This window comes from Castellaniella sp., from assembly GCF_049671645.1.
GTDB lineage: Bacteria > Pseudomonadota > Gammaproteobacteria > Burkholderiales > Burkholderiaceae_B > Castellaniella.
This window is the reverse complement of record NZ_JBATVG010000013.1, coordinates 1-113,556: the sequence shown is the minus strand read 5'-3', so window position 1 is coordinate 113,556 and position 113,556 is coordinate 1. Positions and strand designations below refer to the sequence as shown.

Annotated in this window: 103 protein-coding genes, 1 tRNA gene and 3 pseudogenes (1 of these 107 only partly in view); 67 read left to right on the top strand and 40 right to left on the bottom strand. The window is 65.2% G+C overall.

The annotated features are described in order from the left end of the window. From WBG56_RS04220 to phaR, 5 genes are all read left to right on the top strand, one after another. Nucleotides 1-354: the 3' end of an RluA family pseudouridine synthase gene (locus WBG56_RS04220; RefSeq protein ID WP_424265541.1), read on the top strand. It extends 627 nt beyond the left edge of the window; 354 of the gene's 981 nt are visible here — the last part of the coding sequence; its start codon lies beyond the left edge, outside the window; the stop codon is at nt 352-354. After that, nucleotides 338-1,111, top strand: coding sequence for a peptidoglycan editing factor PgeF (pgeF, locus tag WBG56_RS04215; protein ID WP_424265539.1), 774 nt, complete (start codon nt 338-340; stop codon nt 1,109-1,111). The genes WBG56_RS04220 and pgeF overlap by 17 nt, the downstream gene beginning before the upstream one ends. Nucleotides 1,112-1,269: 158 nt before the next feature. Beyond that, a complete protein-coding gene (locus WBG56_RS04210; protein WP_424265712.1) occupies nt 1,270-2,889 on the top strand; it encodes a PHA/PHB synthase family protein in 1,620 nt (539 codons plus the stop codon). Nucleotides 2,890-2,900: 11 nt separating this feature from the next. Beyond that, nucleotides 2,901-3,638, top strand: coding sequence for an acetoacetyl-CoA reductase (phbB, locus tag WBG56_RS04205; RefSeq protein WP_424265537.1), 738 nt, complete (start codon nt 2,901-2,903; stop codon nt 3,636-3,638). 5 nt (nt 3,639-3,643) lie between these two features. Then, entirely contained in the window at nt 3,644-4,210 is a 567-nt protein-coding gene (phaR, locus tag WBG56_RS04200) for a polyhydroxyalkanoate synthesis repressor PhaR (RefSeq protein WP_424265535.1), read from the top strand. A gap of 6 nt (nt 4,211-4,216) precedes the next feature. Here phaR and WBG56_RS04195 read toward each other — a convergent pair. The 7 genes and pseudogenes from WBG56_RS04195 to WBG56_RS04165 all read right to left on the bottom strand — a co-directional run. Further along, nucleotides 4,217-4,390: pseudogene (locus WBG56_RS04195) on the bottom strand (DUF2274 domain-containing protein); the annotation flags it as partial. Beyond that, entirely contained in the window at nt 4,324-5,577 is a 1,254-nt protein-coding gene (locus WBG56_RS04190) for an MFS transporter (protein ID WP_424265533.1), read from the bottom strand. The pseudogene WBG56_RS04195 and the gene WBG56_RS04190, both read right to left, overlap by 67 nt. Next, the gene (locus tag WBG56_RS04185) at nt 5,574-6,620 is read right to left on the bottom strand and encodes an alcohol dehydrogenase catalytic domain-containing protein (RefSeq protein WP_424265710.1); all 1,047 of its coding nucleotides are present in this window, start codon (nt 6,618-6,620) and stop codon (nt 5,574-5,576) included. The genes WBG56_RS04190 and WBG56_RS04185 overlap by 4 nt, the downstream gene beginning before the upstream one ends. Nucleotides 6,621-6,622: 2 nt before the next feature. Next, nucleotides 6,623-7,729, bottom strand: coding sequence for a flavin monoamine oxidase family protein (locus WBG56_RS04180; protein WP_424265531.1), 1,107 nt, complete (start codon nt 7,727-7,729; stop codon nt 6,623-6,625). Nucleotides 7,730-7,731: 2 nt separating this feature from the next. Next, the gene (locus WBG56_RS04175) at nt 7,732-8,400 is read right to left on the bottom strand and encodes a cupin domain-containing protein (RefSeq protein WP_424265529.1); all 669 of its coding nucleotides are present in this window, start codon (nt 8,398-8,400) and stop codon (nt 7,732-7,734) included. Nucleotides 8,401-8,540: 140 nt separating this feature from the next. Continuing rightward, nucleotides 8,541-8,822 carry a hypothetical protein gene (locus tag WBG56_RS04170; protein ID WP_424265527.1) on the bottom strand — a complete coding sequence of 94 codons (282 nt, stop codon included), beginning with the start codon at nt 8,820-8,822 and terminating at the stop codon, nt 8,541-8,543. Nucleotides 8,823-8,893: 71 nt separating this feature from the next. Next, a complete protein-coding gene (locus tag WBG56_RS04165; RefSeq protein ID WP_424265525.1) occupies nt 8,894-9,667 on the bottom strand; it encodes an SDR family NAD(P)-dependent oxidoreductase in 774 nt (257 codons plus the stop codon). Nucleotides 9,668-9,706: 39 nt separating this feature from the next. Between WBG56_RS04165 and WBG56_RS04160 the strand changes: the two genes are divergently transcribed. From WBG56_RS04160 to WBG56_RS04120, 9 genes are all read left to right on the top strand, one after another. Continuing rightward, nucleotides 9,707-9,835, top strand: a complete 129-nt coding sequence (locus WBG56_RS04160) for a hypothetical protein (RefSeq protein WP_424265523.1) — start codon at nt 9,707-9,709, stop codon at nt 9,833-9,835. 136 nt (nt 9,836-9,971) lie between these two features. Continuing rightward, entirely contained in the window at nt 9,972-10,904 is a 933-nt protein-coding gene (gene gcvA / locus WBG56_RS04155; RefSeq protein WP_424265521.1) for a transcriptional regulator GcvA, read from the top strand. A gap of 264 nt (nt 10,905-11,168) precedes the next feature. Next, a complete protein-coding gene (locus WBG56_RS04150; protein ID WP_424265519.1) occupies nt 11,169-11,705 on the top strand; it encodes an iron transporter in 537 nt (178 codons plus the stop codon). A 1-nt stretch (nt 11,706) separates the two neighbouring features. After that, nucleotides 11,707-12,051, top strand: a complete 345-nt coding sequence (locus tag WBG56_RS04145; protein WP_424265517.1) for a cupredoxin domain-containing protein — start codon at nt 11,707-11,709, stop codon at nt 12,049-12,051. Nucleotides 12,052-12,066: 15 nt separating this feature from the next. After that, complete coding sequence (locus tag WBG56_RS04140) at nt 12,067-12,915, top strand: FTR1 family iron permease (protein WP_424265515.1); 849 nt, start codon at nt 12,067-12,069, stop codon at nt 12,913-12,915. 81 nt (nt 12,916-12,996) lie between these two features. Next, entirely contained in the window at nt 12,997-14,427 is a 1,431-nt protein-coding gene (locus WBG56_RS04135) for a 4Fe-4S binding protein (protein WP_424265708.1), read from the top strand. Nucleotides 14,428-14,549: 122 nt separating this feature from the next. Then, the gene (locus tag WBG56_RS04130; RefSeq protein ID WP_424265513.1) at nt 14,550-17,726 is read left to right on the top strand and encodes a bifunctional diguanylate cyclase/phosphodiesterase; all 3,177 of its coding nucleotides are present in this window, start codon (nt 14,550-14,552) and stop codon (nt 17,724-17,726) included. Between the two features lie 197 nt (nt 17,727-17,923). Continuing rightward, complete coding sequence (locus WBG56_RS04125; protein WP_424265511.1) at nt 17,924-20,422, top strand: ribonucleoside-diphosphate reductase subunit alpha; 2,499 nt, start codon at nt 17,924-17,926, stop codon at nt 20,420-20,422. A 75-nt stretch (nt 20,423-20,497) separates the two neighbouring features. Further along, nucleotides 20,498-21,595 (top strand): ribonucleotide-diphosphate reductase subunit beta, encoded by a 1,098-nt coding sequence (locus tag WBG56_RS04120; RefSeq protein ID WP_424265509.1) that lies wholly within the window; start codon nt 20,498-20,500, stop codon nt 21,593-21,595. Nucleotides 21,596-21,625: 30 nt separating this feature from the next. Here the strand turns inward: WBG56_RS04120 and WBG56_RS04115 are convergent, their stop codons facing one another. From WBG56_RS04115 to WBG56_RS04095, 5 genes are all read right to left on the bottom strand, one after another. After that, entirely contained in the window at nt 21,626-22,477 is an 852-nt protein-coding gene (locus WBG56_RS04115) for an ABC transporter permease (protein ID WP_424265507.1), read from the bottom strand. A 20-nt stretch (nt 22,478-22,497) separates the two neighbouring features. Beyond that, nucleotides 22,498-23,262, bottom strand: a complete 765-nt coding sequence (locus WBG56_RS04110; RefSeq protein ID WP_424265505.1) for an ABC transporter ATP-binding protein — start codon at nt 23,260-23,262, stop codon at nt 22,498-22,500. Further along, nucleotides 23,262-24,347, bottom strand: coding sequence for an ABC transporter substrate-binding protein (locus tag WBG56_RS04105; protein WP_424265503.1), 1,086 nt, complete (start codon nt 24,345-24,347; stop codon nt 23,262-23,264). The genes WBG56_RS04110 and WBG56_RS04105 overlap by 1 nt, the downstream gene beginning before the upstream one ends. Before the next feature lie 115 nt (nt 24,348-24,462). Then, a complete protein-coding gene (locus WBG56_RS04100; protein ID WP_424265501.1) occupies nt 24,463-25,269 on the bottom strand; it encodes an AraC family transcriptional regulator in 807 nt (268 codons plus the stop codon). 312 nt (nt 25,270-25,581) lie between these two features. Next, nucleotides 25,582-25,658: transfer RNA gene (locus tag WBG56_RS04095), tRNA-Met, on the bottom strand. Nucleotides 25,659-25,726: 68 nt separating this feature from the next. Here WBG56_RS04095 and scpB point away from each other — a divergent pair. From scpB to WBG56_RS04045, 10 genes and pseudogenes are all read left to right on the top strand, one after another. After that, nucleotides 25,727-26,362 (top strand): annotated as a pseudogene (gene scpB / locus WBG56_RS04090) (SMC-Scp complex subunit ScpB); the annotation flags it as partial. A 43-nt stretch (nt 26,363-26,405) separates the two neighbouring features. Continuing rightward, the gene (gene rluB / locus WBG56_RS04085; RefSeq protein ID WP_424265499.1) at nt 26,406-27,971 is read left to right on the top strand and encodes a 23S rRNA pseudouridine(2605) synthase RluB; all 1,566 of its coding nucleotides are present in this window, start codon (nt 26,406-26,408) and stop codon (nt 27,969-27,971) included. A 228-nt stretch (nt 27,972-28,199) separates the two neighbouring features. Continuing rightward, on the top strand, nt 28,200-28,670 hold the full coding sequence (gene rimP / locus WBG56_RS04080) for a ribosome maturation factor RimP (protein ID WP_424265497.1): 471 nt from the start codon (nt 28,200-28,202) through the stop codon (nt 28,668-28,670). Further along, on the top strand, nt 28,667-30,151 hold the full coding sequence (gene nusA, locus WBG56_RS04075; protein WP_424265495.1) for a transcription termination factor NusA: 1,485 nt from the start codon (nt 28,667-28,669) through the stop codon (nt 30,149-30,151). Before rimP ends, nusA begins: the two co-directional genes overlap by 4 nt. Before the next feature lie 55 nt (nt 30,152-30,206). Then, nucleotides 30,207-33,152 (top strand): translation initiation factor IF-2, encoded by a 2,946-nt coding sequence (gene infB / locus WBG56_RS04070; protein ID WP_424265493.1) that lies wholly within the window; start codon nt 30,207-30,209, stop codon nt 33,150-33,152. Between the two features lie 19 nt (nt 33,153-33,171). Continuing rightward, nucleotides 33,172-33,582, top strand: a complete 411-nt coding sequence (gene rbfA / locus WBG56_RS04065; protein WP_298015096.1) for a 30S ribosome-binding factor RbfA — start codon at nt 33,172-33,174, stop codon at nt 33,580-33,582. A gap of 35 nt (nt 33,583-33,617) precedes the next feature. Beyond that, a complete protein-coding gene (gene truB, locus WBG56_RS04060) occupies nt 33,618-34,373 on the top strand; it encodes a tRNA pseudouridine(55) synthase TruB (RefSeq protein WP_424265491.1) in 756 nt (251 codons plus the stop codon). Then, complete coding sequence (gene typA, locus WBG56_RS04055) at nt 34,370-36,190, top strand: translational GTPase TypA (protein WP_424265489.1); 1,821 nt, start codon at nt 34,370-34,372, stop codon at nt 36,188-36,190. The genes truB and typA overlap by 4 nt, the downstream gene beginning before the upstream one ends. A gap of 154 nt (nt 36,191-36,344) precedes the next feature. Further along, nucleotides 36,345-36,959: pseudogene (locus WBG56_RS04050) on the top strand (YqiA/YcfP family alpha/beta fold hydrolase); the annotation flags it as partial. A gap of 33 nt (nt 36,960-36,992) precedes the next feature. After that, complete coding sequence (locus WBG56_RS04045) at nt 36,993-37,400, top strand: GNAT family N-acetyltransferase (RefSeq protein ID WP_424265706.1); 408 nt, start codon at nt 36,993-36,995, stop codon at nt 37,398-37,400. Between the two features lie 51 nt (nt 37,401-37,451). Here WBG56_RS04045 and WBG56_RS04040 read toward each other — a convergent pair whose 3' ends face one another. The 5 genes from WBG56_RS04040 to WBG56_RS04020 form a co-directional block, all read right to left on the bottom strand. Beyond that, on the bottom strand, nt 37,452-38,219 hold the full coding sequence (locus WBG56_RS04040; RefSeq protein WP_424265487.1) for an ABC transporter ATP-binding protein: 768 nt from the start codon (nt 38,217-38,219) through the stop codon (nt 37,452-37,454). A gap of 5 nt (nt 38,220-38,224) precedes the next feature. Beyond that, nucleotides 38,225-38,935 carry a histidine ABC transporter permease HisM gene (hisM, locus tag WBG56_RS04035; protein ID WP_424265485.1) on the bottom strand — a complete coding sequence of 237 codons (711 nt, stop codon included), beginning with the start codon at nt 38,933-38,935 and terminating at the stop codon, nt 38,225-38,227. Further along, nucleotides 38,932-39,621, bottom strand: a complete 690-nt coding sequence (locus WBG56_RS04030) for an ABC transporter permease (protein WP_424265483.1) — start codon at nt 39,619-39,621, stop codon at nt 38,932-38,934. The genes hisM and WBG56_RS04030 overlap by 4 nt, the downstream gene beginning before the upstream one ends. 90 nt (nt 39,622-39,711) lie before the next feature. Then, nucleotides 39,712-40,500 carry a transporter substrate-binding domain-containing protein gene (locus tag WBG56_RS04025; RefSeq protein ID WP_424265481.1) on the bottom strand — a complete coding sequence of 263 codons (789 nt, stop codon included), beginning with the start codon at nt 40,498-40,500 and terminating at the stop codon, nt 39,712-39,714. 111 nt (nt 40,501-40,611) lie between these two features. Next, nucleotides 40,612-41,283 carry a TIGR00730 family Rossman fold protein gene (locus tag WBG56_RS04020; RefSeq protein ID WP_424265479.1) on the bottom strand — a complete coding sequence of 224 codons (672 nt, stop codon included), beginning with the start codon at nt 41,281-41,283 and terminating at the stop codon, nt 40,612-40,614. Between WBG56_RS04020 and polA the strand changes: the two genes are divergently transcribed. After that, nucleotides 41,282-44,008: a DNA polymerase I gene (polA, locus tag WBG56_RS04015; RefSeq protein ID WP_424265477.1), complete on the top strand. Its 2,727-nt coding sequence runs from the start codon at nt 41,282-41,284 to the stop codon at nt 44,006-44,008. The two genes, WBG56_RS04020 and polA, sit on opposite strands and share 2 nt — an antisense overlap. A gap of 30 nt (nt 44,009-44,038) precedes the next feature. Here the strand turns inward: polA and WBG56_RS04010 are convergent, their stop codons facing one another. Beyond that, nucleotides 44,039-45,697, bottom strand: a complete 1,659-nt coding sequence (locus WBG56_RS04010) for a Na/Pi cotransporter family protein (RefSeq protein ID WP_424265475.1) — start codon at nt 45,695-45,697, stop codon at nt 44,039-44,041. A 15-nt stretch (nt 45,698-45,712) separates the two neighbouring features. Then, on the bottom strand, nt 45,713-46,588 hold the full coding sequence (gene htpX, locus WBG56_RS04005) for a protease HtpX (RefSeq protein ID WP_424265473.1): 876 nt from the start codon (nt 46,586-46,588) through the stop codon (nt 45,713-45,715). Nucleotides 46,589-46,675: 87 nt separating this feature from the next. On the opposite strand from htpX, the gene WBG56_RS04000 reads away from it, so the two are divergent. After that, nucleotides 46,676-47,587, top strand: a complete 912-nt coding sequence (locus WBG56_RS04000) for a DMT family transporter (RefSeq protein WP_424265471.1) — start codon at nt 46,676-46,678, stop codon at nt 47,585-47,587. Further along, a complete protein-coding gene (locus WBG56_RS03995; protein WP_424265469.1) occupies nt 47,584-48,450 on the top strand; it encodes a sulfurtransferase in 867 nt (288 codons plus the stop codon). The genes WBG56_RS04000 and WBG56_RS03995 overlap by 4 nt, the downstream gene beginning before the upstream one ends. A 77-nt stretch (nt 48,451-48,527) precedes the next feature. Here WBG56_RS03995 and WBG56_RS03990 read toward each other — a convergent pair whose 3' ends face one another. After that, nucleotides 48,528-49,658 (bottom strand): aromatic ring-hydroxylating oxygenase subunit alpha, encoded by a 1,131-nt coding sequence (locus WBG56_RS03990; RefSeq protein WP_424265467.1) that lies wholly within the window; start codon nt 49,656-49,658, stop codon nt 48,528-48,530. 198 nt (nt 49,659-49,856) lie between these two features. On the opposite strand from WBG56_RS03990, the gene WBG56_RS03985 reads away from it, so the two are divergent. From WBG56_RS03985 to WBG56_RS03945, 9 genes are all read left to right on the top strand, one after another. After that, the gene (locus WBG56_RS03985) at nt 49,857-50,135 is read left to right on the top strand and encodes an exodeoxyribonuclease VII small subunit (RefSeq protein WP_424265465.1); all 279 of its coding nucleotides are present in this window, start codon (nt 49,857-49,859) and stop codon (nt 50,133-50,135) included. Then, nucleotides 50,132-51,052 carry a polyprenyl synthetase family protein gene (locus tag WBG56_RS03980; RefSeq protein ID WP_424265463.1) on the top strand — a complete coding sequence of 307 codons (921 nt, stop codon included), beginning with the start codon at nt 50,132-50,134 and terminating at the stop codon, nt 51,050-51,052. The genes WBG56_RS03985 and WBG56_RS03980 overlap by 4 nt, the downstream gene beginning before the upstream one ends. A gap of 33 nt (nt 51,053-51,085) precedes the next feature. After that, nucleotides 51,086-52,945: a 1-deoxy-D-xylulose-5-phosphate synthase gene (gene dxs, locus WBG56_RS03975; RefSeq protein ID WP_424265461.1), complete on the top strand. Its 1,860-nt coding sequence runs from the start codon at nt 51,086-51,088 to the stop codon at nt 52,943-52,945. Then, on the top strand, nt 52,942-53,751 hold the full coding sequence (folE2, locus tag WBG56_RS03970) for a GTP cyclohydrolase FolE2 (RefSeq protein ID WP_424265459.1): 810 nt from the start codon (nt 52,942-52,944) through the stop codon (nt 53,749-53,751). The genes dxs and folE2 overlap by 4 nt, the downstream gene beginning before the upstream one ends. Before the next feature lie 135 nt (nt 53,752-53,886). Next, nucleotides 53,887-54,255, top strand: coding sequence for a 30S ribosomal protein S6 (gene rpsF, locus WBG56_RS03965; protein ID WP_323017158.1), 369 nt, complete (start codon nt 53,887-53,889; stop codon nt 54,253-54,255). A gap of 19 nt (nt 54,256-54,274) precedes the next feature. Continuing rightward, nucleotides 54,275-54,568 carry a primosomal replication protein N gene (gene priB, locus WBG56_RS03960; RefSeq protein WP_424265457.1) on the top strand — a complete coding sequence of 98 codons (294 nt, stop codon included), beginning with the start codon at nt 54,275-54,277 and terminating at the stop codon, nt 54,566-54,568. Nucleotides 54,569-54,614: 46 nt separating this feature from the next. Further along, complete coding sequence (gene rpsR, locus WBG56_RS03955; protein ID WP_066456389.1) at nt 54,615-54,887, top strand: 30S ribosomal protein S18; 273 nt, start codon at nt 54,615-54,617, stop codon at nt 54,885-54,887. Between the two features lie 15 nt (nt 54,888-54,902). Beyond that, nucleotides 54,903-55,358 (top strand): 50S ribosomal protein L9, encoded by a 456-nt coding sequence (gene rplI, locus WBG56_RS03950; RefSeq protein ID WP_424265454.1) that lies wholly within the window; start codon nt 54,903-54,905, stop codon nt 55,356-55,358. Between the two features lie 191 nt (nt 55,359-55,549). Continuing rightward, on the top strand, nt 55,550-56,920 hold the full coding sequence (locus WBG56_RS03945; protein ID WP_424265452.1) for a replicative DNA helicase: 1,371 nt from the start codon (nt 55,550-55,552) through the stop codon (nt 56,918-56,920). Nucleotides 56,921-56,991: 71 nt separating this feature from the next. Here WBG56_RS03945 and pdxA read toward each other — a convergent pair whose 3' ends face one another. Genes pdxA through WBG56_RS03925 form a run of 4 tightly spaced genes read right to left on the bottom strand, consistent with a single transcriptional unit; the run spans nt 56,992 to nt 60,721 of the window. Beyond that, nucleotides 56,992-57,990, bottom strand: coding sequence for a 4-hydroxythreonine-4-phosphate dehydrogenase PdxA (gene pdxA / locus WBG56_RS03940; protein ID WP_424265450.1), 999 nt, complete (start codon nt 57,988-57,990; stop codon nt 56,992-56,994). A gap of 1 nt (nt 57,991) precedes the next feature. Beyond that, nucleotides 57,992-59,788 (bottom strand): PhoH family protein, encoded by a 1,797-nt coding sequence (locus WBG56_RS03935; RefSeq protein ID WP_424265448.1) that lies wholly within the window; start codon nt 59,786-59,788, stop codon nt 57,992-57,994. Nucleotides 59,789-59,807: 19 nt separating this feature from the next. Beyond that, the gene (locus tag WBG56_RS03930) at nt 59,808-60,278 is read right to left on the bottom strand and encodes a peroxiredoxin (protein ID WP_424265446.1); all 471 of its coding nucleotides are present in this window, start codon (nt 60,276-60,278) and stop codon (nt 59,808-59,810) included. Beyond that, nucleotides 60,275-60,721 (bottom strand): Mth938-like domain-containing protein, encoded by a 447-nt coding sequence (locus WBG56_RS03925; protein ID WP_424265444.1) that lies wholly within the window; start codon nt 60,719-60,721, stop codon nt 60,275-60,277. Before WBG56_RS03925 ends, WBG56_RS03930 begins: the two co-directional genes overlap by 4 nt. A gap of 172 nt (nt 60,722-60,893) precedes the next feature. Here WBG56_RS03925 and alaC point away from each other — a divergent pair, with 172 nt between their 5' ends. Genes alaC through thrC form a run of 3 tightly spaced genes read left to right on the top strand, consistent with a single transcriptional unit; the run spans nt 60,894 to nt 64,779 of the window. Beyond that, nucleotides 60,894-62,081 carry an alanine transaminase gene (alaC, locus tag WBG56_RS03920; protein ID WP_424265442.1) on the top strand — a complete coding sequence of 396 codons (1,188 nt, stop codon included), beginning with the start codon at nt 60,894-60,896 and terminating at the stop codon, nt 62,079-62,081. After that, nucleotides 62,078-63,382 (top strand): homoserine dehydrogenase, encoded by a 1,305-nt coding sequence (locus WBG56_RS03915; protein ID WP_424265440.1) that lies wholly within the window; start codon nt 62,078-62,080, stop codon nt 63,380-63,382. The genes alaC and WBG56_RS03915 overlap by 4 nt, the downstream gene beginning before the upstream one ends. Beyond that, the gene (gene thrC / locus WBG56_RS03910; RefSeq protein ID WP_424265438.1) at nt 63,379-64,779 is read left to right on the top strand and encodes a threonine synthase; all 1,401 of its coding nucleotides are present in this window, start codon (nt 63,379-63,381) and stop codon (nt 64,777-64,779) included. Before WBG56_RS03915 ends, thrC begins: the two co-directional genes overlap by 4 nt. A gap of 68 nt (nt 64,780-64,847) precedes the next feature. Here thrC and WBG56_RS03905 read toward each other — a convergent pair whose 3' ends face one another. Continuing rightward, nucleotides 64,848-65,273, bottom strand: coding sequence for an Lrp/AsnC family transcriptional regulator (locus WBG56_RS03905; RefSeq protein WP_424265704.1), 426 nt, complete (start codon nt 65,271-65,273; stop codon nt 64,848-64,850). 140 nt (nt 65,274-65,413) lie between these two features. On the opposite strand from WBG56_RS03905, the gene WBG56_RS03900 reads away from it, so the two are divergent. Continuing rightward, on the top strand, nt 65,414-66,490 hold the full coding sequence (locus tag WBG56_RS03900) for an ornithine cyclodeaminase (protein ID WP_424265436.1): 1,077 nt from the start codon (nt 65,414-65,416) through the stop codon (nt 66,488-66,490). Between the two features lie 90 nt (nt 66,491-66,580). After that, nucleotides 66,581-67,519 (top strand): arginase, encoded by a 939-nt coding sequence (gene rocF / locus WBG56_RS03895; protein WP_424265434.1) that lies wholly within the window; start codon nt 66,581-66,583, stop codon nt 67,517-67,519. A gap of 1 nt (nt 67,520) precedes the next feature. Here the strand turns inward: rocF and hpnE are convergent, their stop codons facing one another. From hpnE to hpnC, 3 genes are read right to left on the bottom strand one after another with little or no spacing between them, the layout of a single operon-like run. Then, entirely contained in the window at nt 67,521-68,816 is a 1,296-nt protein-coding gene (hpnE, locus tag WBG56_RS03890) for a hydroxysqualene dehydroxylase HpnE (protein WP_424265432.1), read from the bottom strand. Continuing rightward, nucleotides 68,813-69,676 carry a presqualene diphosphate synthase HpnD gene (gene hpnD, locus WBG56_RS03885; protein WP_424265430.1) on the bottom strand — a complete coding sequence of 288 codons (864 nt, stop codon included), beginning with the start codon at nt 69,674-69,676 and terminating at the stop codon, nt 68,813-68,815. Before hpnD ends, hpnE begins: the two co-directional genes overlap by 4 nt. Continuing rightward, a complete protein-coding gene (gene hpnC, locus WBG56_RS03880) occupies nt 69,666-70,553 on the bottom strand; it encodes a squalene synthase HpnC (RefSeq protein ID WP_424265428.1) in 888 nt (295 codons plus the stop codon). Before hpnC ends, hpnD begins: the two co-directional genes overlap by 11 nt. 165 nt (nt 70,554-70,718) lie before the next feature. On the opposite strand from hpnC, the gene alr reads away from it, so the two are divergent. The 9 genes from alr (at nt 70,719) to WBG56_RS03835 (ending at nt 79,412) form a co-directional block, all read left to right on the top strand. Further along, nucleotides 70,719-71,834, top strand: a complete 1,116-nt coding sequence (alr, locus tag WBG56_RS03875) for an alanine racemase (protein ID WP_424265426.1) — start codon at nt 70,719-70,721, stop codon at nt 71,832-71,834. A gap of 21 nt (nt 71,835-71,855) precedes the next feature. Continuing rightward, the gene (locus WBG56_RS03870) at nt 71,856-72,572 is read left to right on the top strand and encodes an SDR family oxidoreductase (RefSeq protein WP_424265424.1); all 717 of its coding nucleotides are present in this window, start codon (nt 71,856-71,858) and stop codon (nt 72,570-72,572) included. Next, nucleotides 72,572-73,927, top strand: coding sequence for a DNA repair protein RadA (radA, locus tag WBG56_RS03865; protein WP_424265422.1), 1,356 nt, complete (start codon nt 72,572-72,574; stop codon nt 73,925-73,927). The genes WBG56_RS03870 and radA overlap by 1 nt, the downstream gene beginning before the upstream one ends. Before the next feature lie 10 nt (nt 73,928-73,937). Continuing rightward, entirely contained in the window at nt 73,938-74,723 is a 786-nt protein-coding gene (locus WBG56_RS03860; protein ID WP_424265420.1) for a sulfite exporter TauE/SafE family protein, read from the top strand. After that, entirely contained in the window at nt 74,720-75,418 is a 699-nt protein-coding gene (locus tag WBG56_RS03855; protein ID WP_424265418.1) for a 3-deoxy-D-manno-octulosonic acid kinase, read from the top strand. The genes WBG56_RS03860 and WBG56_RS03855 overlap by 4 nt, the downstream gene beginning before the upstream one ends. Before the next feature lie 61 nt (nt 75,419-75,479). Beyond that, entirely contained in the window at nt 75,480-76,577 is a 1,098-nt protein-coding gene (locus WBG56_RS03850) for a polyamine ABC transporter substrate-binding protein (protein WP_424265416.1), read from the top strand. Nucleotides 76,578-76,582: 5 nt separating this feature from the next. Beyond that, nucleotides 76,583-77,707, top strand: coding sequence for an ABC transporter ATP-binding protein (locus tag WBG56_RS03845; RefSeq protein ID WP_424265702.1), 1,125 nt, complete (start codon nt 76,583-76,585; stop codon nt 77,705-77,707). Continuing rightward, nucleotides 77,704-78,603 (top strand): ABC transporter permease subunit, encoded by a 900-nt coding sequence (locus WBG56_RS03840; protein ID WP_424265414.1) that lies wholly within the window; start codon nt 77,704-77,706, stop codon nt 78,601-78,603. The genes WBG56_RS03845 and WBG56_RS03840 overlap by 4 nt, the downstream gene beginning before the upstream one ends. Beyond that, entirely contained in the window at nt 78,600-79,412 is an 813-nt protein-coding gene (locus tag WBG56_RS03835; RefSeq protein ID WP_424265412.1) for an ABC transporter permease subunit, read from the top strand. The genes WBG56_RS03840 and WBG56_RS03835 overlap by 4 nt, the downstream gene beginning before the upstream one ends. Before the next feature lie 18 nt (nt 79,413-79,430). Here the strand turns inward: WBG56_RS03835 and WBG56_RS03830 are convergent, their stop codons facing one another. Further along, entirely contained in the window at nt 79,431-80,906 is a 1,476-nt protein-coding gene (locus tag WBG56_RS03830) for an inorganic phosphate transporter (RefSeq protein ID WP_424265410.1), read from the bottom strand. Between the two features lie 138 nt (nt 80,907-81,044). Beyond that, nucleotides 81,045-81,782: a carbonic anhydrase gene (locus WBG56_RS03825; protein ID WP_424265408.1), complete on the bottom strand. Its 738-nt coding sequence runs from the start codon at nt 81,780-81,782 to the stop codon at nt 81,045-81,047. A gap of 207 nt (nt 81,783-81,989) precedes the next feature. Here WBG56_RS03825 and rpiA point away from each other — a divergent pair, with 207 nt between their 5' ends. After that, entirely contained in the window at nt 81,990-82,673 is a 684-nt protein-coding gene (gene rpiA, locus WBG56_RS03820) for a ribose-5-phosphate isomerase RpiA (RefSeq protein WP_424265406.1), read from the top strand. Nucleotides 82,674-82,788: 115 nt separating this feature from the next. Then, entirely contained in the window at nt 82,789-83,508 is a 720-nt protein-coding gene (phoU, locus tag WBG56_RS03815) for a phosphate signaling complex protein PhoU (RefSeq protein ID WP_424265404.1), read from the top strand. An 87-nt stretch (nt 83,509-83,595) separates the two neighbouring features. On the opposite strand, the gene WBG56_RS03810 is transcribed toward phoU, so the two are convergent. Continuing rightward, nucleotides 83,596-84,084 (bottom strand): TetR/AcrR family transcriptional regulator, encoded by a 489-nt coding sequence (locus tag WBG56_RS03810; protein WP_424265402.1) that lies wholly within the window; start codon nt 84,082-84,084, stop codon nt 83,596-83,598. A 165-nt stretch (nt 84,085-84,249) separates the two neighbouring features. On the opposite strand from WBG56_RS03810, the gene WBG56_RS03805 reads away from it, so the two are divergent. Beyond that, on the top strand, nt 84,250-85,491 hold the full coding sequence (locus WBG56_RS03805) for a glycosyltransferase (protein WP_424265700.1): 1,242 nt from the start codon (nt 84,250-84,252) through the stop codon (nt 85,489-85,491). Nucleotides 85,492-85,556: 65 nt separating this feature from the next. Here the strand turns inward: WBG56_RS03805 and WBG56_RS03800 are convergent, their stop codons facing one another. Further along, the gene (locus WBG56_RS03800; RefSeq protein WP_424265400.1) at nt 85,557-86,090 is read right to left on the bottom strand and encodes a carboxymuconolactone decarboxylase family protein; all 534 of its coding nucleotides are present in this window, start codon (nt 86,088-86,090) and stop codon (nt 85,557-85,559) included. A gap of 129 nt (nt 86,091-86,219) precedes the next feature. On the opposite strand from WBG56_RS03800, the gene WBG56_RS03795 reads away from it, so the two are divergent. Further along, nucleotides 86,220-87,095: a cupin domain-containing protein gene (locus tag WBG56_RS03795; protein WP_424265698.1), complete on the top strand. Its 876-nt coding sequence runs from the start codon at nt 86,220-86,222 to the stop codon at nt 87,093-87,095. A 26-nt stretch (nt 87,096-87,121) separates the two neighbouring features. Here WBG56_RS03795 and WBG56_RS03790 read toward each other — a convergent pair whose 3' ends face one another. Beyond that, entirely contained in the window at nt 87,122-88,021 is a 900-nt protein-coding gene (locus WBG56_RS03790) for an alpha/beta fold hydrolase (RefSeq protein ID WP_424265696.1), read from the bottom strand. 144 nt (nt 88,022-88,165) lie between these two features. Here WBG56_RS03790 and WBG56_RS03785 point away from each other — a divergent pair, with 144 nt between their 5' ends. Next, nucleotides 88,166-88,762, top strand: a complete 597-nt coding sequence (locus WBG56_RS03785; RefSeq protein WP_424265398.1) for a CGNR zinc finger domain-containing protein — start codon at nt 88,166-88,168, stop codon at nt 88,760-88,762. A 97-nt stretch (nt 88,763-88,859) separates the two neighbouring features. Next, nucleotides 88,860-89,426, top strand: a complete 567-nt coding sequence (locus WBG56_RS03780) for a methyltransferase family protein (RefSeq protein WP_424265396.1) — start codon at nt 88,860-88,862, stop codon at nt 89,424-89,426. Nucleotides 89,427-89,516: 90 nt separating this feature from the next. Here WBG56_RS03780 and WBG56_RS03775 read toward each other — a convergent pair whose 3' ends face one another. The 4 genes from WBG56_RS03775 to argA all read right to left on the bottom strand — a co-directional run bounded on the left by WBG56_RS03775 (nt 89,517) and on the right by argA (nt 93,416). Next, on the bottom strand, nt 89,517-89,789 hold the full coding sequence (locus tag WBG56_RS03775; RefSeq protein WP_424265394.1) for an oxidative damage protection protein: 273 nt from the start codon (nt 89,787-89,789) through the stop codon (nt 89,517-89,519). 129 nt (nt 89,790-89,918) lie between these two features. Beyond that, on the bottom strand, nt 89,919-90,944 hold the full coding sequence (gene rfbD / locus WBG56_RS03770) for a dTDP-4-dehydrorhamnose reductase (RefSeq protein WP_424265392.1): 1,026 nt from the start codon (nt 90,942-90,944) through the stop codon (nt 89,919-89,921). Continuing rightward, a complete protein-coding gene (gene rfbB / locus WBG56_RS03765; protein WP_424265390.1) occupies nt 90,944-92,029 on the bottom strand; it encodes a dTDP-glucose 4,6-dehydratase in 1,086 nt (361 codons plus the stop codon). The genes rfbD and rfbB overlap by 1 nt, the downstream gene beginning before the upstream one ends. 31 nt (nt 92,030-92,060) lie before the next feature. Next, nucleotides 92,061-93,416 carry an amino-acid N-acetyltransferase gene (argA, locus tag WBG56_RS03760; RefSeq protein ID WP_424265389.1) on the bottom strand — a complete coding sequence of 452 codons (1,356 nt, stop codon included), beginning with the start codon at nt 93,414-93,416 and terminating at the stop codon, nt 92,061-92,063. 293 nt (nt 93,417-93,709) lie between these two features. On the opposite strand from argA, the gene hrpA reads away from it, so the two are divergent. The 9 genes from hrpA to WBG56_RS03715 are packed head-to-tail and all read left to right on the top strand — an operon-like array spanning nt 93,710 to nt 107,558. Continuing rightward, a complete protein-coding gene (gene hrpA, locus WBG56_RS03755; protein ID WP_424265694.1) occupies nt 93,710-97,459 on the top strand; it encodes an ATP-dependent RNA helicase HrpA in 3,750 nt (1,249 codons plus the stop codon). Between the two features lie 24 nt (nt 97,460-97,483). Further along, nucleotides 97,484-100,963 (top strand): DNA polymerase III subunit alpha, encoded by a 3,480-nt coding sequence (gene dnaE, locus WBG56_RS03750; RefSeq protein ID WP_424265387.1) that lies wholly within the window; start codon nt 97,484-97,486, stop codon nt 100,961-100,963. A gap of 2 nt (nt 100,964-100,965) precedes the next feature. Beyond that, a complete protein-coding gene (locus WBG56_RS03745; RefSeq protein WP_424265385.1) occupies nt 100,966-101,733 on the top strand; it encodes a glycosyltransferase family 25 protein in 768 nt (255 codons plus the stop codon). Further along, entirely contained in the window at nt 101,733-102,830 is a 1,098-nt protein-coding gene (locus WBG56_RS03740) for a glycosyltransferase family 4 protein (RefSeq protein WP_424265692.1), read from the top strand. Before WBG56_RS03745 ends, WBG56_RS03740 begins: the two co-directional genes overlap by 1 nt. Then, the gene (locus tag WBG56_RS03735) at nt 102,827-103,678 is read left to right on the top strand and encodes a polysaccharide deacetylase family protein (RefSeq protein ID WP_424265383.1); all 852 of its coding nucleotides are present in this window, start codon (nt 102,827-102,829) and stop codon (nt 103,676-103,678) included. Before WBG56_RS03740 ends, WBG56_RS03735 begins: the two co-directional genes overlap by 4 nt. Nucleotides 103,679-103,723: 45 nt before the next feature. Next, the gene (locus WBG56_RS03730) at nt 103,724-104,494 is read left to right on the top strand and encodes a glycosyltransferase family 2 protein (protein WP_424265381.1); all 771 of its coding nucleotides are present in this window, start codon (nt 103,724-103,726) and stop codon (nt 104,492-104,494) included. Next, nucleotides 104,491-105,603: a glycosyltransferase gene (locus tag WBG56_RS03725; protein ID WP_424265379.1), complete on the top strand. Its 1,113-nt coding sequence runs from the start codon at nt 104,491-104,493 to the stop codon at nt 105,601-105,603. Before WBG56_RS03730 ends, WBG56_RS03725 begins: the two co-directional genes overlap by 4 nt. Nucleotides 105,604-105,624: 21 nt before the next feature. Next, entirely contained in the window at nt 105,625-106,365 is a 741-nt protein-coding gene (locus WBG56_RS03720; RefSeq protein WP_424265377.1) for a polysaccharide deacetylase family protein, read from the top strand. 47 nt (nt 106,366-106,412) lie between these two features. After that, nucleotides 106,413-107,558 carry a glycosyltransferase family 4 protein gene (locus tag WBG56_RS03715; RefSeq protein ID WP_424265690.1) on the top strand — a complete coding sequence of 382 codons (1,146 nt, stop codon included), beginning with the start codon at nt 106,413-106,415 and terminating at the stop codon, nt 107,556-107,558. Nucleotides 107,559-107,589: 31 nt separating this feature from the next. Here WBG56_RS03715 and WBG56_RS03710 read toward each other — a convergent pair whose 3' ends face one another. Next, nucleotides 107,590-108,354 (bottom strand): YdcF family protein, encoded by a 765-nt coding sequence (locus WBG56_RS03710; RefSeq protein ID WP_424265375.1) that lies wholly within the window; start codon nt 108,352-108,354, stop codon nt 107,590-107,592. Then, on the bottom strand, nt 108,351-109,265 hold the full coding sequence (locus tag WBG56_RS03705; protein ID WP_424265688.1) for a glycosyltransferase family 9 protein: 915 nt from the start codon (nt 109,263-109,265) through the stop codon (nt 108,351-108,353). The genes WBG56_RS03710 and WBG56_RS03705 overlap by 4 nt, the downstream gene beginning before the upstream one ends. Before the next feature lie 151 nt (nt 109,266-109,416). On the opposite strand from WBG56_RS03705, the gene msbA reads away from it, so the two are divergent. Both msbA and WBG56_RS03695 read left to right on the top strand, forming a co-directional pair. Further along, nucleotides 109,417-111,240 (top strand): lipid A export permease/ATP-binding protein MsbA, encoded by a 1,824-nt coding sequence (msbA, locus tag WBG56_RS03700; RefSeq protein ID WP_424265373.1) that lies wholly within the window; start codon nt 109,417-109,419, stop codon nt 111,238-111,240. Nucleotides 111,241-111,293: 53 nt separating this feature from the next. Further along, entirely contained in the window at nt 111,294-111,731 is a 438-nt protein-coding gene (locus WBG56_RS03695) for a hypothetical protein (RefSeq protein ID WP_424265371.1), read from the top strand. A 7-nt stretch (nt 111,732-111,738) separates the two neighbouring features. Here WBG56_RS03695 and rng read toward each other — a convergent pair whose 3' ends face one another. Next, nucleotides 111,739-113,214, bottom strand: a complete 1,476-nt coding sequence (gene rng / locus WBG56_RS03690) for a ribonuclease G (protein ID WP_424265369.1) — start codon at nt 113,212-113,214, stop codon at nt 111,739-111,741. Nucleotides 113,215-113,556 lie beyond the last annotated feature (342 nt).

Genomic DNA, 113,556 nt, shown 5'->3' with positions numbered 1-113,556 from the left:
AGCGCCGACCGGCCCATCGCGGCCAAGCCGGCCGTCACGCATTATGCCGTGCAGCGCACGGGGCGGTGCGACGATCAGCCTGTGTCCGAAGTCCTGTGTCGCCTGGAAACCGGCCGCACCCATCAGATCCGCGTGCACCTGGCTTTGCTGAAACACCCTTTGCTGGGCGATACCCTGTATGGCGGGCGTCCGGTGGCGGGGGCCGCGCGCCAGATGCTGCACGCCCAGGCCCTCAGCTTCCAGGACCCCGGGACCGGGCGGCAGCCGTCGTTCACGGCCGATCTGCCCGAGGATTTCCGCGCCGTGCAGGCGCGTATGGCATGGGACGGAGACCTCCATGACGCGCATTCTTGAATGGACGGCCGGCCTGCGAGGCGTGACCGGGGCGCCCTGGCCGGGGGTGCGGTATGTCAGCACCTGGCGCTGCGGCGGCGTCAGCGTCGCCCCCTGGGACAGCCTGAATCTGGGCCTGCACGTGGAGGACGATCCGGCCGCTGTGCGGGAGAACCGGGGCCGGGTGCGCGCCGGCCTGCCCTCGGAGCCGCTCTGGCTCGACCAGGTCCATGGGACGACGGTGTGGCACGCCGCTGCGCAGCGGCAGACTGCCCCGGAGGCGGCGCCTTGCGCGGATGCCGCGGTCACCATCAGCCGAGGCCGGCCCCTGGCGATCATGACCGCGGATTGTCTGCCGGTGGTGCTGGCCGATCAGGCAGGCACCGTGCTGGGGGCGGCGCATGCCGGCTGGCGGGGCCTGGTGTCCGGCGTGCTGGAAAACACCCTGTCGGCCATGCGACGGCAGGCCCCGCAGGCGTCAGCCTGGCGCGCCTGGATCGGCCCCGGGATCGGGCCCGACGCGTTCGAGGTGGGGGACGAGGTCCGGCGCGCTTTTGTGGATCTGGATGCCGGCGCGGCCATGTGCTTCGCGCCCTCGGCGCGGGCCGGTCATTGGCTGGCGGATCTGGCCGGTCTGGCGGCGCGGCGGCTGGCGCAGGCGGGCGTCGGGGAAGTCGAGTCCAGCGGGGAATGCACCTACCGCCAGGCGGATCGATATTTTTCCTACCGGCGGCAGGCGCGCACGGGGCGCCAGGTCACGTTGGCATGGCTGGTATGATCCCGGACACGCGGTCCTGTGGCGCCGGATCGGCCGCCAAGGCCCGCCCGGCGCGGCACTAGCGAATTACCCGGATTGACGCCCGTGGTCAGCATGGCAGAATGAACAACATTGAGGTCGTGGGGCTGCATCAGGCCTCACCGGGGCGGGGGGATGTCATGGGCGATAAGAATTCATCTCAGCGGTCGATGCCGCCGGGTGTCTCGTCCGACCGCCTGGCAGCCATCCAGGCCGACTTCCTGCAGGCTTGGCAGGCATTGCTGGATCAGGCGCGCCAGGGGGCGCTGGCGTCCTTGACGGACCGGCGTTTTGCCTCGGAAGCCTGGTCCAATAATCCGCATGCCCTTTTTTCAGCCCATGCCTACCTGATCGTGGCGCGCGCCCTGCAGGATCTGGCGCAGGCCGCCGACCTGGGCGACGCCGCCCGGGAACGCCTGCAGTTTTCCGTCATGCAGTGGGTCGAGGCCGCCGCGCCTTCCAATTTCCTGGCCAGCAACCCGGACGCGGTCCAGGCCTTGCTGCGCAGCGGCGGCGATACGTTGCAGCGCGGCCTGGCCAACCTGCTGCACGATCTGCGGCGGCGCCGCATCACCCAGACGGACGAATCGGCCTTCGCTCCGGGTGGCAATCTGGCCGTCACGCCCGGCGCCGTGGTGTATGAAAACCCGCTGATGCAGCTCATCCAGTATCAGCCGCAATGCGCCCAGGTGCATCAGCGGCCGCTGCTGATGGTGCCGCCCTGCATCAACAAATACTACATACTGGACCTGCAGCCTGCGAATTCCTTGGTGGCGCATGCCCTCCAGGCGGGTTTCCAGGTCTACATGATCTCCTGGCGCAATCCGCAGGCCGGGGATGTCGACGGCATCGACGGCAAGACCTGGGATGATTACATCCAGGACGGTGTCCTGCAGGCCATCGATGTCGTGCAGGCCATCAGCCGCCAGCCACGGATCAATGCCCTGGGTTTTTGTGTCGGCGGCACGCTCTTGTCCACCGCATTGGCCGTCGCCCGGGCGCGGGGTCAGGACCCGGTGGCGGCCCTGACGCTGCTGACCACGTTGCTGGATTTCCACGACACCGGGGTCCTGGACGTCTTCGTGGATGAATGGCATGCCCGCACGCGCGAACAGCAGCTGGGAGATGGCGGCCTGATGACGGCCGGCGAATTGTCCACCACCTTTTCCTTCCTGCGTCCGGCGGAACTGGTCTGGAATTACGTCGGCTCGAACTACCTGATGGGGGAATCCCCCCGCGCCTTCGACCTGCTGGCCTGGAATGCCGACGGCACCAATCTGCCCGGGCCGTTCTTTGCCTGGTATTTCCGCAATACCTACCTGGAAAACCGCTTGAAGACCGGCCAGCTGCGCGTGTGCGGGCAGGCGGTGGATCTGCGCGCCCTGGACATGCCGGCCTATCTGTACGCCTCGCGCGACGACCACATCGTACCCTGGCGCTCGGCCTATGCCTCGACCCTGCTGCTGCGCGGCCCCTTGCGTTTCGTGCTGGGCGAATCCGGCCATATCGCCGGCGTCATCAATCCTCCGGCGCGCGGACGGCGGGGCTACTGGTTTCGGGACGCCGGCGACTTGCCCAGCGATCCATCCGAATGGGAGGCCTCGGCCGCGCATGCCGCGGGCAGCTGGTGGCCCGACTGGCTAGGCTGGCTGGCCGGCCACGCAGGGCCCATGCGGCGGGCCGCCCGGTCCCTGGGCAATACACGATACCCTGTCATAGAGCCCGCCCCTGGGCGCTATGTCAAAGTAAAAGCTGACTGAAGGAGAACCCTATGAGTGGAAAACTGGCTTACGTCACCGGTGGCATGGGCGGCATCGGCACCTCGATCTGCCAGCGCCTGGCTAAAGAAGGCTTTACCGTGGTGGCGGGGTGCGGCCCCAGCCGCGACCACCTCAAATGGCTCAGCGAACAGGCGGCCCTGGGGTATAAGTTCAATGCGTCGGTGGGCAATGTGTCCGACTGGGATTCCACCGTCCAGGCCTTCGTCAAGATCAAGGAACAGTTCGGTCCGGTCGACGTGCTGGTCAACAATGCCGGCATCACGCGCGACGGCGTATTTCGCAAAATGACCCAGGAAGACTGGCGCTCCGTCATCGACACCAATCTGAACAGCCTGTTCAACGTCACCAAGCAGGTGATCGACGATATGGTCGATCGGCAATGGGGGCGCATCATTAACATCAGTTCCGTCAATGGCCAGAAGGGCCAGTTCGGGCAGACCAACTACTCCACGGCCAAGGCCGGCATCCATGGCTTCACCATGGCGCTCGCCCAGGAGGTCGCCAGCAAGGGCGTTACCGTCAATACGATATCGCCCGGCTATATCGGCACCGACATGGTCCGCGCCATCCGCCCCGACGTGCTGGAAAAGATCGTGGCCACGATTCCGGTGAAACGGCTGGGCACGCCGGAAGAAATCGGTTCTATCGTCGCCTGGCTGTCCTCCGATGATGCCGGGTTTGCCACCGGGGCGGATTTTTCGCTCAATGGCGGCCTGCACATGGGTTGAATCAGATGCCGCAAACTACTTCCGCGCAGTCCGAACGACTGATCAAAAAATACCCCAACCGCCGGCTCTACGACACGCAGTCCAGCGCCTACATCACCTTGGCGGACATCAAACAGCTCGTGCTGGAGAACACCGTCTTTCGCGTCGTGGATGCGAAAAGCGGCGAGGACCTCACCCGCAGCATCCTGCTGCAGATCATCCTCGAAGAAGAGTCCGGCGGGATGCCGATGTTCTCGGCCAATGTCCTGGCCCAGATCATCCGGTTCTACGGCCACGCCATGCAGGGGGTCATGGGCACGTTCCTGGAAAAAAACATCCAGGTGTTGATGGACATCCAGGATCGCATGGCCGAACAGTCGCAAGGACTGTATCAGCAGCACTTCGGCCCCGAGGCCTGGGCGCAGCTGATGAACATGCAGACGCCGGCCTTGCAGAACATGATGAACAACTACATCGAGCAAAGCCGCCACGTGTTCCTGCAGATGCAGGACCAGATGCAGGACCAGACCCGCAACCTGTTCACCGGTTTTCCCTTCCCGGGGCAGCCGGAGCCCGGCAAGAAAAAACGCTGAATACCCCTATCCCCGAGATGGAGGGCAACCGCCGCCATACGCCTTGAGGCGCTGGCGGCGGTTGCGCCTGAATCCCTGATCGCCCGCCATGAAGGCTTCCAGCATGTGCGGGATCAACTTCTCCGCATTGGTTGCTTCGCCATATGCCCGCGCGTGCGGCGAGGCGTACCTTTCGTCATCGCCGCAGCTAGTGCCACGACTGCTAGCGCAAGCGGCACGAAGGACACCCATAGCACCGTGTTCCATCCATAGGCTGATAGCAGGCCGCCCGATGAGAACGAACCGATCGCCATGAGGCCGAAGACGATGAAATCGTTGAGCGACTGCACACGGGTCTTCTCCTCGGGCTGGTGACACTCCAGCACTAGCGCTGATGCGCCGAGGAAACCGAAGTTCCACCCCATACCCAGGAGGATCAGTGTGGCCCAGAAGTGCGCCACGTCGATGCCGCCCAGCCCGACGGAGGCGGCAAGCCCGGTCAGCGCGAGGCCCATTGTCGCCACGCGATGAGCGCCGAAGCGCGCGATCAGACTGCCTGTGAAGAAGCTCGGCGCGTACATCGCGATGACGTGCCATTGCAGGCCCCAGTTGGCGGACTCCTGCGAGTGCCCGCAGATGTGCATGGCCAGCGGCGCGGCCGTCATCAAGAAGTTCATCAGCATGTACGACACCGCACCGCAAATCGCAGCGGCTACAAAGCGTGGCTGTCGCGCAATCTCCGCGAGCGGCCGCCCGCTAGCGATCTCCTCTGCCGTGGGCATGGGCAGCTTCACGCCCAGCAGGATGAAGGCAGAAACGACGGCGACTGCGGCCTGCACGAGGAAGGTGACAGCGAACATGTGTGGCGGCCACAGGTCCATGGTCCATGTGACCAACTGCGGCCCCACAACCCCGGCGGCCACGCCTCCGGCCATGACCAGTGACAGCGCCCGCGCGCGCCGTGCCGGCGCCACGCCATCAGCCGCCGCGAAGCGGAATGACAGCACCACGGCCGCATAGCTGCCGCCAAAGAAAGTCGCCAGGCAGAACAGCCAGAACCAGCCCATGAGCACGGCAGCCATGGCCAGCAGGCCGGCCAGCACTCCAGTTCCGGTTCCCGCTAGAAAAGCAGTGCGCCGGCCATGCCGCCTGGCGATGGCGCCCACGGGCAGGATGCAGGCCGCCATACCCACCACAAAAATGGAAATGGGCAGCGTGGCCAACATCGGCGAAGGAGCCAGCATGTCGCCAACAATGGCGCCCGTGGCATAGACCACGACCGAGTTGGCTCCCGCCAGGGCCTGGGCAATGGACAGGCGCCAGATGTTTCCCTGCTGCACCTTCTCGGGCAACAGATCGGATTTCGGTGCAGAAGCAGCAAGAGTCATTTTTGTTCCGTTGTTTGATGTGTGCGTCCGGTGGTCAGCACCATGCGGTACTTGACGTCGCCGGACCGCAGCCTGCGCAGTGCCTCGGTGGCCTGTTCCAGGGGCAGAACTTCGATGCGCGGCCGCACGTCCGCCAGTACGCTGAAGTTCAGTGTCTTCTCGTTGTCGTAGGGTGTACCGGTGATCGACCCCAGGATGCTGCGCTGGCCACCCACCAGCAGGGCTGCGGGCACTTGCAACGGCCCCTTGCCCGGGTTCAGTACGACCAGCCGCCCTTCAGGCGCCAGGCCAGCCAGCAATGCCGCCACCGTGTCGGCATGGTCGATCATGGCCACGATGGCCTGCACGCCACCCATGCCCTTGAGCCGGGCCACAGCATCTTCCTCGCGGTTGTCGATGTAGACGTGCGCCCCCAAGGCCAGAGCATCCGCCGCAATGTCGCTGCCGCGTCCGATGGCGACCACTCTGAACCCCATGCGGCGCGCATATTGCAGAGCCATATGCCCCAGGCCGCCAATGCCTAGGATGACTACCGTATCTCCGGCCTGGGCGCCGCACTTCTTCAGTGCATTGAAAGTCGCTATGCCCGCGCACAGGATGGGCGCAGCTTCTTCCGAGCGCAGCTCATCGGGAATGGCGACCAAGCCGGTACTGCGCACAAGCATCATTTCGGCATAGCCGCCATCGCAACTGTTGCCGACCACCGGCTGGTCTAGACAAAGCTGAAAATGCCCCTGCCTGCATTGCACACATTCGCCGCAGTAGCCGCCCAGACGACCGACGCCGATGCGCTGGCCCAACCTCCAGAGAGCGGGAACACCCGATCCGAGCGCCACGATATGCCCGACGACCTCATGGCCGGGCACGCGCGGCGGCTGTAACGTCGGATCGGCCTTGTCGATGTCGGCTGCATCCGCACCGCAGACGCCGCAGGCTTCGACTGTTATCAACACCTGCCCGGGGCCGGGTGTAGGCGTTGCGCGCTCCACCAGTTCCAGCACGCCAGGCCGGGTCACCTGCATAGCGCGGTAGGTAGTCTTCATCTTCATAACTGTTGCTCCAAAAGGGGAGGGACGCCGAGTGCAGCCGCCTCGATCGCTCCGGCAACGTATCCCGGAAACTGAGGCGACCACTCGCTGGCGATACCCGTGATTCGGCCCATCCACAAACCCTCAGCCACTGAAGCAGCAGGTGCGGAGCCATGGTGGGCGGGTCCATCCTGATCCGCCGAGGTGGCAGTCCAAGGGTCGGCGGCCCAATCCTTGATGAAATCAGCCTGCGGCGCTGCAGCTCGCTCTCCGAACAAGCGCACGAACTGGGCGCGGCAATGCGTGCGCAATACTTCTTCGGAAACGCCGCACCGCACACGAGCCGGCACGCCGAAGAAGCCAAATAGAGCGGAACCGCCGCCAGGCATCGAAGCGTCATGGATCTCTCCCAGCGGGCCCCGAGCGCTATGCGCTTCGCCGGACAGACCATATTCGCGCCAGAACGGCGTGTCGTAGAGAGCTACATACTTTGCGTGCGGCGCCATCCATGTGGCCGTCCCCTGCCATGCGCGCATCACCGCTTCAGGCAGCACGGGCGTGAAGCCAATCAAGGCCACCGCCAAGCGCGGCGGAACAGCCAGAAGTGCATGCTGCACACGGTAGGTGATGGCGCGCCCCTGAGCATCCTCGGCATCCAACTCCACATGAAGCCCATCGGAGCGCATATGCAGCACGCGATGGCTCGACATGAGATTCGCTGGCGTCAATCCCAGCCGTAGGGCATCGGTCAGCGCACCCATCCCCCCCACCAATCGCATGGAAGGAGGCGCCGAGGCATAACCTCGCGCGCGCATGGGTGCGGCGTTCGGCGTGCGCTCAACGACCATATCGCCGTCCTCATGCTGCTCAAAGCGCTCCAAGCCGAGACGGTCGATAAGATCGTCAAGTTGCCGCTGATAGGCGGGCCAGAACCATGTTGGCCCAAGGTCGAAGCGGTCAAGCGGCGAAATGCCAGAGATCGACGATGTGGACGCGATTCGACCGCCCCAAACGCTGCGGGCCTCCAAGATTACATAGTCATGGATGCCTTGTTGCTCCAGCAAGTGCGCGGCATATAACCCGGCCAGACCTCCCCCCACGATGGCGATGCGTAGCTTTCGCATGGTCATGCCTCCTCCGGCATTTCGCCCAGGCGAGCGATCTTGAGATAGAGGGTCGTGCCGTGTGTGGCAGCCACGATCCCCGGATATTGGCCTGCGGGCAGGCGCATCCAACTGCCACGCTCATAGGATTCGCCGTCAGCCACCACATTGCCACTCAGCACCAGCAGTTCGGCACCGTCCACGGGTTCAGCGAACAAGGCTTCGCCCAGCGCCAGCCGCTGCAAGCTGGTCTGCTCGGCCTCGTTCGAGAACAGCGGACAGACCTCGCGGTCGGCCTGATTCTGCCAGGACTGAGCAGCTCGGGTGTCGATGCGCACCGGGTCTTGCTCGTCCGGCCGCATCTGCTGGAGCTTGACAAAGATAACGGCGCCTTCCCCGCTGGAAGGTTGGTGGTTGGAGCCTGACGGGTTGCGCAAGTACCAGCCTGCCGCGTAGTGCATGCCGTCTTCGGAGAAGGTGCCGGATAGCACGAGGATTTCTTCGCCACCAGGATGTTGATGGCGCGGAAAGGAAGATTCAGGTGCGTATCGCACGATGCTGGTGGCGCGCGCTTTTTCCATACCCACTCGATCCAGCATCACCCGCTCAACGCCCCCTTGAGGCGAAGCCACCCATTCATATTGGCGGGGCACCACGACGACGCGGCGCGAGAAATCTGCGTTGATCAGCATTGACAATGTTCCAGATGCAGCAGGAAACCGCCTTGCTGCGGGATTGGCGGGCAAGTCCGCTCCTGCCGCTTCGGCCTACTTGTTCGGCAACTGTTGGGGTTGGCAAACCAGGCATCGGTGTGATGCCTAGTGTTGAAGGTTCATGCGGTTTGGTAGATGCGCACGTCAGGAGCTGCAGCGAGCAGAGGCTTCAGGCCCGCCACCACGTCGGCCGTGAACAGTTCGCTCTGCAGGTAGGCGTTCGCGTTTTCCTTCGTATCGAAACCGTGCAGCACCTGCACGTCTTCGTCGCGCACCAGCAGTTCCTTGGACTTAGCGCCAGTGATCGTGTCAAGGAACGGCGCCTTGTACTTCTGATAGATGCCTGCAGCGGCTGCCCGGTTGGCTTCAGCAATTTGCAGGGTGATTTGCAGATAGACCATATGTGTCCTTCTTGTGGGGTAGTTGAGAAGTCGATGAATACAGGGCAGGAGCAGGACTCCTGCCCAGCGCATCAGTTGCGGCCGGCCATCACGCCGCCGTCCACGTCCCAGATGGCGCCGGTGACCCAGCTCGCCTTGTCCGAAAGCAGGAAGGTAACGACTTCAGCCACGTCCTGCGGCGTGCCGACACGGCCGATCGGGTGGAAGCCGTTGAAGCCCTGCAGCGCACTGTGCACTTCGGCCTTCGGGATGAAGCCCTCGTAGATCGGCGTCTGCACCACCGCAGGCGACACGGCATTGACGCGGATGTGCTTGGGCGCCAGCTCCATTGCCAAGTGCTGGGTCAGCGAGTGCAGGCCGGCCTTGGCCATGGAATAGGCCGACGACGGCGTGGCCGAGATGGCCTGCTTGGCCCACATCGAACCGATATTGACGATCGCACCCGGACGATCCTTGGCCACGAGGTTGGCGGCGACCTTCTGCGTGATGAAGAAGAACGCCTTGTTCAGCTTCATGTACTGGTCGTAGTCCGCCTCCTGGTGCTCCAGGAAGGGCTTGGGAAAGAACACGCCGGCCGCATTGACCAGCAGGTCGATGTCGGAATACTGTTCGTCGATGGCCTTGAGGAGGGCCGCCACGCCCGCGTCATTGCTCAGGTCCGCCGTCAGCGCTGCCACTTGGCCCAGCGCGGCCAGTTCCTGGCGAGCCTCTTCGGTCTTGCCCGCACGATGGCCCACGACCACGACGGAGCCGCCCTTAGCGAGGACCATCTTGGCTGTTTGCATGCCCATGCCGCTGGTGCCACCGACGACCAGCAGCTTCTTACCTTTGAACTGATTGCTCATGTGAAATCTCTCTACCTGCCAATCGACAGGTTCCGGTTCATGAAAAAGCGGGACGAGCGGCTTTTTCCGCCCAATGTCCGTACCGATGCAACGGGCAACGCCTTTTCCCTGGATGGGAAAAAAGCGCCATCAAGGTTTATGCTTGCCAGCAAGAAAAGCTACTTATGAAGGCATGCGAAGAAATGCTCGTGCCAGTTGCGCACCACGAGAAAAATGGCCTTGAATAAGGCTAAATTCTTCGCTTATTCCGCTGTGCTGACAAATGAGATAAAGTGTCTGGTATAGAAAGAAAAACTTTCCCACATTGAAGACACCTGTTTACCTGAACGCCCTGCGCGCGTTTGAAGCCAGCGCCCGGCACCAGAGCTTTTCGGCTGCGGCGCAGGAACTCCATGTCACACCGGCAGCGGTGGGCCAGTTGGTTCGCGGGCTGGAGGGATGGCTTGGCACTCCCCTATTCAACCGAGGCCCAAGCGGCAAAGCCAGGCTTGTGGCGACCGATGCCGCATTGCGTGCGCTACCTGACATACGCGCCGGCTTCGACAAGCTGATCCTGGGCTTGGACCGTCTCCAGGAGGGGGCCGTCGGCGGCATATTGACGGTCACAGTCAGCCCTGCATTCGCGGCAAAGTGGCTGCTGCCGCGCATCGACCGATTTCAGAGCGCTTGCCCGGACACGGATGTGCGACTGGATACCAATCACAAGTCAGTGGACTTTGTCGCTCAGCAGATCGATATTGGCGTGCGCTACGGCTTAGGGAAGTGGCCTGGCCTGAAGGCCGACAAGCTCATGGACGAAGAAGTTTTCCCGGTGTGCTCTCCGGATATGTGGCGCCGGTGCAGAGAGTTGTGCAAGCCGAATGATCTGGCCCACGAAACCCTGATTCATGACTTGTCTATGACCGGCCATGCGGGCTTCCCCTCGTGGGAAGCGTGGATGGGGAAAGCCGGGGTTGCTGATGCCGCGATGACCTGGCGTGGCTTGCGGATCAACAATTCAGCGGCCGTCCTGCAAGCGGCGATCGAGGGGCACGGCATTGCGCTTGCACGCAGCGTCATGGCACGAGATGACCTGGCAAGTGGGCGCCTAGTGCGTCTCTTCCCAGAAATCAGCTTTGCTTTGGATGTGGCCTATTACGTCGTGTACCGTCCTGAGTGCTCCGGTTTGCCGAAATTGGTGGCTTTCAGGGATTGGCTGTTGAGTGAAGCGGCTTCGCAAAGTGAACCCTCTCTTTAATGGCGTGCTTCGGTACTTACAGACCTTTCTGGCGACCGTGTACGAATTCGTCGAACGGCACACCAGGCTCACGTATTTGTAATTTCTTTTCGTAATACGTAATGCGTCAGTGAGGTCTCTATCTCACCCGCAGGGCCGCAGGCATCGCGCCGCGCTCCAGCTGGCGGCGGTTGCGGCAAAAAAATTCGTGTTTTGCTCTGCGCCGGCCGGGCTGCGGTGGTAAATTAACGAGAATCATTCTTCTTATCATGACGGAGAGCTTTTATGGTGAACAAGCTGTTGATCGCTGTGGCGGGTCTGGGTCTGGCGTCTTCCGCGCTGGCGGCCGAATATCCCATCGGCGAGCCCAAGGACATTCATGGCCTGGAAGTGGCCGCGGTCTATCTGCAGCCGGTCGTCATGGAGCCCGAGGGTATGATGCGGGCCGCCAAAGACTCGGACATCCACCTGGAAGCCGACATCCATGCCACGGCCGACAACAAGAACGGTCTGCCCGAGGGCGCCTGGGCGCCCTATCTGAATATCCAGTACGTGCTGCAGAAGCAGGGCAGCGACAAAGTCCTGAAGGGTGACTTGATGCCGATGGTGGCCAATGACGGCCCTCATTATGGCGATAACGTCAAGCTCGAAGGTCCGGGCAAATATCAGCTGACGTTCGTCATCGGTTCGCCGGAAACCGCGCCGCATAATCATTTCGGCCGCCATGTGGACAAAGAAACCGGCGTGGCGCCGTGGTTCAAGACCTTCGAGGTGAAATACGATTTCGTGTTCGCCGGCACGGGCAAGAAGGGCGGGTACTGAGATGCGCCCCTGGCTGGCCGTTCTGATGGTGGCGCTGTCCGGCTGGCTGGCGCCCGTGGCGGCGGCGCGGGCCGATATGCCGGTCTACACCCTGACCTTCAAGGCGGACGGCACCTTCGAGCCGGCCCGTCTTGAGGTCCCCGCCGGGCGCTTCAAGATCGTGCTGGTCAATGAAAGCACTGAAGCCGTCGAATTCGAAAGCCTGCCCCTGCGCAAGGAAAAAGTCCTGGGGCCGGGGGTGACGTCGTTCGTGGTGCTGTCTCTGTCCCGGCCCGGGGAATACCCCTTCTTTGATGATTTCCATCCCCAGGTGAAGGGCACGCTGGTCGTGCTGCCCAAACCCTGATTCCGGACGCGATCCATGGAACAAGTCGCCTTTATCGTCTGGCGTGAAAGTGTCGAGGCCCTGCTGGTCGTGGGCATCCTGTACTCCTGGCTCCGGGCTTCGCCCGAGGGGCGGCGCGGCCTGCCCTGGCTCTGGGGCGGGGTGGGAGCCGGGCTCTTGCTGGCCGGCGCCCTGGCCCTGGTGCTGTTGGGTATGGCGTCATGGCTGTCCGACACGGGGCAGGAATGGTTCCAGGCGCTGATGGCGCTGGCGGCGTGCGCCCTGGTGGTGCAGATGGTGGTCTGGATGCGTCATCATGGGCGCGGCCTGCGCCGGGAACTCGAAACCGGGGCCTCCGCGCAGATCGGCGGAAACCATTGGTGGGGGCTGTTGGCGCTGGTCATGATCGCCGTGGCTCGCGAAGGCAGCGAGACCGTGGTCTTTCTATATGGCACGGTCCTGTCTTCGCAGCAGGACGGCCGGCTGTGGCCCATGGTCCTGGCAGGCGCGGGCGGTTTTGCCGTGGCCTTGCTGACGTTTTGGTTGTTGCAGCTGGGCGGTCGGATCATCACCTGGCGGCGGTTTTTCAAACTGACCGAAATCCTGCTGCTCCTGCTGGCCGGCGCCCTGCTGGTATCCGCCACCGACCGCCTGATCTCCCTGGGCGCGTTGCCCGCTCTGGTGGACCCGATCTGGGACAGCAGCGGGCTGCTGGGGACCGAAGGCGGCCTGGGCAAGATTCTGGCCGATTTCGCCGGCTATCGCGCCTACCCCGCGCTGTCGCAGGTGCTGATCTGGCTGGGATACTGGGTCGTGGTGATCGGCCTGTTGCGCCGGGCTTCGGGACCCGCCTCCGGACGGGCCGGGGTGCCGGCATCCACCTGAGGCCGCATTTGCGCGCGGCGTATCCTCGGTATACGCTTTGCGCCTTGTGCGTTCGGTAGGCGCAATCAGGACACAGGCATGATGGGGTCGGTTTCTCGTGGGCAAGGGTTTCGGGCGCAGGTGGCGCGGGCGGGCGATTTCCTGCGCGACCATCAGCGCGCCATCCGCGGCATCCAGTGGGTGATCGTCGGCGTGTACGTGGCGCTGCTGGTCATTCCCGCCATATTGCCGCTGCCCGACCGCAGCGCATCCGTCTTCAACAATCTTACCGTCGTGGCCCAGTTCGCCTTCTGGGGCGTCTGGTGGCCTTTCGTCCTGGTCTCGATCCCCTTGTTCGGCCGCGCCTGGTGCGGTCTGTTCTGTCCGGAAGGCGCCCTGACCGAATGGGCCAGCCGCCATGGACGGGGCGGGGCGATTCCCCGCTGGATGCGCTGGGGCGGCTGGCCGTTCGTGGCTTTCAGCCTGACGACGATCTACGGCCAGCTGGTCAGCGTCTATCAGTATCCCTGGGCCGTGGCGGCCGTGCTCGGAGGCTCCACGATTGCGGCTATGATCGTGGGCTGGCTGTATGGGCGCAACAAGCGGGTGTGGTGCAAATACCTGTGTCCGGTCAATGGGGTGTTCAATCTGCTGGGCAAGCTGGCTCCTTGGTATTACCGGGTGGATGCCCAGGCCTGGCGGGCGCCGGTGCGGCGCGTCGAGTCCATCAACTGCGCGCCTCTGTTGCCGCTGCGCAATATGCAAGGGGCCGCCGACTGCCATATGTGCGGCCGCTGCAGTGACTACCGGGGCGCCATCACCCTGTCGCCGCGTTCGCCGGAAGCGGAAATCGTCCAGGTGGCCGAGGGCAGCGGCTGGCAGACGATGCTGATCGTGTTTGGCCTGATGGGTCTGGCCGTGGGCGCGTTTCTCTGGAGCGCCAGCCCCTGGTTCGTCACGCTCAAGCAGACCATGGCGACCTGGCTGGTCAACCGGGACGTGTATTGGCCGCTGGCCGACAATGCTCCATGGTTCATTCTCACGCATTATCCCCAGGTCAATGACAGTTTCAGCTGGCTGGACGGCACGGTCATCCTGCTGTTCATCTTCGGGGCGGCGGGCGTGGTGGGCGGCGCGACGTTTGGCGGCCTGTGGCTGGCCGATCGCCTGTTGCCGGCCGCTCCCCCGCGTCCCGGAGTGCGCGACGCGGCCGGCCAATTGCTGCGCAGCCGTCTGGCGGGTGTTCACAAGCTGGCCCAGGGTTTGATCCCCGCCGCCGGGGTGGGGGTGTTTCTGGGGTTGTCAGCCACGACCCTGACCTTGCTGCAGCATGAAGGGGTGGCGACGGGATGGGCCAATCCGGTCCGCTTCACCATGTTGGCCCTGGCGCTGGCCTGGAGCCTGCGCTTCGAGTGGCGCCTGGCCGGTTTGCGCACGGACAGTATCTGGCGCAAGAGTGGGGCGGTCGGCGCCGTGGCCGTGGGGCTGCTGCCTTTTGTCTGGGCCTGGCTGTTGTTTTTCGTGCTGTGGTGATGCCCGCATTCAGCGGGTGTCGTCTTTCGTAAAATTCGCTATGCTGTGCGCTTGTGCCTGTTGCGGGCATCGTCCATATGGCGCCCTGGACATCGGGCGTTTCCTGGCCTGGAGTGCAATGCATGTCGGCAGTCCGATCCCGTCTGGCGCTCAGGCAATGGTGGCCCGGCTTGCTTGTGGCGCTGCTGGGGTTGGCCTTGACGGCGGGCCTGGTGCGTCATCAGGTTCAGGCAGTCCATACGGTTTCCCAGATCCGGTTTTCTGAAGAGGTCCGATCCTCCACCGATGCGCTGGCCCAGCGCATCGTCGCCATCCGCGAGATCGTGGCCGGTTTGCGTGACGTGTTCCTGATCGATCCCGATCTTCGCCGCGATCAATTCGAGCGCGTGGTGGCCGGGCATGATGTGCGCGCGCATTATCCGGAACTGATCAATCTGTCCTTCGTGCGATGGGTCAGGGCGGCCGACCTGCCTGCCTATCAGATGCGGCTGCGAGGCCTTGCCGGCATCCACCCTTTGCGCCGGCAGGCGGATTATTACGTGGTGGAATATCTGTGGCCCCTGGAAGGCAACCAGGGCGTCGAAGGCCTGGAGATTTCCTCGCAGCCGGCCAATCTGGCCGCTTTGCTGGCAGGGCGGGCTACCGGCTTGCCGACGGCATCCGCGCCGTTTCTCCTGCTCCAGGAGGCTCGGGACCGGACCGGTTTCCTGTTGCGGTATCCGATCTTCCGCAGTGCCGCCGGTCTGGCTTCCCAATCGGATTTCATCGGGTCCGTGGCTGCCGTCATCCGTGTCAATCAGATGCTCGATGCCGTTCGGGCATCGGGGTTCTTGCGCGGCGTGTCATTGCGTCTGACGGATATCGGCCTCCGGGAGGCGCAATCCCCGGGATCGCCCGGCATCGGGCAGGGCGCGACGACCTTGGGGGAAGCGCAGGACCCGGCTCCCCGGGAGATGTCGAACCCCCGGCGGGAAACCCGCGTCCTGGACGTCCTGGATCGGCGTTGGCAGTTGGATTTCACCCAGACGCAGACTCTGGCTTCGGCCGAGGAGCGCCGGCTGCCCTGGTGGATGGGGCTGGCCGGCGGAGCCCTGTCGCTGCTGCTGGCCGGCCTGACCTGTGTGCTGTGCGGGCTGCGTCAGCGGGCCGTATCCCAGGCGGTCAGCACGAACGTTGCCTTGCAGCACAGCGAAGAGCGCTTTCGCGCCGTCTTCAACCAGGCCGCCGTGGGGGTCTCCCTGAGCGACATGGTGACGGGAAAACTGGTGCGGGTGAATCGGAGATATGCCGCCATTCTGGGTTATACCGAGGCGGAATTGCTGCAGTACGACTTCCAGTCGCTGAGCCATCCGGACGATCTGCCGGCCGATCTGGCGCAGATGGCCCGGGTGCGATCCGGCGAGATCCAGGAATTCCAGATGGAAAAACGCATGATGCACAAGGACGGCCATCCCGTCTGGGTGCTGCTGACGGTGTCGCCGATCCGCCAGCCCGGGGCCGCCCCCGACTATCATGTCGCCGTGATTCAGGACGTGACGGAACGCCGGCGCATGCAAGACGCGCTGCGTGACAGCGAACGGCGCTTGCTCAGTCTGCTGGACCACCTGCCGGTGGGGGTCTGCCTGGTCGAGCAGGGCCAGCGCATCGTCTTTCGCAACCGGCGGTTCCTGCAGATCTGCGGCTACGCGGAGGACCAGGCGCCGGACGTCCGATCCTGGTGGGCTTTGAGCATTCCCGACGTGCCGACGCGCAGGGCGCTGCGCCGCGCCTGGGAGCATCAATGGCGGCATGTGGCCGATGGCAGCGAGTCCCGGGCCGGGCTGGAATGCCAGATCCGTTGCCGGGACGGCCAATGGCGCACGGTGGCGCTATCCGGCTTGCGGCTGGGGACGGATTATCTGGTGACACTGGAAGACCTCACGCTGCGCAAGATGGCCGAGGAGGAAATCCGCTATCTGGCCTACAACGATCCTTTGACAGGACTGCCCAACCGCCGCCTGCTGTTGGACCGTCTGCAGCAGGCGCTGGCAGCCAGCGCCCGTCGGCGCCGTTACGGCGTTTTGCTGATGCTGGATCTGGATCACTTCAAGACCATCAATGAAACCCGCGGCCACGACGCGGGCGACGAGCTCTTGCGACAAGTGGCGGACCGCTTGCGGGCGCATCTGCAGAATTCCCATACCATCGCCCGGCACGGAGACGATGAGTTCGTCGTCGTTCTGGAAGATCTGTCGGACCAGCCCGAGGAAGCTGCCGCCCGGGCGGAAGACCTGGGCCGCCGGATCCTGGAAGCCTTGCGGGCGCCTTATCTGCTGGACAATGAGTTTTGCCATTCCAGCGTCAGCATGGGGGCCAGCTTGTTCCAGGGCCAGGAAACGGCGGCCGACGAGCAGTTGCGGCGGGCTGACCTGGCCATGTATCAGGCCAAGGCCGCCGGACGGGACACGCTGCAGTTCTACGATCCGCGCATGCAGGCCGTGGTGCATAAACGGGTGTCGCTGGAACTGGATATGCGGGTGGGGCTGGATCATGATCAGTTCGAACTGTTCTATCAGCCCCAGCTCGATCAGAGCGGCATTATCGGGTGCGAAGCCTTGCTGCGCTGGAAGCACCCGCGGGATGGTTATGTGCCGCCGGCATCGTTCATTCCGCTGGCTGAAGACAGCGGCCTGATCCTGCCGCTGGGGGACTGGGTGCTGCGCGCGGCCTGTCGCCAGCTGGCCGCCTGGGCGGATCATCCCACCCTGTCCGCGATCCGGGTGGCGGTCAATGTCAGCCCCCGGCAGTTCCGCCAGCCGGATTTCGTCGAACAGGTCCTGGCGGCGCTGGCCGGCGCGGGAGCGGATGCCCATGGGCTGGAACTGGAACTGACCGAAGGCCTGTTGCTGCAGAATGTCGAGGAGACCATCCAGAAAATGGCGCGTCTGAAGAGCCATGGCGTCGGGTTTTCGCTGGATGATTTCGGGACGGGCTATTCCTCCCTGGCCTACCTGAAGCGCCTGCCCCTGGATCAATTGAAGATCGACCAGAGCTTCGTGCGCGACGTGCTGACCGATCCGAACGATGCCGCCATTGCCCGCACCATCGTGGCCCTGGGCCTGAGCCTGGGCCTGCGCGTCATTGCCGAGGGTGTGGAAACCGAAGCGCAGCGCGCATTCCTGCAGCGCCATCATTGCCATGCCTGGCAGGGGTATCTGTTCAGTCCTCCGGTGCCGGCCGCGGATTTCGAGACCCTGGTTGCGCAAGGCCTGGACGGCCCCTTCCCGAAGGGCTCCGGCGGGCTTCCGGAAACAACTTGAGATCAAGTTTTTCGCGCCGCGCAAACCCCGTCCCCTTTGGTTTCCGGTCATTTTCCGGTGATTCCGGGGCTCTGATGGGTGGCTTTTAAATCACTATATGTAGTATATTTTCTAGGTTGAATGCACAAGATTTGGTGTCCGAATGGCGCTCGGCACCCTATGTTTCCTTATCCACCCACCAAAAGAAGACTACTCACATGATCAAGACCGTTATCAAGCGCGATGGACGCAAAGAGCCCTTCATCCCGTCGAAACTCAACGGCTGGGGAGAATGGGGCGCCACCACTTTGGGCGACGGCGTGGACTGGCCCTCCGTGGTGCTGGAAACCGTCACCAACATGCCCGAGGAGTGTTCCTCGGAATTCCTGCAGATGCAGCTCATCCGGCATTGCCTGGATGCGGACACCTGGTCCTACAACCGCATGGCGGGCCGCCTGTATGCGGCGCTGGCCCAGAAAGAACTGAAGGATGTCTGCGATGGCGCGTTTCCCACGGTGCTGACGCTGCACCGGCGCCTGGAAGGCCTGGGCTATATGGAACGCCTGGATTACTCCGAAGAGGAATACTTCCAGGTCGAAGGCATCATCGATCACACGCGGGACTTCGAATACGCCCACTACCAGATCCACACGCACCGGTCGAAATACGCCATTTCCGACCGGGTCAAGGGTATCCACTACGAAACCCCGCAGTTCGTCTACATGCGCATGGCCATGGCCCTGGCCGTGGACCAGCCCCGCGAGCGGCGCATGCGAGACGTGGCGAAATTCTACGAACACCTGTCGAAGAACCGCATCAACGCGCCCACGCCCAACCACATCAACCTGGGCACGCCGCTGCGCGGCTATGCCAGTTGCTGCCTGTACGCGTCCGGCGACTCGGCCCGCTCGATCGCCGTGGGCAACCACATCGCCAACACCATGACCTACATGAGCGCGGGCATCGGTTCGTATCTGCAAACCCGGTCGGTCAATGACCCGGTGCGCGGCGGCGTGATCCGCCACCAGGGAAAACTGCCGTATCTGCGTGCGGTGGTGGCCGAGATCAAGGCGAATCTGCAAAATGGCCGGGGCGGCGCCTGCACCAGCTATTTTTCGATCTTCGATCCGGAAATCGACACCCTGCTGCGCTTGAAGAATCCCATGTCCACCGAGGACCGCAAGATCCGCGGCATGGATTATTCCTGGGGCGGCAACCGTTTCTTCGCCCGCAAGGTCGCCCGCAACGAAAACATCTTCCTGTTCAATTGCCATACGGCGCCCGATCTGTACGAGGCGCTGTACAGCGATGACGAATCCCGTTTCGAGGCCTTGTACGAGCAGTACGAACAGGACCCGGACTTCAAGAAGCAGACCGTCAATGCGCGGGAATTGCTGATCACGGCCATCAACGAGTGGAACGAGACGGGGCGCGTCTACGAGCACAACATCTACGAGATGAATCGCCACACGCCGTTCACCGGCACGATCTACAGCTCGAATCTGTGTTCTGAAATCGCGCTGCCCACGGCGCCCTACAACCACATCACCGAGCTTTACCAGACGACCGACGCCTCCTTCGTGGAATTCGAGGATGCCGACGGCGAGTTGCATACGCTGCGGCCGGGCACGGGGGCGGTGGATACCGCCCGGGGCATGGCCTACCTGGAAGACCTGACGGCGGGCGACGTGCTGGCCGATGGCCGGCGGATCGCGCGCATCGTGCGTTATTCCTCGCCCGAGGTCGCCACCTGCAACCTGGCCGGCATCGTCGTGTCGAACATCGAATCCGACGAACAATACGAGGAAGTCGCCTACTATGCCTTGCTGATGATCGACAAGTGCATCCATCTGGCCGACTACGAGCTGCCTCACGTGGGCGTGACGTCCAAGGCCCGCCTGAACGCCGGGGTCGGCATGCTGGGCGTGGCGCACCTGATGGCCCGCAACCACAAGCGCTATACCGAAGACAGCGGCAAGCAGTTCATCCATTGGGTGGCCGAACGCCATTATTACCACCTGGTGCGGGCCAGCCTGCAGCTGGGCAAGGAACTGGGCAACGCCCCCTGGATGCACAAGACCAAATGGCCGCAGGGCTGGCTGCCCATCGACACCTACAATCCCAACGTGGACAAGGTCGCCGATTTCCAGAACCACTATGACTGGGAAGCCCTGCGGGCGGACATCATCGCCAATGGCGGGATCCGCAATTCGGTGGTGGCGGCGCACATGCCCACGGAAACCTCGGCGAATTCGTCCGGCACCACCAATGGCGTCTACCCCATCCGCGAACTGACGATGATCAAGACCGACAACCAGCGGGTCAACTACTGGGCGGCTCCAGAAGGCGATACCCTGGGCCAGTGGTATGAATCGGCCTGGGAAGTCTCCGCCCAGGACATGACCGATATCTACGCCATCATCCAGAAATGGACGGATCAGGGGATTTCGGCCGACTTCTACCGCAAGGTCATCGGCGACGCCAGCATCGAGTCCACCGAAATGATCCAGAACTATCTGTATCGCGTGAAGATGGGCCTGAAGTCCAAGTACTACATGAACCAGAAGACTTCGGCGGGCATGAAGAAAGTCGCCGATTTCTCCGCCGCCCAGGGTTTCGTGAAACTCGACACGGCCGGTATCCAGCTGTCGGCCGCGCCGCAGCCCGTGACCAGCCTGGACGAAGATCCCATGTGCCAGGGCGGCTGCACGCTGTAAATTCATTCGCGCACGGCACGACGCACTTTCCGGTGCGGCGTGCCGTGCGCCTGTTCTCCATCGGAAGACCGCATCATGTCTGACAACGTATTCAACTACCAGAAACAGGACTACGCCAAGCCGCTGCTTTTCCTGGGCGAAAAACAGGGGCTGTTCGACACCATCAACCGTCACTACCCGGACATCTGGGCCCTGTACAAGACGCAAAAGTCCCTGGATTGGGACGAGAACGAATTCGACTATTCGTCCTGCAATGCGGACTTCAAGAGCTGCCCGCGCGCGACCTACGACATGATGGTCAAGACCCTGGCGTGGCAGTGGGAGGCCGACAGCGTGGCGTCCCGCGCCATCGCGCCGGTGCTGGCGCCGTTCATCACCTCGTCCGAGCTGTGGGCCGCCTGGCAACGCATTTCCGACAACGAGGTCGTGCATGCGGCCACCTATTCGGAAATCGTGCGCAATTCCTTCGATGATCCCTCCGCCATCATCGATGAGATCCTCAGCGTCGAGCAGGCGCACGACCGGCTGTCGCGCGTCGTCAAGGCTTTTGGCGACGGCTACGAGGCCTCCCACCAGTACGCCTTGGGCAATCTGGAGAACGACCAGGACACCTACAATACCGTGTTCATGATGGTCGTGGCGCTGTTCTGCATGGAACGCATCCAGTTCATGGCGTCCTTTGCCGTGACCTTCGCCATCTGCGATACTGGCATGTTCCAGCCCATCGGCAAGGCCATCCAGAAGATCGCCCAGGACGAACTGGAAATCCACGCCGAACTGGACCGCGCCGTGCTGCGCAACGAGTTGCGCACGGAACGGGGGCGCAAGGCCTTCGAGCAGTGCCACTTTGAAATCGAGGCCCTGATCGCCGAAGTCGTGGACAGCGAACTGGACTGGATCCAGTACCTGTTCTCGGAAGGGCGCGAGCTGGTGGGCATGAATGCGGACCGCTTGTCGGCCTGGACGCTGTATTGCGCCAAGGACGTCTACAACACCGTGGGCATCAAGACCGACCGCTATGAATTTCCGCCGTCCAACCCGCTGAAATACATGGAAAAGTGGCTGAACATCAGCAAGACCCAGGCGTCGCCCCAGGAACAGGACATCGCCGCCTACAAGGTCGGCGTCATGCGCCGCACCGACGAAGGCGTGGTGTTCGACGACGAGTTCTGACGGGCGTCGCCCGCCCGGCGGGGCGGGGCTTCATTCGTGGTCCGAATCGATGGGCTTCCAGCGATTGGCCCATTGATCCACGCTGTTGACCAGCATATTCAGCACGGCGGCGATGGTCGCCAGCACCACCAGGGCGGCGAAGACGCCGCTGGTGTTGAACTGGGCCGAGGCATCGTTGATCAGGAAGCCCAGCCCGCGGTTCGAGGCCACCAGCTCGCCGATCACCGCGCCGATCAGGGCGTAGGGGATGGACATCCGCAGGCCGGTGAGCAGGCCGGCCACAGAGCCGGGCAGGGTGACCTTCAACGCCACGTCCCGTCGGCTGCCGCCCATCATGCGCACCGCGTTCTTCAGGCCCTCGTCCACATTCTGGACGCCGGCGGCGGTGCTGAGGAACACCAGGAAAAAGACCGAAATGGCGGCCAGCAGGACCTTCATGCTGAGATCGATCCCGAACCAGATGATGAACAAAGGGGCGACGGCGACTTTCGGGACGGAATACAGCGCCAGCATGTAGGGAATCAGCACATCCCACAGCGGCTTGACGGTGGCGATCAGGTAGGCCAGGGCGGCCCCCGAGGCCGCGCCCAGCAGGAAGCCCAGGACGACTTCCTGGAGCGTGATCCAGGTGTTGCGCCAGAGCGTGCCGTCGGCTGTCCATTGAATCAGCATGGCGACGACGCCCTGGGGCGAGCCGAAGAATTGCGGATCCAGCACTGCTCCCGACAGGCCGGCCCAGACGCCCAGAAAGATTGCCAGCACCAGCAGCCGGGCCGCCAGGATCAGCGCGCGGCGGCGGTTGCGCTGCCACCAGCTGCGGTTCAGCGGGATCAGCAGGGGGCCTTGGGACGGGGGGGAAGGGCGGCGATCCGGGCTGGACATGGAAGAGGATCCCTGATGTGTCATCGGCTGGCTTGTCGGAGGGCGTGCGTCAGCGCCCGATAGAGATTCAGATAGTCGGGATGCAGGCGGATCTCGTCGGCATCCCGGGGACGGGGCAGGTCGATGCGGATGTCGAGTCCGATGGAGCCCAGCGGTCCCAGCACCACGATCCGGTCGGCCAGCATCAGGGCCTCTTCGATGTCGTGGGTCACGAACACCACGGTGCGCCCGCTGTCCGCCCAGAGCTCCAGCAGTTGCTGTTGCAGGTCGCCGCGCAACTGGGCGTCCAGCGCCCCGAAGGGTTCGTCCAGCAGCAGGGTTTCCGGATTGCCGCACAACATGCGGGCCAGGCTGACGCGGCGGCGCATGCCGCCGGAGAGCTCGCGGGGGTAGTGGCGCTCGAAGCCGGACAGCCCGACCCGGTCGATCAGCCGCTGGGCGACCGGGGCCCTGGCCGAGGGGGCGATTCCCTGGATTTCCAACGGCATTTCGATGTTCCGGCGCACGGTGCGCCAGGGCATCAGCGTGTCCTGCTGGGTAAGATAGCCGACGGCGCCCAGGGGGCCGGATAGCGCATGTCCGCGATAGCTGAGCGTGCCTGCCGTGGGGGTGGTCAGGCCGGCCATCAGGTTCAGCAGCGTGGATTTGCCGCAGCCGCTGCGTCCGAGCAGTACCAGAAAGCCGCCTTCCTCGACGGTCAGATTCGCGCCTCGAAGGGCGACCAGCTCCTGGTCATCCTTTCTGAAGTGTTTGTGGACATCCTGGATGAGATACGCCGCCGTCATCAGTGGGCGCCGCCCAGCGCGGATTGTATCCATTGAGCGGGGACCATGGTGGCGTAGTCGGGCGCTTCGGTGATCAGGCCCGAATCCAGATTGAATTTGACTTCCCGGTCATATTCCCCCTGGCTGATGGCGGGGGTCCGGGGGATCTCGGCGCGCAGGATGGACAGCAGCCGGTCGACCGTGTCATCGTTCATGGTGGGGCGGTAGGCTTTGAACAGGGCGCGGACGGCCTTGGGGTCGTCCTGGTGGATGAAGCGCTCGGCATCGGCGATGCCGCGCACGAAGGCCGTGACCGCAGGCCCCTTGGCATCCAGGACCGCCTGGGTGGTGAACACGACGCCGTGCACGACGGTCTTCAACTGCGGGATGTCCCCGCGCGCGGGCGAAATGTAGATGTGTCCGATCCGCGTGGCCTCGGCTTGCTGCCCGACCGGCTGCGGAAAGGACAGAACGTCGACGCGCCCGGTTTTCAGCGCGCCCAGCGCCCCCGTCATATTGGACCCCAGGGACACCAGCGTGACGTCCGTGGCCGATTGCAGGCCGGCGGTGCCCAGCAGGAAATTCACCAATGCCTGTGTGCCGCTGCCCGGACCGGTGATGCCGATCTTCTTGCCTTTCAGGGCCTGGACCTTGTCCTGGAGCGTAGCGGATGCGGGCGGCCCGGAAAACGACGGCCCTGTGATGATGTCCACATAGTAGGTGTTCACCAGCTGGGCGATCATCCGGGTGCTTTTATTGGCGCGGTACAGATTCAGCGGATCGGTGCCGTTGCCCCCGGCCACGTCGATACTGCCGGATTGCAGGGCGGCTGCGAGCTTGGCGCCGGTGCCCAGCAGGGGGATATCGCCGACTTCCAGGCCTTGCTGCTTGAAAAAGCCCTGCTGCTTGGCGACGAAGATCGGGAAGAAGGCGATGGAGTCGCTGATCTGCCCGACCTTGAGGGTCATGGCGGGGGATTGCGCCTGGGCCGGGGGCGGGGCCAGGATCATCCATGCGGCCACGAGCGCCATCCCCAGGCCCTGGAGTGCGGCCAGGAACGTTCCGGTGAAAGAATGGCACTGCGGGAGATGAAATCTCTGCTGCATGATGGCGGTTCCTCGGGGTTCAGGCGCTCGCTGCATGGGGATGCCGAACGGATGTGTTCATCCGTTGTAGTACAGATCCGGGGGCCGTGTCCATGGCGCCCGGGCTGTTGCGCAGTCAGTCCGTCCGGGGATTGGCTTGCAGGCTGCGCAGCGAGAATTCCCGGGGTGTCTGTCCTGTGTGCTCGCGGAAAGCGGCGATGAAGGATGACAGGCTGTCGTAGCCGCAGGCCAGCGCCACGTCGGTGATGCGTTCGCCCTGTTCCAGCAGCGGCAAGGCGTGGACCAGTCGGGCGCGTTGGCGCCATAGGCGAAAGCCCAGGCCCGTCTGTTGCAGGAACAGGCGCGTCAATGTCTTTTCCGACAGTCCGATCTGGCGCCCGTAGTCCGCCAGCGTGGGGGCGGTGTCGGGCGCGCGGTGCAACTGGCGGCACAGGGGCAGCAGCCGCTTGTCGGATGGCCAGGGCAGGATCAGGCCGGCTTCGGGGCTGACGGCGATCTGGTCGGCCAGGACCCGGGCCAGCCGGCCATCGGGCCCGTCCGTGTCGTATTCGATGGGAATCGCGCTGAAGCGGCGGATCAGTTCCTGCAGCAGCGGACTGATCACCAGCACGCGGCAGTCGGACCAGTCCAGCCCCAGCGCCGGGCCATCGATGTACAGGCTGCGGATCTGGGTATGGGGAGATTCATAGACGCGGTGGCGCACGCCCGCCGGAATCCAGACGGCGCGCTGCGACAGGGCGATGAACCGGGCCTGCGGTGTCCAGACCTGCAGGTGCCCCTGGATGGCGTACGATAGTTGCGCCCAGGCGTGCTGGTGCGGCCCGGGGATGATCATGTTGGGCTGACTGTCGATGTGGCCGTACAACGGGCGGGGCAGGTCTTGCAGATAGCCCTGCCGGATGATGGGGATATGTCCGTTCATAACTGTTTCGAAGCCGTTTGTCGCCAAACATGAATATCGAGCCAGTTTACTCTGTTCATCGAGAGCCCCGGACCGCCGGAGCATCCGTTTCCCGGGACCCAAATCCCGGGGGCGGGTGCTTCGGTTGGTCCTCTTTGCGTTTTATGCATGCCCGGCATGCTTCGCGCCGTCCGCTTCACGCAAACCCGCTTCACGCAAACCACTTCCCGCCGTTGGATTCGCAGGCCGCCTGTGGCGGGCCTGGCGTGGATTTTGCCCGAAGCCATAAACAAAACAGGCCGGACCCTGTTGGAATCCGACCTGTCTCTGATTTGGTTGCGGGAATAGGATTTGAACCTATGACCTTCGGGTTATGAGCCCGACGAGCTACCAGACTGCTCCATCCCGCGTCTGAAGAACATAACTATAACATAGTCTGCGAAAATAATGCAAGCAAACCTTCGGAGTTCACGATAAAATGACGGAAACGGAAATCCTGCGGGTATTGGAAACCGCTTTGTTATGCGCGGATGCGCCCCTGCCGGTGACGCAGTTGCGCAGCCTCTTCGAAGACACGATTTCCGGGGACGACGTCCGGCGTCATCTGGCTGCCTTGCAGCTGGATTGGCGCGACAGGGGCCTCGAGCTGGTGCAGTTGGCTAGCGGCTGGCGGTTCCAGAGCCGTCCCGATATGCAGCGTTACCTGGGGCGCCTGAACCCCGAAAAACCGCCTCGATATTCTCGCGCCGTGCTGGAAACCCTTGCGATCATCGCTTGGCGACAACCGGTCACGCGGGGTGATATCGAAGACATTCGCGGCGTCACCGTATCGGCGCAGATTGTTCGCACCCTCGAAGACCGGGGCTGGATCGAAGTGCTGGGCTACCGGGATGCCCCCGGGCGTCCCGCCCTGCTGGGCACCACGCGGCGCTTCCTCGAAGATCTCGGTTTGCGGGCGCTGGACGAGCTGCCTGCGCTGGATGCGGATGATTCCGTGCAGGTGCTGGAAACCCTGGCGCTGGCGGCGCCTGATGCCGTCGATGCCGATGCTCTCGCGGAATCGATGCCGGAATCCGATTCCGCGCCGGATCAGGTTCCGCAGGTGCCCGCTGCCCCATCATCATGATCAGAATTTTGTGTAGGAGTCATTGAACCCCATGACAGCAGAACTCGAAACGACATCGTCGCACGCCGCCTCCGCCTCGGGGCCGGCAGAGCCATCGGCTTCCGGCCAGGAAGGCAAGGGCGCCCCCGGCCGTTCGCGCGGGGGCCGTAAATTGCGCACGCCGTTTCGTCGTCGTCGCGGGGACGCGCAGGCGGAAACGCCGCCTGCGGAACAGGCCCAGGCCGTGGATGCCGGGCCCGCCGAAGAAGCCGATCGCGCCTTGTCCTACCTGGGCGACCACCAGACCCGGCAGCGGCTGGATCGCTATCTGAACAGCGACGCCCTGATGCCCAAGCTGCATAAGGTCCTGGCCGAGGCCGGCATCGGATCGCGCCGCGACATGGAAGATCTCATCATCGCCGGGCGCGTGTCCGTCAATGGCGAACCCGCCCACGTGGGTCAACGCGTGGGTCCCAACGACAAGGTGCGCGTCAATGGCCGCCTGGTGTCGCGCCCCAAGGTCGGCAGGCTGCCCCGGGTGGTTCTCTACCATAAGCCGGCCGGCGAGATCGTCAGCCACGACGATCCGGAAGGGCGGGCCACCGTCTTCGCGCGGCTGCCGCGCATCCGCAGCGGCAAGTGGCTGTCAGTCGGCCGCCTGGATTTGAATACCGAAGGTCTGCTGATCCTGACGACGTCGGGTGAACTGGCCAACCGCCTGTCCCATCCCCGTTATGGGGCCGAGCGCGAATACGCAGTGCGCGTCCTGGGCGAGCTGACCGATGAAAAACAGGCGGAATTGACCGCCGGCATTCAACTGGACGACGGCCAGGCGCAGTTCAATTCCCTGGAATACATCGGCGGCGAAGGCAGTAATCGCTGGTATCGGGTCACGCTGTCCGAGGGCCGCAACCGCGAGGTCCGGCGCATGTTCCTGGCTGCCGGCGTGACGGTCAGCCGGCTGATCCGCACCCGGTTTGGCGACGTCATCCTGCCCAGCAATCTGCGGCGCGGCCGTTGGGAAGAGCTGGATGACCAGTTGGTGGGCGCCCTGATGGTTCAGCTTGGGCTGGTTCGGGCCGGCGATGATGACGCCGACGATCAGACCGAGCGCCAGCCGATGTCGCATGCCAGCGCATTGCCGCCGGGTTTCGGCACGCCGGGCCAGAATGGTCAGAATGGCGCGCGCCTGAACCGGCGTGGCCGGGTGTCGGGGGGGCGCAAGGCATCGATCGACCCTTTCACGACGGGCTTGCTGATCAGCGGCGGCTTGGCCAATGGACATCCTGACGGCGGCAAACAGCCTGCTTCGTCCAAGCCTCATCACAAGGCCAGGTCCGCCAAGGCGGGCGGTCCCGCCGCGCGGCAGGGGAAATCAGGGGGCAAGCCCTCCAGGCCGCAGCCTGATGGCCAGCAGCGCTCTCGCGAGCCCAAGGCCCGGGTGCGGCCGGCCGGGGATCCGGCACAGCCTAAATCCCCGAAATCCGCCAACAAGCCGGCTGCGCAAAAACAGAATCGCCGCCCGTCCAAGCCCCGTCGCCAAGGGGGGGCTGAACACCAGCCCCAGGGGGCGCACGCGCACGAGTCTCAACTGGCGCGCGTCGGGCGCAGCCGCTAAGAGACGGGGTCTGAAAAACCTTATATAAACGACGAAATGCTGTTATAATCTAAGGCTTTACAGCGCTTTGGTGCTGTGTCCACCGGAAACCTGCTTTGGCTGGATTGCGTCTTTTCTAGTGCGCATCCGGTCGTTCGAGCAGGTTTTCGGCGGTTCCTGAATACACCTTGCGGCGCGTCCGCGGGGCCAACAGAGGGCTGCGGGACAGCCCCTTTTTTTTTGGAATTTATGGCAGATATCTTTGCGGTCACCCAGCAGGCCTTGCTGGGTTTCGATGTGGAACTGGTCGATGTGGAACGCGCGCCCCTGGGGCTTTTGCGCGTGGTGATTGATCGTCCCGAAGGGGTGCGCATCGAAGACTGCGAACAGGTCTCGCGCCAGCTGTCGCACGCGTTTGAAGTCGACAACATCGACTATAAGCGCCTGGAGGTCAGCTCTCCCGGGGTGGACCGGCCATTGCGCCGTCTGGCGGACTACGTCCGCTTTGCCGATCAGCGCATCGAACTGCGCCTGCGCGAGGCCGTCGAGTCCCGTAAGGTCTTTACCGGCGTGCTGCGCGTCGCGGGCGATGAATCGCCCGCCCTCAGTCTGGAATACGAAGACCAGACGGGCAAGCTGCAGACGCTGCCGTTTTCTTTTGATGATGTGGACCGGGCACACCTGGATCCTCTTCTCGATTTCAAGGGTAAGAAGCAATGAGTCGCGAAATTCTTCTATTGGTCGACGCCCTGGCGCGTGAAAAAAGCGTGGAACGCGATGTGGTGTTCGGCGCGCTCGAAAGCGCTCTGGCCTCCGCCATGAAAAAGCGCTTCAAGGAAGACGTGGACATTCGCGTGGCCATCGACCGCCAGACCGGCGAGCATGAAGGCTTTCGCCGTTGGCTGGTCGTGCCCGACGAAGCCGGCCTGCAGGAACCCGATGCCCAGGAACTCTATACGGATGCCCAGGACATCGTTCCAGGCATCGAGATCGGTGAATACATCGAAGAGCCCCTCGAACCCATCGAGTTCGGCCGGATCGGCGCGCAGGCCGCGAAACAGGCCATTCTGCAAAAGATCCGCGATGCCGAGCGCGAGCAGGTATTGAACGATTTCCTGGACCGCGGGGAAAACATCATTTCCGGCACGGTCAAACGTCTGGACAAAGGCGATGCCATCATCGAAATCGGCAAGGTCGAAGCCCGCCTGCCGCGTTCCGAGATGATCCCCAAGGAAAACATCCGCTCCGGCGACCGGGTCCGGGCCTGGGTCCTCAAGGTCGATCACACGGCGCGCGGTCAGCAGGTCATCCTGTCGCGCACGTCCCCCGATTTCATCCGCGAATTGTTCGACAACGAAGTGCCGGAAATCGAGCAGGGCCTGCTTGAAATCAAGGCGGCCGCCCGCGATCCGGGCGTGCGTGCCAAAATCGCGGTCGTGGCGTACGATAAGCGGATCGACCCGATCGGCACCTGCGTCGGCATGCGTGGTTCCCGCGTCACGGCCGTTCGTAATGAACTGGGCGGCGAGCAGGTCGATATCGTGTTGTGGGCCGACGATCCGGCCGAATTCGTCATCGGCGCCCTGGCGCCCGCGCATGTCGAATCCATCCTGGTGGACGAAGACAAGCACGCCATGGACGTCGTCGTGGACGAGGAAAACCTGCCCAAGGCCATTGGCGCCCGCGGACAGAATGTGCGTCTGGCATCCGAACTGACCGGCTGGCAGATCAACATCATGACGCCGGAAGAAAGCCAGAACCGCCAGGACGAGGAACGCACGGCGCTGCGTCATGCCTTCATCACGAAGCTGGATGTCGACGAAGAGGTCGCCGACATCCTGATCGACGAAGGCTTCACGGGCCTGGAAGAAGTCGCCTACGTGCCCTTGCAGGAACTGCTGGACATCGAGGCCTTCGACGAGGAAACCGTCAACGAACTGCGCACACGGGCACGCAATGCGCTGCTGACCGAGGCCATCGCCCAGGAAGAGCGCGTGCAGACAGCCAGGGACCTGCTGGAAATCCAGGGAATGGACGCGCCGCTGGTTGCCAAACTGGCTGAAAACAACGTCACCACACTGGATGATCTGGCCGAACTGGCGGCCGACGAACTGGCCGAACTCACCGGCCTGCCCGAGGAAACCGCCAGCGACATGATCATGCAGGCACGGGCCCACTGGTTCGAGGACGACAAGGCCTGACGGCTGTCGCATCGCACTATACCGAGCCCCTTAACGTAGTCAAAGAGAGAGTCGAATGCCGAGTAACACCGTCGCCCAATTCGCCGAAGAACTGAACATGCCCGCGAACGTCCTGCTGGATCACTTCCGCTCCGCTGGCGTCCAGCTCGATTCGGTGAATGCTGACGTGACCGAGGCGGACAAGAGCGCCTTGCTGGAATCGCTGCGGCGTTCCCATGGCTCGGACTCGGGCAAAAAGGTCGTGCTGACGCGCCGCAAGACGTCTGAGATCCATCAGGCGGATGGTTCCGGGCGGTCGCGCACGATCCAGGTCGAAGTCCGTAAAAAACGTGTCCTGGTGAAACGCGACCGGTCCGAACTGCTGGAATCCGCCCGCGTCGAAGCCGCAGGCGCGACGCCGCCGGAAGCCGCTGAAGCCGCTGAAGCTGCGCCCGCTGTTGCCGCCGCCGTGCCGGCCGCTGTCGAACCCGCTGCGACACCGGCCGTGCCCGTCGTGGAAACGCCGGCCGCCGCGCCGGAAGCCGCAGAACCTGCCGCCCCGGTCGTGGCGCAGGAAACTCCGGTGACGCCCGAGGCGCCCGCTGAATCCACGCAGGCCCCCGACACGGCCGCTCCGGTCGCGGCGGATGTCCCCGCGGCCGCCACCCCAGAAGCACCTTCTACCGAACCCGAGCAGGAAATCGTGAGCGAAACCCCTGTCGTCGAGCCGCAGGCTGCGCCTGCCAAGACGTCTGCTGCCTCTCCTTCCACCCCGTCATCCCATGCGCGGCCCGATTCCGGCGCGACGCATCCCGCAGCGTCCCGCCCCGAGGCCTCCACGGCGCCTGTGGCCGCGCCGGCCGCCACGCCGGGCAAGGCTCGCCGCGCTCCCGCGGACTCGGATCGCGATCGCGCCCGCAAGGCCGCCGAGGCCGAAGCGGCGGCGCTGCGCGAGATGATGCGCCAGCCGCGCAAGGTCCTGCGCGCCGCGGAACCCGAAGAGGCCGCCACCAAGACGCTGCACAAACCCGCCGGCAAGGGCGCCGTGAAGAAGGAAACCGAAGGCAAGAAGGTCATCAAGACCGCCGACGTGTCCTCGACCTGGTCCAACGACGGCCGCAAGAAACCGTCCAAGGCCGATACCCTGTCGGCCGGTTCGGGCCAGGAGGCCTGGCGCGCCGGCGGCAAGGGCCGCAGCGGCAAGGGCGGCCGCAGGCAGGGGGGCCGTCGCCAGGCGGATCATCACCAAGAACCGCAACAGGCGGAATTCATCGCCCGCGAGGTCCATGTCCCGGAAACCATTTCGGTGGCCGATCTGGCGCACAAGATGTCCGTCAAGGCGGCCGAGGTCATCAAGCATCTGATGAAACTGGGCCAGATGGTGACGATCAACCAGATCCTGGATCAGGAAACCGCCATGATCGTGGTCGAGGAACTCGGCCATCAGGCGATTGCCGCGAAGCTGGACGATCCCGAAGCCTTCCTGGCCGATACGGAAGTCGCCGAGGCCGAGGCCTTGCCGCGCGCGCCGGTCGTGACCGTCATGGGCCACGTCGATCACGGGAAGACGTCCTTGCTGGATTACATCCGCCGCACCAAGGTCGCCACCGGCGAAGCCGGCGGCATCACTCAGCACATCGGCGCCTACAGCGTCAAGACGGATCGCGGCGTGGTGGCCTTCCTGGATACTCCGGGCCACGAGGCTTTCACGGCCATGCGTGCACGCGGCGCCCAGGCGACCGACATCGTGATCCTGGTAGTCGCGGCCGATGACGGCGTCATGCCGCAGACCCGCGAGGCCATTCACCACGCCAAAGCGGCCAACGTGCCGCTGGTCGTGGCCATCAACAAGATCGACAAGCCCGAAGCCAATCCTGAACGCGTCAAGCAAGAACTGGTGGCTGAAGAAGTCGTGCCGGAAGAATACGGCGGCGACGTGCCCTTCATCGCCGTGTCGGCCAAGACCGGCCAGGGCATCGATGAGCTGCTGGAAAACGTGCTGCTGCAGGCCGAGATCCTGGAACTGAAGGCGCCGGTCGACGCGCCTGCCAAGGGCATCGTCATCGAAGCCCGCCTGGACAAGGGCCGCGGCCCGGTCGCGACGATCCTGGTGCAAAGCGGCACCTTGCATCGCGGCGATGCCGTGCTGGCCGGCGTGGCCTTCGGCAAGGTTCGCGCCATGCTGAACGACACCGGCAAGCCCACTGCGGAAGCCGGCCCCTCCACTCCGGTCGAGATCCAGGGCCTGGCTGAAGTTCCCGCCGCCGGCGACGAGGTTCTGGTGCTGGGCGACGAGCGCAAGGCGCGTGAAATCGCCTTGTTCCGCCAGGGCAAGTTCCGCGACGTCAAGCTGGCCCGCCAGCAGGCCGCGAAACTGGAATCCATGTTCGACAATCTGGGCGAGGGCGTGCGCACGCTGCCGCTGATCGTCAAGACCGACGTGCAGGGGTCCCAGGAAGCCCTGGTGCAGTCGCTGCTGAAGCTGTCCACCGACGAAGTCCGTGTCCAGGTCGTGCATGCGGCCGTGGGCGGCATCTCGGAAAGCGATGTCAACCTGGCCATCGCCTCGGGCGCCGTCGTCATTGGCTTCAACGTGCGCGCCGACCAGTCCGCCAAGAAGCTGGCCGAGACCAACGAAATCGATCTGCGTTACTACAACATCATCTATGACGCCATCGATGATGTGAAGAACGCGCTCTCGGGCATGCTGGCGCCGGAAAAGCGCGAAGAAGTCATCGGCATGGTCGAGATCCGCGAAATCTTCACGGTGTCCAAGGTCGGCAACATCGCAGGCTGCATGGTGCTCGAAGGCGTGGTCAAACGGGATTCCCAGGTGCGCCTGCTGCGCAATCACGTCGTGCATTGGACCGGCATGCTGGATTCCCTGCGCCGTTTCAAGGACGACGTCAAGGAAGTCAAATCCGGCTTTGATTGCGGGATCACGCTCAAGAACAACAACGACATCCAGGTGGGTGACCAGCTCGAAGTCTTTGAAATCAAGGAAATTGCCCGCACGCTGTGATGGCGCGGCTTTGTGAATCATGGGTCGTCATAAATCCAAACCGAATCCCGGCCGCAATACGCGCCTGGCCGACCAGATCCAACAGGATCTGGCGGCGCTGGTGCAGCGCGAGATCGACGTGGCACGGGCCGGCTTGATCACCTTGACCGGGGTGGATCTGTCGGCGGATTACGCCCACGCGAAGGTCTATTTCACGGTGCTGGGCGCTGAGCCCGGCACGGCGGCGCAAGCCTTGAACGACAAGGCCGGCTGGCTGCATTCGCAGCTCTTCAAATTGCTGCACATCCATACGGTTCCCACCTTGCGCTTCGTGCACGACGTGCAGTTGGCGCGGGGAATCGAGCTGACCCAACTGATCGATCGGGCCAATCGTCCCCAGGCGGGCGCATCGGAAATTCCCGAACTCGAAGACCCGGACGGCCAGCCCTGACAGGGCGGTCGTCACTCATCTGGACGGATTGAACGATGGCTTCCCGACGCGGGCAGATGCTCGACGGTGTCCTGTTGCTGGACAAACCCGAGGGCCTCTCCAGCAATCATGCGCTGCAACGCGCCAAACGCACGGTGGATGCCCGCAAGGCGGGGCATACCGGCACGCTGGACCCCTTTGCCACGGGCCTGCTGATCTGCTGCTTCGGCCGCGCCACGAAAATTTCCGCGGCCATGCTTGAAGCGGACAAGGTCTACGAGGCGACGGTCGCTTTCGGCGAGGAAACCGACAGCGGGGATCTGACGGGCCACATCGTGGCGCGGGCGGACGACATTCCCGCCGTTACGGCCGATCAGCTGGAATCCGTGCTGGCCGGGTTCCGGGGCGACATCGAACAGATTCCGCCCATGGTGTCGGCGCTCAAGCGCGACGGCAAGCCTTTGTACGAATACGCGCGCCAGGGCATCGAGCTGGAACGTCCGCCGCGCCAGATTACCATCCACGCGCTGGACCTGCTGTCGTGTGACGGCGCCTCCGCGCGGCTGCGGGTGCATTGCAGCAAAGGCACCTATGTGCGTACCCTGGCCCAGGACATCGGGCGCCGCCTGGGGTGCCTGGGGCATCTGTCGGCCTTGCGGCGCACGGCCGTCGGCCCCTTCGCGCTTGAACAGGCCATCGGGCTGGAAGCCTTGCAGGCCATGGCCGCGCCGCAGTCGGCGCTCATCCCTTTACACGCCTTGCCGGACGGACTGCGCCCGGCAAGTGTTTCTACCGAGGAAATCACCTTATGAAGCGAGCTTTGCGCAACGTGGCCATCATTGCCCACGTGGACCATGGCAAGACCACTCTCGTTGACCAGCTGCTGCGGCAGTCCGGCACCTTCCGCGACAACCAGCAGGTGTCCGAACGGGTGATGGACTCCGGCGACATCGAGCGCGAGCGCGGCATCACCATCCTGGCCAAGAACTGCGCCGTCGAATACGAAGGGACGCACATCAACATCATCGACACCCCGGGACACGCCGATTTCGGCGGCGAGGTCGAGCGCGTGCTGTCCATGGTCGATGGCGTGCTACTGCTGGTCGATGCGGTCGAAGGCCCCATGCCGCAGACCCGTTTCGTGACGCGCAAGGCCCTGGCCCTGGGCTTGAAGCCCATCGTCGTGGTCAACAAGGTCGATCGCCCGGGCGCCCGTCCGGAGTTCGTGGTCAACGCCACGTTCGATCTGTTCGACAAGCTGGGCGCGACGGAAGAACAACTGGATTTCCCGGTGATCTATGCGTCGGGCCTGTCCGGCTACGCCGGCCTGACCGACGATGTCCGCTCGGGCACCATGCGTCCGCTGTTCGATGCCATTTTGCAGTACGTGCCGCAGCGCGACGACGATGCAGAAGGCCCGTTGCAGCTGCAGGTCATCTCCCTGGACTACAGCAGCTATGTGGGCAAGATCGGCGTGGGCCGGATCAACCGCGGCCGCCTGCATGCCGGTCAGGACGTGGCCATCAAGTTCGGCCCCGAGAGCGAGTCCTTCAAGGGTCGCGTCAACCAGGTGCTGAAGTTCCAGGGCCTGGACCGCGTGTTGGTGGATTCCGCCGAGGCTGGCGACATTGTGCTGATCAACGGCATCGAGGACATCGGCATCGGCTGCACGCTGATGGACCCGGCGACGCCCGAGGCCTTGCCCATGCTGCGCATCGACGAGCCCACCTTGACCATGAATTTCATGGTGAATACCTCGCCCCTGGCCGGACGCGAGGGCAAGTTCGTGACCAGCCGCCAGCTGCGCGACCGCCTGGACCGCGAACTGAAGTCCAACGTCGCCTTGCGTGTCAACGACACCGATGACGACACCGTGTTCGAGGTCTGCGGCCGGGGCGAACTGCACCTGACCATCCTGCTGGAAAACATGCGCCGGGAAGGCTATGAGCTGGCCGTCTCGCGGCCCCGCGTCATGTTCAAGGAAGTGGATGGCGTGAAATGCGAACCCTATGAATTGCTGACGGTGGATGTGGAAGATTCGCACCAGGGCGGCGTCATGGAAGAGCTGGGCCGCCGCAAGGGCGATCTGCAGGACATGCAGCCCGATGGGCGTGGTCGCACCCGCCTGGAATACCGGATTCCGGCGCGCGGCCTGATTGGCTTCCAGAGCGAATTCCTGACGCTGACGCGCGGCACCGGCTTGATGAGCCATATTTTCGACGACTATGCCCCGGTGCGCGAAGGCGGCGTGGGCGAGCGCCGCAACGGTGTGCTGATCAGCCAGGACGACGGCACGGCCGTGGCCTATGCCCTGTGGAAACTGCAGGAACGCGGCCGCATGTTCGTGTCCCCCCAGGACCCGGTCTATGAAGGCATGATCATCGGCATCCATTCCCGCGACAACGATCTGGTGGTCAACCCGATCAAGGAAAAGAAGCTGACCAACGTGCGGGCATCGGGCAAGGACGAACATATCGACCTGGTGCCGCCCATCGCGCTGAACCTGGAATACGCGGTGGAATTCATTGCGGATGACGAGCTGGTCGAAGTCACGCCCAAATCGATCCGCCTGCGCAAGCGCTACCTGCAGGAACACGAGCGCCGCCGCAGCCTGCGCGAATCAGCCTGATCGACGCCCCTGAGCCCGACGGTTCAGACGACCCCGCCCTTCGTGGCGGGGTTTTTCGTTTCCGGAGGGCTGCGCGGCCTGCTGCTCTTACAATAGGGCGAGGCTCCGTCGCGCGCCCTCAGGCGCCCGGAACGCCATTCTTTGCCTGGATATCATGATTCTCTACCTGCACGGATTCCGCTCCTCTCCCGATTCCTTCAAGGCCCGCCTGATGGCGGGCGCGCTGGCTGAACGCGGCCTGGCGCCGGACTGGCTCTGCCCGCAACTGCCGGCCAGCCCCGCCGAGGCATTGAGGCTGGCCATGAGCCTGGTCGCAGGCCGCCTGCCTGCCGGCGCGCAGACCCGGGCAGGGCAGGAGGAAGACAATGCCGCGCGTCTGACGGTCATCGGTTCTTCGTTGGGCGGCTTCTACGCCACCTGGTTGGCCGAACGCCTGGGGTGCCGCGCCGTGCTGCTCAACCCGGTCGTGCATGCGGCCCGGGATCTGGGCACTCAGGTCGGCTCGCATCGCACGTTCCACGGGGACGAGCCTTTTGAGTTCCTGCCTGCGCACGTGGATGAACTGGCCGGGGCGGAAGCCGATATCCGCGTCCTGACGCGTCCCGAACGCTATTTCCTGCTGGCTGCCACCGGAGATGAGGTGCTGGATTGGCGGGATATGCAGGCGCGTTTTTCCGGCAGCCGCCAGCGCATCATCCAGGGCAGCGACCACGGCCTGTCGGATTTCGAGCGGTGGTTGCCTGAAGTCCTGGATTTTGCGCTGGCCGCGTCTCCGGGCACGCCCGCGCGGCCCTGCCGCGTCGTGACCGGCGGCTGGGACACGCTGGGGCCCGAGGCCTCGCGCATCCGGCTGGAAGTCTTCGTCCAGGAACAGCAAGTGCCGCTGGAAGAAGAACTGGACCCCAAGGATGCCCAGTGCCTGCATGCCGTCGCCTACGATGCGGCGGGGCAGGCAGTGGGCACCGGTCGTCTCCTGCCCGACAGCCATATCGGCCGCATGGCCGTGCGCCGGCCTTGGCGGGGCTCGGGAGTCGGTTCCTTGCTGTTGACGGCCCTGATGGATGCCGCCCGTCAGCGCGGCGATGCCGGAGTCATCCTGGCCGCTCAGATGCAGGCCAGGCCCTTCTATGCGCGCCACGGTTTCGTGGAAGAAGGCGATACCTTCATGGATGCGGGGATCGAGCACCGGCTGATGCGGCTGCGGTTCTGATGGTTTCCCCGATCCCGCGCCCGCTGCGGGATGCGCGGCGCGGACGCTGCCTTACTTCAGGTTGCCCGACAAAAACTGCCGCAGCCGGGGGCTTTGCGGATTGTCGAAGATGTCGGCGGGAGCGCCGGTTTCTTCCGCCACGCCCTTGTGCAGGAACATGACGTGGGACGCCAGGTTGCGGGCGAACCCCATTTCGTGGGTCACGACCAGCATGGTGCGGCCTTCCTCGGCCAGTTTCTGCATGACCTTGAGGACTTCGCCCACCAGTTCCGGGTCCAGCGCGGACGTGGGCTCGTCGAACAGCATGACTTCCGGTTCCATGGCCAGTGCGCGGGCGATGGCCACACGCTGCTGCTGGCCGCCGGATAGCGAGGACGGATACTGTGTTTCGACCTTGGGGTCCAGGCCGACCTTGGCCAGATAGTGGCGGGCGCGTTCGGTGGCTTCGGCTCGGCTGAGCTTCAGCACCTGGATGGGCGCTTCGATCACGTTGCCCAGGACGTTCATGTGCGCCCACAGATTGAAGTGCTGGAACACCATGGCAAGCTTCGAGCGCAGGCGGCGCAGCTGGTCCAGATCCGCGGCATGGGGTTCGCCATGCTTGTCGTGCGTGATCTTCAGCAATTCGCCGTTCAGCGACACGGAGCCCTGGTTGGGCTTTTCCAGGAAGTTGATGCAGCGCAGAAAGGTGGATTTGCCCGAGCCGCTGGAGCCCAGGATGCAGATCACGTCGCCGGCATTGGCCTGCAGGGAGACGCCTTTCAGGACCTCGTTGTCACCGTAGCGCTTGTGGATGTTGAGTACGTCGAGTTTGGACATGGATGTTATCGATGGAGGCCCAAGTAGGCCAGTGTACGGCGTTCATACCAGCGGAACAGTCCGATCAGGGTAAACGACAGCCCCAGGTAGAGCAGGGCGGCAATCCCGTAGGACGCGAAAGTCTGGTAGGTCGCGGAATTGGCATCCCGGGCGACCTTCAGAATGTCGGGGACCGTGGCGGTGAAGGCCAGGGATGTGGCGTGCAGCATCAGGATGACCTCGTTGCTGTAGGCGGGCAGCGCCCGGCGCAGCGCCGAGGGCAGGATCACCCGGCGGTACAGGGCGAAGCGCGTCATGCCGTAGGCGCGGGCGGCTTCGATTTCGCCGGCGCCGGTGGCGCGGATGGCGCCCGCGAAGATTTCCGTCGTGTAGGCGACCGTGTTCAGGGTCAGGGCCACGACCAGGCAGTTGAAGCCGTTCTGGAAGAATGCCGCCAGGCTGGGCGTGCCCTTGACGAAGTCCAGGCTGTAGATGCCGGCGTAGATGAACAGGATCTGCACGTACAGCGGCGTGCCCCGGAAGACATAGCTGAACGCCCACAGGGGGATCGACAGCCAGCGGCGCGACGACACCCGGGCCACGGCCAGGAAGATGGAAATGAAGAACCCCATGGACACCGACAGCACCAGCAGCCACAGGGTGATCGCCATGCCCGACAGGCTGCCGTTGCTGGCGTACAGGTAAGCCCGCCAGAATTGATCCAGCACGTCCATCATAGGGACACCTCTCGGACGCCCACGCTGTAGCGCTTGTCCAGCCAGTACAGCACCCCGTTGGACACCGTGGTCAGCGCCAGGTAGATCAGGCCGGTGAGGCTGATGAAGAGAAACACCCGGAAGGTGACGTTGCCGGCATCCTGGGCGACCTTGACCAGATCGGACAGTCCGATGAGGGACACCAGGGCCGTCGATTTCAGCAGGACCTGCCAGTTGTTGCCGATGCCGGGCAGGGCATGGCGCATCATCTGCGGGAACAGCACCCGTCGAAAGACCTGGAATTCACGCATGCCGTAGGCGGTTGCGGCTTCCAGTTGGCCGTGAGGCACCGCCATGAAGGCGCCGCGGAAGGTTTCGGCGAAGTAGGCGCCATAGATGAAACCCAGGGTCAGCACGCCGGCGCCGAAGGGGTCGATGTCGATGGGCTCCAGACCCAGCAGATCGGTGAAGTTGTTCAGGTAGATCTGCAGGCTGAAAAAAATCAGCAGCATCAGCACCAGATCGGGGACGCCCCGGATCAGCGTGGTGTAGGCGGTCGCCAGCAGGCGGGCGCCCCAGGATTCGGACAATTTTGCCCAGGCGCCCAGCAGGCCCAGGGCCAGGGCAACCAGCAGGGACAGCAAGGCGAGCTGGATGGTGACCCAGGTCCCTGCCAGCAACAGGGGGCCGTAGCCGTTCAGAAACATGGAAAACGATCGGGAATGAAGACCGCCCGGTGGTGCGGGGCCGCAAGGGCCGTCCGGGCGGTCAGGGCCTGCGGCATGCCGCAGGCCGGATTATTGGGCGGGGAACTGGATCAGGCCTTCGGCGAAGTATTTCTTCGCGAAACCCTGCAGGGTGCCGTCGGCCAGCATGGCCTTCAGGACCTTGTCCACGTCGGCCTTCAGTTTGTTGCCCTTGCGCAGGCCCATGGCGATGGGGTCGTTCAGGATCGGGTCGTCCAGCGTCATCTGCGCCAGTTCATAGCTGGCGCCCTCGGGCTTGCTGAGAAAGCCCTCGACCGCGCTCTGGGCTTCCTGGAAGGTCGCATCCAGGCGGCCGGCGGTGACGTCCACGTAGGCGTTGGTGTAGCTGGGGTAGGACACCACGGTCACGCCTTTGGGCGCCCAGTATTTGCGGGCATAGGTTTCCATGGTGGTGCCTTGCTGCACGCCCACGCGTTTGCCTTTCAGGGATTCGGCGGTGGGTTCCAGCCCGCTGCCTTTCTTGACCATCAGCTTGACCGGCACGATATACATCGGCGTCGAAAAGTCGATGACCTTCTTGCGGGCTTCGGTGGCCGTCATGGTGGAATTGGCCAGGTCGAACTTGCGGGCCTGCAGACCGGGGATCAGGCCGTCGAAGGACTGGTCGATCCAGACGCACTTGCGCTGCAGGCGTTTGCACAGTTCGTTGCCGATGTCGATGTCGAAGCCTTCGAGTTGACCGTTCGGATTGCGGTATTCGAATGGGGGATAGCCGGCCTCAGTCGCGATTTTGAGTTCCTGGGCATCGGCCGCCGAACTGGCGGCGGGAATCAGACCGGCTGCGATCAGCAGCGCGGCGCCAAGCAAAGTCGTTTTCATCGGGTGATTCTCCTGTGGGGCCGGGATCTGAGTAGCTGCCCGGCGGTAACAAGGCGTGATGTTAACTCAGGTCGCGGCACAGCCGCATCAAGCATTACCCGTAGAGGGGGCTTATTCGGGCAGGACGGGTTCGCGGCTGGGTTCGATCTGGACGGCATCCTGGATCTGGCGGATGACTTCGTCCAGATCGTCGGTGACGGTGAGCAGATCGACGTCGAAGGGGCTGACCGTGCCATTGGCGACCAGCTGGTCGCGGACCCAATCGATCAGGCCCGACCAGAACTCCGTGCCGATCAGAATGATGGGGGCGGGCGGCTGCTTCAGGGTCTGGACCAGCGTGATGGCTTCGAACAGTTCATCCAGGGTGCCGAAGCCGCCGGGGAGCACGACGTAGGCCAGGCTGTGCATGAAGAACGAGGCCTTGCGCGAATTGAAGTATTCGAAGTGCAGGCTATCGGTTTGATAGGGATTGTCGGCGTTTTCCCGGGGCAGGCGGATGTTCAGCCCGACACTGCGTCCGCCGGCTTCGAAGGCCCCCCGGTTGGCGGCTTCCATCAGGCCCGGCCCGCCGCCCGCGATGACCGGCACGCCCAGTTGCGCGATGCGGGCGCCTACTTCCTGGCCCAGTTCGTAAAAGGGGTGGCCGCGCGGGATGCGGGCGCTGCCGAAAACGCTGACGCCAAGGCCTATTTTCTGAAAAGCGATGGCGGCATTGCGCATCTCTGCAATAATCGTGGGAATCTGTTGTTCTGCCGAGACCCGTTTTGTCTTGTTGTTTGTCATGAAAAAAACCTTGTTGCTTGTCGATGGGTCCAGCTATCTGTACCGCGCTTATCATGCGATGCCTGATTTGCGCAACGCGCAGGGCGAACCCACAGGTGCCTTGTACGGCGTCATCTCCATGTTACGAAGGCTGATGTCCGATTACAAGGATACAGCGCAGTACGGCGCCTGCGTCTTTGACGCCCCCGGGGGGTCGTTCAGGGAACAGCTGTACCCGCAGTACAAGGCCAACCGGCCATCCATGCCCGAAGACCTGCGGGCCCAGATTCCTGCCATTCACGAAGCGGCGGCGGCGCTGGGCTGGACTGTGATTGTGACACCCGGCGTCGAGGCCGACGATGTCATCGGCACACTGGCGCGCCAGGCGGCCGAAAACGACTTTTATACCATTATTTCGACCGGCGACAAGGATCTGGCCCAATTGGTGAACGATCAGGTCGAACTGATCAACACCATGTCGGGCGACCGCCAGGACCGCGACGGCGTGATCCGCAAGTTCGGCGTGCCGCCGGAACGCATCATCGATTATCTGATGCTGACGGGCGACACGGTGGACAATGTGCCCGGGGTGGACAAGGTCGGCCCCAAGACCGCCGCCAAATGGCTGAACGAATACGGCAGCATCGATGCGCTGGTGGCGCAGGCGGAACAGATCAAGGGGGTCGCGGGGGCCAATCTGCGCCAGGCCGCCGCCCATTTCCCCATGACCCGCGAATTGTTGACGATCAAGCTGGACTGCGACCTGCCATCCGACTACGCCGTCACCCGCATGGCCTTGCGCTCGCCGGACCAGTCCGTCCTGACCCGCCTGTACGAGGCCTATGGCTTCCGGTCCTGGCTGCGTGAAGTCACCGGCGACCCGGATCGCATCCCGCAGCAGGATGCCCGGGCCGCGCAGCCCGAGGCGACGCCTCCGGCGCCTGACCAGATGCGCTATGAAACCATCCTGGATCAGGATCATTTCGCCCAATGGCTGGCCCGGCTGCGCGCGGCGCCCCTGGTCGCCCTGGATACCGAAACCACCAGCCTGGACCCCATGGCGGCGCGCCTGGTCGGCCTGTCGGTGGCGATTGAACCGGGCCATGCCGCCTATATTCCGGTCGGTCATCGCGCGCCCGGCACCCCCGACCAGCTGGATCGCGCCTGGGTGCTGGACCAGTTGCGGCCCTGGATCGAGGATGCGGCCGCTCCCAAGCTGTTGCATCACGCCAAGTACGATGCCCATGTGTTCGCCAACGAAGGCCTGGTCCTGCGCGGCGTGCGGCACGACACCATGCTGCAGGCCTATGTGCTGCAGTCGCACCGGCGGGTCAACCTGCAGGACCTCTGCATCCAGTGGCTGGGGGTGACCGGGACCACCTATGAAGACCTGTGCGGCAAGGGCGCCCGCCAGATCGGCTTCGACGAGGTCGATCTGGAACGCGCGGCGCATTACGCAGCCGAGGACGCCGACTTCACCCTGCGCCTGCATCAGGTGCTGCTGCCGCAGGTGCAGGAGCATCCGGGCCTGCTGCGGACCTACGAACTGGAGATCCGGACGTCGGACGTGCTGACGCGCATCGAGCGCAACGGCGTGGCCATCGACGCCCAGGCGCTGGCCCGTCAGAGCCATGAGCTGGGCCAGCAGATGATCGACCTGGAGTCCCAGGCGCATGCCCTGGCGGGCCAACCCTTCAATCTGAACTCGCCCAAGCAGCTGGGCGAGATCCTGTTCACGCAGATGCAGTTGCCTGTGCTGCGCAAGACGGCCGGCGGGGCGCCGTCCACGGATGAAGATGTCCTGACGCGGCTGGCGGCCGACTACCCCTTGCCCCGCCTGTTGCTGGACTACCGGGGCATCGCCAAGCTGAAATCCACCTATACCGACAAATTACCGCGCATGATCGATCCGCGCACGGGGCGGGTGCATACGCGGTATGCCCAGGCCGCCGTCATTACAGGGCGCCTGGCCTCGTCGGATCCCAATCTGCAGAACATTCCGGTGCGCACCGCCGAAGGCCGGCGGGTGCGTTCCGCCTTCGTGTCCTCGCTGGGCAGCATCGTCTCGGCGGACTATTCGCAGATCGAATTGCGGGTCATGGCGCATGTGTCGGGCGATGCTAATCTGCGCCGGGCTTTCGCCGAAGGCGAAGACATTCACCGCGCCACGGCGGCCGAGGTCTTTGGCGTGGCTCCGGACCAGGTCGATGCCGAACACCGCCGGGCGGCCAAGGCCATCAATTTCGGCCTGATCTATGGCATGGGGGAATTCGGCCTGGCGTCCAACCTGGGCATCACCCGCGCGGCGGCCAAATCCTATATCGACCGGTATTTCATGCGTTATCCGGGCGTGGCGGACTACATGGACCGCATCCGCCGCCAGGCGCGGGAGCAGGGTTATGTGGAAACCGTCTTCGGGCGGCGCCTGTATTTCCCCGATCTGGCGGGCGCCAAGGGCCCCAGGGCGGCTGCCGCGGAGCGCGCCGCCATCAACGCCCCCATGCAGGGGACGGCGGCGGATCTGATCAAGATGGCCATGGTCGCCGTGCAGGACTGGATGTCCGCGGAAGATCTGCGCAGTCTGATGGTGATGCAGGTGCACGATGAACTGGTGTTCGATGCCGTGCCTGAAGAGCTCGATCTCCTGCGCGAGCGGGTGCCGCGGCTGATGGCCGGGGTCGCCGAACTGGCCGTGCCTCTGGTGGCGGAAGTCGGCGTCGGACGCGATTGGGGCGAGGCGCATTGATATCGCCCCGGGCGCGTCGACGGGGCGGCGTCAGCCCGCGTCGCGCAACCGGTTGGGGCGCAGCTCGCCGTGGCGCGCCAGGATCGGATAGGCGGCGGCATTGACCAGATAGGCATTGACGCCGCCCGCGTCGCGCAGGACTTCCAGGTAAAACGCGCCGACGTCGGCGGCGTCCAGGTGGCCGGTCTTGATGCGTTCCAGGTGCCGGTCGGCGGCCTTGGATTCGAGGTCGCGGAAATACTCTTTCTCGAAGGCCAGATTGCGGGCAACCTGGCGGTCGCCGGAGACGAACAGCGATGCCGCCTGGCGCAGATTGCGTTGCAGGCGGTCCAGCGTGTCGGCCAGTTCGGCCTGCTGTTCGGTGTCCAGCGCCCAGTGTTTCTTGTGCAGGCGGCCGGCGTGGCCCAGCAGCCCCATGCCCGAGACGCTGGCGGCATGGGCGATATTCATCGAAAAGCTCAGGATGACTTTCAGATATTGCTCGTCGTCCGGGCTGAGGCTTTCCTGGTCCAGCGTGGCCAGATAGGTGGTCACGGACTGGTCCAGCTGGCCGATGGCGCCATTCAGATAGCGGGCGCGGCCCATGGCCTGGCTGTCGTCCTGCAGCAGGGCGCGTTGCGTCAATTGCAGGGATTCGCGCAGCAGATCCGTGAGCCGCAGGGATTCGCGGGCGGCCTGGCCCAGAGCCACGGCCGGGACCTCGCGGGCGGATTCGTCCAGGTAGCGGGGGCGGGCCGGGTCGTCGGGGTTGCTGCGTTGCGGCAGCAGGCGCTGCAGCATATGGGCGTAGGGCCGCAATGCAGGCATGAAGCAGGCTGCCACGATCAGGTTGAAAACCAGGTGGAAGTTGGCCACGCCATGGGCGGGGTCATCGCCCATGACTTGCATGATGTCGTGCGACCAGGGCAGCAGGGCCATGCCCAGCAGGCAGCCGGCGACCCGGGTGCCCAGATTGCCCATCGGCAGGCGGCGGGATGCCGGGTTGCCGTCGTGGCCGCCTTCCAGGACCGGATTGATGGCCGTGCCCAGATTGGCGCCCAGCACCAGGGTGTAGGCCAGCGCGGGATCGGCCAGCCCGTGATGGGCCAGCGACATGATGAGCACCACCACGGCCACGCTGGAATGGGATGCCCAGGTGAGCGCCGTGCTGGCCAGCAAAGCCAACAGCGGGGCGTCGCCCAGGGCGTCCAGCGCAGTGCCCAGCATGGGGGCGCTTTTCAGCGGCTCGAACATCGAGACCAGCTCGTTCAGGGACAGCAGCAGCAGGCCCAGACCGATGGCGGCCCGCCCCAGGTCGCGGGTGCGCCCGGGCGCGTAGTGGCGGAACATCCAGACGCCGATCAGCACCAGGCCGGGCGCCAGGGCCGTCGGGTTGAAGGACAGCGCCTGCACGATCAGCGTCGTGCCGACGTTGGCGCCCAGCATGGCGGCCAGGCCCGGCACCAGGGATACCAGCCCGTCCATGGCGAAGCCGGCAATCATCAGGCCGGTGGCGGTGCTGCTCTGGATGGCGGCCGTGATCAGCAGGCCCGTGCCGAAGGCGCGCGGCAAGGACCCCATGGCTCGGCCCATCCACATGCCCAGGGTCTTGCCAAAGGCCCGCTGCACCCCGGTCTGCACCATGTGCACGCCCCACAGCAGCAGGGCGATGAAGCCGCTGAAGGCGATGATGACCTGGAATTCTTTCATGCCGGGCGAGGAAAATCAGGCCTGCTGGCGGCGCAGGGCCTCGATGCGCTGTTCGATGGGCGGGTGCGAGGCGAACAGGGCGCTCAGCGATCCGCCCGCGATTCCGGCCGCCTGGAAGGATTTCGGCAGTTCGCCGGCATCGACGCCGCCCAGCCGGGCCAGGGCGTGGATCATCGGTTCGCGGGAGCCCAGCAGGTGGGCGGAACCCGCGTCCGCCCGATATTCGCGCTGGCGGGAAAACCAGGCCACGATGATCGAGGCGATGACGCCGAACAGGATTTCACAGATGAAAACGCTGGCGTAGTAGCCCATGCCCACGCCGCGTTCGTTCTTCAGGATGGCGCGGTCGATGAAATAGCCCACCAGGCGCGAGAGGAAGATGACGAAGGTGTTGACCACGCCCTGGATCAGGGTCAGCGTGATCATGTCGCCATTGGCGATGTGCGCGATTTCGTGCCCCAGGACGGCGGTGACTTCCTCTTCGGTCATGGAGGACAGCAGGCCCGTGGAGACCGCCACCATGGAATCGTTGCGGAAGGCGCCGGTGGCGAAGGCGTTGGGAGCGCCTTCGTAGATGGCGACTTCCGGCCGGCCGATGCCGGCGCGGTCGGCCAACTGGTGCACGGTGTCCACCAGCCAGGCCTCGCGCTGATTGCGCGGCGCCTGGGGATCGATGACGTGCGCGCCCGTGCTGGTCTTGGCCATCCATTTGCTCATCAGCAGCGAGATGAAGGAACCGCCGAAGCCGATGATGGCCGCGAAGATCAGCAGCTGGGCCGGGTCGATGCCGTTGGCCGTCAGGTAGCGGCCCACGCCCAGCAGGTTCATGGTGATGCTGAGCACCAGCATGACGGCCATGTTGGTGGCGAGAAACAGGATGATGCGCTTCATATGGGGGACGGCTCCGCGAGTCGGTTTTGGTGTGCCCAAAGTGTATAGTATCGGCTTTGAGAACTGTATCCCGTTGTGGTGACAAACATGCAGTCCTTGTGGATGCTGCTGGCCTGTGCGATGTTCGCCATGATGGGTGCCTTCGTCAAGGTCGCGGCCGACCTGGGCGCCACCTTGCCCGAGATCGTGCTGTTTCGCGGCATTCCGTCGGTCCTGTTGCTGTTCTTCTGGGCCCGGTCCACGCGCCGCACCATCCGCCCCTCCAGTTGGCGCCTGCACTTCTGGCGCAATCTCAGCGGGATCGCCTCCATGTGGCTGGGTTTCTTCGCCCTGTCGCAGCTGGCCCTGCCCACGGCCATTAGCCTGAATTACACCGCGCCGCTGTTCATCGCGGGCTGGCTGATGTTCTTCGGCGGCGCCCAGCGCGACCCCGTCCGCGTCCTGGCGGTGCTGGCGGGTTTCCTGGGGGTGCTGGGCATTCTGCGGCCCAGCGTCGAACATGACCAATGGCTCGCCGCCGTGATGGGTCTGGGGGCGGGCGGTCTCGCCGCCATCGCCATGATGCAGATTCGCCAATTGGGTCAGATCGGTGAGCCGGAATGGCGCACCGTGCTGCTGTTTTCCGTCGGCGTGTGCATCAGCGGCGTGGTCGGCATCGGCGTGCAGGGGTGGCGCACGTCCGATCCCCTGGCGCTCCTGGCCCTGGGCGGACTGGGGCTGGCCGGCCTGGTGGGGCAGTTGACCATGACGCGCGCCTTCGGCCTGGGGTCTACCCTGTTGACGGCCGCCCTGCAGTACACCACCATCATCTTTGCCGCGCTGATCGGTATCCTGTTCTGGGGTGATCGACCCGCCCCGCTCGCCTGGGCGGGCATGGCGCTGATCATCGGTTCGGGCCTGTTGTCGGTGTGGCGCACGCATATGGAATCCCGTACCTTGCGGGGCGGCAACCGCCTGCCCGCAGGAACCCAGCAGACCAAGGAGGTAAACCCATCATGACCGACTTATTGATTCAGGCTGAAGCATTGCGTGATCGTCTGAGCCGTCCGGGCTGCCTGGTATTCGATGTGCGCCACGATCTGGGGGATCACCAGGCGGGCCGCCGCGCCTACGAGGCCGGCCATATTCCGGGCGCTTTGTACCTGGATCATGAAACCCAGCTATGCGCGCCGCGCACCGGCCGCAATGGCCGCCACCCCCTGCCTGATCGGGCCGATTTCGCCGCCCTGCTGCGGGCGCAGGGCCTGACGGCGCGGTCCGACGTCGTGGTCTACGATGCGGGCAACAGCATGTTCGCCGCTCATCTGTGGTGGATGCTGCGCTGGCTGGGGCATGAATCCGTGGCGGTGCTCGATGGCGGCTGGGCCGCCTGGCAGGCGCTGGGCGGAGCCGTCGAAACCGGCCCGCGGACGGCTTCCGTCAGCGAGGCCCAGGCCCTGCAGGGCCTGGCGCTGACCGGGCAGCCGTCCATGCCGGTGGTGGACGCTCGGGCGGTACTGGCCAATCTGGACGAGCCCCGTTTCACGGTGCTGGATGCCCGGGCGCCCGAACGCTTCAGCGGCGAGGTCGAACCCATGGATCCCGTCGGCGGGCATATCCCGGGGGCTCTGAATCGACCTTTCGTGCAGAATGTGGACCCTGATGGCCGTTTCAAATCCCCGGCCCGCCTGCGTCAGGAATTCGAGTCCCTGCTGGGCGGTCGCCTGGATCACGGTATCGTGCATCAGTGCGGCTCGGGCATTACGGCCTGTCACAATGTGTTCGCCATGGAACTGGCCGGTTTGCGTGGGTCGGCCCTGTATCCCGGCTCATGGAGCGAATGGTGCAGCGACCCTGACCGGCCGGTCGCGCGCGGTCGCTGAGTTCCGTCCATGCGTGATTGAGCAGGCCCCGGCAGGCGAAGCGGGGCCTGTTTTCCATGGAGTCTCGTGACGACGGCCTACGTCATCAGGCGCCGGTACCAGGCGTGGAAATGCGCCATTCCGTCTTCCAGCGGACTTTGGTAGGGGCCGCATTCGCTGGCGCCGCGTTCCATCAGGGCGCGGCGGCCGGCATCCATCCGTTCGCCGATCTCGTCGTCCTCATCGGCCGTTTCCATGTAGGCGGCCCGTTGCGCCTCGATGAATTCGCGTTCGAAGGCGACGATTTCCTCGGGGTAGTAGAACTCGATGACGTTGACCGTTTCCTGGGGGCTGACCGGATGCAGGGTCGATAGCACCAGCACATGCGGGTAGAGCTCGATCATATGGGTGGGGAAGTACGTCACCCAGATCGCGCCGAAGTCCGGCGCCGACCCCGACCGGTAGTGCAGCAGCCGGTCGTGCCATTGGCGGTAGATATCCGTGCCCGGCTGCCCCAGGGCCTGGTGCACGCCGACTTTCTGCATACTGTGGAATTCACCGAATTCCCAGCTCAGGTCGTCGCAGGTCACGAACTGCCCCAGGCCCGGGTGGAAGGGGCCGACGTGATAGTCCTCCAGGTAGACTTCGATGAAGGTCTTCCAGTTGTAGCGGCAGGTGTGGACTTCGACGTGGTCGAGCTGGTAGCCGCTGAAGTCGAATTCCGGGCGTGCGAACAGGCTGTCCAGATCCTGCCCGGGGTGGCGTTCGCCTTCGAAGAGCAGTCCGTGGTAGCGGTGCAGCGGAAAATCGGCCAGCCGGGCCTGCGGCGGGTCCGAAAACAGGGGGGCGTCAAGCAGCTTGCCCTGGGTGTCGTAGCTCCAGTGATGCACCGGGCACAGGATGCGTCCGCCGGTCTGGCACAGGTTGCCGGATGCGCAGGCAGCGTCGCGGCCGTTCTGGCTGCCCAGCATCAGCGCCTGGCGGTGGCGGCACACGTTGGACAACAGGCGCACGTCGTGGCGGTCGCGCAATAGCACGCGTCCGCCACCTTCGTGGACCAGCGTGCGCCAGTCTCCGGGCTCCGGCACCATCTGTTCATGCCCGACGTAGCGCGCGCTGCGGGCGAAGATCTGCTGGCGTTCCCGTGCCAGGATGTCCGGGTCGAAATAATGCTGGACGGGCAACTGGCTGGCCAGGTCCGCGCCGGAAGGGATGGTTGGGTAGCTCATGATTCCCCCGCCAAGAATGATGCCGGCCAGCGAGGCCGGTGCGAAGAACATGCCCGCCGGGGACGGGACAGGGGCGAAAATTGTACCTCAGTCGGGCGCCGCCGCTTTTCAGGGCTCCCGCGCGCCGCGCGGGAGCGGCATTTCACCCGGCCCCGGGGTTCTCGTACAATTCAGTCTGGACTTCAACGATGAAACCCCATGGTCAAGGAAAAAACCACGCCGCGCCCCGATGCTTCGCCGGCGCAAGAGGCATTGCCCGCTGATTTCGAATCCGCGCTGGCCGAACTCGAATCGCTGGCGGCCCGTATGAACGATGGCAATCTGGGCCTGGAGGAATCCATCGCGCTGTATCAGCGCGGGGTGGCGCTGGCCCGTGTCTGCCAGCAGCGGCTGGATGCCGCCGAGCAACAGGTGCAGGTGCTTCAGGGACAACTGCTGGAACCCTTCGAGGGCGCCCAGGGGCAGGATGCGTCATGACCGCGGTGGCTGGCGCTTTTGATCAATGGCTGCAAGACGCTGTCGTCCATGTCGGCGCGGTGCTCGAGGAAGTGCTGCCCCCCCTGGAAGACGATGGTCCCGCGCGCCTGCACGAGGCCATGCGCTACGCCGTGCTGGGGCCGGGCAAGCGCATTCGGGCGGCGCTGGTGCTGGCGGCGGGCGAGGCCAGCCGCACGCCGGGTGTCGCCTCCGCCGTCCAGGACCTGGGCCTGGACGGGGCGGCGGCCGCCGTCGAACTGATACACGCGTATTCCCTGGTGCACGACGATCTGCCCTGCATGGACGATGACGACTTGCGGCGTGGCCGCCCGACCGTCCATCGCCAGTTCGACGACGAAGCGCTGGCCATGTTGGCGGGCGATGCCCTGCAGCCGCTGGCCTTCGATTGCCTGGTGCAGATGCCGATTGCCCCGGCGCTGATCGTCCAGGCCGTGCAGTTGCTAGCGCGCGCGGCAGGCAGCGACGGCATGGTGGGCGGGCAGGCGATCGACTGCGCCAGCGTCGGGCACGCTCTGTCCATCGAATCCCTGCAGCGCATGCATCGCATGAAAACCGGCGCGCTGCTTGAAGCCAGCGTGCTGCTGGGCGGTGTGGTGGCCGGGGCCAGCTCCACGGTGCGCACCGGCCTGGAATCCTATGCGGCCGCGATGGGGCTGGCATTTCAGGTCGTCGATGATATTCTGGACGTCACGGCGGATTCCGCGACCTTGGGCAAGACCGCCGGCAAGGATGCCGCGCAGGGCAAGCCCACCTACGTGTCCATCCTGGGGCTGGACGCGTCTCGCGAACTGCTGCTGAATTTGCGCGAACAGGCTCACCAGGCCCTGCTGCCGCTGGGGCCTTCGGCCTGCCGGTTGCGGGAACTGGCCGATTACATCATTGGTCGGACCCACTGAACCCGGGAGCCGAGCCGACATGAAGAAGACAAGATGACAACTCTATTGGAAGGGATCGCCTCGCCGGCCGATCTGCGCCGCCTGGAGCGGCGGGAACTGAAGGATCTGGCCGTCGAGTTACGGGCTTTCGTGCTGGATTCCGTCGCCCGCACCGGGGGTCACCTGTCCTCGAACCTGGGCACGGTCGAATTGACGCTGGCCCTGCATTACGTATTCAACACCCCCGACGATCGGGTGGTCTGGGATGTGGGCCATCAGTCCTATCCCCACAAGATCCTGACCGGCCGGCGCGAAGCCATGGCCGGCCTCAGGCAGATGGGCGGCATTTCCGGCTTTCCCAAGCGCAGCGAATCTCCCTACGACGCCTTCGGCACGGCGCATTCCTCGACCTCGATCTCGGCGGCGCTGGGCATGGCCGTGGCTGCCCGCAATGCGGGCATCGACCGCCAGCACATTGCCGTGATCGGCGATGGCGCCATGACGGCGGGGATGGCCTTCGAGGCCCTGAACAATGCCGGCGTCACGCCCGACGTCAATCTGCTGGTGGTGCTGAACGACAACGACATGTCGATTTCGCCGCCGGTGGGCGCCCTGAATTATTATTTCGCCCGACTGCTGTCCGGGCAGTTCTACGCCCGTGCCAAGATGATGGGGCGGGCCGTGCTGCAGCATGTGCCGCCGGCGCTGGCGCTGGCGCGCAAACTCGAAGGCCATGCCAAGGGCATGCTCTCGCCGGCGACGCTGTTCGAGGAATTGGGCTTCAACTACATGGGGCCCATCGACGGCCACGACCTGGAAGCCCTGATCCCGACGCTGGAAAATATCCGGGCGCTCAAGGGCTTGCAGTTCCTGCACGTCGTCACCCGCAAGGGGCAGGGCTACAAGCTGGCCGAGGCCGATCCCGTGCTGTATCACGGGCCAGGGAAATTCGATCCCTCGGTGGGCATCCAGAAGCCCGCCCAACCCGCCCGTCGGACCTTTACCCAGGTTTTCGGCCGCTGGCTGTGCGACATGGCGGCCAGCGACACCCGGCTGGTCGGCATCACGCCGGCCATGCGCGAGGGCAGCGGGCTGGTCGAATTCGAGCGCCAGTTTCCGCAGCGCTATTTCGATGTCGGCATCGCGGAACAGCATGCCGTCACCTTCGCCGCCGGCCTGGCCTGCGAGGGCTGCAAGCCGGTCGTGGCCATCTATTCCACCTTCCTGCAGCGCGGCTACGATCAGTTGATCCACGACGTGGCCCTGCAGAACCTGGACGTGACCTTCGCCCTGGATCGCGCCGGCATCGTGGGCGCCGACGGGGCCACCCATGCGGGGAATTACGACATCGCCTTTCTGCGCTGCGTGCCCAACATGGTGGTGGCCACGCCCTCGGACGAGCGTGAGGCCCGGTTGCTGCTCAACACCTGCTATCGTCATCCCGGCCCGGCGTCGGTGCGCTATCCGCGCGGGGCGGGGGGCGGCGCCGATCCCGGCGACAGCCTGGAGCCCGTGGAGATCGGCCGCGGCGTCGTGCGCCGCCAGGGCAAGGACGTCGCCATCCTGGTGTTCGGCACCCTGCTGCCGCAGGCGGCCCAGGCTGCCGAGGCCCTGGACGCCACCCTGGTGGACATGCGCTTCGTCAAACCGCTGGACGAAGCGCTGCTCACGCAGCTGGCGGATGCGCACACGCTGTTCGTCACGGTCGAAGAGGCCGCGATCATGGGCGGCGCGGGCAGCGCGGTGACGGAATACTTGCATCGGGAGGCGATCGTGCGCCCGGTCCTGCAGCTGGGGCTGCCGGATGAATTCATCGATCATGGGGACCAGAAGGCCATCCTCGCCGGGCTCGGCCTGGATGCCCAAGGGATCGAGGCGTCGATACGCCAGCGTTTGGAAAGGACACATTCATGAACACCTTGCTGGATCCGGCGGCCATCGTCATGCCGGACGTGCAAAGCAGCGCCGATACCCGGCACATCGCCATTCAACGGGTCGGTGTGCGGGGAGTGCGCCACCCGCTGCTGGTGGCGACCGCCGCCCAGCCGCAGGCCACCATCGCCGACTGGGAAATGACCGTGGCGCTGTCGCCGGAAGAAAAAGGCACCCACATGTCGCGGTTCATCGCATTGCTGGAAGCGCATCGCAGCCAGCCGATGACGCCCGCAGCCTTGTGCGCCATGACCCAGTCCATGCTGGACCTGCTGCAGGCGGATGCGGGCGATGTCACCGCCCGCTTTCCCTATTTCGTCGAAAAGACCGCGCCCGTGTCCGCAGTGCGCAGCCTGATGGACTATCAGGTCGGCTGGACGGTGCGGGCCCGCCGGGGCCAGGCCCCCGCCTTCGCCCTGCGGGTGCAGGTGCCGGTGACCAGCCTGTGCCCATGCTCGAAGGCCATTTCCGAATACGGCGCGCATAACCAGCGTTCGCACGTCACCGTGCACCTGGAATGCGCGGCGGATCAGGCCCCGGCCCTGGACGATCTGATCGCGCGCATCGAGGCCCAGGCCTCGTCCGAACTGTGGGGGCTGCTGAAACGCGCCGACGAGAAATTCGTCACCGAGCGCGCCTATGAAAACCCGAAATTCGTGGAAGACCTGGTGCGCGACGTGGCGGTCATGCTGCAGCGCCTGCCCGGCGTGAACGCCTACGAGGTCGAGGCCGAAAATTTCGAGTCCATCCACAACCACTCCGCGTATGCGGTGGTGCGCAGTCGTTAGCGACGGCTGCGCGGGTGTGTTAGAATGCCGGGTTACTTGCTCGACCGTTCCTGCTTGTTTGCCCATTAAAACGGGCCAGCCATCAGTGCCGGCGGGCTGTCTGTCAACATCGCAGATATCCACAAGGAGTCATTCATGCGTCACTACGAAGTAGTGTTTATTGTGCACCCCGATCAAAGCGAGCAAGTGCCCGCCATGATCGAGCGTTACCAGACCATGGTCACGACCAACGGCGGCCAGATCCACCGTGTCGAAGACTGGGGCCGCCGCCAGCTGGCCTACCCGATCCAGAAGCTCGTCAAGGCTCACTACGTGTGCTTCAACATCGAGTGCGGCCAGACCGCCCTGGACGAACTGGAACACTCGTTCCGCTACAACGACGCCATCCTGCGTCACCTGTTCATCAAGACCAAGCATGCTCACACCGAGCCGTCGATCATGATGAAATCGGTCGAACGCGAAGAAGCCCGCAAGGCTTCCAGCGCCGAGACGTCGAACTCCTGATCCGGCACTCGCGAGATCCGTGAACCGAGTCGAGCTGGCTGCGACATTGATCGAGATTCCGCCTTTGCGCCACACACCGGCAGGTCTGCCCGTGTTGCAGTTGCAGATGGCTCATGAATCCCAGGTCCTCGAAGCCGGCCTTCCCCGCCAGATTTCCATGGAATTCAAGGCGGTGGCTCTGGGAGACGTTGCTCTGACCTTGGCCAAGGCCCCCGCGGGCAGCCAGGTGCGGATCATCGGATTCCTGGCGCCGCAGCGACAAGGATCGGATCGGCTGGTATTGCATATCCAGCAGCTTGTGCAGGCACATTGAATGAACCCTCCGGGGCGAGCCCCGGAACCAGACAAAGGCAAACATCATGGCTTATTTCAAAAAGTCGAAAGAAAAACGCAAATTCGGGCAACAGAATCCGCTGTTCAAGCGCCGCAAGTTCTGCCGCTTCACGGTCGCCAAGGTCGAGGAAATCGACTACAAGGACCTGGACACCCTGCGCGATTTCATCCAGGAAAACGGCAAGATCATCCCGGCCCGCCTGACCGGCACCAAGGCGCATTATCAGCGCCAGCTGGACACCGCCATCAAGCGCGCCCGTTTCCTGGCCCTGTTGCCGTACACCGACAACCATAACTAAACCGAGGTCCCCGTCATGCAAGTCATTCTGCTTGAAAAAGTCGTCAATCTCGGGAACCTGGGTGATGTGGTGCGTGTGCGCGATGGCTACGCCCGCAACTTCCTGATTCCCCAGAAGATCGCCCGTCGCGCCACCGACGCCGCCCTGAAGGAATTCGAGGCCCGCCGCGCCGAACTGGAAAAGCACCAGGCTGAAAAGCTGGCTGCCGCCCAGGCCATGTCGGAAAAGCTGCACGGCTTCGCCTTCGTCATCAGCCAGAAGGCCGGTGTCGATGGCCGCCTGTTCGGTTCCGTCACCAACATGGACGTCGCCGCCGCCCTGCAAAAGGCCGGTTTCCCCGACGTGCACAAGGGCCAGGTCCGCATGCCGGACGGCGCCATCAAGGCTGTGGGTGAATTCCCGCTGCAGGTGGCCCTGCACGCCGACGTGGTGGCCGACATCACCCTGACTGTTCAGGGCGAGATGGCGTAATCACCGCGCGCAGTACCGTGCTACATTTCTCCCAGTAGGAATGGCAGGGTAGCTTCAAAAGGCCGGCTCCATGCCGGCCTTTTTTGTCGCCGGGCCGTCCCAAGACAAAAATGCCCCCCTGGGGGCAGCAAGCAGGCGTCAGCCTGTGCAGCGTGGGGGCCTTTTTCATTGGATAAGTTTAGGGACTGACGGTGGAAATCGAAAACGATACCCAACTGGACTATCTGCGAGTGCCGCCGCATTCCATCGAGGCCGAGCAATCGGTGCTGGGTGGGCTGCTGCTGGACAATGCCGCGTTTGATCGCGTGGCCGACGTCCTGACCGAAGACGACTTCTACCGTTTCGATCACCGCCTGATCTGGCAGCACATCACCCGCCTGGTGGGCCTGGCCCGCCCGGCCGACGTGATCACTGTGCACGAATCCCTGGCGACCGCGGGCAAGACCGATGACACCGGCGGGCTGCCGTACCTGAACGCCCTGGCGCACAACACGCCCTCGGCCGCCAATATCCGCCGCTATGCCGAGATCGTGCGCGAGCGCTCCATGCTGCGCAAGCTGGTATCGATCGCCGACGAGATTTCCGCCGCCGCCTTCAATCCGCAGGGCAAGGAAGCCCGCCAGATCCTCGACGAAGCCGAGTCCCGGGTGTTCCAGATCGCCCAGGAAGGCGCCCGGGGCATGGCGGGGTTCCAGGAAATCCGACCCCTGCTGGCCCAGGTGGTGGAACGTATCGATGAGCTCTATCACCGCGAGGGCGATTCCGACGTCACCGGGGTGCCCACGGGCTTCGAAGACCTGGACCGCATGACCTCGGGCCTGCAGCCGGGCGACCTGGTGATCGTGGCGGGGCGTCCGTCCATGGGGAAGACCTCGTTTTCCATGAACATCGGCGAGCACGTGGCGATCGAACAGGGCTTGCCGGTGGCGGTGTTTTCGATGGAAATGGGGGCCGTGCAGCTGGCCATGCGCATGATCGGTTCCGTGGGTATGCTGGATCAGCACCGCATGCGCACCGGCAAGCTGAACCAGGACGACTGGCCGCGCCTGACCCATGCGGTGCAGAAAGTCGAACAGGCGCAGATCTACATCGATGAAACCCCGGCGCTGACGTCCATGGAGGTCCGCGCGCGCGCCCGGCGCCTGTCGCGCCAGTGTGGCCAGCTGGGGATGATCATCATCGACTATATCCAGCTGATGTCGGGCAGCGGCGGGGAAAACCGGGCAACGGAAATTTCCGAGATCAGCCGTTCGCTGAAAAGCCTGGCCAAGGAACTGAATTGCCCGCTGGTCGCCTTGTCGCAGTTGAACCGCAGCCTGGAACAGCGCCCCAACAAGCGCCCGGTCATGAGCGATCTGCGCGAATCGGGCGCCATCGAGCAGGACGCCGACGTGATCATCTTCATCTATCGCGACGAGGTCTACAACCCCGACTCGCCCGATAAAGGCACGGCGGAAATCATCATCGGCAAGCAGCGTAACGGCCCCATCGGCACCGTGCGCCTGACCTTCCAGGGCGCCAGCACGCGATTCCTGAATTTCTCGGCAGCGCCGGGTTTCTGATCGCCACGACGGCCTGCCGCTCATGCGGGCCGCGTTTCCAGGTCCGGCGTCTGTCGGGCTGTGTGCTTACATTACAGGTCGTGGGCGCTCATGCGCAGCGCCATGCGCAGGGCGGCCCGCAGCGATGCCGGGTCGGCCAGCCCCTTGCCGGCGATGTCGAAGGCCGTGCCGTGGTCCACGCTGGTGCGCACGAAGGGCAAGCCGACGGTGATGTTGACGCCCTCGTCCAGACCCAGGTATTTCACGGGAATCAGCCCCTGGTCGTGATACTGGGCCACGACGACATCGAATTCGCCCTGACGGGCGCGCATGAAGATGGTATCCCCCGGCCAGGGGCCGGAGACGTCCAGGCCTTCGGCCCGGGCCTGGGCAATGGCGGGCGCGATGTGCAGTGCTTCCTCGTTACCGAAGACGCCGCCTTCGCCGGCGTGCGGATTGAGCCCCGCCACTGCGATCCGGGGACGGGCGATGCCGGCTTGCAGGCAGGCGCGCTGCGCCAGGCGGATGGCGCGGATCTCGGCGGCCTGGCTGAGCGCGGCGGGTACATCGGCCAGGGCGATGTGGATCGTCACCAGCAGCACCCGCAGTTCCTCGTTGGCCAGCATCATGGCGTAATCCGCCGTGCCGGTGCGGACCGCCAGGATCTCGGTGTGGCCGGGAAAATCGATGCCGCCGGCGTGCATGGCGCCTTTGTGCAGCGGGGCCGTCACCAGCGCCCGCAGAAGCCCCGCCTGCGCGTCGTCGATGGCGTGGCACAGGTATTCGTAGGCCCCGCGCCCCGCGCGGGCATCCAGGCGCCCGACGGGCAGGTCGACCGGCAGGGCCTGCCAGCGGTTCAATACGCCGATGACGCCGCCCGTCGTCCCCGCGCCGGGGCGATCCAGCGATTGGACCTGCAGGTCCAGCCCCAGGGCCTGGCAGGTGCGGGCCAGCACGCCGGCGTCGCCGTAGACTACCGCCGGGTGGGGCAGGCCTTCGGCAAACAGGCGCGCGATCAGTTCCGGGCCGATGCCTGCCGCATCCCCCAGCGTGAAGGCCAGGGGCAGCGGCGCGCGCGCGGGACCGTTCACGTCAGAGGGCGTCGCTGGCATAGTCGGCCAGACGCGAGCGTTCACCGCGTTGCAAGGTGATGTGCCCGGCGTGCAGCCAGCCCTTGAAACGATCCACCACGTAGGTCAGACCGGAGCTGCCTTCGGTCAGGTAGGGCGTGTCGATCTGCGCGATATTGCCCAGGCAGACGATCTTGGTGCCCGGGCCTGCCCGCGTGATCAGCGTCTTCATCTGCTTGGGCGTCAGGTTCTGGGCTTCGTCGATGATCAGGAACTTGTTCAGGAAGGTGCGACCGCGCATGAAGTTCATGGATTTGACCTTGATGCGCGAGCGGATCAGGTCCATGGCCGGGGTCTTGTTCCAGTCCTGGCCGTTGCCATTGCCGCTGGTGCTGATCGCGCCGCCCGACCCCTGGTGCAGGACTTCCAGATTGTCTTCCAGCGCGCCCATCCAGGGCAGCATTTTTTCTTCCTCGGTGCCGGGCAGGAAACCGATGTCGTCGCCCACAGGCACCGTGGCGCGGGTGATGATGATTTCCGTGTAGCGCTTGGTTTCGAAGGTCTGCGCCAGGGCGCTGGCCAGCGTCAGCAGCGTCTTGCCCGTGCCTGCCTGGCCCAGCAGCGAGACGAAATCGATGTCCGGGTTCATCAGCAGGTTCAGGGCGAAATTCTGTTCACGGTTGCGCGCCGTGATGCCCCAGACGCTGTTCTTGGCGTGGCTGAAGTCGCGCAGGGTGGCCAGCACGGCGCTTTTGCCGGTGACTTCGCGCACCTGGGCGGACAGCGGCATGTCGCCATCGTAGTAGACGAATTCGTTGACGCTGAACTGGCTGCACAGGGGGCCGCGCACGCGATACCAGGTCAGGCCGTTCTGTTGCCAGGATTCGATGTCCTTGCCATGCTTGATCCAGAAATTTTCCGGCAAGGGCATGATGCCATCGTACAGCAGGTCCGAATCGTCCAGCACATGGTCGTTCAGGTAGTCTTCGGCCGGCAGGTTCAGGGCGCGCGCCTTCAGGCGCATGTTGATGTCCTTGGACACCAGCACGATTTCGCGCTTGGGCGATTCCTGGCGCAGGCCGTGGACGATGCTGAGGATGACGTTGTCCGCCTTGCCCATGGGCAGTTCGATTGGCAGGCGGGTTTCCGTGGGACGGGTCTGGAAGTACAGCGAGCCCAGGGCGTCCTTGTTGCCGGACGCATCCAGCGGGATGCCCTTGTTGAGATCGCCCGTGGTGATGAGCTCGTCCAGCGCTCGGCTGACCTGGCGGGCATTGCGCGCGACCTCGGACATGCCTTTTTTCTGGTGATCGAGCTCTTCGAGCACGATCATGGGCAGGAACACGTCGTGTTCGGCGAAGCGGAACAGCGAGGAGGGGTCGTGCAGCAATACGTTGGTATCCAGCACGAACAGCTTGCGCTGGGCGGTGGGCAGGCGTTTGGATCGGGTCTTGGCGGGAGTCGCGGGCTTGGGCGCCTTGGCCGTTTCGGGCTGTGTGGACGCGCGGGCCTTGTTCTCCGGGGCGGCGTCGCGCTGGCGGGAGGCTGGCGCGGCCTTGGCGGCAGGAACCGTCCTGGCGGCTGGAGCGGGGACGGTGGCTGGGGCAGGGACGGCGGCTGGCGCGTGCGCAGCGGATTTTGTCAGGATGGCCGCCAGCGGGCGTTTGGAACGGGATGCCGCAGGGGCGGCAGGCGCTGGAACACCAGGCCCCGCAATGGCGGACGCCGCGGCGGATTCGCTGGAGATGGCCCGCTGGCTGACGGCGGGACTGGATTCCACAGTGTCGCCGAGTCGGGCCGGCGGTTTGGGAAGGGGCATGAAGGCTCCTGGGGTGGGCTTAGGCAAGCAGATTCCGGGCGGCCTGAAGAACTTCTTCAGCGTGGCCGGGGACGCGGACGCCGCGCCATTCCTGGATCAGGACGCCGCGCCGGTCGATCAGAAAGGTGCTGCGGTCGATGCCTCGCACCTGTTTGCCGTACATGTTCTTCTGCTTCATGACGGCGAACAGGCCGCACAGGGCCTCGTCCGGATCGGAGATGAGCGGAAAGGGCAGGCTTTGCTTGTCCGTGAAATTCTCGTGGGATTTCAGCGAGTCGCGGGAAATGCCGTAGATCTGGCAGCCGATGGCCTGGAACTGCCCGTGCAGGTCGCGGAAATCCTGGGATTCGGTGGTGCATCCCGGGGTGTTGTCCTTGGGGTAGAAGTAGAGGACGAACGGCGTGCCTTGCAAGGCGCTGGAATCGACGGGGCCGTGGGTGGAACTGGCCTGGAAGGCGGGCAGGGCCTGGCCGGTGGCAACGGATGTCATTCTTGGGGATCTCCAGGTAGTAGCAGGGCCAGGACGCGCCGTTCCTCGGACATGAGGATGTTGTAGGTGCGGGCGGCGGCCTGGGTGGTCATGGTTTCGACGCCGATGCCCAGCTGCAGCAAGGGGCGTGTGGTTTCGGGGGCGAGAAACGTCTGTCGCGTCCCGGTGCCGATCAGCAGCACCTCGGGGGCGCCTTCGGGCAGTGTGGATGGCGCATCGTCCAGGAAGTCCATTGGATTCCGGCGGGCGGGGTCCAGACCGATCAGGGCCTTCAGAAAGGCCGCGTCGATATCCGCCACGGTCCTCAGTTCGACGTGGCGCACGGGGCCTTCCGGCCCGAAGCAGACGGCGGTCTCGAATCGGACGCGATTGATCTCCAGGTGGTGTTCCCCGTAAGCCGTGACGGTATTGAGGGCGGGATTGAAGTCTTTTTGCAGTAACACGGAACGCTCCAGAGTTCCTGTGATGATAGCGCAGTGCCGACGGCGACGGGATCGGCGGCCGGATGAACGTCGACCGGATTTGCGAGTCGCAGACGCATGCGCTAGATTATCGGATTTGCTGCACTGCAATCACCCGCTGCCGATTTCTTCCCTGCCCAGTCCGAGGACCATCATGACGACCTTCCCGCGCATCGAGCGCCTGCCCCCCTATGTGTTCAACATCACCGGGGAATTGAAGATGGCTGCCCGGCGGCGCGGCGAGGACATCATCGACATGTCCATGGGCAATCCGGACGGCCCGACCCCGAAGCATATCGTCGACAAGCTGGTTGAAGTGGCCGAGCGTGAAGACACCCATGGCTATTCGGTGTCCAAGGGCATTCCCCGCCTGCGCCGGGCGATCACCGCCTGGTATCAGCGCCGCTACGGGGTGGAATTCGATCCGGATAGCGAAGCCATCGTCACCATCGGCTCGAAAGAGGGCCTGGCGCACCTGATGCTGGCGACCCTGGACCGGGGCGACACCGTGCTGGTGCCCAATCCCAGCTATCCCATCCATATCTACGGGGCCGTGATCGCCGGCGCCAACATCCGCTCGGTGCCGATGACGCCCGGCCTGGATTTCTTCGAGGAAATCGAACGCGCCGTGCGCGAGGCCATTCCCAAGCCCAAGATGATGATCCTGGGTTTCCCCAGCAACCCGACGGCGCAGTGCGTCGAACTGTCGTTCTTCGAGCGCATCGTCGCGCTGGCCAAGGAACACAACATTCTGGTCGTGCACGACCTGGCTTATGCCGACATCACCTTCGACGGCTACGTGGCGCCGTCCATCATGCAGGTGGAAGGCGCCCGGGACGTGGCGGTGGAATTTTTCACCATGAGCAAAAGCTACAACATGGCGGGATGGCGCATCGGCTTCATGGTGGGCAATCGCGAATTGGTCAATGCGCTGGCTCGCATCAAGAGCTACCACGACTACGGCACCTTCACGCCTCTCCAGGTGGCGGCCATCGCCGCCCTGGAGGGCCCGCAGGACTGCGTGGCCGAAGTCGTCGAACAATACCGCCGCCGCCGCGACGTGCTGGCCAAGGGTCTGCACGAGGCCGGCTGGCCGGTGGACGTGCCCAAGGCTTCCATGTACATCTGGGCGCATATCCCGGAACCCTATCGGGCGCAGGGCTCGCTGGAATTTTCCAAGCGCCTGCTGGCCGATGCGAAGGTCGCGGTGTCGCCCGGCATCGGCTTTGGCGATTACGGGGATGAATACGTGCGCTTCGCGCTGATTGAAAACGAGCAGCGCACCCGACAGGCCGTGCGCGGCATCAAGGACATGTTTCGCAAGGACGGGCTGTTGAAATGAAACCCATCCGGATCGGTTTGCTGGGTCTGGGCGTCGTCGGCGGCGGCGTCTGGACGGTGTTGGCCCAGAATGGCAGTGAAATCGCACGCCGGGCAGGGCGGCGCATCGAAGTCGCGGCGGTGGCCGTGCGCGACGTCGCCAAGGCCCGCGCCCTGGTGGGGCCGGACGTGCGCGTCATCAATGACGGAATGGCCCTGGCGCAGGACCCCGACATCGACATCATCGTCGAACTGATGGGCGGCGACACCGTTGCCCGGGACTGCATGCTGGAGGCCATTCGTCACGGCAAGCATGTCGTCACGGCCAACAAGGCGCTGCTGGCGATGCATGGCAACGAGATTTTCGCCGCAGCGCAGGAGCGAGGCGTGATGGTGGCTTTCGAGGCCGCCGTCGCCGGAGGCATTCCCATCATCAAGGCCATTCGCGAAGGCCTTACCGCCAACCGCATCCAGTGGGTGGCGGGCATCATCAACGGCACGACCAATTTCATCCTCTCGGAAATGCGCCAGCGCGGCCTGCCGTTCGACGCCGTCCTGGCCGAAGCCCAGCGCCTGGGCTACGCCGAAGCCGATCCGACCTTCGATATCGAAGGCGTGGACGCCGCGCACAAGCTGACCCTGCTGGCCTCGCTGGCCTTCGGGATCCCGGTGCAGTTCGACAAAGCCACCACGGAAGGCATCTCGGGCCTGGCGTCCGAGGACATCGTGCATGCCGACCGCCTGGGCTACCGCATCAAGCTGCTGGGCATCACCCGGCGCCGTCCCGACGGCATCGAATTGCGCGTGCATCCCACGCTGGTGCCGGCCGACTGCCTGCTGGCCAACGTCGAGGGCGCCATGAACGCCGTGCTGGTGCGCGGCGACGCCGTGGGCCTGTCGATGTACTACGGCCAGGGCGCCGGGTCCCTGCCCACGGCCTCGGCCGTCGTGGCCGACCTGGTGGACGTGGCCCGTCTGCAGATGGCCGATCCGGAACACCGCGTGCCGCATCTGGCTTTCCAGCCCGAATCCGTCGTCGACATTCCTGTCCTGCCGATGGCCGAGGTCCGTTCCAGCTTCTATCTGCGCTTGCGGGTCGACGACCGTCCCGGCGTGCTGGCCGATCTGGCCCGCATCTTGTCGGGCGCCGGCATTTCAGTGGGGTCCATGTTCCAGCAGCCGCATGGCGAACATCAGGCCGATATCATCTTCCTGACCCACGAGGCTCGCGAAGGCGACGTGGACGATGCCCTGCGCGCCATGCAGGCTCAGCCCTTTGTCCGTTCAGACGTCACGCGTCTGCGCGTGGAGAATCTGACGTGAAATACCGGTCCACCCGGGGCGGCATGGCCCCCTTGCCCTTTTGCGACATCCTGCTCGAAGGCCTGGCCCCGGACGGCGGCCTGACGCTGCCCGAGACTTTGCCGCAGCTGGATGCCGGCACGCTGGAATCCTGGCGCGGCCTGTCCTATGCCGAATTGGCGGCCCGGGTGCTGGGCCTGTTCATCGGCGACGTGCCGGCGCCCGATCTGCTGCGCATGACGCAGGCGGCCTATGCGCCGGACGTCTTCCCGCGGATCGCGCCGGTGAAGCCCCTGCGTCCCGGCTTGTCCCTGCTGGGCCTGTCCGAAGGCCCGACCCTGGCGTTCAAGGACATGGCCATGCAGTTTCTGGGCCAGATCTTCGAATATGTGCTGGCGCAGCGCGGCCAGACCCTGAACATCCTGGGGGCGACTTCGGGCGATACGGGGTCGGCGGCTGAATACGCTTTGCGCGGCAAGCGCGGCGTGGCCGTGTTCATGCTGTCGCCGCACGGGCGCATGAGCGCCTTCCAGCGGGCGCAGATGTATTCCCTGCAGGATGCCAACATCCACAATATCGCCGTGCATGGCGTCTTCGATGAATGCCAGGACATCGTCAAGGCCCTGGCGGGCGATCTGGATTTCAAGAGCGCCCATCGCCTGGGGGCGGTGAATTCCATCAACTGGGCGCGGATCGCCGCCCAGATCGTGTACTACGTCTGGGGCTGGCTGCGCGCCACATCGGGGCCGGGACAGTCAGTGTCCTTCGCCGTGCCTTCGGGCAACTTCGGCAATATCCTGGCCGGCCACCTGGCGCGCCGGATGGGGCTGCCGATCCGGCGGCTGGTGCTGGCCACCAACGAAAACAACGTGCTGGAGGAATTCTTCCGCACCGGCATCTACCGGCCTCGTCCGGCCAGCCAGACCTATGCCACGTCCAGCCCTTCGATGGATATTTCGCGGGCCTCCAATTTCGAGCGCTTCGTCTTCGATCTGGTGGGGCAGGATGCGGCGCGGGTGCGGGCGCTGATGGATGAATTGCGTCGAACCGGGGCGTTCGACCTGTCGGATCTGAAGCCGCAATTCACGCGGGACTACGGTTTCGTGGCGGGAGCCAGTTCGCATGCCGACCGGCTGGCGACGATCCGGGCCGTCCACGCGGAAACCGGCGTGCTGATCGACCCCCACACGGCCGATGGCGTACACGTCGCCCAGGCGCATCTGGAACCCGGCGTTCCCATGCTGGTGCTGGAAACCGCCTTGCCGGCCAAGTTCGCCGAGACCCTGATCGAGGCTACCGGCCAGGCGCCGGCCGTGCCGGCCGATCTGCAGGACCTGCAGCAGCGCCCCCAACGGGTCGAAATCATGGACTGCGATGCGCGTCTGGTAGCGGATTATCTGCGCCGGCATGCGTTGTAAGCCCCCACGCCGCGCAAGCTGACGCTTGCGTGCTGACTACACCGCGACCCGGCGGCAAAAATCGAGGCTCAGGCGGTCCGGTAGGTTTGCAGATGGATGCTGGTTTCCGACTGGCTGATCCCCCGGATCAGCCGGATGCGTTCCAGCACCTGGGATAGTTCCTGCAGATCGGCGGCGCGCAGCTCGGCCAGCAGGTCCCAGCGGCCGTTGGTGTCGTGCAGGGCGGCCACCCCAGGTTCCCCCAGCAGGCTGGCGATCACGGTCCGCGCTTCGTTGCCATCCACCGTGATGCTCATCCAGGCATGGATCGCCTGGGGCTGCACGTCCGGGCGCAGCCGCACCGTATAGCCCACGATCAGGCTCGCATCTTCCAATCGACGCATACGCTGCGTCACCGTGCCTCGCGCAACCCCCAGGCGTCGCGCCAGCGTGGCGACGCTGGCGCGAGCGTTGGCCCGCAGCAGGCGGATCAGGTGCTGATCGGTTGAATCGATAGCGATGTCTTTGGACACATTGCTCTCCTCATCCTGTCATTTTGATGATTTTATGTCGAAAGTGATGCATTTCTGACGATAGTCATTGACGATGACTTCAGACACACTGGAAGCAGATCCATACTTTCCAGGAGACGATCATGCGCACGACACGGAGCTCGCACGCCAGGACCTTGTTTCTGGATACCCCTGACGTCGCCCGCCTGATGGGGGTGCTGGGTGTCCCGGCTGCCTTGCGGATGCTGACGGAGCGCTTGCGGACGGACTATCTGCGCTGGCCGGAATTCGACAAGGCGGCCCGGATCGCCGCATATTCCCCGCAGGGCGTCATCGAACTGATGCCCATCACCGACGGCCGCGTCTACAGCTTCAAGTGCGTCAACGGCCATCCGGGCAATGGCGCGGCGGGTCTGCCCACCGTGATGGCCATGGGGGCTCTGCTGGATTGCGATACCGGCATGGTGCGCCTTCTCAGCGAACTGACGCTCACCACGGCGCTGCGTACGGCGGCGACGTCGGCGCTGGCCGCGCAGGCGCTGGCGCGACCAGACAGCCGGTCCATGGCCCTGATCGGCAATGGGGCGCAAAGCGACTTCCAGGCCATCGCGTTTCATGCCTTGCTGGGTATCCGCGACTTGCGCCTGTATGACGTGGACCCGGACGCGTCTCTGCGCCTGCAGCGCAATCTGGCGGCCAGCCGCCTGGACGGGCTGCAGGTGCGGGTCTGCGATTCGCTGGCCCAGGCCGTGCGGGGCGCCGATGTGGTCACGACGGTGACGGCCTGGCAGGGGGCTGCCCGGGTGCTCACGGCCGATCTGCTGGAGCCGGGCATGCACCTGAATGCCGTGGGCGGGGACTCGCCGGGCAAGACCGAACTGGATCCGGCCATCTTGCCGCGTGCGTCCGTCTTCGTGGAATTCCCGCCGCAGACGCGCAAGGAAGGCGAGATCCAGCAGATGGCGGCCGATTTTCCCGTGACGGAATTGTGGCGGGTGCTGGCGGGACAGGCTTCGGGGCGGGTGGACGAGCGGCAGGTGACGCTGTTCGATTCGGTCGGGTTTGCGCTGGAGGACTATTGCGCTCTATCGTTTCTGCAGGCCGCCGCGACGCAGCATGGCGTGGGGCGCTGGGTGGACATCACCCCCGGCCAGGAAGATCCGCGCGATCTGTATGGCTGGATGCTGGCTCACGAACAGATGTCCGTTGCGCCGGCCTGATGTCCGTCTCGGGCGTCGCGGCCGGCAGGGCATGAAAAGCGTATCGGGCGGCCCGACGGGCCGCCCGGATTCGGAGGGGAGGGGAATGTCTTGAATACGTCCATTGCCTTGATCGGCGCGCCGACCGACATCGGCGCGGGCGCCCTGGGCGCGTCCATGGGGCCGCAGGCGCTGCGTGTCGCCGGACTGGATCGCGCTTTGCGGCGTCAGGGGTGCGAGGTCATTGATACCGGCGACCTGAACGGCCCGCCCAACCCCTGGCAATCCGCAGTGCAGGGCTATCGGCATCTGCCGCAGGTCGTGCAGTGGAACACCCAGGTTTTCCAGGCGGTGACCGGGCAGTTGCAGGCGGGTCGCGTGCCCATGCTGCTGGGCGGCGATCATTGTCTGGGCATGGGTTCGGTGGGGGCGGTGGCGCGGCACTGCCGCCGGCAGGAACAGCCGCTGCGCGTGTTCTGGCTGGATGCGCACACCGATTTCAATACGGCGCAGCTGACCCCCAGCGGAAATGTCCACGGCATGCCGGTGGCCTGCCTGTGCGGCTTCGGGCCGCGTGAACTGACGGACCTGGGCGGGCCGTCCCCCGCGCTGCGAGCGGACGAATTGCGCATGATCGGCATCCGCAGCGTGGATGCCGGAGAGCGCCAGTTCGTCCATGAACAGGGCCTGGACGTCTATGACATGCGCACCATCGACGAGCGGGGCATGCGGGCGGTGATGGACGCCGCCCTGGACGGCCTGCCGCCGCAGGCCCACATCCACGTCAGTTTCGACGTGGATTTCCTGGACCCGGATTATGCGCCGGGGGTGGGGACCACGGTGCGCGGCGGACCGACCTGGCGCGAAGCCCAGCTGTGCATGGAAATGCTGGCCGACACAGGGCAAGTGGGGTCGGTGGACATCGTGGAACTGAACCCGGCGCTGGACGTGCGCAACGGCACGGCCAAGGTGGCGGTGGAGCTGATTGAAAGCCTGTTCGGCAAGTCGACCCTGATCCGCCGGGGCCGCGAAGAGCGGCCCGTGCGGTGAATCATCCGTTCTCCGCCAACGCGGCGGCCTTCAGGCCGCTGCGCACGGCGCCTTCCAGCACGGCCGGATAGCCGGTGTCGGTCCAGTCGCCCGCCAGCAGCAGGCCGGGCCAGGGGGTGATGGGGCCGGGCCGCCGCAGATTCGGGGTGGCGTCGAAGGTCGCCCGCTTTTCCGTGATCAGGATCTGCGCCTGGATGGGGGGCAGGGGGCGCGGCGCCTGGGCGCGGATCTGTTCCACCGTGCCGGCGATGATGCGCGCCGCGTCCTGGCCGGCGTAGCGGTCGGCTGCACCGATGACGACGTGAACCAGGCGGCGGTCCTGCGGGTCCGCGCCGCTGGCGCTGCGATCGAACAGCCATTGTCCCCAGGCGCGGCGCTCGGGCTCGTCCCACAGCAGCGCCATGGCCCGTCCCGATTCCCAGGGGCGGCTCAGCCGCAGGCTGACCGTGCCGATGGCGGCGTGGCGCAGGTCCGGCCAACTATCCAGGTAGGATGCGGCATCCGGCAGGGGGGACAGCAGGCGCAGGGCTTCAGGCTGCGGGGTCGCCAGGATCACGCGGTCATACGGTTCGCCGTCCACCTGCCAGCCGCCCGCCGGGGTGGGGCAGAGCGTCCGCACCCGCTGCCGCCGCAGGCGTTCGGCCAGTCGCTGGCAGGCCTGCTGCGGCCATAGCGCGTGCAGGTGTCCGCGGGGGATGTAGATCCGGCTGGCGTCGGCATCGGCGCCCAGGCTGTCGCGCAGGACACGGACCAGCAGGCGGGCGTCGGTCCGCTCCAGCGGGGTGTTGGCGGCCGCCAGACATAAAGGCGCCCAGAGGCGTTCCAGCAGTCGCGGCGGGCAGTCCAATCGTTGCAGCCAGTCGGCGGCCGTCTGCTCGGCGCCGATCTTTTCGGGCTCCAGCGCGCGCAGCACCCGCCACAGATGGCGGCGGCCCGGCCAACCCTCCAGCCCGCGGCTGCCGAACAGGGCGCCCAGGCGATGGGCGGGCGCGGGCAGCGGCCAGAATGCCAGACGCAGGCGTCTGTCGGCCGACTGCAGATTCAGGGGTTCGACGTGGCAGGCGCTGCCAGGGTCCACGTCCAGGGAGCGCATCAGGTTCAAAGTGTCGCGGTAGGCGCCCAGCAGGATGTGCTGGCCATTGTCGGTCGCCAGACCCAGGCCGGCGTGCGACACGGGACGGGCCCTGCCGCCCGCCTGCGCGGCGGCTTCGAAAACCTGGACCCGGCATCCTGCGCGCTGCAGCCGCACGGCGGCCGCCAGTCCCGCCCAGCCCGCGCCGACGATGGCGACGTTCATGCCGCCAGACGGCGCACCAGCCCCTGGCCGCCGCCGACCCAGACCTTCCAGGCCAGCCAGAACTTGCGGATGGGCGTCAGAGCGATGCGTTGATTCAGTACGTGCCAGCCGTCGCGTTCGATTTCGTCCAGCAGCGTGTGATAGATGGCGGCCATCATCAGCCCCGGGCGCTGGGCGCGGCGGTCGGCGGCGGGCAGCAGGCGCATGGCGTCCCGGTACAGCATGCGGGCGCGCAGGGTCTGTTGCCGCATCAAGGCCGTGAAGCCGTCCGTGTAGCGGCCGTCCAGGATGTCGTCGACGGTGACGCCGTGTTGCGCCATCTCGTCGGCCGGCAAATAGATGCGGCCGCGTCGGGCATCGTCGCCCACGTCGCGGATGATGTTCGTCATCTGGAATGCCAGGCCCAGGGTTTCGGCGTATTCCAGCGTGCGGGGATCGGTGTAGCCGAAAATGCTGGCCGACAGGTCTCCCACCACGCCGGCCGCGCGCCAGCAGTACTGGCGCAGGGCCTCCCAGTCGGCATAGCGGAACTGGTCCAGGTCCATTTCCATGCCTTCGATGATGGCGTAGAACGGGTCGGGACGCAGGCGGCAGGGTTCCAGATGCGGCTGCAGGGCGATGGCCACCGGGTGATCCGGCGAACCGTTGAACATCTGTTCCACCTGGCCGCGCCACCAGGCCAGCTTCATGCGGGCGACGGAGGCCTCGTTGACCCCGTCGACAATGTCGTCGACCTCGCGGCAGAAGGCGTACAGGGCCGTGATGGCCCGCCGCCGTTCGGAAGGGAGGAACAAAAAGGAATAATAAAAGCTCGATCCGCTTTGAGCGGCCTTGTGCTGGCAGTATTCGTCAGGGTTCATGATGGAGGGGCAGGGCGGTGGCGGGGCGGGGCCGGCAGAATGCGCGCCAGCATAGCAGGAAGCCGTCGCGCCGGGTCAGGATGGGCCGGTCGGCATAAGGGTTGTCGCCGCCGCGTTCCAGTTTTTCCAGGATGCGCAGGCCGCCGTGGACGACCAGGCGCAGTTCCCAGCCGAAACGTCCGGGCAGGCGCCAGGCCAGGGGGCTGCCGGCCAGCAGCAGGCGGCGCGCCTGCTCGATCTGTTCCTGGGCCACGGCGCGCCAGGCGGCTGGCGCCTGGCGCGGGCGCGACCGGCACAGATCGGCCAGGGCGGGCAGCGTGACTTCGTGGCGGGCCAGGCAGTCCAGGGGAATGTAGCAGCGGCCCTTGGCCTGGTCCAGGGCCACGTCCTGGCAGAAGTTCACGCGCTGCAGGCCGCTGCAGATGGCGTCGGACTGTTCCAGGTCCTGGGCGGCGGTGGCGCCGAACAAATGCAGCATCAGCCGGCCCACCGGATTGGCCGATCGGCGGCAGTAATCCAGCAGCGCCCGTTCGTTCTCGTAGCAGGTGACGCTCAGGTCTTGCAGGAAAGCGGACAGCAGGTCCAGAAATGGCTGGATCGGCAACTGGTGTTCGGCGATGGTCTGTCCCAGCCGTTCGAACAGGGCCCGGTCCGGCGCGGATAGCGGCGTGCGGATGGCGCGGTGGGCGCCCAGGTCCTGGATGGCGGACCGCCAGGACTCCAGGGCCGTTCGCCGGGCGGTGGGTTCGGCGTCGCCTTCGTCGGCCAGGTCGTCGGCGCCGCGCGCGAAAGCGTACAGATTGCGCACCGCCGGGCGCAGGCGCGCCGGCAGCAGGATCGAGGCGACAGGGAAGTTTTCGTAATGATCGACAGCCATGATCCGGCAGTATACTGAGCCTCGGCCGGGAACCGGCCCGAACGGGCGATCAGCCCAGGGAACCTCCGAACAAGCCGCGCGGTCAGCGGGCGCTGCGGCTTGTTCGGAGGCTCTCTAAGCCAGCGAGGCCCGCGCGCCCCGCTTTTTCTGTTTTTTGGGGATCCCATGCCGCGTCCAGTCCTGGCGACCATCGATACGAATGCCCTCGCGCACAATCTGCAGGTGGTGGCGCAGCGTCTCGCGCGGGATGCGACCGGCGCCGCGCCTTCGATCTGGGCTGTCATGAAATCGCACGGCTATGGCCATGGGATCGCCGCGGCAGTGCGGGGGTTTTCCCAGGCCGACGGCCTGGCGATGCTGGACCTGGACGAGGCCGTGCGCTGCCGCGAGCTGGGCTGGACCGGGCCGATATTGCTGCTGGAAGGCTTTTTCGAACCCGCCGACCTGGATGTATTGTCCCGCTATTGCCTCAGCACCACAATTCATTGCGCCGAGCAGCTCGACATGCTGGAAGCGGGCCTGGTCCGCGCGCCCATCGATGCCTTCGTGAAATTGAATACCGGCATGCATCGCCTGGGTTTCCAGCCGGGCGAATATGCGGATGCCTATGCCCGCGCCCGGGCGCTGCAGGCGCTGGGCGTGCTGGGATCCGTGGGGAAAATGACCCACTTCGCCCGGGCCGACGACGATGCGGCCGTCACGCGGGCGCAGCTCGATTGCTTCCGGGCCGCGACGCGGGGGTTGCCGGGCGCCGTCAGCGTCTGCAATTCGGCGGCGACCTTGACGCCGGGGTTCGCGGCCGGCGCGGCGGACGCCGAGCAATGGGTGCGGCCGGGCATCTGCCTGTACGGCGCGTCGCCTTTTGCCGATCAGTCCGCCGAAAGCTTCGACCTGCGGCCGGCCATGACCCTCAGCGCCCGGTTGATCAGCACGCATGTCGTGCCGGCGGGCGAGGCCGTCGGTTACGGGCAGGTTTTCCGCGCGCCCCATCCCATGCGGGTCGGCATCGTGGCCTGCGGTTACGCCGACGGCTACCCGCGCCATGCGGCCACCGGCACGCCGGTCACCGTGGCCGGGGTGCGCACCCGGCTGGTGGGGCGGGTGTCCATGGACATGCTGGCGGTGGACCTGGATTCCGTCCCGGCGGCGTCGGTCGGAGCGCCCGTCGTGCTTTGGGGGCAGGGCGGGCCGTCGGTGGACGAAGTCGCGCTGTCCTGCGGTACCATCGGCTACGAACTCCTGTGTGCGGTGGCGCCCCGTGTGCCGCGCCGCGAACTGTGATGTCGCTTTCAAGGACCCTTCATGAAAAATAGCTGTGTGCTCGTCACGGGTGCGACCAAAGGCATCGGCTGGGCCGTCAGCCAGCGGCTGGCCGATCAGGGGTGCCATGTGGTGGGCCTGGCCCGCCATACGGCGGACATCGATTTCCCGGGCTATCTCTATGCCTGCGATCTGGCCAGCGCGGGCGAAACCGAAGAATTGCTGCGCGTGATCCGCGAGAAATATCCCGTCGATGCCGTGGTGAACTGCGTCGGGCCGGTCATGCCCGAACCGCTGGGCGAGGTCGATCTGGCGTCGTTGTACCAGTCCTTCGACCTGAACGTGCGCGTCGCGGTCCAGGCCGTGCAGGCCTTCGTGCCGGGCATGAAGGCCCGCAAGGCGGGGCGCATCGTCAATCTCTGCAGCCGTGCGGTGTACGGTTCGGTGGGACATACCAGCTATTCAGCCGCGAAAAGCGCCTTGCTGGGCTGCACGCGCACCTGGGCCCTGGAACTGGCCCCTTACGGCGTCACGGTCAACGCGGTGTCTCCCGGGCCGGTGGAGACCGGTTCGTTCCGGGCGGAATGCCCGGTGGGCAGCGAGGCCGAACGCGCCGTGCTGGCGACCATCCCCCTGGGCCGCCTGGCCCAGGCCGACGAGGTCGCCGCCGCCGTCGTCTTCCTGCTGAGCGACGAGGCGGCCTTCATCACGGGGCAGGAACTGGGCGTGGACGGGGGCGGCAGCCTGGCGGGCCGCTGATGGCCAAGGCCCGCACCCTGTTTCTCTGCGCGGATTGCGGCGGCACGACCGCCAAATGGGAAGGCCGCTGCCCTCACTGCGGCGCCTGGAATACCCTGCAGGAGTCCCGTGAATCGGCGGCTTCCGCCACGCATCGCTTCGCGCCGCTGGCCGGCTCCGCGCCGGTGCGGCGCCTGGCCGACATCGAAGCCCGTGAACAGGCCCGCAATCCCACCGGCATCGAAGAATTCGATCGCGTGCTGGGCGGCGGCCTGGTGGCCGGCGCCGTCGTCCTGATCGGCGGCGACCCGGGGATCGGCAAGTCGACCTTGCTGCTGCAGGCCCTGGCCAGCCTGTCCGAGCGCGGGTCGGTGCTGTACGTCACCGGAGAGGAATCCGCCGAACAGGTGGCTTTGCGGGCGCAGCGCCTGGGCGTGTCGGGCGACGCCGTGGATCTGCTGGCGGAAATCCGGCTGGAACAGATCACGGGAGCCCTGGTTGAACGCCGGCCTGGAGTCGCCGTGATCGACTCCATCCAGACTTTGTATTCCGGCGATCTGACGGCGGCGCCCGGTTCGGTGTCCCAGGTGCGCGAATGCGCCGCTCAGTTGACGCGGGTAGCCAAGCAGACCGGCGTGACGCTGATCCTGATCGGCCACGTGACCAAGGATGGCGCCCTGGCCGGCCCCCGCGTGCTGGAACACATCGTCGATACCGTGCTGTATTTCGAGGGCGATACCCATTCCTCCTTCCGGCTGGTGCGCGCGATCAAGAACCGCTTCGGCGCGGTCAATGAACTGGGCGTCTTCGCCATGACGGACCGCGGCTTGCGCGGGGTCAGCAATCCGTCGGCGCTGTTTCTGGCCGGTCATGCGCGGCAGGTGGCCGGGTCCTGCGTGATGGCCACCCAGGAAGGCACCCGCCCGCTGCTGGTCGAAGTCCAGGCCCTGGTGGATACGGCGCACGTGCCCAATCCCCGGCGCCTGTCGGTGGGTCTGGAAAGCAGCCGCCTGGCGATGCTGCTGGCCGTGCTGCACCGCCATGCGGGGGTGGCGACCTTCGACCAGGACGTGTTCGTCAATGCCGTGGGCGGGGTGCGCATCATGGAACCCGCCGCCGACCTGGCCGTGGCCCTGGCCATCCTCTCGTCCATGCGGGACCAGCCTCTGCCGGAAGGCCTGCTGGCCTTTGGCGAGATCGGCCTGGCGGGGGAAATCCGCCCGGCGCCGCGGGGGCAGGAGCGCTTGCGCGAGGCGGCCAAGCTGGGCTTTGGCCGCGCCATCGTTCCCAGGGCCAACCTGCCGCGCCAGCCTATCGAGGGGCTGGAGATCCAGGCGGTGGATCGTGTCGAGGACGTGCTCGGCGTGTTGCGTTAAAGGATTTTGGATGTCTGAAAGTTTGTGGTTGATTCCGGCCTGCCTGGCCGTTGGCGGCGTCATCGGATTTTCCGGCGGGGTCCTGGGAATCGGGGGCGGATTGTTTGCCATTCCCCTGCTGGGCCTGGTCCTGGGGTATGAGCAACAGGCCGCCCAGGGTACGGCCCTGATCATGGTGCTGCCGGCCGTGTTGCTGACGGTGCGCAAATACCACCAGCGCTCCCCCATCGACCTGCGTTCGGCGGCGGCGGGGGCGGGGGGCTCCATCGTGTTCACCTGGATCGGCGCTCAGATCGCCCTGGGCATCGATCCCTGGCTGTTGCGCCGCATCTATGCCGGCTTCGTGTTCCTGATCGCCCTGTTCTATTTCCGGGAAAGCCTGGGCCGCAAGGCGCTGGCGCGGCCCGCCAGCCATTTCCGCGAGGTCGGTCAGGTGCGCCGCCTGTGGTATTTCCTGGTGGGGATTTTCGCCGGCCTGACCGGGGGCGTCTTCGGCGTCGGCGGATCCGTGCTGGCCGTGCCCCTGATGACGACGTTGTTCCATCTGCGCCAGACCTCGGCGCAGGCTCTGGCGCTGACCATGATCGTGCCGGGCACGGTGGTGGCCCTGGCCACCTACGCCTGGCATGGGCAGGCGCATGGCCTGGTGGGGATCCCGCTGGCCCTGGGCAGCCTGCTGTGCGTGCCGTATGGCGTGCGCCTGGCCTATGCCTTGCCCGAGGCGCGGCTCAAGCTGATCTTCGCCTGCATGCTGCTGATCATCATGGCGCTGCTGCTGGCGCGCGGCGCGGCATGACGACGTTGCCCGCCGGCTGGGTGCGCCGCCCCGTGCGGGGGGGCGCTTTGTGCGTGCCGGAACGCCTCGCCGCATCGGCGCGGGCCGAATGGTTCGATCCGCACCGCCCGGGGGCAGTCGCCGTGGGTGAAGGCGGGCGGCAGGCCGCCTGGTTCGTCGAAGGCGCTCATGGCGCCGCCGTCCTGCGACACTACCGCCGCGGCGGCCTGCGGGCGCGCCTGGGCCGAAACACGTATTGCTGGCTGGGAGAGGGCCGGGTGCGGGCCTGGGCGGAAGCGCGGGTGCTGGCGCATCTGCGGTCGGCCGGCCTGCGGGTGCCCGAACCGCTGGCCGCCGCCTATTGGCGTCGCGGCCTGTGCTACCGCACTGCCATTCTGGTGGCCCGCATCCCGGGGGCGCGGGCCTTGGCGGGGCGGCTGGACCAGGCGGATCCCCGGGCCGTTGCGCAGGCGATCCATGCCATGCATGCGGCCGGCGTCTGGCATGCGGACCTCAATGCCTACAACATTCTGTTCGACGACCAGGACCATGTCTGGCTGATCGATTTCGACCGCGCCCGCCCGGGTGTGGTGCGTCCGGCACGGCGGCGTAAAAATCTGTTGCGTCTGCGCCGGTCTTTGGTTAAGGTAGCCGGCGCGCGCGGAGCGCAGTGGTGGGATGCACTGGACGGGGCATATCGGCAATTGTCCGCCTGAAAGCGGCGGCGCGGTCCGGTCCTGATGATCCCCTTGTTGACCTTTCTATGGGGACCTTGCCATGAAAATCGGCACCGTTCATACCCTGTTGGCCACCGCCGCGCTGCTTGCAGCCGGGTCGGTGCATGCTCAGGATCGTGTCGTCAATGTCTACAACTGGGCCGAATATACGGCGCCCGACACCCTGTCCGGCTTTGAGAAGACCACCGGCATCAAGATCCGTTACGACGTCTACGATACCAACGACACCCTGCAGGCCAAGCTGTTGACCGGCAAGTCCGGCTACGACGTGGTCGTGCCGTCCACGCACTATGCGGCCCGCCAGGTCCAGGGCGGCTTGTTCCAGAAGCTCGATCGCTCGAAAATTCCCAACTGGCAGTACCTGGATCCCGATCTGATGGCGCTGGTCGCCACCGTCGATCCCGGCAACCAGTATCTGGTTCCCTGGGGCTACGGCACCAACGGCCTGGGCTACAACGTGACCCAGGTGCGCGAGATCATGGGCGCCGACGCGCCGCTGAATTCCTGGGACATGCTCTTCAAGCCGGAAAACGCGGCCAAGCTGCAGTCCTGCGGTATTTCCATGCTGGACGAGGCGGCCCAGGTGTTTCCGGCCGTGCTGCATTATCTGGGCAAAGACCCCAACAGCGGCGATCCCAAGGACTACGAGGCCGCTCTGGCTTTGTTGAAGACCATCCGTCCCTACATCCGCCAGTTCAGTTCCTCGGGCTATATCGATGAATTGGCTTCGGGCGGCCTGTGCATGGTCTACGGATTTTCGGGCGATGTGATGATCGCCTCGGCGCGGGCCCGCGAGGCGAAGAAGTCCTACGCCATCGACTATTACATTCCGCAGGGCGGCGCGCCGGTCTGGTTCGACACCATGGCCATCCCCAAGAGCGCCGAACATGTGGACGAGGCTCACGCCTTCATCAACTACATCGAGACCCCGCAGGTGCACGCGGCCATCACCAACACCATGTTCTATCCGAATGCCAATAAAGAGGCCCGGAAATACGTGGTGAAGGAGGTGGCCGACAACCCCATGATCTATCCCCCGGCGGACGTGTCCCGCACCTTGTTCGTCATCAAGCCCCAGCCCATGAACATCCTGCGCCTGCAGACGCAGATGTGGGCCCAGCTGAAGACCGGGCGCTGATGATCATGCAGGACCCGCGCGGCATGCCTCGCCAGGGCGAGGCCGACGACTTCGTGCGCATGGAGGAAGTCGTCAAGATCTTCGGCGATACGGTGGCGGTGCAGTCCGTCAGCCTGTCCGTGCGCCGGCACGAGATCTTCGCCCTGCTGGGCAGCTCGGGCTGCGGCAAATCGACGCTGCTGCGCATGCTGGCGGGCTTTGAGGAGCCCACGTCCGGGCGCATCATCCTGGACGACGAGGACATCACCGGCCTGCCGCCGCACCGGCGGCCGGTGAACATGATGTTCCAGTCCTACGCCCTGTTTCCGCACATGACGGTCGAGGCCAACGTCGCCTTCGGTCTGAAGCAGGAAGGCGTGCCGCGCCAGGAGATCCACGAAAGGGTCTTTGAAGCCCTGGATCTGGTGCAGATGGCCGGCTATGCGCGGCGCAAGCCCCACCAGCTGTCCGGCGGCCAGCAGCAGCGCGTGGCCCTGGCCCGCAGCCTGGTGAAGCGCCCCAAGCTGCTGTTGCTGGACGAACCCATGTCCGCCCTGGACAAGCAGATCCGCCAGGCCACGCAGATCGAGCTGGTGAAGATCCTGGACCAGGTGGGCGTCACCTGCATCATGGTCACGCACGACCAGGAAGAGGCCATGACCATGGCCAGCCGCCTGGCCGTCATGACAGAAGGCCAGATCGTGCAATGCGGCACGCCGCACGACGTCTACACTTTCCCCAGCACCCGCTTCGTGGCGGGCTTCATCGGCTCGACCAATCTGTTCACCGGCACCATCGTGGTCGACGAGCCTGACCACGTGCTGATCGAAAGCGACGCCCTGACGCGTCCGCTGTACGTCAGCCACGGCGTCAGCGAACCCCTGGGCATGGAAGTCCACGTCTCCATCCGGCCGGAACAGATCCGCGTCGGCCGCCAGGCTCCGGAATCCGAATCCAACTGGGGGCACGGCATGGTGTCGCACGTGGCCTGGATGGGCAGCTATGCCCGCTACCAGATCCGCCTGGATGCCGGCCAGACCATCGAAGCCAGCGTGCCCAGCCTGGACTGGAACCAGTCGGATGCGCCAGGTGTGGACGAGGAAGTCTATGTCACCTGGTCGCATGACGCCGGCACGGTGCTGGCCTCATGAACCTCAGCCGTCGACCCAGTGCCCGCCAGTGGGCCATCGCGGTGCCCTTCGCCTGGCTGGCGCTGTTCCTGCTGGTGCCGTTCCTGCTGGTCCTGAAGATCAGTTTCTCGGACCTGCAGTTCGGCATTCCACCTTATCTGCCGATCGCCACTCTGCAGGATCAGACTCTGTCGCTGGCGCTGCATCTGCGCGGCTACTTGCTGCTGTTCACCGACAGCCTGTATGCGGCTGTCTATCTGAGTTCGGTCAAGATGGCCCTGGTCACGACGCTGTGCTGCGCCCTGATCGGCTATCCCATGGCCTATCACATCGCCCGTTCGCGCCCGGAAGTCCGCAATCTATTGCTGCTGGGGGTGATCCTGCCGTTCTGGACGTCGCTGTTGCTGAGGGTCTACGCCTGGGTCGGCATCCTGCGCAACGACGGCCTCCTGAACCACCTGCTGCTGGGACTGGGGCTGATCGACGCGCCGCTGGAAATCTACCGCACGGACCTGGCGGTCTATATCGGTCTGGTCTATGCCTACCTGCCCTTTTTCATCCTGCCGCTGTATGCCAATCTGGTGAAGCTCGATGACCGCCTGCTGGAAGCCGCCTGCGACCTGGGGGCCAGGCCCTGGCAGGCCTTCTTCCAGGTCACGCTGCCTCTGTCCATGCCGGGAGTGATCGCCGGGGCCATGCTGGTGTTCATACCCTCGGTGGGTGAGTACGTGATCCCGGAGATGCTGGGCGGGGCCAATACCCTGATGATGGGGCGCGTCATGTGGAACGAATTCTTCAATAACGCCGACTGGCCGATGGCGGCGGCCGTGACCTGCGTCATGGTGCTGTTGCTCCTCGTGCCCCTGTCGATCTTCCAATACAACCAGGCGCGCCAACTGGCCGGGCGGGATCGATGATGCGGCGATCGTCCTGGTTCCGCTTTCTGTCGCTGGTGGTCGGCTACGGCTTCCTGTATGTGCCCATCGTCTGCCTGATGGTGTTTTCCTTCAATGATTCGACCCTGATGAATTCCTGGTCGGGGTTCTCCGTCCGCTGGTACCGGTCGCTGTTCCAGGACCAGGCGCTGTTGTCGGCCGCCCGCTTGTCCCTGATGATCGCGCTCCTGACGGCGACGGCCTCGGTGGTCATCGGCACCTGGGCGGGATACGTGCTGGCCCGCATGGGGCGTTTCCGGGGTTTCGGCCTGTATGTCGGCATGCTCAGCGCTCCGCTGGTGATGCCGGAAGTGGTGCTGGGCATCTCCCTGCTGCTGATGTTCGTGGAAGTCTCCAAGCTGACCGGCTGGCCCGACGGCAACGGCCTGTTCACCATCTGGGTGGGGCACGTGACCCTGTGCACGGCCTACGTGGCGGTCATCATCCAGTCGCGCGTGCGCGATCTGGACCGCTCTCTGGAGGAAGCCGCCCTGGACCTGGGCGCTTCGCCGCTGAAGGTGTTTTTCGTCATTACCCTGCCGCTGATCGCGCCGGCCCTGGCGGCCGCCTGGCTGCTGGCCTTCACCCTGTCGCTGGACGATGTGGTGATCGCCGCCTTTCTGTCCGGGCCGGGCTACACCACGCTGCCGCTGGAAGTCTTTTCCCGCGTGCGCCTGGGCCTGAAACCGGAAATCAACGCCCTGGCGACGTTGTTCATGGTGGCCGTGGGCATCATCGTGGTGGCGGTGAACCGCATGCAGATCCAGGCATCGAAGCGGCAGGCGGGGTAGGAAGGGGCTTCGCGCCGCCTACACGCCCAGCAACAGCACCGCCAGCGTGAACAATCCCGACGACAGCAGCATGCTGGCCGGGAAGGTCAGCAGCCAGGCCAGCAGGATGGTGCGCACGGTTCCGTTATGCAGGCCGCTGCGGTTGGCGACCATGGCGCCGGCCACTCCGGAGGACAGCACCTGAGTGGTCGAGACCGGCAGGCTGAATGCATTGGCCACGCCGATGGCCGCGACGGCGGTGATCTGGGCGGACATGCCTTGCGCATAGGTCATGCCCTGCTTGCCGATCTTTTCGCCCACGGTCCGCACCACGCGGCGCCAGCCCACCATGGTGCCCATGCCCAGAGCCAGCGCGACGGCCGCGATCACCCAGAGCGGCGCGTATTCCGTCGTCGCGCTCAGGTCGGCGCGCAGGCGCTTCAGGTCGGCCGTCTCGCCGGCGGGCAGCACGTTCAGGTTGATCACTTTGCGGGCGGTGTCGTCCAGACAGAGCAGGTGGCGGCGTACGCGTCCGCGCACGTCGGGAGGCAGGTCTTCGTAGGCGCGCACGCCGTCCAGGCTGCGGCGCACCGCCTGGACGGCGGACAAGGTGTCCTGTGGATCGCAGCGGGGGGCGGGGGGCAGGTCGGCGTTGACCGGGCGCTTGAGCGTCAGGTGGCCGCGCAAGAGGGCCTCATTGCGCAGGTACAGGTCGTTCAGATGGGCGGCGGCATCATAGGTGCGTTGGATCTGGTAGGGCGTGCTGGCCGGATCCAGCACGAATTTGGCCGGGACGATGCCGATGAGCACCAGCATGACCAGGCCGATGCCCTTTTGGCCGTCATTGGAGCCGTGCACGAAACTCACGCTCATGGCCGAGAGGACCAGCACCAGCCGGTTCCAGAAGGGCGGGTGCTTCTTGTTGTCGATGGCCCGGCGCTCTTCGGGCGTCTTGTGCATCTTCGAGCCGGTAAACAGCTTCTTGAGGCCCAGCAGCAGCAGCGCCGCCATGACGAAGCCGGCCAACGGCGAGATGACCAGCGACAGGCCGATGTCCATGGCCTTGCCCCAGTTGATGCCGGCGCCTATGGGCAGGCCGGTCAGCAGGCCGTTGGCCAGCCCCACGCCCAGGATGGCGCCGATCAGCGTATGCGAGCTGGAAGCGGGGATGCCGAAATACCAGGTGCCCAGATTCCAGGCGATGGCGGTGACCAGCATGGAGAACACCATGGCCAGGCTGCGGCCGCTTTCCAGGTTGAGCAGCAGGTCCACGGGCAACAGGTGGACGATGGCATAGGCCACCCCTACGCCGCCCAGCAGCACGCCCAGGAAGTTGCAGATGCCTGAAAAGAACACCGCCAGGTGCGGCGGCATGGCCTTGGTGTAGATGACCGTGGCGACGGCGTTGGCGGTATCGTGAAAGCCGTTGATGAATTCAAAGACCAGGACGAGGGTCAGCGCCAGTACCAGGCTGAACCCGACCGCGAGGGGCAGGCCCGAGAAGAGGTCGAACATGATGGGTGGGAAGGTTCGTGAGACGCGGCATTATTGCAAATTTGCCGGACGCGGGCTTGGATGGGTTGTGCGCGATGGCGGGTCGGTGCGGCCTGTCGCGCGGCGACGCCCGGATCGACGTCGCCGCGCCCTGGGGCCTTAGCTCAGGAAATCGACCTTTCCCGTGCCCAGGCGGTAGATTCCGCCGGCGATCTTCAGCTTCCCGGCCTGTTGCGCCTGGGCGATGATGCCGGATCTTGCGACCAGGTCCGCCATGCCGTTGCGCACGTTCTGTTCGATGGCGGCTGCCAGCAGATCGGTCTTGCCCGGGTCGATCTGCTTGACGGCGGGGACCAGCGCGGTCACCAGGGATTGGATGTGGCCAGGGAACTGGGCGTGGTCCTTCACCGCCTTGACGGCGGCATCCACTGCGCCGCATTTCTCGTGCCCCAGGACGAGGATGGCAGGCACCTTGAGCACCGCTACAGCGTATTCCAGGCTGCCCAGCATATCGTCGTTGGCGAAATTGCCTGCGACCCGGGCGACGAACAGGTCGCCTCGGGCGCTGTCGAAGGCGTATTCAGGCGCGACGCGCGAATCGGCGCAGCCCAGGATGGCGGCATACGGGTTCTGGCCGCCGGCCAGCGCCTGGCGTTCGTGGGCGAAGTTGTGGCGCAGCCTGACGCCCGACACGTAGCGTTGATTGCCTTCGGCCAGTCGCCGGAGAGCCTCGTCGGGCGAGATGACGTTGTCGGGTTTGGGCTGGCCTGCGGCCTGTGCCGCGGCGCCGACCAGGCCGCCCGCGGTCGTCAGCGCCAGGGTCAGGGCGGCCGACGAGCGCAGGAAGCGGCGGCGGGATGCCGCGTGCGTGGTCATGCAGGAGTTTGAGTCGCACATGGGGGTTCCTCTCGAAGATGTTCGGGCAGGCGGCAGCCCTTGGGTTCAAGTTATTGATGTTTCAAAGGAATACAATTGCGGCTGGGTGATATTAGCCGCTTCGGCAAGGGAAATGGGATTTTTCGTGCCTTGTCCGGCTATGCCGCCTCCTGGGAAAGCGCAGCCCGTAAAATATCCACCTTTCCAACCCTGAACGGACGTTTCCTCATGTTTTCCCAGGATGAACTCAAGCAACAGGTCGCCCAGGCCGCGCTCGACTACGTGCTGCCGCAGCTTCAGCCCGACAGCATTCTGGGGGTGGGGACCGGGTCCACGGTGGACCGTTTCATCGATCTGCTGGCGGCGCACCGCCAGGCGTTCCGCGCGGCGGTCTCCAGTTCCGAGCGCAGCACCCGCCGCCTGCAGGCGGCGGGCATCGCCGTGCTGGACCTCAATGACGTGGCTTCCACCACCTTGTACGTGGACGGCGCCGACGAGATCGACCGGCAACTGAACATGATCAAGGGCGGGGGCGGGGCGTTGACGCGTGAAAAGATCGTCTCGTCGGTGGCCGACCGCTTCGTCTGCATCGTGGATGCCTCCAAGCTGGTGGACCGTCTGGGGGCTTTTCCGCTGCCCATCGAGGTCATCCCCCTGGCGCGCGAGGCTGTCGCCCGTGAGATCCGCCAGCTGGGCGGGCAGCCGATCCTGCGGAAAGATTTCACGACGGACAACGGCAACCAGATCCTGGACGTTTCCGGCTTGCAATACGGCGATCCGGCCGCTTTCGAGGCCATGCTGAACAACATCCCCGGCGTCGTCTGCTGCGGCCTGTTCGCCATTGCGGGAGCACATGTGGCCCTGGTGGCCGGGCAGGATGGCGTGTCCCGGCTGGAACTGCAGGACGACTGATCGTCATACGTTTGTCATATCCGCCTGCTATGCTGGGCTTCTTTCCAAGCGGCAGGCGTGATGGTACGCTGTGCGCTCGTTGAAATCGCCTGGACGGCAGGCAGAGAGGCCCCCGATGCTGGAACATACCAATAAACAATTTCACGGCGAACTCGAAACCACGCGTTCCATGTTCCTGCAAATGGGCGGCCTGGTTGAGTCGATGGTGCTCGACGGCATCCAGGCCCTGTCGGAAGGCGAACTGCAACTGGTGGACCGTGTGCGGGAGCACGAACGCCAGGTCAACCAGTTCGAAGTCGATATCGACGAGCGCATCAGCCAGCTGATCGCCCGCAACCAGCCCACGGCCGTCGATCTGCGGTTGCTGCTGTCGGTGTCGAAGATGCTGACCGACATGGAACGCTGCGGCGACGAGGCCGAAAAGATCGCCAAAGTGGCCCGCCGCCTGCACGAGGGCGATTCCTCCTACGAGCCCGTCGTCGAGCTGCGCCATATGGCCGACGCCGTGGCGGCCATGATCCGGGCCGCGCTGGATGCCTTCGCCCGCGAAGACCCGGTGGCGGCCGCCCAGGTGGTGCGCAACGATAAGGACGTGGACAAGGAATGGAAGGCCTCCCTGCGCCACATCATCACCTACATGATCGAGGATCCGCGCACCATTTCGCATTCCATTGACCTGATCTTCATCGCCCGGGCGCTGGAACGCATCGGCGATCATGCGAAGAACATGGCCGAGCGCGTCATCTACATGGTGCGCGGCGACGACGTGCGCCACACCGGCGTGACCAACACCGAACGCCTGGCGCGGGGCGAGCCGCCCGAGCCTCGCGAGTGAGGACTTGCGCCGTTTATAGATATTCGCCGTTGCGATCGGTATGCATCGTCAGGCCGGGTGTTGGGTGGCGTAGCCGATAAGGCGCTCTCAGGGTGCTGCCCCCCTTCCAAACAGCGCAAGCACGGTATCGAATTCATGCTGCAAGTCGAGCTGAGGCGCAGTCAGCCAGCGCATGAGCGCCCCCAGATAAAGATAGTGAAAATAGAATCCAAGCTGTTCTGCGGGCCGATCCGGGCGGATTTCGCCCCGGCCCTGTCCCACGGCAATCAGTTTCGTCCAAAGGGGTAACAGGCCCGGGTCGTCGCCCGACGCCGCGCGCGGGTCGAAGGTGGCGAATCTGTAGCGCACGTAAGGCAGCAGGTAGTCCGGGTGTCGTTCGCACCAGCGGGCGGACGCCTGCAGCAGGGGCGCGACTGCGGCCGTAAACCCGGCGCCCGGGTCCGGCTGGAGCGTGTATTCCTTCAGGTCCTTGTCCAGCGCATCTTCCAGCACTCTCGCCAGCAGCGCCTCCTTGACCGGATAGTACTTGTACAAGGTTCGCTTGGATACGGAGGCCTGGCGGGCGATTTGCTCCATGGTCACTGCCGCATAGCCATGCGACTGGAAAAGCGCATGCGCGACCAGAGCAATGTGATGGGGTATTTCCGCGCGGATACGGGGCCGGGGCGAGGCCGATGTCATGTGCCGGGCTCCAAAGTTCATGATAAAGTATACGACGTTTACTTTATGTCAGGCAATCCCATGAATCTCCTGATTTTGACGTATGGCACGGAAGGCGATACCAGTCCATTGATCGTCCTGGGCCACGCCTTGCGTGCGGCGGGAAATACGGTCCATATTCTGGGGGATGCGCGTACCTTGGGATTGGCGCATCAGCTTGGGGTTCCTGCGTCCCCTCTGGCCGGCGATGTCCGGAAGCTCCACGCCGATTGGGGGCGCACGGGGGCAAAAGGCGCGGCAAAGTCGCTGGTGAAGTTGGCGAACGAGCAGTGCGATGCCTGGATGCGGGACGCTCTTGCCGCCGCCGAAGGCTGCGATGCGGTCGTGACGTCGGGGCTGGCTGGCTTTGTCGGGCTCTCGGTCGCCGAACGCCTTAAGGTTCCGGTCATCGGAGCGGGGATGATTCCATTGACGCCGTCCAGGGAATTTCCGTCCCCGTTCCTGCCGTCACTGAAGATCCCCGGCTGGGCCAATCGCGCAAGCCTCGCGCTGACCAATCAGTTGCTCTGGCTGGCGTTCCGGGGCGCCTTGAATCAGGCCAGGGCCGATGTACTGGGCTTGCCCCCCCGTAAAGCGTTGTGGAACGATCATCCCATGCTTTACGGTATTTCGCCGACGGTCCTTCCGCGTCCCGTGGACTGGCCCGCCACCGCGCATCTATGCGGTCAATGGATGCTGCCGACGCAGAGCGATTATGAGCCGTCGCCGGATCTGGCCCGCTTCCTCGCCGCCGGCGAGGCGCCCGTCTATATGGGGTTTGGCAGCATGACAGGCATCGATATGCCGAAGATCGTCGATGCTGCGGTCACTGCCCTGGACGGTCGGCGCGCCGTGTTCTCGGGCGGCTGGAACGGCATGCATGACGCAGGGCTGCCCGACACGATCCTGCGCGTCGATCGGACGCCGCATGACTGGCTCTTCCCCCGCATGGCTGCGATTATCCACCACGGAGGCTCAGGCACGACGCATTCCGCATTACGGGCAGGCAGGCCGTCGATCGTCATGCCATTTGTGGGCGACCAGCCTTTCTGGGCGGCAAGGCTTCGGCACTTGGGCGTAGCGCCTGCGGCGGTCTCGCCTGCGCGCCCGGATCCGAAGGCGCTTGCAGCGGCGCTGCGCTTCGTGGGCAGGGAATCGGTCGTCAAACGGGCGCAAGCGCTGGGCCGGCACATGGCGCAAGAGGATGGACTTGCCGCCGGGGTGAAGATCGTGATGAGCCTGTTGGAGCGCTCAACACGTCTGTGTCGAGCGTCGCGGGGATGATCGCGCTGGGCGCCAGGGAGGTGGAAAACGAGCCTCGCCTGGCGCCGGGACAGTCTCGCCTGCGCTCACAGCAGGGCGATTCTGGGGAAGTCGACGGGAACGTCCAAGGCGACATTGATGTAGTTGGTGAAGAGGTTCAGGGCGACATGGGCCATGATCTCGACGATCTGCTCGTCGCCGAAGCCCGCCTCCCGCAAGCGTGCGACATCGGCATCGGCGATCTGGGCGCGCCGCTCGACCACGTTCAGGACGAAGGTCAGGGCGGCAGCCGTCCCGGGGTCGCTGGATCGGCCGGCCTGGGCGGCGGACATCTCGGCGGAAGAGGCCCCGGCTTTCAGGCCCAGCGCGGTATGGGCCGCCAGGCAGTATTCACAGCGGTTGCGGTTCGCGATGGCCACAGCGATCTGCTCGCCGAGCTTGGCGCCCAGGGCGCCCTTGCCCAGTGCGCCGAAGGCGGCCCACATGCTCTGCAGGGCGGCCGGGGAGTTGGCCACGGCCTTGAACATATTGGGCGTGGCGCCGAAAGCCTGCTGGATCTGGGCCAGCAGGGGCTGGCTTGCTGCGGGGGCGAGCTGGGTTTGAATGTTGACTCGGGACATGTCGGTCTCCTGGGGATGGGCGGGTTGGCGTGAAGAAAGGTTTTCGGGAAGCGACCCGTGCGGATAGTATGGGCGAGTTGGGTGTATGATTTGGATCAATTTATTCAAAAAAATTATCAATTAGTCCAAATGCAAGCCTCTGTCCCTATCGATCGCCTTTCGGGCATCCTCGAACGGTTTCGAGTGCAGGCCCGGCTGCATCACTCCGGCGCGTTGTGCGGGCTCACCCGATTCGACGCCTGCGAGGGCCATGGCTATCTGCATGTGTTGCGTCGCGGCCGGCTGGAGGTGAGCCATCCCGGCGCTCGCGACGTGCCCGGATCGATGCGCTTCGACGAACCGACCTTGCTGCTGTATCCGCGTCCCCTGACTCACTGTTTCCACAATCCTCCCGTGGACGGGGCCGATTTCACCTGCGCGCGCCTGAACTTCGACGGCGGCCGATACAATCCGCTTGCACGGGCGCTGCCCCCTTTGATTGCATTGCCATTGGCGCGTGTGTCGGGTCTGGATCTGGCGCTCGAATTGCTGTTCGCCGAAACCGATCGGGTGCGCTGCGGACAGCGCTTGCTGGTCGATCGGCTCTTCGAGGTGGTTGTGATCCAGCTGCTGCGCTGGCTGCTTGACCATCCGTCGGAAGCGGGCGTGCACCCCGGCTTCATCACGGGGATGTCGGATCCTCGCCTGGCGCGCGCCCTGGTCGCCATCCATGATGCGCCTGGCGACCCTTGGCCGGTGGGACGCATGGCCGAACGCGCTGGAATGTCACGCACGGCGTTTGCCAACGCCTTTCGCGATGTCGTGGGGCTGACGCCGGCGGATTACCTGAACGATTGGCGCATGGCGTTGGCGCAGAACAGGCTGCGCGAAGGCCGGCCCATCAAGATCCTGGCGGAGGAGCTCGGGTACGCGAACCCTTCGGCGCTGTCGCGCGCATTCTCCGCCAGGATGGGGGTGTCTCCTCGCGAGTGGCTGGCGAAGAACCCGGCAGGGCTGGACGAATGAATCCGGCGCGACCCTTGATCGCGGCGTTATAGGTTCCGGTCAAGAAAGGCCCGGATCGCCGCGCCGATCTCCGCCGCATGGGTTTCCAGGGCGAAATGGCCGGTGTCGTAGAACCGGACCTCGGCGTTGGGGAGGTCGCGCTTCCAGGCCTGCGCCCCGGCCGGCAGGAAGAAGGGATCGTTTTCGCCCCATACCGCCAGCAGCGGCGGCTGGCGCTGGCGGAAGTAGGCCTGGTATTGCGGATACTGCGCGACGTTGCTGGCGTAGTCCAGGATCAGGTCGAGCTGGATGTCGAGGTTGCCCGGGCTGGCCATCATTGCCGCGTCGAGAATATAGGTTTCGGGCGCGATCAGGCTTTCGTCTCCGACGCCGTGCGTGTATTGCCACTTCAGTGCGGCGGGTTTCATGAACTCGCGCACCGCTGCCCGGTTCTCGGGCGAGGGGTGCCTCCAGTATTCCCGGATCGGCATCCAACCGTTGGACAGGCCTTCTTCGTAGGCATTGCCATTCTGGGAAATGATGGCGCTGATGCGTTCGGGGTGCGCCGTGGCCAGGCGCCAGCCTACCGGCGCGCCGTAGTCGAAGACCTGAATGGCATACCGGTCCAGCCGCAGTAGTTCGGTGAAGCGTTCCATCGTCTTGGCCAACTGCTCGAACGTGTATGCGTACCGCCCGTCTTCAGGCGCCTGGGTCAGGCCGAAGCCGGGCAGGTCCGGCGCGATCACGTGGTAGCGGTCCGCCAGCAGGGGAATCAGATTGCGATACATGAACGACGAGGTCGGGAATCCATGCAGCAGCAGGACCGCAGGATCGTCGCGGCTGCCGGCCTCGCGGTAGAAAACCTTGACCTCGCCCACCTGTTCGTACCGGTGATGGGCCCGGAGCGGCGCCGCTTGCGCGTCGGCGGCCTGCGCCCCGCCGGCCATGGGCGCTCCGATCGGATCGGTGGCTGCGAGCAGTTTCGTGGATGTCATGCAGCAACTCCTTTGTAACCCCTTAATTTGATTTTGAGAGGTTACTTTCGTTTGAATAACCTGTCAACTTGATTTAAAGGGGTTACAATACGATCTATGCACAAGACTCTTGCCGATGCCCCGGCGCCATTCTTCGTCGCCGACAACCTGGCGCTCGATTTCATCAACACCCGGTATGGAAGCGGCGAGGCGGCGCGCGAGTGCTTCGCGGACGACCGCAACGTGCTGGATTGGTTGAAGTCGGCGGGGGTTGCTGCGCCGGACGTAGCCGAGGCTCCCGTCGGATTGCTGGCCTTGGCGCGCCGGCTGCGCGCCGATGCGAAAACCCTGCTCGACGCCGCCTTGGCCGGGACGCAGGCGCGGGCGTCTCTTGTCAATCAGATCCTGGAGCAGGGGCGGCGATCCATGAAGCTTGAATGGGACGGGCAATCCGCCCGTTTCACCATTGTCAGGGGGCCGCGCGGCACTGATGCCGCCAGCCTGCTGGAGCCGGTGGCCGCAGCGCTGGCGACCTTGCTGGCCGACGGCCCGCTGGATCGGGTGAGGCAATGCGAGGGCGAAGGCTGTTCCATGTTGTTCTGCGATCAGACGAAATCCCGCCGACGGCGGTGGTGCAGCATGGCGGTATGCGGCAATCGGATGAAAGTGGCCGCGTTTCGGGCACGGCGAAAGGAAGGCGGCACGGCTTCGTGAGGCCTTGATGGCTCCGGAGGAAGCGCTTCCGCGGTTGATTGAGCCCCGGCCGTGAGTATCATGGGAACACGGTTTCCGTTGCCCATCGGGAAAAGCCATGCAGAGATACTTCGCCGCGCTGACCATCGTGCTCATGCTTGGGATGGTGCTGACTCGTGCTTGCGTGATGCGCAGGACGGGGGTGCGGGCCCTGAAATTCGGCGCGCTCGATAAACGGGACTTCCTGATCCCGCCGTTTGCCTTCTTTTATTTTTATCTTGTATTTGCCGCTGCGTTCGGCTGGCCTGCGGTCAGCACGCAGGCATTTTTCGAATCAGACCCGATCGCCTGGGCGGGTGTCGCCCTGTGCGCGGCGGGCCTGGCCGTGTTGCTGTGGAGCTTGGTATCTTTCGGGCGGAGTTTCCGTGTGGGCATCGACGCCGATCATCCCGACAAGCTCGTCACCACCGGAATTTTCGCGTTCAGCCGCAATCCCATTTATGTCGGTTTCGCTTTCATCGTGCTGGGGCAGTTCCTCGTGTTTCCGAACTGGATCCTCCTGGTCTATGTCGGCGCGGCGACCTGGCTTTTCCATCGGCAGGTTCTGCTGGAAGAGCGTTTCTTGAAGCGTCACTATGGCCAAGAGTATCTTGAGTACTGCGGCCGGGTCAGACGATATCTTTGATCGGACGGCCTTGCCCGCATGACCGGTGACGGCCCGACTTCCGGAGGCCGGTTTGCTCGGCGGGGCGTGCCGCGTCCGGAGTCGGCGGGATCAGGCCGAGGGCGGCGTGTAGCCCTGGGCTTCGACGTCCTGGTCCTCGAACAGAAAGGCCTTCATGCGGTCGGCCAGGAACTTCCGCGCTTCGGGGTCGGCCAGGCTGAGATGGTTTTCATTGACCAGGCGGGTCTGGATGTCCAGCCATTTGGCCCAGGCGTCCTTGGAGATTTCCCGCCAGATGCGCACCCCCAGGTCGCCGGGATAGGGCGGGTAGTCCAGGCCGGGGGCCTCGCGGTTCAGTTTGTGGCAGTGGATCATGCGGGCCATGGTCGGGGATCTCGCTCTTCAGGTGGGCAACGGGCCCATTGTAGCGGCTGGGCGGTAGGGCGCCGGAGGTGGCGGGTTTGGGCCAGCGCCCCAAGGGGACCATGCCAGGCCGACGCGTGCGTTCCGGACTCAAACGGGCCCGGACGAGGCCTGCCAGTCGCGCAGCACCTCGCTCAGCCCGGTTCGCCAGCCGCGTTCCAGCGGTCCCAGCAACGTTTCCAGCCGCGTGCAATCCAGGCGGCTGTTTGCAGGCCGGGGTTCGGGGGCGGGCCAGTCCCGCGACGAGATGGCTTCGACCGCGGGCAGGCGCTGGATCAGGCCAAGCTCCAGGGCCTGGGCGAAGATTTCCTGCGCGAATCCGTGCCAGCTGACCCAGGGAGCGCCCGAGAAATGATAGATCCCGCCGGGAATGCGCGTAGATGCGGTGGACGCTGTCGCCCCGTCGCTGTGGGGCTGCCGTGACGGCCGGTGTGGGACAGGTGCGGCGGGCGCCGCTGCCGCGCCGTTGCCCGGCCCGCAGGCACGGGACCGCAGCGCCAGCCGATGCAGGACACAGGCCAGATGCCCGGCCCAGGTCGGTCCGCCGATCTGGTCGTCGATCACCCGCAGTCGCTCATGCTGCGCGCCCAGGCGCAGCATGGTGCGCACGAAATTGCCGCCCCAGGCGCTGAATACCCAACTGGTGCGCAGAATCACGGCGTCGGCTGTCGTCTCTAGGATGGCCTGCTCTCCCAGCCATTTGCCGCGCCCGTAGGTGTTCGGCGGGCAGGGCGCGTCGGATTCGCGGTAGGCGCGATCCAGTGTGCCGTCGAAGACATAGTCGGTGGACACGTGCAGCAATCGGATGTCGCGCGCCGCGCAAGCGCGGGCCAGCAGGCCGGGCGCGCGGGCATTGATGGCCAGGGCCGCCTCCGGCTCGGCAGCGGCGCGGTCCACAGCCGTGTAGGCGGCGGCGTTGATCAGGTAATCGGTCGGGCGCGCGTCCAGCCAACGTTCGATGGCCGAGGCGTCGGTGATGTCCAGTTGCGCGCGGTTGGCGAAGGCATAGGCGGCGCTGTCGTCCCGCGCGGCCAGGGCCTGCAGGGACCGGCCCAGTTGGCCGTCCGCGCCCGTCACCAGGATGCGCGGGCCTGCGGGCGCGGGGGCGGCAGGCATCAGGCGGGCGTGGCCGGATGCGCGGCCGTCGCGCCCAGGCCCGGACGCTGATAGCTGCCGTCCCGCACTCGGCTGCACCAGTCGCGGTGCTCCAGGTACCATTGGACGGTCTTGCGCAGGCCGCTGGCGAAGGTTTCCTGCGGCGTCCAGCCCAGTTCGCGCTGAATTTTTCCGGCGTCGATGGCGTAGCGCAGGTCGTGGCCTGGGCGGTCCGCCACGTGCGTGATCAGGTCGCGATAGCGCGCCACGCCGGCCGGGCGCTCCGGCGCCAGTTCTTCCAGCAGCGAGCAGATCGCCTGGACCACGTCGATGTTGCGCTGCTCGTTGTGGCCGCCGATGTTGTAGGTGTCGCCGGGCGTGCCGGCCTCAAGCACCCGCAGCAAGGCGCGGGCGTGATCTTCGACGTACAGCCAGTCGCGGATCTGCAGCCCTTGGCCATAGACGGGCAGGGGTTTGCCCTCCAGGGCGTTCAGGATCACCAGCGGAATCAATTTTTCCGGGAAATGGCAGGGACCGTAATTGTTCGAGCAGTTCGTCACCAGCACCGGCAGGCCATAGGTGCGATGCCAGGCCCGGACCAGATGGTCCGAGCCCGCCTTGCTGGCGGAGTAGGGAGAGCTGGGGGCATAGGCCGTGGTTTCCGTGAACATTCCACCGGTCTCCGCCAGGTCGCCATAGACCTCGTCCGTGGAAATGTGATGGAAGCGGAAGGCGCGCCGGGCTTCGGCATCCATCCCGTTCCAGTGGCGGCGGCTGGATTCCAGCAGGGCATACGTTCCCACCAGGTTGGTTTGCACGAAGGCGGCCGGCCCGTCGATGGAGCGGTCCACGTGGGACTCGGCCGCCAGGTGCATGACTGCGTCCGGCGCATGCCGGGCAAAGACGCGGTCCAGTCCCGCCGAGTCGCAGATGTCCAGGCGCTCAAAGGCATAGCGGGGGTCGTCGGCGACGATTGCCAACGATTCCAGGTTGCCGGCGTAGGTCAGTTTGTCCACGTTGACGACCGCGTGGCCGGTGGCCTGGATCAGATGACGGATCAGGGCCGAGCCGATGAATCCGGCGCCGCCGGTGACGAGGATCTTCATGCTGGGTTCCTGTGGGGCCGGGTGCCAGGCGTCACAGCCTTTTGATGAATACCAGGCTGTTGCGGGAATGGTTGTAGTGCGCCCGCTTTTCGTGGGGCAGGTCGGACACGCCGCCCTGCACGAAACCGCGTTTCAGAAACCAGTGCGAGGTGCGGGTGGTCAGGACGAACAGGCGCCGCGCGCCCTGGCTGCGAGCGGTGGCTTCGGCATGGCGCAGCAGCTTTTCGCCGTCGCCCGTGCCCTGCCATTCGGGATGCACGATCAGGCAGGCCATTTCGGCCATGCCTTCATTCACATAGGGGATCACCGACACGCAGCCGTAGATGACGCCGTCGTGTTCCAGCACCGTGAATTTTTCCACGTCGCGCTCTATCACGGCGCGGCCGCGCGGCACCAGGGTGCCGTCGGCCTCCAGCGGCTCGATCAGCTGCACGATGGCGCCGACATCGTCGGCCAGCGCCGGGCGCAGGTCTTCCAGCGTGTCTTCCACCACCATGGTGCCCACCCCGTCGTGGGTGAAGATTTCCAGCAGGATGCTGCCGTCCAGGGTGTAGGGCACCAGGTGCGCCCGCGCCACCCCGCGCTTGACGGCCAGCGAGGCGTGACGCAAAAAGGCACTGGTGTCTTCGTCCAGCACGTTCTGGGCCAGCAGGTCGTCGGCGTCCTTGCGGGCCAGTTCGGTGTCCACCGACCCGTCGGTTTCCGTCACGGTGCGGTTCTGCGTCAGGAAAATCAGCTTTTCCGCCCGCAGGGCCACGGCTGCGTTGGTGGCCAGGTCTTCCATGGCCAGGTTGAAGGCTTCCCCTGTGGGGGAAAAGCCCAGCGGGGACAGCAATACGATGGCGCCCTGGCTGATGACGCTGTGCATGGCGTCGATGTCCAGCTTGCGCACGGTGCCGGTCCGCTTGTAATCCACGCCGTCGATCACGCCCACCGGCCGGGCAGTCACGAAATTGCCCGAGATCACGCGGATCTTGGCATGCGACATCGGCGTGTTGGGCAGGCCCTGGCTGAAAGCGGCCTCGATGTCCAGGCGGATTTCGCCGGCGGCTTCCTTGGCGCACTCCAGGGCTTCGGGGCTGGTGGGTTCCGTTCCCCGGCCGAATTGCGTGGAGTAGCCCTTCAGTCGCAACTGTTCGTTGACTTGCGGGCGGGATCCGTGAACCAGCACCAGCTTGATGCCTAGGGCGGACAGCAGCGACAGGTCCGCCACCAGGGCTTCCAGGCCGCCGTCTTCGATCAATTCGCCGCCCAGCGCCACCACGAAGGTCTTGCCGCGGAAGTCGTGCACATAGGGGGCGACTTCGCGAAACCATCGCACGAATTGCGCGGGGGCGAATTCGGGGGCGTCCTGAGCGGAATAGGTGTCGATCTCGGGTGCATTCATGGCAAATGTCGCAGACAACGGTTGGGCGGAACCACGAAATTATAATAAGGGATTGCCCCCTGCTGGGGGATTGGGCGACAGGGGGCCTGCGAGGCCGGTTCCCCGCGCCGCCCGGCGCCTCATTTGCGGAAATCATCGTCTTGCCAGAAAAACCATCACAGCCCCCGGATTCCGTCCCGCATGCCTCCCGCTCCGCGGGAGATTCGTCCGCCGGGGCGCCGGGCGGGTCGCGTCGTCGTCGGCGCGCCGGTCCGGCGCCCGATGCGCAGGCGGCCGGGGCGGGGGACCGTCCCCTGCCCGCCATCGCCTACCCGGAGGATCTGCCCGTCAGCGCCTGCCGCCAGGAAATCGCGCGGGCGATTGCGGAACATCCGGTCGTCATCGTCTGCGGTGAAACCGGATCGGGCAAAACCACGCAATTGCCCAAGATCTGCCTGGAACTCGGGAGAGGCCGCCATGGCATGATCGGCCACACGCAGCCTCGCCGGCTGGCGGCCACTTCGGTGGCGCAGCGGGTGGCCGAGGAGCTGCGCACCGAGCTGGGCGATTGGGTGGGTTATCAGATCCGCTTTGGCGAACGCACCGGACCTGCCACCGCGATCAAGCTGATGACCGACGGCATCCTGCTGGCGGAAACCCAACGCGACCCTTTGCTGCGCCGCTACGACACCCTGATCATCGACGAGGCCCACGAACGCAGCCTGAACATCGACTTCCTGCTGGGGTTTCTGAAACGCCTGCTGGCCCGTCGCCGGGATCTGAAACTGATCATCACCTCGGCCACTATCGATGCGGACCGCTTCGCGCGTCATTTCGGTTCCGCCGAACGGCCGGCGCCCGTCATCCAGGTCTCGGGGCGCCTGTTTCCGGTCGAGTTGCGCTACCGCCCGGTGCGCCCGGATGCCCCGGAGGCCGAACCGCAGGCGGCAGGCCGCGGCGATGAGGAACGCGACCTGGTCGACGCCGTCGCCGATGGGGTGGATGAATGCGCCCGTCACGGGCCGGGCGACGTGCTGGTATTTCTGCCCGGCGAGCGGGAAATCCGCGAATGCGCCGAGGCCCTGCGCAAGCGTCACCCGGCAGGCGCCCTGGTGCTGCCCTTGTACGCCCGCCTGTCGCGGGCTGAACAGGAACAGATCTTTCACCCGCGCGGCAATACCCGGCGCATCGTGTTGGCCACCAATGTGGCGGAAACCTCCCTGACGGTGCCCGGCATCCGCTACGTCGTGGACAGCGGCCTGGCGCGCATCAAGCGCTATTCCTGGCGCAGCAAGGTCGAACAACTGCGCATCGAGCCCATCAGCCAGGCATCTGCCAATCAGCGGGCCGGCCGCTGCGGGCGCCTGGGCCCCGGGGTCTGCATCCGGCTGTATGCCGAACAGGACTTCAAACAGCGCCCCGCGTTCACCGATCCGGAAATCCTGCGCTCTTCGCTGGCGGCCGTCATTCTGCGCATGAAGGCGCTGCGCCTGGACGACGTGGAGGCCTTTCCTTTCGTGGAACCGCCGACGGGCCGGGCTGTGGCCGACGGCTATCAGCTGTTGCAGGAACTGGGGGCGCTGGATGAGCAGAACCATCTGACCCCGGTGGGGCGCTCCCTGGCCAAATTGCCGGTGGACCCGCGCGTGGCCCGGATGATTTTCGCCGCTCATGAGCAGCAGTGCCTGACGGAAATCCTGGTGATCGCGTCGGCCCTGTCCATCCAGGACCCGCGCGACCGGCCCATGCAGGCCCGCGAGGCCGCCGACAATGCCCATGCGCAGTTCCGCGACAAGCAGTCCGAATTCCTCGCCTGGCTGAAATTGTGGGAATGGTATGGGGAACAGGTCGCCCACAAGGCCTCGCAGCGCAAGCTGGTGGATCAGATCCGGGCGAAATTCCTGTCGCCCGTGCGTCTGCGCGAATGGCACGATACCCATGTGCAGCTGCTGACCCTGGCCCGGGAACAGGGCTGGCGGTTGAACCAGACGCCGGCCACCCGGGAACAGATCCATATGGCCCTGCTGGCCGGCCTGCTGGGCAATATCGGCATGAAGTCCGACGACGCCAACCTGTACCAGGGGGCGCGCGACATCCGTTTCGCCATTCATCCGGGCTCGCCTCTGCAGAAAAAGGCGGGGCGCTGGGTGTTGGCCGCCGAACTGGTCGAAACCACCCGGCTGTACGCGCGTTGCGTGGCGCAGATCGATCCTGTCTGGGTCGAGCGGGCAGGGGCCCATTTGTTGAAAAAGGCGTGGTCCGACCCGCGCTGGGAAAAAAAGGCCGGCCAGGTGGTGGCCAACGAGCGCGGCACGGTCTATGGCCTGCCTGTATATACGGGCCGCCGCGTCCATTACGGTCGGGTCGATCCGAAGGCGGCGCGCGAGATCTTCATCCGCGACGCCCTGGTCCCTGGCGATATCGACAGCAAGCTGCCCTTCATCGCCCATAACCGCAAGCTGATCGCTTCCATCGAGCGGCTGGAACATCAAAGCCGCCGGCCGGACATTCTGGTCGATGACGCGCTGATCTATGCCTTCTACGATCAGCAGATCCCGGCCGATGTCAGCCAGACGGCGACGCTGGAGGCCTGGGTCGGCACGCTGGATGCCCAGGCGGCCAAGCGCCTGAACCTGAACCGCGACGACCTGATGCAGCACGATGCCGCCGGCGTCACGACCGAGGTCTTTCCCCGCCGTCTGCAGTGGGCCGGGGCCGAGCTGGCGGTGGATTATCACTTCGAGCCCGGTTCGCCGCGCGATGGCATGACGCTGACCGTGCCGCTGTTCGCTCTGAACCAGATCGACGCCGCCCGCTGCGAATGGCTGGTGCCGGGCATGCTGAAAGAAAAAGTCCATCTGTTGCTGAAATCCCTGCCGCAGAAACTGCGCCGCCACTGCGTTCCTTTGCCCGATTATGCGGCGGGTTTTCATGATCGCTGGTTCGAACGCGCCGCCGACCCGGGCATGGGGCTGCTGGACGCCATCATTCAGGATGTCTGGGACCAGTGCCAGGTGCGTGTCCAGGCCACGGATTTCAAACTGGAGACCCTGCCGCCGCATCTGTTCATGAACTTCAAGGTCATCGATGAACATGGCCGCATGCTGTCGGGCGGGCGCAGCCTGGACCAGTTGCGGGCCGAACACGGCCGCCAGGCCCAGGCCTCTTTCCAGCAGGTGGCCGCGCGGGATCGCGCCGCCGCCCAGGTTCTGGACCATGAAGGCCTGACGGCATGGACCTTCGGCGCCTTGCCGGAACTGCTGGAGATCCAGCGGGGCGGCCAGTCTCTGATCGGCTACCCCGCCTTGCGGGATCGGGGGGAATCCTGCGATCTGGATGTGTTCGACGACCCGCAGGAAGCCCGCCGGGTGCATGCGGATGGCCTGCGCCGCCTGTTTCGCCTGGCCTTGCGCGAACAGGTCCGTTATCTGGAGAAGAATCTGCCGGAACTGACCCGCATGGCCATGTGGTACATGGATCTGGGCACGCAGCAGGAATTGCGCGATCAGCTGATCGATGCCGCCATCGGGCAGGCATGCCTGATGGAACCCTGGCCCGAGGACGCGGAATCCTTTGCCCGGCGTTGCGAGGAAGGGCGCGCGCGCCTGAGCCTGCTGGCGCAGGAACTGTCCCGGCTGGCGTCCGCCGTGCTGCAGGAACGGGCCGCCCTGCAGAAGAAACTGCCCCAGGCCAAGCCCTGGCCGTCCGCGCAGCAGGACATCCGCCTGCAGATGGATGCGTTGATCGGGCGCGGTTTCATCGGCGGGACGCCCGCCGAGCAGTTGAAGCATCTGCCCCGCTATTTGAAGGCGGCGCAGATGCGGATCGACAAACTGCGGGAGGACCCCGCCCGGGACGCCCGCCTGATGGCCGAGATGGGGCCTTTGATCACCCCTTGGCAGCGGGCGCGCGCGGCCCTGAAGGGCGCCCCGGATGCGCAACTGGACGCCTTTCGCTGGCAGCTTGAGGAATTGCGCGTCGCCCTGTTTGCCCAGACCCTGCGCACGCCTTTTCCGGTTTCGGTCAAGCGCCTGCAAAAGAGCTGGTCCGCCATGCCCCGATAGGCATCCCTTCAGTACAATCCCCGCATGACGATGTCTCCTGTATCCCCCCCTTTTGTGCACCTGCGCAGCCACTCGGAGTTTTCCGTGGTGGACGGCATTGCCCGCATTCCGGACCTGGTCAAGCGCGCCAAGGCCTTCGGCCAGCCCGCCATGGCCCTGACGGATCTGGCCAACCTGTTTGCCTGGATCAAGTTCTACAAGGCGGCCCGCAAGGCCGGGATCAAGCCGATTGCGGGCTGCGATGTCTGGCTGCAGAATCCGGATGACGAGCACAAGCCATTTCGTCTGCTGTTGCTGGCCACGGATCATGCGGCCTATCTGGAATTGTGCGAATTGCTCAGCCGCGCCTGGACGGAAAACAGCCAGCGCGGCCGGGCCGAACTGCGCCGCGAGTGGTTGTCCGGAAAAAACGGCCTGATCGCGCTGTCGGGCGGGCGGGCGGGCGATATCGGCCATGCGCTGGATGCGGGCCGGATGGATGAAGCGCAGCGTTTGGCCCGACAGTGGGCGGCGGATTTCCCGGACAGCTATTTCATTGAACTGCAGCGCGCCGGATTCGAGGGCGACGAGACCTACGTCCAGGCGGCGTTGCGGGTGGCGGTCGACTGCGGCCTGCCGGTGGTGGCGACCCATCCCATCCAGTTCATCGAGCCGGAGGACTTCCGGGCCCACGAGGCCCGCGTCTGCATCGCCGATGGCGAATTGCTGGGCAATCCTCGCCGGGTCAAGCGCTTCACGCCCGAGCAGTACATGCCCGACAGCGACGAGATGGCGCGGCGCTTTGCCGACGTGCCCTCGGCGCTGGCCAATACGGCGCAGATCGCCCGGCGCTGCAATCTGACCCTGACGCTGGGGCACCCCGAACTGCCGCTGTTCCCGACCCCCGACGGCGTGTCGCTGGACGATTACATGGTGCGGCTGGCCAATGAAGGCCTGCAGCGCCGCATGCTGCAGCTGTATCCGGACGCCGAAGAGCGCGCCCGCCAGATGCCCGCCTACCAGGAACGCCTGGACCTGGAATGCAAGACGATCGTCGGCATGGGGTTCCCGGGCTATTTCCTGATCGTGCAGGACTTCATCAACTGGGGCAAGAGCCATGGGGTGCCGGTCGGCCCCGGCCGGGGCTCGGGGGCCGGCTCCCTGGTCGCCTACAGCCTGGGCATCACCGACCTCGATCCCTTGCGCTACGACCTGCTGTTCGAACGTTTCCTGAATCCCGAACGCGTCTCCATGCCCGACTTCGACGTGGACTTCTGCCAGGACAACCGCGAACGCGTCATCGAATACGTCAAGGAAAAGTACGGCCGCGACGCCGTCAGCCAGATCGCGACCTTCGGCACCCTGGGCGCCAAGGCCGTGGTGCGCGACGTCGGGCGGGTGCTGGAAATGCCCTACAGCGTCTGCGACAACCTGTCGAAGATGATCCCCTTCAATCCGGCCGATCCCTGGACGCTGGACCGCACCCTGGAAAACGAACCCGCCTTTCGCGAGCGCTACGACACGGACGAGGAAATCCACGCCCTGATCGATCTGGCCCGGCCCCTGGAAGGGCTGACGCGCAACATCGGCATGCACGCGGGCGGCGTGATCATCGCCCGGGGCAAGCTGACCGACTACACGCCGCTGTATTGCCAGCCGGGCAGCGAATCCAGCGTCGTGTCGCAGTACGACAAGGGCGACGTGGAAGACGTCGGCTTGGTCAAATTCGACTTTCTGGGCCTGCGCAACCTGACTATCCTGGACTGGGCCGTGCGCTACGTGCAGGAATTCAATCCGGGCATGCGCGATTTCGACATCATGAGCCTGCCGCTCGATGATGCGGAAACCTATGCCTTGCTGTCCTCGGCCAACACCACCGCCGTCTTCCAGCTGGAATCCCGGGGCATGAAAGAGCTGCTGAAAAGCATGCAGCCCAATACCTTCGAAGACGTGATCGCCTTGCTGGCGCTGTTCCGTCCCGGCCCCCTGGAATCCGGCATGGTGGTCGATTTCGTCAACCGCAAGCACGGCCGCGCGGACGTCGATTATTTCCATCCCGACCTGGAACCGGTCCTGAAAAGCACCTATGGCGTCATCGTCTACCAGGAACAGGTGATGCTGATCTCCCAGATCATCGGCGGATATTCCCTGGGGGGCGCCGACCTGTTGCGCCGCGCCATGGGGAAGAAAAAACCCGAGGAAATGGCCAAGCACCGGGTGGTCTTCCAGGAAGGCGCCGTCAAGAAAGGCTACGACGCCGACCTGGCGGCCCACCTGTTCGACCTGATGGAAAAATTCGCCGGGTATGGCTTCAACAAGAGTCACTCGGCCGCCTATGCCCTGATTTCCTACCAGACGGCCTGGCTGAAACGCTACCATCCGGCGGAATTCCTGGCCGCCACCATGTTGTCCGACATGGACGATACCGACAAGATCCAGGTGTTCTGGCGCGATGCCGTGGCCAATGGCGTGGCGGTCCTGCCGCCCGACGTCAATGCCTCGGGCTACCGCTTTGCGCCCGTGGCCGACGATCATATGGCCCAGGGCAAGCCGCCGCGCACCATCCGGTACGGCCTGGGCGGGGTCAAGGGTACCGGCCAATCGGCGGTCGAAGCCATCCTGGCGGCGCGCGAAGCCGGCGGCCCGTTCGCCAGTCTGTTCGATTTCTGCGCGCGGGTGGACCGCCATACGGTGAACCGTCGCACCATCGAGGCCCTGATCCGCGCCGGGGCGTTCGACACGCTGGAAGAAAACCGGGCGGCCCTGCTGGAAACCCTGGGCAGCGCCATCGAGGCCGCCGAACAGGCGGAACGCAATGCCAATCAGTGCTCGCTCTTCGCCGATGAATCCGACCAACTGGTGGCCGGTGAACTGACGCGCGTGACTCCCTGGGATCTGCAGACCTATCTGACTGAAGAAAAGACCGCCCTGGGGTTCTATTTCAGCGGCCATCTGTTCGATGCCTGGCGCGACGAGATCCGCCGGGTGGCGCCCACGCCGCTGGCGCGACTGGCGCCTTCGCGCGGCCCGCAGTGGCTGGCGGGCGTCCTGGCGGCCGTGCGGCCCCGCATGACGCGGCGCGGCAAGATGCTGTACGCCCTGCTGGACGACGGCACCGCGCAGATCGAGATCGCCATCTTCAACGAGATGTACGAGCAGTACCGCGACAGTCTGAAGGAAGACCGGCCGCTGGTCATCCAGGGCCGGGTCAGCCACGATGATTATTCCGGCGGCCTGCGCGTGTCGGCCGATGATCTGTACGACCTGCAGCGCATCCGGGAAACCCGCGCCCGCAGCCTGCGCCTGTCGGTGCCCAGCCTGCTGGAGCCGGCGCAATTGCAGGAATTGCTGGGCCCGTGGCGCTCGGCGGACGCCGGTGTGCCGGTCGAATTGCGGCTGTGCCGCCCGGATTTTTCCTGCCTGCTGCGCCTGGGCGACGACTGGCGCGTGCGCATGGACGACGCCCTGATCGCCGGGGCGCGGCAATGGCTATCTTACGATCAGGTCGAGGTCCACTACGGATGAAGATGATCCCCATTCGCGTCATCAGCCTGGCTTCCCGGCCGGATCGGCGGCGGCAGATCGCCGCCCAGTTCGACCGGCTTGGGATATCCGGCTACAGCTTCCTGGATGCCGTCAATGGCAAGCAGCAGCCCGATCATCCGCTGTTCGCGCATTACGACCCCGTGGCTCGCGCCCGGGTAAAAGGTCGCGGCCGCGACCTGAAGCCGTCCCAGTTGGGTTGTTTCGCCAGCCATTACCTGCTTTGGCTGGAATGCGCCGCTTCCGGCCAGCCGCTGATCGTGGTCGAGGATGACGCCATCCTGAAGGATAATTTCCCCGATATGCTGGCGCATGCGCAGGCGCTGCTGCAGGCCTGGCCCTTTATCTGGCTGCACGAATACGACCGGCCGGGCCGTGACGCCTTCGAGCATGTCGGGCGGGTGGGGCCCTTCGCCTTGACGCGCAAGCTCAAGAAACACTCTTGTTCCGTGGCGTACCTGCTGGCGCCCGAAGGGGCCCGCGCCCTGCTGGACGGTGGTCAGACCTGGGTATACCCCGTCGACGACATGATGTTCCGCTTTTACGAACATGGCGTGGAGAACATCGTGATCCGGCCGGCGTGCGTGGCGCAGGATCACGACTCGCCGTCGGACATCACGGGCGCCGCAGCGGAAGCTCCGCTGCCGCTGAAGGACAAGATACGGCGCGAGGCCTACAAGGCCCGCGATACGGTGTGGCGCATGCTCCACAATCTGCAGTTTCGTATCCATCATCATGGATCGTCTGCGTGATGGGGCCTTTGCGTATTCTGCATTCCGAGGCCGCCACCGGGTTCGGTGGCCAGGAAAACCGCATTTTCAAGGAAATGGGCGCCATGCGCGCTGCCGGCCATCACATGGAGGCCTTGTGCCAGCCGCATGCCCGCCTGGCGCAGCGTCTGCGTGATGACGGATTCCAGGTCCATACCCTGTTGATGGACGGTCCGCGCAATTACGTCCGCGGTGTTTTCCAGGTCCGCCGCATCCTGAAGGCAGGCCGTTTCGATGTCCTGAACACCCATAGCCGGCGGGATACTTTGCTGGCGGGCGTGGCCGGACGCTTGGCCGGCACGCCGTTGATCGTGCGCACTCGCCATCTGGCGGTGAAACCCGGTTCCCTGCTGTCCTATACCAGGGTGCCGCACTGCGTCACGACCGTCAGCGACCATGTGCGGCGTTTGCTCCTGGAATGCGGCGCGGCGCCGGATCGGGTTGCGACGGTTTACTCCCCCATCCCCTTGCCGCCGCCGGTTGAACGCTCCAGCCTTCGGGCGGAGCTCGGTATTCCGGACAACGCCATCGTGGTGGGGTGCGTGGCGGTGATGCGGGCGAAAAAAGGCCACCGGGCGCTGATCGATGCCATGACGGATCTGCTGCGCAGGCCGGATGTCTATCTGGTCCTGGTGGGGGATGGGTCGCCTACCCTCGAAGAACTTCAAATGATGGTGCAAACACGCGGTTTGCAGGATAAAGTGCTCTTTACCGGACGCCGGGCGGATATCCCGAACGTGCTGGCCGGATTTGACCTGTTTGCCCTGGCCACGGAGCAGGAAGCCTCCGGCACGGTTTTCGTCGAAGCCGCCGCCGCGGGCCTGCCGGTGGTCGGCACGGATGTCGGAGGGGTTTCCGAGATGCTGCAGGATGGGGTGACGGGCGTGCTCGTGCCTTTGCATGACCAGAAGGCTCTGGCGGATGCGATACGGATGCTGGTCGACGACCCCGGGCGGCGTCGCGCGATGGGCCAGGCCGGGATGCGGGCTGTGCGTGACTCGGACCGCTTTACCCTGGAGGGCCTGGTCCGGCGGACCGAACAGTGCTACCGGGGCTGGCTCAAGGATCGGATCGGATGAAACAGATGCGAACGGTCCCCGTCCTGATGTATCACCACGTCACCCCGGCAGGCGGCGCCATCAACGTTACGCCGGAACATTTTCGCGATCAGTTGGCCTGGCTCAAGCGGCAGGGCTACCGGACGCTCACGTGCGAGGAATTTGCCGCCCACCTGGCGGGGGAGCCCGCCCCGGAACGGTCGGTCCTGATCACGTTCGACGACGGTTACCTGGACAATTATGTCCACGCCTGGCCCGCGTTGCGGGAATACGGTTTTCACGCCGTCATCTTCCTGGTCACGGGCTGGATCGGCCAGGGACCGGCCAGGCCGCATGCGGGGCAGGGGGAGGGCGCGCGCGCCTTGCCGCCCACCCCCGATCACGCGGACTGCATGCGGCAGGTGGCGGCGGGGCAGGCTCATGAAATTGCCTTGAACTGGTCGGAAATCGATCGCATGCGAGCGGACGGGGTCTGTGAATTCCATAGTCATACCCATACTCATACCCGCTGGGACAAACAGGATCCTGCCCGCAAGAACGAGCAGATGCGCCACGAGTTGCAGCAGTCGCGCGCCTGTCTGGCCGATCATCTGGGCGCCGTGTCCGACCACCTGTGCTGGCCCCAAGGCTACTTCGATGCCGACTATGTCGCCATCGCCCGGGAAGCCGGCTTCCGCCATCTTTACACAACACGGGCTTTCGGTCGGAACCGGCCCGGCTCGGATCCGGCCTCGATCTTCCGTTTCGCAGTCCGCAATACATCGGGCGCGTCCGTCGGCCGCAGGATCCGTGTGGCGGCCAGCCCCTGGATCGGGCCTTTGTTCAATGCCTGGAAGCGTTGGAAACGGGGGCAACGGTATGCCGGCTAGATCCGTGCGGCGGGGGCGGCGGATGCGCAGCGCGCCGGTGCATCCATGAAACTGTCCGTCATCGTCATCACCAAAAACGAAGCGACGCATATCGGCGCGTGCCTGGACTCGGTCGCGTTCGCGGACGAGATCATCGTTCTGGACTCCGGAAGCACCGACGCGACCTGCGAGATCGCGCGGCAGCGCGGAGCGCGCGTGGAGCGCAGCGCCGACTGGCCCGGCTTCGGCCCGCAGAAGAACCGCGCCCTGGACCTGGCGACGGGTGACTGGGTCCTGTCCATCGATGCCGACGAACGCGTTACGCCCGCCTTGGCGGAGTCGATCGCGCGGGTCCTGGCCGCGCCGGATGCGCAGGCGTATCGCGTGGCCCGGCTGTCCAATTTCTGCGGCCGCTGGATACGCCATAGCGGCTGGTGGCCCGATTACGTCGTGCGCCTGTTTCGCCGCGATGCCGGGCGTTTTTCCGATGCGCCTGTCCATGAACACGTCGTGGTGTCCGGCAGGACCGGGACCCTGTCCGGCCACTTTCTGCATTATCCCTATGCCAGTCTGGAGATCTTCATCGACAAGATCAACCGCTATTCGACCGAAGCCGCGCGCGCGGCCTACCGGAAGGGTCGCAGGACCGGATTGATGGGGCCGTTCGGCCATGCCGCCTGGACCTTCATCCGGCATTATGTAGTGCGGCGCGGCTTCCTGGACGGATGGCAAGGTCTGGTGCTGGCGGGAATGGCTGCGACGGGCAGTTTTTATCGTTACGTCAAACTGTACTGGCTGGGAAAGCGTCCCCCGGCGGCGAGCGCGGATGAGGCATGAAGATCCTCTACACCAATTTCCATCCCCACAACGGGGGAGGGCATGCGACTTATATCGCCAACCTGGCGCGCTCCTTCCAGGGGGAACACCAGATCACGGTGGCGACGCCCGCCACGAGTCGCCTGTATGCGCAGGCCCGGCAGATTCCGGGCGTGCGGGTCTGGAATACTTCTTTCAGCACGCGGCTCAGGCCCATGCTGATCGAAGTCATGGCGCTTCACGCCTTGTTGCGTGAGGAACGTTTCGACCTCGTCCATGTGAATGGCTCGGCCGATCATCGCCAGCTGATGCTGGCCCGGCTGGGGCTGCCCGGGCGGCCCCGTATCGTCTGGACCAAGCACAACACCGTGCCTGCGCGCAGTTTTGGCAACCGGGTGCGGGCGTGGGCGGGGACGGATGGCGTCATCGGCGTCTGTGATTACGTCAGCCGGCAGTTGATGGATTCCGGCTATGGGGCCCGCCTGATCCAGACGATCCGTCTGGGCGTCGACACGGATCGGTTTCGCCCCCAGTCCGCCAGCGCATGCGCCCAGGCGCGGCGCGAACTGCTGGGCGAGCTGCCCGACGACGTGTGCGTCCTGGGCAGTGTCGCGGGAACGGACCGCGCCAAAGGCTGGCTGACCTTGGTGCAGGCCCTGGCGCGTTTGCCCGTCGCCCAGCGCCGGCGTTTTCGCGTGCTGGTTGCGGGAGACTTGCCGCGCGGCACCTTGCGGCAGGACGTGGAAGCCTTGGGGATGAGCGCCTACGTGGTGTTTCCGGGACTGGTGGATGATCCTCGCCGCGTGCTGGCCGCCAGCGACGTCGGTTTCGTGCTGTCCTTCCAGGAAGCAGGGTCCTACGCCGCCTGCGAATCGCTGTCCATGGGGTTGCCCACCCTGGTGTCGAGCGCGGGCGGTCTGCCTGAACTGGTGCGCGATGGCGTGGACGGCTGGGTTGTCCCGGCGGGCGACGTCGACGTCCTGCACCGCTGGCTGCTGGCGCGGCTGGCGGCGCCGACCGATGTGGCGATCGCCGATGCGGCCCGGGACCGGGCCCTGGCCCTGTTTTCCTTGCCCGTGCTCTCCGGGCAGACGATGGACTTCTACCTGCGCGTCTGCGCGCAGGGCTGACCGCGCCGATATAATCCGTTCATGATCCCCATCCTCATGTACCACCAGATTGGCGAACCCAATCCCCGGGGGACCCCTTATCGGGGGCTCACCGTGCATCCCCGGGATTTCCGGCGGCAGATGATCTGGCTGCGCCGGCTGGGCTATCGAGGCCTGTCCATGGCGCAGTTGATGCCTTATCTGCGCGGCGACAAGCAAGGCAAGGTCTTTGGCCTGACTTTCGACGACGGCTACCGGAATGTCCTGGATCACGCCGTGCCGATCCTGGAAGACTGCGGCTTTCAGGCCACCAATTATTTCGTCGTGCGGCAGTTGGGGGGCTCCAACGTCTGGGACCGGGCCGAGGGCGTTCCCGCGTCCGCCCTGATGGATGCCCAGGGGGTGCGGGACTGGGTGGCGGCGGGGCACGAGGCCGGCTCCCACACTTTGAATCATCCCGTGCTGCCGCGTCTGTCCCCCGAACTGGCGTTCAACGAGATCCACGATTCCCGCGAGGCGCTCGAACAGCTCACGGGTGCGCCGGTCAGGGCCTTTTGCTACCCCTATGGAAAGTTCACGCCCGTCCTGGCGGATTGCGTGCGGGAAGCGGGCTACGACAGCGCGACCACGACCGCCGGCGGCCTGGCGCGGCGTGCGGACGACGTCTTCGCCTTGCCGCGGATCGCGGTCATGCGCTCCACTTTGCTGCTGCGGTTTCTGCAGAAATGCCTGACTCCGCTGGAAGACCGCAAGCGTGTCCGGCGCGAGCGGAGGACGGCGTGAGCGCCGGGGAACCGCGGCCGGACGAGCCGGCGCAGTCCCCGTCGGGGCTGTCCATCGCCTTCGTCGTCGATCGTTTCGGCAGCCGCTTTGGCGGCGCGGAAGCCTACGGCGTGGCGCTGATGCGGGAACTGGCCGCGGCCGGCCATCGCATCACGGTGTTCGCGCGGGAATACGACGCTGCCTGCGAGCTGCAACTGCCGTTCCATCCGGTCCGGGTCAGTCGCCGCTGGCCCAGCTGGATCCGGGTCTGGCTGTTCGCCAGGCGGGCGGCGCGGCTGACCCGTCGGGGATTCGACATTGTTCATTCCCATATGAACGGCTGGTGCGGCGACGTGGAAGTCATCCACGTCACGCCGGTCCGCTATCGCTGGCGAGTGCAGCCCATGGCCTTCATGCGGCGCGCGCTGTCGTATGTCAGCCCCCGGGTGCTGACCTATCTGGGGCTGGAAGCCCGCCGCGTCGCGCCGCGCCCCGCCCATCGGGCGGTTGCCGTATCCCAGCTGATCGCCCATCAATTGGGGCAGGCCTATGGATTCGCGGAAACGCGGATTCCGGTGATTCCCCCGGGTGTCGCGGCGGAGCCGCCCGTCACGGCTGAACAGCGGCGCCAGGGCCGCCAGGCGCTGGGCCTGCCCGATCAAGGTGTCCTGTGTCTGCTGGTGGCCCGCAACCCTTTGCGCAAGGGCCTGCCCACGGTGCTGCGGGCTTTGCAGCAGTTGCCCGACGATGTCCTGCTGCTGGTGGTGGGCGCCAACGCGGCGTCTCGGGATTGCGTGGCCCAGGCCCCGGAATCCGTGCGCGGGCGGGTGCATCTGGTGCCGGAAACCTCGCAGGTGGCGCCCTATTACCAGGCGGCCGATCTCTACGTGCATCCCACCTTGAACGACAGCTTCGGCATGGCGCCTCTGGAAGCGATGTCCTTTGGCCTGCCGGTGATTCTCAGCCCGGCTCCCTGGTGCGGTTTCGCTCAATATGTGACGGCCGGCGAAGAGGCCCTGGTGCTCAGCCACCCGGAACGGGCGGACGAACTGGCTCAGGCGATTGAACGGCTGATCGCCGATCCTGCCCTGCGTGACCGCCTGCGGGCCGGCATGGGAGGGGTCCTGGCGCGGCATGCCTGGCCCGAGGTCGCCCGGCAGTATCTGGCGCTGTACGCGGACATCCTGCGGGAGCGCCGGGCCGGGGGCCGATGACCCTGCGCGGCCCTCAGGGGGCGCTACAGCGCTACACCCAGCCGCGTATCCAGTACACCAGCAGGCCCAGGTATTCCTTGACGATCGAGCGGCTGGCATTCAGGGTGCGCAGGTCCGGCAGCCAGAATGAAAAATCCGGTTCGTCCGGAACCACGATCTGCGGTGGAGAGGGCGCGGCGATCGGGTTCAGGCCCTGCTTCTGGAAACTGGCCATCGCGCGCGGCATATGCAGGGCCGACGTCACCAGCAGGAACTGTTGAATGTCGTGCTGGCGCAGGACCTTGGCCGTATAGACCGCGTTCTGGTGCGTCGTCAGGCTGTGGTCTTCCTGGATGATGACCGCGGCCGGCACCCCGTCGCGTTCCAGCGCCGAGGCCATCATGCGCGCCTCGCTGATTCCGCCGTCCAGGGCGGCGCCGGAGACGATGACCAGCGGCGCCTTGTCGGCCGCATACAGACGGGCCGCCGTATCGGTGCGCAACACTGTCATCTTCGGGTTGTAGGATTCGAACCAGTTGGGCCTGCCGTTGGCGGTGTTGCCGCCCAGCACCACGATGGCCTGGGCCGTGGGCAGCGCTGCGGCGGGCTCGTGGGGATAGCGCTGCTCCAGCAGGCCGCCGGCCCACAGGGAGGTCGTCGGCAGGGACCAGAACACGGCCCAGGCCACGGCGCTCACGGTGATGATGGCGGCAGTCTTGCGCCAGCGCACGACGAACAGGATCGCGGCCAGGACCAGCAGTGTGACGGATAGGTTCAGGGGAATGACCAGATTGGCCAGAAATTCGGAAACGCTCATGCGGCAGGAGGAATGTTCATGTGTTCCAGTGCCTGATCCAGGACCTCGGGGGCGCTGGGCCAGGCGTGCAAGTGCCCCAGGCGCAGGGCCTGGTTGGACCAGGGGCCTGTGCGGTTGGGGTCTGTGACGCCAAACAGGGTGATCTGGCGGGCGTGGGCGGCGGCCGCCAGGTGCGAGACGCCGGAGTCGTTGCAGATGACCAGCCGGGCTTGCCGGGTCAGGGCGGCGAAGGCCCCCAGCCCCAGGGGCGGCAACCGTTGCGCGGTCGGGGCGGCGGCCTGCGCCGCCTGTTGTTCAGTGGCCGGAGGGGCCATGACGACGGGAATGCCGCGCGCCTGCAGCGACTGCGTCAGGCTGTCGAAGCCCGACCATGCCTTGACCCGGCCTTTGTGCAGCCCGGTGGCGGTCGGCGCGATCAGCACGAAGGCGTCCCGTTTCAGCCCGGCCTGCGCCAAGGCCTGCGCGGCCTGCAGTTCGTGCGCGGCGGCGGCCTGCCAGCGCAGCTCCTCGGCGGGTTCCGGATCCACGACCGGGAGTTGCCACCGTGTCAGGGCGTGGCGGGTGAGGTAGTGCCATGATTGCACGGCGTGCAGCGGCCCTGCGGGTTTGCGGCAGGGCCAGCGCAGGATCAGGCTGCGGCCATCGTCCCGGTAGCCGGCGCACGGAATGCCGGCGAAGCGGAACACCAGCGCGCTGGACAGGGAGTCGGGCAGCAGCAGCCCCAGGGATTTGCCCTGGGCGGATTGTTTCAGATGCTGGCGTACGGCGGCCCGGTCCTCGCGCCAGGACCCGCGCATCGGCACGAACCCGGCCAGGGGGTAGGCGGCCAGCAGATCCTGCGCCCAGGGCCGGGCGCAGACAATGAGCGGCAAGCCCGCTCCCAGCAAGGTATCCAGGCTGGGAAGGCTCATGCAGACGTCGCCCACCCAATTGGGCAGACGCACGTACAGGGCAGGTCGGGTGGCGGGTGTCAACGCGGGTGCTCCAGCGGCCCGCTGCGGGAACTGATGGCTGGCGGGCTAAAATGCGTGATTCACGACAGTATATAAGAGAGTGTGCCGGTTGAAACCCGATTCGAATCAGGCTACTGACAGCCGCCCCGTGCGGCTGGCGTTGTGGCGCCAGATTTATCTGCGCCTGGGCAAGGACTGGAAAGTCGGCCTGCTGGCGCTGCTGCTGCTCAGCGTGGCCTCGGCCACGCAGCCCCTGCTGGCCGTCATCATGAAACCCCTGCTGGACGAGGGTTTCACGGGCGCCCGGCCGTCGTATATCTGGTCCATCCCGCTGGCGGTGGTCGGGCTGATGCTGCTGCGCGGCGTGACGACGTTTTTGGGCACTTACCTGATGTCCTGGGTGGCCAACAACATGCTGCTGGGCCTGCGGGGCGACATGTTCGAACGCCTGCTGAGCATGTCGGATGAAACCTTCCGGTCGCGCGACCGGGGGCGTTTGCTGAACCGCTTCACCATCGATGCGGGCAACGTCAGCGGCCTGTCCACCGAAGTCGTCCGCGTCATCGTGCGCGAATCCCTGACCGTGGTCGCCTTGCTGGCGGTGTTGCTGTACATGTCCTGGCAACTGACCCTGATCGTGCTCGTCATGCTGCCGCTGTCCGTGCTGACGGGGCGCTATTTCGTGCGCCGGCTGCGCCGCATCAACCGCGACACGATCAACATGAACGCGGAACTCACGCGGGTCGTGTCCGAAGGCATTGCCGGCCAGCGCGTCGTCAAGCTGTTCGACGGCTATGCGCGCGAGCGGGAACGCTTCGGCTACGTCAACGCCCGCCTGCGGCGCTTTGCGATGCGGGCGGCCAGCGCCGATTCGGCCATGTCGCCGATTTCTCAGTTTTTCGTGGCGCTGTCGGTGGCCATCGTGGTGGCGGTCGCGCTGTACCAGGCCAACCACCAGGGCCTGACAGTCGGCAGCTTCGCGGCGTTCATGGCTGCCCTGGGCCAGATCTTCGACCCGCTCAAGCGCCTCACCAACATCGCCGGCGCCGCTCAACGCATGCTGGTGTCCGCCGAATCCGTCTTCGCCCTGATCGAGGAGCCCGTCGAGTCCGATCACGGCACGCGCGACATCGACGGGCGCCTGGCGGGGCAGGTGACGTTCCAGTCCGTCACCCATCGCTTTCCGGATGTGTCGCGCAATACGCTGGACGCCGTGTCCTTTGCCGTGCAGGCGGGGCAGACCGTGGCGCTGGTGGGGCGGTCCGGCAGCGGCAAGACCACGCTGGTCAATATGCTGCCCCGATTCATCGAACCCAGCGGCGGACAGATCCTGATCGATGGCATCGACGTGCGGGAATTCCGCCTGCGCGCCTTGCGCTCGCAATTATCCCTGGTCAGCCAGGATGTGGTCCTGTTCGAAGGCACCATCGCCGAGAACGTGGCCTACGGGGTGCTGGGAGACATCCCGGAGGCGCGCGTGCGCGCGGCGCTGGAGGCTGCGAGCCTCTGGGACTTCGTGGCGGGCCTGCCGGATGGCATGCATACCCAGGTGGGCAGCAATGCCAGTACGCTGTCGGGGGGCCAGCGCCAGCGCCTGGCCATTGCCCGGGCCCTGATCAAGGACGCGCCCATCCTGATCCTGGACGAGGCCACTTCCGCTCTGGACAACGAGGCCGAACGCCAGGTCCAGGCCTCGCTGGAGCGTCTGATGGCCGGACGCACGACCTTGGTCATCGCCCATCGGCTCAGCACGGTGCAAAAGGCCGACCGCATCATCGTGCTGGACCAGGGGCGCATCGCCGAATCCGGCACGCACACCGACCTGCTGGCCCAGGGGGGCCTGTATGCGTCCTTATATCAACTGCAGTTCCAGGACTCCGTTCCCGGCGGGGCGGATGGCGTCGCAGACCGGCCGGACGCGGATGCGCCGTGACGCCGGCACGGCAAGCTGGATTACCATTCTGGATTCGTTTCTTGGAGCACCCGATGAAGACGATTTACGTTCTGAGCTCTCTGGCCCTGCTGTCCGCGTGCGCCAGCCACCCTCCCGGCCTGACCCTGGACGAGCTGGAGACGCCCCGCTATCAGGTGACGGAACGTCGCCGCCTCCCGATCGACTTCCCGGGCGTGCAGCAGAACCTGTTCCGCCACGCGGCGGCCTGCGGGCAGACCTATACCTTCGAGATGGTGCCCAATGAAACTTCTTTTGGCCGCGTCGTCTACCGGCCCGTGCCGGATGCCGGCTGGGACCGCAGTGTCGTCTTGAGCCTGACCCTGCTGCACAACCGCACCATCAACGTCAAGGCCTACAGTTATCGCGCCGGCCAGATGGACCGTGTGCACGAGATGATGACCGCCATGATGAAGCCGGAACTCTGCCACGCCGACAGCAGTTGGGAAAACAAGATGGACGCGGGCGAGTAGAACAGGCCTATAGCAGCACCAGATCGTATTGTTCCTGTCCGTAGCTGGCTTCCACCGCCAGCGAAATCGGCTTGCCGACGAAGTCGCCCAGCATCGCCAGGTGCTGGCTTTCTTCTTCCAGGAACAGATCGATCACCGCCTGGGATGCGACGATGCGGAACTCCTTGGGATCGAACTGGCGGGCTTCACGCAGGATTTCCCTCAGGATCTCGTAGCACAGCGTGCGGGCGGTGCGCACCGCGCCTCGGGATTGGCAGGTGGGGCAGGGCTCGCAGAGCTGATGCGCCAGAGAATCCCGGGTGCGCTTGCGCGTCATTTCCACCAGACCCAGCTGGCTGAAGCCGCTGACGGTGACGCGGGTCCGGTCGGGCGACAGGGCCTTGTGCAGTTCCGCCAGGACCGAAGCCTGATGCCCGGCGTCGTCCATGTCGATGAAGTCCAGCACGATGATGCCGCCCAGATTGCGCAGGCGCAGTTGCCGCGCGATGGCCACCGCGGCTTCCAGATTGGTCCTGAAGATCGTGTCGTCGAAATTGCGCCCGCCGACGTAGCCCCCGGTATTCACGTCCACGGTCGTCAATGCCTCGGTCTGGTCGATGATCAGGTATCCGCCGGATTTCAGATCCACGCGGCGCGATAGCGCCCGGGCGATTTCCTCGTCTACGTTGGCGGTATCGAACAGAGGCCGGTTTCCGCTGTAATGATGAATGCGTTCAACGACTGATGGGGTGTAGCGCTGCGCCCAGGCGATCAGTTCCTGGGTGACGGAGCGGGAATCCACCGTGATGCCGCCGGTCTCGGGCGTCGCCATGTCGCGCAGCACGCGCTGGGCCAGCGTCAATTCCACGTAGACGGGCGAAGGGGCGGGCACCTGACGGATCCGTTCCTGGATGCTGGTCCACAGCATGCGCAGGTAGCTGATATCGTCCGCCAGCTCCTCGTCGCTGGCGCCCTCGGCCTGCGTGCGCACGATGAAGCCGCCCGGTTCGTCGGCCGGCCGCAGGGCCACAATGCGCTGGCGCAGGGCTTCGCGTTCGGCTTCGCCGTCGATGCGCTGCGATACGCCGATGTGCGGTTCGTGCGGCAGGTACACCAGCATGCGTCCCGCGATGCTGATGTGCGTGGACAGGCGCGCGCCCTTGGTGCCCATGGGGTCCTTGATGACTTGCACCAGCAGCGGCTGGCCCTCGAACAGCAGCTTTTCGATGGGCGTCTGGGGGGCGTGTTCGCCGGCGCTGCGGGCGTGGCGGTTCTGCCGCAGGTCGGCCACATGGATGAAAGCCGCGCGTTCCTGGCCGATGTCCACGAAGGCGCTTTGCATGCCGGGCAGTACCCGCGCCACTCGTCCCAGATAGAGATTGCCCACGTGCCCGCGCTGTATGGTGCGCTCCATGTGGAGTTCCTGCACGACGCCTTGCGTCGTCAGGGCGACACGGGTTTCAAAAGGAGTGACGTTGATCAGAATGTCTTCGCTGGCAGGCATGATGGAAGTATCGTTCTTATGTAAGGAATGTCCTGCCTGGGACTGTATCACCATCGATGGCAGTCAGTGGCCGCATGGGGCGTCACGACGGCCGTGGCGATATATTTTCAATAAATTGTGGAGTGACTTGCGCGGTGTAAAAAAGCTGTGCTATAGTTCGGTCTCTTCGCCGCAGGGCACCCAGGGTTAACCCTGAAACTGATCGGTTTTACTGGTTGGTTGCCACGCAGAAGTCATTGATTTGCAAGCGTTTAGCTCGATCGATGATGGCTGTGAGCGACGGGGATTCGGTTTCGGCCGAAGGCAGTCTGGCTTGACATTGAGATGCAGATGTGTTTTAAT

Excerpts from the sequence above, each read along its gene's own strand:
- alr (WP_424265426.1), top strand. The coding sequence starts at position 70,719 with ATGCCGCGTCCAGTCCTGGCGACCATCGATACGAATGCCCTCGCGCAC.
- WBG56_RS04100 (WP_424265501.1), bottom strand. The coding sequence starts at position 25,269 with ATGAACGGACATATCCCCATCATCCGGCAGGGCTATCTGCAAGACCTG.
- WBG56_RS04165 (WP_424265525.1), bottom strand. The coding sequence starts at position 9,667 with ATGAGCAATCAGTTCAAAGGTAAGAAGCTGCTGGTCGTCGGTGGCACC.
- WBG56_RS04110 (WP_424265505.1), bottom strand. The coding sequence starts at position 23,262 with ATGACGGCGGCGTATCTCATCCAGGATGTCCACAAACACTTCAGAAAG.
- rplI (WP_424265454.1), top strand. The coding sequence starts at position 54,903 with ATGCAAGTCATTCTGCTTGAAAAAGTCGTCAATCTCGGGAACCTGGGT.
- WBG56_RS03810 (WP_424265402.1), bottom strand. The coding sequence starts at position 84,084 with ATGGAGCAAATCGCCCGCCAGGCCTCCGTATCCAAGCGAACCTTGTAC.
- WBG56_RS04020 (WP_424265479.1), bottom strand. The coding sequence starts at position 41,283 with ATGACAAACAACAAGACAAAACGGGTCTCGGCAGAACAACAGATTCCC.
- WBG56_RS04145 (WP_424265517.1), top strand. The coding sequence starts at position 11,707 with ATGCGCCCCTGGCTGGCCGTTCTGATGGTGGCGCTGTCCGGCTGGCTG.
- hpnE (WP_424265432.1), bottom strand. The coding sequence starts at position 68,816 with ATGAACGTCGCCATCGTCGGCGCGGGCTGGGCGGGACTGGCGGCCGCC.
- WBG56_RS03845 (WP_424265702.1), top strand. The coding sequence starts at position 76,583 with ATGCAGGACCCGCGCGGCATGCCTCGCCAGGGCGAGGCCGACGACTTC.
- rpsR (WP_066456389.1), top strand. The coding sequence starts at position 54,615 with ATGGCTTATTTCAAAAAGTCGAAAGAAAAACGCAAATTCGGGCAACAG.
- rimP (WP_424265497.1), top strand. The coding sequence starts at position 28,200 with ATGGCAGATATCTTTGCGGTCACCCAGCAGGCCTTGCTGGGTTTCGAT.
- rbfA (WP_298015096.1), top strand. The coding sequence starts at position 33,172 with ATGGGTCGTCATAAATCCAAACCGAATCCCGGCCGCAATACGCGCCTG.
- WBG56_RS03725 (WP_424265379.1), top strand. The coding sequence starts at position 104,491 with ATGAAGATCCTCTACACCAATTTCCATCCCCACAACGGGGGAGGGCAT.
- radA (WP_424265422.1), top strand. The coding sequence starts at position 72,572 with ATGGCCAAGGCCCGCACCCTGTTTCTCTGCGCGGATTGCGGCGGCACG.
- WBG56_RS04180 (WP_424265531.1), bottom strand. The coding sequence starts at position 7,729 with ATGCGAAAGCTACGCATCGCCATCGTGGGGGGAGGTCTGGCCGGGTTA.
- dxs (WP_424265461.1), top strand. The coding sequence starts at position 51,086 with ATGACAACTCTATTGGAAGGGATCGCCTCGCCGGCCGATCTGCGCCGC.
- hisM (WP_424265485.1), bottom strand. The coding sequence starts at position 38,935 with ATGATGGACGTGCTGGATCAATTCTGGCGGGCTTACCTGTACGCCAGC.
- WBG56_RS04010 (WP_424265475.1), bottom strand. The coding sequence starts at position 45,697 with ATGAAAGAATTCCAGGTCATCATCGCCTTCAGCGGCTTCATCGCCCTG.
- rng (WP_424265369.1), bottom strand. The coding sequence starts at position 113,214 with ATGCCTGCCAGCGAAGACATTCTGATCAACGTCACTCCTTTTGAAACC.
- WBG56_RS03840 (WP_424265414.1), top strand. The coding sequence starts at position 77,704 with ATGAACCTCAGCCGTCGACCCAGTGCCCGCCAGTGGGCCATCGCGGTG.
- WBG56_RS03990 (WP_424265467.1), bottom strand. The coding sequence starts at position 49,658 with ATGAGCTACCCAACCATCCCTTCCGGCGCGGACCTGGCCAGCCAGTTG.
- WBG56_RS04150 (WP_424265519.1), top strand. The coding sequence starts at position 11,169 with ATGGTGAACAAGCTGTTGATCGCTGTGGCGGGTCTGGGTCTGGCGTCT.
- polA (WP_424265477.1), top strand. The coding sequence starts at position 41,282 with ATGAAAAAAACCTTGTTGCTTGTCGATGGGTCCAGCTATCTGTACCGC.
- WBG56_RS04125 (WP_424265511.1), top strand. The coding sequence starts at position 17,924 with ATGATCAAGACCGTTATCAAGCGCGATGGACGCAAAGAGCCCTTCATC.
- WBG56_RS04115 (WP_424265507.1), bottom strand. The coding sequence starts at position 22,477 with ATGTCCAGCCCGGATCGCCGCCCTTCCCCCCCGTCCCAAGGCCCCCTG.
- WBG56_RS03805 (WP_424265700.1), top strand. The coding sequence starts at position 84,250 with ATGAATCTCCTGATTTTGACGTATGGCACGGAAGGCGATACCAGTCCA.
- WBG56_RS03740 (WP_424265692.1), top strand. The coding sequence starts at position 101,733 with ATGGGGCCTTTGCGTATTCTGCATTCCGAGGCCGCCACCGGGTTCGGT.
- hpnD (WP_424265430.1), bottom strand. The coding sequence starts at position 69,676 with ATGAACCCTGACGAATACTGCCAGCACAAGGCCGCTCAAAGCGGATCG.
- rfbB (WP_424265390.1), bottom strand. The coding sequence starts at position 92,029 with ATGAAGATCCTCGTCACCGGCGGCGCCGGATTCATCGGCTCGGCCCTG.
- WBG56_RS04120 (WP_424265509.1), top strand. The coding sequence starts at position 20,498 with ATGTCTGACAACGTATTCAACTACCAGAAACAGGACTACGCCAAGCCG.
- rpiA (WP_424265406.1), top strand. The coding sequence starts at position 81,990 with ATGTTTTCCCAGGATGAACTCAAGCAACAGGTCGCCCAGGCCGCGCTC.
- rpsF (WP_323017158.1), top strand. The coding sequence starts at position 53,887 with ATGCGTCACTACGAAGTAGTGTTTATTGTGCACCCCGATCAAAGCGAG.
- WBG56_RS04105 (WP_424265503.1), bottom strand. The coding sequence starts at position 24,347 with ATGCAGCAGAGATTTCATCTCCCGCAGTGCCATTCTTTCACCGGAACG.
- WBG56_RS03985 (WP_424265465.1), top strand. The coding sequence starts at position 49,857 with ATGGTCAAGGAAAAAACCACGCCGCGCCCCGATGCTTCGCCGGCGCAA.
- WBG56_RS04000 (WP_424265471.1), top strand. The coding sequence starts at position 46,676 with ATGCAGTCCTTGTGGATGCTGCTGGCCTGTGCGATGTTCGCCATGATG.
- WBG56_RS04160 (WP_424265523.1), top strand. The coding sequence starts at position 9,707 with ATGAAAAAGCGGGACGAGCGGCTTTTTCCGCCCAATGTCCGTACCGAT.
- typA (WP_424265489.1), top strand. The coding sequence starts at position 34,370 with ATGAAGCGAGCTTTGCGCAACGTGGCCATCATTGCCCACGTGGACCAT.
- WBG56_RS03790 (WP_424265696.1), bottom strand. The coding sequence starts at position 88,021 with ATGGCCGGCGGGGCGCAGGCCGCCGACGCGCAAGCGGCGCCGCTCCGG.
- nusA (WP_424265495.1), top strand. The coding sequence starts at position 28,667 with ATGAGTCGCGAAATTCTTCTATTGGTCGACGCCCTGGCGCGTGAAAAA.
- WBG56_RS03695 (WP_424265371.1), top strand. The coding sequence starts at position 111,294 with ATGAAGACGATTTACGTTCTGAGCTCTCTGGCCCTGCTGTCCGCGTGC.
- truB (WP_424265491.1), top strand. The coding sequence starts at position 33,618 with ATGGCTTCCCGACGCGGGCAGATGCTCGACGGTGTCCTGTTGCTGGAC.
- WBG56_RS03995 (WP_424265469.1), top strand. The coding sequence starts at position 47,584 with ATGACCGACTTATTGATTCAGGCTGAAGCATTGCGTGATCGTCTGAGC.
- WBG56_RS04190 (WP_424265533.1), bottom strand. The coding sequence starts at position 5,577 with ATGACTCTTGCTGCTTCTGCACCGAAATCCGATCTGTTGCCCGAGAAG.
- WBG56_RS03705 (WP_424265688.1), bottom strand. The coding sequence starts at position 109,265 with ATGAGCCTTCCCAGCCTGGATACCTTGCTGGGAGCGGGCTTGCCGCTC.
- WBG56_RS03785 (WP_424265398.1), top strand. The coding sequence starts at position 88,166 with ATGCACAAGACTCTTGCCGATGCCCCGGCGCCATTCTTCGTCGCCGAC.
- WBG56_RS03710 (WP_424265375.1), bottom strand. The coding sequence starts at position 108,354 with ATGAGCGTTTCCGAATTTCTGGCCAATCTGGTCATTCCCCTGAACCTA.
- WBG56_RS03900 (WP_424265436.1), top strand. The coding sequence starts at position 65,414 with ATGCGCACGACACGGAGCTCGCACGCCAGGACCTTGTTTCTGGATACC.
- WBG56_RS03980 (WP_424265463.1), top strand. The coding sequence starts at position 50,132 with ATGACCGCGGTGGCTGGCGCTTTTGATCAATGGCTGCAAGACGCTGTC.
- WBG56_RS04135 (WP_424265708.1), top strand. The coding sequence starts at position 12,997 with ATGGGGTCGGTTTCTCGTGGGCAAGGGTTTCGGGCGCAGGTGGCGCGG.
- WBG56_RS04130 (WP_424265513.1), top strand. The coding sequence starts at position 14,550 with ATGTCGGCAGTCCGATCCCGTCTGGCGCTCAGGCAATGGTGGCCCGGC.
- dnaE (WP_424265387.1), top strand. The coding sequence starts at position 97,484 with ATGACGATGTCTCCTGTATCCCCCCCTTTTGTGCACCTGCGCAGCCAC.
- phbB (WP_424265537.1), top strand. The coding sequence starts at position 2,901 with ATGAGTGGAAAACTGGCTTACGTCACCGGTGGCATGGGCGGCATCGGC.
- WBG56_RS03720 (WP_424265377.1), top strand. The coding sequence starts at position 105,625 with ATGATCCCCATCCTCATGTACCACCAGATTGGCGAACCCAATCCCCGG.
- WBG56_RS03870 (WP_424265424.1), top strand. The coding sequence starts at position 71,856 with ATGAAAAATAGCTGTGTGCTCGTCACGGGTGCGACCAAAGGCATCGGC.
- folE2 (WP_424265459.1), top strand. The coding sequence starts at position 52,942 with ATGAACACCTTGCTGGATCCGGCGGCCATCGTCATGCCGGACGTGCAA.
- phaR (WP_424265535.1), top strand. The coding sequence starts at position 3,644 with ATGCCGCAAACTACTTCCGCGCAGTCCGAACGACTGATCAAAAAATAC.
- infB (WP_424265493.1), top strand. The coding sequence starts at position 30,207 with ATGCCGAGTAACACCGTCGCCCAATTCGCCGAAGAACTGAACATGCCC.
- rluB (WP_424265499.1), top strand. The coding sequence starts at position 26,406 with ATGACAGCAGAACTCGAAACGACATCGTCGCACGCCGCCTCCGCCTCG.
- WBG56_RS03825 (WP_424265408.1), bottom strand. The coding sequence starts at position 81,782 with ATGTGCGACTCAAACTCCTGCATGACCACGCACGCGGCATCCCGCCGC.
- WBG56_RS03795 (WP_424265698.1), top strand. The coding sequence starts at position 86,220 with ATGCAAGCCTCTGTCCCTATCGATCGCCTTTCGGGCATCCTCGAACGG.
- hpnC (WP_424265428.1), bottom strand. The coding sequence starts at position 70,553 with ATGGCTGTCGATCATTACGAAAACTTCCCTGTCGCCTCGATCCTGCTG.
- alaC (WP_424265442.1), top strand. The coding sequence starts at position 60,894 with ATGACGACCTTCCCGCGCATCGAGCGCCTGCCCCCCTATGTGTTCAAC.
- WBG56_RS03855 (WP_424265418.1), top strand. The coding sequence starts at position 74,720 with ATGACGACGTTGCCCGCCGGCTGGGTGCGCCGCCCCGTGCGGGGGGGC.
- WBG56_RS04030 (WP_424265483.1), bottom strand. The coding sequence starts at position 39,621 with ATGTTTCTGAACGGCTACGGCCCCCTGTTGCTGGCAGGGACCTGGGTC.
- WBG56_RS04025 (WP_424265481.1), bottom strand. The coding sequence starts at position 40,500 with ATGAAAACGACTTTGCTTGGCGCCGCGCTGCTGATCGCAGCCGGTCTG.
- WBG56_RS03935 (WP_424265448.1), bottom strand. The coding sequence starts at position 59,788 with ATGCCCCTTCCCAAACCGCCGGCCCGACTCGGCGACACTGTGGAATCC.
- htpX (WP_424265473.1), bottom strand. The coding sequence starts at position 46,588 with ATGAAGCGCATCATCCTGTTTCTCGCCACCAACATGGCCGTCATGCTG.
- WBG56_RS03850 (WP_424265416.1), top strand. The coding sequence starts at position 75,480 with ATGAAAATCGGCACCGTTCATACCCTGTTGGCCACCGCCGCGCTGCTT.
- WBG56_RS04210 (WP_424265712.1), top strand. The coding sequence starts at position 1,270 with ATGGGCGATAAGAATTCATCTCAGCGGTCGATGCCGCCGGGTGTCTCG.
- WBG56_RS03915 (WP_424265440.1), top strand. The coding sequence starts at position 62,078 with ATGAAACCCATCCGGATCGGTTTGCTGGGTCTGGGCGTCGTCGGCGGC.
- WBG56_RS04185 (WP_424265710.1), bottom strand. The coding sequence starts at position 6,620 with ATGAAGACTACCTACCGCGCTATGCAGGTGACCCGGCCTGGCGTGCTG.
- argA (WP_424265389.1), bottom strand. The coding sequence starts at position 93,416 with ATGAATGCACCCGAGATCGACACCTATTCCGCTCAGGACGCCCCCGAA.
- WBG56_RS04170 (WP_424265527.1), bottom strand. The coding sequence starts at position 8,822 with ATGGTCTATCTGCAAATCACCCTGCAAATTGCTGAAGCCAACCGGGCA.
- WBG56_RS03800 (WP_424265400.1), bottom strand. The coding sequence starts at position 86,090 with ATGTCCCGAGTCAACATTCAAACCCAGCTCGCCCCCGCAGCAAGCCAG.
- WBG56_RS03735 (WP_424265383.1), top strand. The coding sequence starts at position 102,827 with ATGAAACAGATGCGAACGGTCCCCGTCCTGATGTATCACCACGTCACC.
- WBG56_RS03745 (WP_424265385.1), top strand. The coding sequence starts at position 100,966 with ATGATCCCCATTCGCGTCATCAGCCTGGCTTCCCGGCCGGATCGGCGG.
- WBG56_RS04140 (WP_424265515.1), top strand. The coding sequence starts at position 12,067 with ATGGAACAAGTCGCCTTTATCGTCTGGCGTGAAAGTGTCGAGGCCCTG.
- WBG56_RS03860 (WP_424265420.1), top strand. The coding sequence starts at position 73,938 with ATGTCTGAAAGTTTGTGGTTGATTCCGGCCTGCCTGGCCGTTGGCGGC.
- rfbD (WP_424265392.1), bottom strand. The coding sequence starts at position 90,944 with ATGCCTGCCGCCCCCGCGCCCGCAGGCCCGCGCATCCTGGTGACGGGC.
- phoU (WP_424265404.1), top strand. The coding sequence starts at position 82,789 with ATGCTGGAACATACCAATAAACAATTTCACGGCGAACTCGAAACCACG.
- WBG56_RS04040 (WP_424265487.1), bottom strand. The coding sequence starts at position 38,219 with ATGTCCAAACTCGACGTACTCAACATCCACAAGCGCTACGGTGACAAC.
- WBG56_RS03780 (WP_424265396.1), top strand. The coding sequence starts at position 88,860 with ATGCAGAGATACTTCGCCGCGCTGACCATCGTGCTCATGCTTGGGATG.
- WBG56_RS03775 (WP_424265394.1), bottom strand. The coding sequence starts at position 89,789 with ATGGCCCGCATGATCCACTGCCACAAACTGAACCGCGAGGCCCCCGGC.
- WBG56_RS03930 (WP_424265446.1), bottom strand. The coding sequence starts at position 60,278 with ATGACATCCGTTGCCACCGGCCAGGCCCTGCCCGCCTTCCAGGCCAGT.
- pgeF (WP_424265539.1), top strand. The coding sequence starts at position 338 with ATGACGCGCATTCTTGAATGGACGGCCGGCCTGCGAGGCGTGACCGGG.
- WBG56_RS03730 (WP_424265381.1), top strand. The coding sequence starts at position 103,724 with ATGAAACTGTCCGTCATCGTCATCACCAAAAACGAAGCGACGCATATC.
- WBG56_RS03835 (WP_424265412.1), top strand. The coding sequence starts at position 78,600 with ATGATGCGGCGATCGTCCTGGTTCCGCTTTCTGTCGCTGGTGGTCGGC.
- WBG56_RS03830 (WP_424265410.1), bottom strand. The coding sequence starts at position 80,906 with ATGTTCGACCTCTTCTCGGGCCTGCCCCTCGCGGTCGGGTTCAGCCTG.
- WBG56_RS04175 (WP_424265529.1), bottom strand. The coding sequence starts at position 8,400 with ATGCTGATCAACGCAGATTTCTCGCGCCGCGTCGTCGTGGTGCCCCGC.